The sequence below is a fragment of the Bifidobacterium sp. LH_426 genome (genome assembly GCF_056356875.1).
This window is the reverse complement of the sequence record NZ_JBKEVB010000007.1, coordinates 1-115,343: the sequence shown is the minus strand read 5'-3', so window position 1 is coordinate 115,343 and position 115,343 is coordinate 1. Positions and strand designations below refer to the sequence as shown.

General features: G+C 62.3%; 85 protein-coding genes and 6 tRNA genes (1 of these 91 running past the window's edge). 63 read left to right on the top strand and 28 right to left on the bottom strand.

Annotated features, from left to right (window positions below):
• Both pulA and AC1AYD_RS08220 read left to right on the top strand, forming a co-directional pair.
• Window positions 1–1,366 carry the 3' portion of a type I pullulanase gene (gene pulA / locus AC1AYD_RS08225; protein WP_476503163.1) on the top strand. Its footprint begins 704 nt before the window's first position, so 1,366 of the gene's 2,070 nt are visible here — the last part of the coding sequence; its start codon lies off the left edge, out of view; the stop codon is at window positions 1,364–1,366.
• Complete coding sequence (locus AC1AYD_RS08220) at window positions 1,363–2,130, top strand: TraX family protein (RefSeq protein WP_476503164.1); 768 nt, start codon at window positions 1,363–1,365, stop codon at window positions 2,128–2,130. The genes pulA and AC1AYD_RS08220 overlap by 4 nt, the downstream gene beginning before the upstream one ends.
• A 48-nt stretch (window positions 2,131–2,178) precedes the next feature.
• Here the strand turns inward: AC1AYD_RS08220 and AC1AYD_RS08215 are convergent, their stop codons facing one another.
• Window positions 2,179–3,201 (bottom strand): LacI family DNA-binding transcriptional regulator, encoded by a 1,023-nt coding sequence (locus tag AC1AYD_RS08215; protein WP_476503165.1) that lies wholly within the window; start codon window positions 3,199–3,201, stop codon window positions 2,179–2,181.
• A 265-nt stretch (window positions 3,202–3,466) separates the two neighbouring features.
• Here AC1AYD_RS08215 and dnaK point away from each other — a divergent pair, with 265 nt between their 5' ends.
• From dnaK to AC1AYD_RS08195, 4 genes are all read left to right on the top strand, one after another.
• Window positions 3,467–5,359: a molecular chaperone DnaK gene (gene dnaK, locus AC1AYD_RS08210; protein WP_476503166.1), complete on the top strand. Its 1,893-nt coding sequence runs from the start codon at window positions 3,467–3,469 to the stop codon at window positions 5,357–5,359.
• A gap of 11 nt (window positions 5,360–5,370) precedes the next feature.
• Entirely contained in the window at window positions 5,371–6,075 is a 705-nt protein-coding gene (gene grpE / locus AC1AYD_RS08205; protein ID WP_476503167.1) for a nucleotide exchange factor GrpE, read from the top strand.
• A 168-nt stretch (window positions 6,076–6,243) separates the two neighbouring features.
• Window positions 6,244–7,272, top strand: a complete 1,029-nt coding sequence (locus AC1AYD_RS08200) for a DnaJ C-terminal domain-containing protein (RefSeq protein WP_476503168.1) — start codon at window positions 6,244–6,246, stop codon at window positions 7,270–7,272.
• Between the two features lie 22 nt (window positions 7,273–7,294).
• Window positions 7,295–7,849, top strand: coding sequence for a heat shock protein transcriptional repressor HspR (locus AC1AYD_RS08195; protein ID WP_476503195.1), 555 nt, complete (start codon window positions 7,295–7,297; stop codon window positions 7,847–7,849).
• A gap of 177 nt (window positions 7,850–8,026) precedes the next feature.
• Here the strand turns inward: AC1AYD_RS08195 and AC1AYD_RS08190 are convergent, their stop codons facing one another.
• On the bottom strand, window positions 8,027–13,366 hold the full coding sequence (locus AC1AYD_RS08190) for a 3-keto-alpha-glucoside-1,2-lyase-like domain-containing protein (protein ID WP_476503169.1): 5,340 nt from the start codon (window positions 13,364–13,366) through the stop codon (window positions 8,027–8,029).
• A gap of 579 nt (window positions 13,367–13,945) precedes the next feature.
• Here AC1AYD_RS08190 and AC1AYD_RS08185 point away from each other — a divergent pair.
• The 11 genes from AC1AYD_RS08185 to AC1AYD_RS08135 all read left to right on the top strand — a co-directional run bounded on the left by AC1AYD_RS08185 (window position 13,946) and on the right by AC1AYD_RS08135 (window position 25,667).
• Window positions 13,946–14,632 carry an HAD family hydrolase gene (locus AC1AYD_RS08185; protein WP_476503170.1) on the top strand — a complete coding sequence of 229 codons (687 nt, stop codon included), beginning with the start codon at window positions 13,946–13,948 and terminating at the stop codon, window positions 14,630–14,632.
• 174 nt (window positions 14,633–14,806) lie between these two features.
• The gene (locus tag AC1AYD_RS08180; RefSeq protein WP_476503171.1) at window positions 14,807–15,514 is read left to right on the top strand and encodes a DedA family protein; all 708 of its coding nucleotides are present in this window, start codon (window positions 14,807–14,809) and stop codon (window positions 15,512–15,514) included.
• A 122-nt stretch (window positions 15,515–15,636) separates the two neighbouring features.
• Window positions 15,637–15,709, top strand: a tRNA-Ala gene (locus tag AC1AYD_RS08175).
• An 890-nt stretch (window positions 15,710–16,599) separates the two neighbouring features.
• The gene (locus AC1AYD_RS08170) at window positions 16,600–17,886 is read left to right on the top strand and encodes an adenylosuccinate synthase (protein WP_476533010.1); all 1,287 of its coding nucleotides are present in this window, start codon (window positions 16,600–16,602) and stop codon (window positions 17,884–17,886) included.
• A 23-nt stretch (window positions 17,887–17,909) separates the two neighbouring features.
• Window positions 17,910–18,959, top strand: coding sequence for a fluoride efflux transporter FluC (locus AC1AYD_RS08165; protein ID WP_476544967.1), 1,050 nt, complete (start codon window positions 17,910–17,912; stop codon window positions 18,957–18,959).
• Window positions 18,956–19,327 (top strand): fluoride efflux transporter FluC, encoded by a 372-nt coding sequence (locus AC1AYD_RS08160; protein ID WP_476544965.1) that lies wholly within the window; start codon window positions 18,956–18,958, stop codon window positions 19,325–19,327. Before AC1AYD_RS08165 ends, AC1AYD_RS08160 begins: the two co-directional genes overlap by 4 nt.
• Before the next feature lie 345 nt (window positions 19,328–19,672).
• Window positions 19,673–21,115, top strand: a complete 1,443-nt coding sequence (locus AC1AYD_RS08155) for an ABC transporter permease subunit (protein WP_476544964.1) — start codon at window positions 19,673–19,675, stop codon at window positions 21,113–21,115.
• A gap of 3 nt (window positions 21,116–21,118) precedes the next feature.
• The gene (locus AC1AYD_RS08150) at window positions 21,119–22,102 is read left to right on the top strand and encodes a branched-chain amino acid ABC transporter permease (RefSeq protein WP_476544962.1); all 984 of its coding nucleotides are present in this window, start codon (window positions 21,119–21,121) and stop codon (window positions 22,100–22,102) included.
• Entirely contained in the window at window positions 22,095–23,072 is a 978-nt protein-coding gene (locus tag AC1AYD_RS08145) for an ABC transporter ATP-binding protein (RefSeq protein ID WP_476503177.1), read from the top strand. Before AC1AYD_RS08150 ends, AC1AYD_RS08145 begins: the two co-directional genes overlap by 8 nt.
• A 1-nt stretch (window position 23,073) precedes the next feature.
• A complete protein-coding gene (locus tag AC1AYD_RS08140; RefSeq protein ID WP_476544961.1) occupies window positions 23,074–23,895 on the top strand; it encodes an ABC transporter ATP-binding protein in 822 nt (273 codons plus the stop codon).
• A gap of 500 nt (window positions 23,896–24,395) precedes the next feature.
• Window positions 24,396–25,667, top strand: coding sequence for an ABC transporter substrate-binding protein (locus AC1AYD_RS08135; protein WP_476544960.1), 1,272 nt, complete (start codon window positions 24,396–24,398; stop codon window positions 25,665–25,667).
• Window positions 25,668–25,735: 68 nt separating this feature from the next.
• Here the strand turns inward: AC1AYD_RS08135 and AC1AYD_RS08130 are convergent, their stop codons facing one another.
• The 5 genes from AC1AYD_RS08130 to AC1AYD_RS08110 form a co-directional block, all read right to left on the bottom strand.
• On the bottom strand, window positions 25,736–26,200 hold the full coding sequence (locus AC1AYD_RS08130; protein ID WP_476544958.1) for a cupin domain-containing protein: 465 nt from the start codon (window positions 26,198–26,200) through the stop codon (window positions 25,736–25,738).
• A 138-nt stretch (window positions 26,201–26,338) separates the two neighbouring features.
• Window positions 26,339–26,412: transfer RNA gene (locus AC1AYD_RS08125), tRNA-Lys, on the bottom strand.
• 20 nt (window positions 26,413–26,432) lie between these two features.
• Window positions 26,433–26,504 (bottom strand) — tRNA-Thr (locus AC1AYD_RS08120).
• Window position 26,505: 1 nt separating this feature from the next.
• A tRNA-Tyr gene (locus AC1AYD_RS08115) sits at window positions 26,506–26,587 on the bottom strand.
• 398 nt (window positions 26,588–26,985) lie between these two features.
• Window positions 26,986–27,441 (bottom strand): hypothetical protein, encoded by a 456-nt coding sequence (locus tag AC1AYD_RS08110; protein WP_476544957.1) that lies wholly within the window; start codon window positions 27,439–27,441, stop codon window positions 26,986–26,988.
• A 117-nt stretch (window positions 27,442–27,558) separates the two neighbouring features.
• On the opposite strand from AC1AYD_RS08110, the gene AC1AYD_RS08105 reads away from it, so the two are divergent.
• The gene (locus AC1AYD_RS08105) at window positions 27,559–27,834 is read left to right on the top strand and encodes a hypothetical protein (protein ID WP_476544956.1); all 276 of its coding nucleotides are present in this window, start codon (window positions 27,559–27,561) and stop codon (window positions 27,832–27,834) included.
• Here AC1AYD_RS08105 and AC1AYD_RS08100 read toward each other — a convergent pair.
• From AC1AYD_RS08100 to AC1AYD_RS08080, 5 genes are all read right to left on the bottom strand, one after another.
• Window positions 27,821–28,516, bottom strand: coding sequence for an aspartate/glutamate racemase family protein (locus tag AC1AYD_RS08100; RefSeq protein ID WP_476544955.1), 696 nt, complete (start codon window positions 28,514–28,516; stop codon window positions 27,821–27,823). The genes AC1AYD_RS08105 and AC1AYD_RS08100 overlap by 14 nt on opposite strands.
• A gap of 28 nt (window positions 28,517–28,544) precedes the next feature.
• Window positions 28,545–28,925 (bottom strand): DUF488 domain-containing protein, encoded by a 381-nt coding sequence (locus tag AC1AYD_RS08095; protein WP_476544953.1) that lies wholly within the window; start codon window positions 28,923–28,925, stop codon window positions 28,545–28,547.
• 23 nt (window positions 28,926–28,948) lie between these two features.
• The gene (locus tag AC1AYD_RS08090; protein WP_476544952.1) at window positions 28,949–29,800 is read right to left on the bottom strand and encodes a PhzF family phenazine biosynthesis protein; all 852 of its coding nucleotides are present in this window, start codon (window positions 29,798–29,800) and stop codon (window positions 28,949–28,951) included.
• A gap of 96 nt (window positions 29,801–29,896) precedes the next feature.
• Window positions 29,897–30,232, bottom strand: coding sequence for a branched-chain amino acid transporter permease (locus tag AC1AYD_RS08085; RefSeq protein ID WP_476544951.1), 336 nt, complete (start codon window positions 30,230–30,232; stop codon window positions 29,897–29,899).
• Window positions 30,232–31,029, bottom strand: a complete 798-nt coding sequence (locus AC1AYD_RS08080; protein ID WP_476544950.1) for an AzlC family ABC transporter permease — start codon at window positions 31,027–31,029, stop codon at window positions 30,232–30,234. Before AC1AYD_RS08080 ends, AC1AYD_RS08085 begins: the two co-directional genes overlap by 1 nt.
• 169 nt (window positions 31,030–31,198) lie before the next feature.
• Between AC1AYD_RS08080 and AC1AYD_RS08075 the strand changes: the two genes are divergently transcribed.
• The 4 genes from AC1AYD_RS08075 (at window position 31,199) to AC1AYD_RS08060 (ending at window position 33,867) form a co-directional block, all read left to right on the top strand.
• Window positions 31,199–32,077 (top strand): LysR family transcriptional regulator, encoded by an 879-nt coding sequence (locus tag AC1AYD_RS08075; RefSeq protein WP_476544948.1) that lies wholly within the window; start codon window positions 31,199–31,201, stop codon window positions 32,075–32,077.
• Between the two features lie 268 nt (window positions 32,078–32,345).
• The gene (locus AC1AYD_RS08070) at window positions 32,346–32,759 is read left to right on the top strand and encodes a helix-turn-helix domain-containing protein (protein ID WP_476503187.1); all 414 of its coding nucleotides are present in this window, start codon (window positions 32,346–32,348) and stop codon (window positions 32,757–32,759) included.
• 17 nt (window positions 32,760–32,776) lie between these two features.
• Window positions 32,777–33,337 carry a PIN domain-containing protein gene (locus tag AC1AYD_RS08065; protein ID WP_476544947.1) on the top strand — a complete coding sequence of 187 codons (561 nt, stop codon included), beginning with the start codon at window positions 32,777–32,779 and terminating at the stop codon, window positions 33,335–33,337.
• Between the two features lie 299 nt (window positions 33,338–33,636).
• Window positions 33,637–33,867 (top strand): FaeA/PapI family transcriptional regulator, encoded by a 231-nt coding sequence (locus tag AC1AYD_RS08060; protein WP_476544946.1) that lies wholly within the window; start codon window positions 33,637–33,639, stop codon window positions 33,865–33,867.
• A 283-nt stretch (window positions 33,868–34,150) separates the two neighbouring features.
• Here AC1AYD_RS08060 and AC1AYD_RS08055 read toward each other — a convergent pair.
• Window positions 34,151–34,238, bottom strand: a tRNA-Ser gene (locus tag AC1AYD_RS08055).
• A 400-nt stretch (window positions 34,239–34,638) separates the two neighbouring features.
• Between AC1AYD_RS08055 and AC1AYD_RS08050 the strand changes: the two genes are divergently transcribed.
• The 3 genes from AC1AYD_RS08050 (at window position 34,639) to AC1AYD_RS08040 (ending at window position 39,298) form a co-directional block, all read left to right on the top strand.
• A complete protein-coding gene (locus AC1AYD_RS08050) occupies window positions 34,639–35,625 on the top strand; it encodes a glycosyltransferase family 2 protein (RefSeq protein WP_476503198.1) in 987 nt (328 codons plus the stop codon).
• Between the two features lie 1,697 nt (window positions 35,626–37,322).
• Window positions 37,323–38,225 (top strand): DUF559 domain-containing protein, encoded by a 903-nt coding sequence (locus AC1AYD_RS08045; protein WP_476544944.1) that lies wholly within the window; start codon window positions 37,323–37,325, stop codon window positions 38,223–38,225.
• Window positions 38,226–38,368: 143 nt separating this feature from the next.
• Window positions 38,369–39,298, top strand: a complete 930-nt coding sequence (locus tag AC1AYD_RS08040) for an AEC family transporter (protein ID WP_476544943.1) — start codon at window positions 38,369–38,371, stop codon at window positions 39,296–39,298.
• Between the two features lie 95 nt (window positions 39,299–39,393).
• Here AC1AYD_RS08040 and AC1AYD_RS08035 read toward each other — a convergent pair whose 3' ends face one another.
• Complete coding sequence (locus AC1AYD_RS08035) at window positions 39,394–40,584, bottom strand: ATP-binding protein (RefSeq protein ID WP_476544942.1); 1,191 nt, start codon at window positions 40,582–40,584, stop codon at window positions 39,394–39,396.
• 544 nt (window positions 40,585–41,128) lie between these two features.
• On the opposite strand from AC1AYD_RS08035, the gene AC1AYD_RS08030 reads away from it, so the two are divergent.
• On the top strand, window positions 41,129–44,173 hold the full coding sequence (locus AC1AYD_RS08030) for an RICIN domain-containing protein (RefSeq protein ID WP_476544940.1): 3,045 nt from the start codon (window positions 41,129–41,131) through the stop codon (window positions 44,171–44,173).
• Window positions 44,174–44,242: 69 nt separating this feature from the next.
• Here the strand turns inward: AC1AYD_RS08030 and AC1AYD_RS08025 are convergent, their stop codons facing one another.
• Window positions 44,243–44,923, bottom strand: coding sequence for a type IV toxin-antitoxin system AbiEi family antitoxin domain-containing protein (locus AC1AYD_RS08025; protein WP_476533005.1), 681 nt, complete (start codon window positions 44,921–44,923; stop codon window positions 44,243–44,245).
• 275 nt (window positions 44,924–45,198) lie between these two features.
• Here AC1AYD_RS08025 and AC1AYD_RS08020 point away from each other — a divergent pair, with 275 nt between their 5' ends.
• Window positions 45,199–46,155 carry a glycosyltransferase family 2 protein gene (locus AC1AYD_RS08020; protein WP_476533004.1) on the top strand — a complete coding sequence of 319 codons (957 nt, stop codon included), beginning with the start codon at window positions 45,199–45,201 and terminating at the stop codon, window positions 46,153–46,155.
• Window positions 46,145–47,974: a hypothetical protein gene (locus AC1AYD_RS08015; protein ID WP_476533003.1), complete on the top strand. Its 1,830-nt coding sequence runs from the start codon at window positions 46,145–46,147 to the stop codon at window positions 47,972–47,974. The genes AC1AYD_RS08020 and AC1AYD_RS08015 overlap by 11 nt, the downstream gene beginning before the upstream one ends.
• Before the next feature lie 118 nt (window positions 47,975–48,092).
• On the opposite strand, the gene AC1AYD_RS08010 is transcribed toward AC1AYD_RS08015, so the two are convergent.
• Together AC1AYD_RS08010 and AC1AYD_RS08005 are read right to left on the bottom strand one after the other, a co-directional pair.
• Window positions 48,093–49,649, bottom strand: coding sequence for a hypothetical protein (locus tag AC1AYD_RS08010; RefSeq protein ID WP_476533002.1), 1,557 nt, complete (start codon window positions 49,647–49,649; stop codon window positions 48,093–48,095).
• Between the two features lie 24 nt (window positions 49,650–49,673).
• Window positions 49,674–50,744: an acyltransferase family protein gene (locus AC1AYD_RS08005; protein ID WP_476533001.1), complete on the bottom strand. Its 1,071-nt coding sequence runs from the start codon at window positions 50,742–50,744 to the stop codon at window positions 49,674–49,676.
• Window positions 50,745–50,972: 228 nt separating this feature from the next.
• On the opposite strand from AC1AYD_RS08005, the gene AC1AYD_RS08000 reads away from it, so the two are divergent.
• From AC1AYD_RS08000 to AC1AYD_RS07980, 5 genes are all read left to right on the top strand, one after another.
• Window positions 50,973–52,595, top strand: a complete 1,623-nt coding sequence (locus AC1AYD_RS08000; protein WP_476533000.1) for a hypothetical protein — start codon at window positions 50,973–50,975, stop codon at window positions 52,593–52,595.
• Window positions 52,596–52,638: 43 nt separating this feature from the next.
• Complete coding sequence (locus AC1AYD_RS07995; protein WP_476532999.1) at window positions 52,639–52,962, top strand: acyltransferase family protein; 324 nt, start codon at window positions 52,639–52,641, stop codon at window positions 52,960–52,962.
• A 254-nt stretch (window positions 52,963–53,216) separates the two neighbouring features.
• Entirely contained in the window at window positions 53,217–53,495 is a 279-nt protein-coding gene (locus tag AC1AYD_RS07990) for a hypothetical protein (protein ID WP_476532998.1), read from the top strand.
• Window positions 53,492–55,354: a DUF6020 family protein gene (locus tag AC1AYD_RS07985; protein WP_476544939.1), complete on the top strand. Its 1,863-nt coding sequence runs from the start codon at window positions 53,492–53,494 to the stop codon at window positions 55,352–55,354. Before AC1AYD_RS07990 ends, AC1AYD_RS07985 begins: the two co-directional genes overlap by 4 nt.
• Before the next feature lie 123 nt (window positions 55,355–55,477).
• Window positions 55,478–57,352, top strand: coding sequence for a glycosyltransferase family protein (locus tag AC1AYD_RS07980; RefSeq protein WP_476532996.1), 1,875 nt, complete (start codon window positions 55,478–55,480; stop codon window positions 57,350–57,352).
• A 119-nt stretch (window positions 57,353–57,471) separates the two neighbouring features.
• On the opposite strand, the gene AC1AYD_RS07975 is transcribed toward AC1AYD_RS07980, so the two are convergent.
• A complete protein-coding gene (locus AC1AYD_RS07975) occupies window positions 57,472–58,686 on the bottom strand; it encodes a glycosyltransferase family 2 protein (protein ID WP_476544937.1) in 1,215 nt (404 codons plus the stop codon).
• Window positions 58,687–58,810: 124 nt separating this feature from the next.
• Between AC1AYD_RS07975 and AC1AYD_RS07970 the strand changes: the two genes are divergently transcribed.
• The 5 genes from AC1AYD_RS07970 (at window position 58,811) to AC1AYD_RS07950 (ending at window position 63,782) form a co-directional block, all read left to right on the top strand.
• A complete protein-coding gene (locus AC1AYD_RS07970) occupies window positions 58,811–59,071 on the top strand; it encodes an AbrB/MazE/SpoVT family DNA-binding domain-containing protein (protein WP_476532994.1) in 261 nt (86 codons plus the stop codon).
• On the top strand, window positions 59,068–59,448 hold the full coding sequence (locus AC1AYD_RS07965; protein WP_476532993.1) for a type II toxin-antitoxin system PemK/MazF family toxin: 381 nt from the start codon (window positions 59,068–59,070) through the stop codon (window positions 59,446–59,448). Before AC1AYD_RS07970 ends, AC1AYD_RS07965 begins: the two co-directional genes overlap by 4 nt.
• 110 nt (window positions 59,449–59,558) lie before the next feature.
• Window positions 59,559–60,401: an ABC transporter permease gene (locus AC1AYD_RS07960; RefSeq protein WP_476532992.1), complete on the top strand. Its 843-nt coding sequence runs from the start codon at window positions 59,559–59,561 to the stop codon at window positions 60,399–60,401.
• An 11-nt stretch (window positions 60,402–60,412) separates the two neighbouring features.
• Complete coding sequence (locus AC1AYD_RS07955) at window positions 60,413–61,741, top strand: ABC transporter ATP-binding protein (protein WP_476532991.1); 1,329 nt, start codon at window positions 60,413–60,415, stop codon at window positions 61,739–61,741.
• Between the two features lie 28 nt (window positions 61,742–61,769).
• On the top strand, window positions 61,770–63,782 hold the full coding sequence (locus tag AC1AYD_RS07950) for a glycosyltransferase (protein WP_476532990.1): 2,013 nt from the start codon (window positions 61,770–61,772) through the stop codon (window positions 63,780–63,782).
• A 314-nt stretch (window positions 63,783–64,096) separates the two neighbouring features.
• Here the strand turns inward: AC1AYD_RS07950 and AC1AYD_RS07945 are convergent, their stop codons facing one another.
• On the bottom strand, window positions 64,097–66,067 hold the full coding sequence (locus tag AC1AYD_RS07945) for a glycosyltransferase (RefSeq protein WP_476533020.1): 1,971 nt from the start codon (window positions 66,065–66,067) through the stop codon (window positions 64,097–64,099).
• Between the two features lie 306 nt (window positions 66,068–66,373).
• Here AC1AYD_RS07945 and AC1AYD_RS07940 point away from each other — a divergent pair, with 306 nt between their 5' ends.
• Window positions 66,374–68,050 carry a sialate O-acetylesterase gene (locus AC1AYD_RS07940; protein ID WP_476532989.1) on the top strand — a complete coding sequence of 559 codons (1,677 nt, stop codon included), beginning with the start codon at window positions 66,374–66,376 and terminating at the stop codon, window positions 68,048–68,050.
• Window positions 68,051–68,464: 414 nt separating this feature from the next.
• Here AC1AYD_RS07940 and AC1AYD_RS07935 read toward each other — a convergent pair whose 3' ends face one another.
• The 4 genes from AC1AYD_RS07935 to AC1AYD_RS07920 all read right to left on the bottom strand — a co-directional run bounded on the left by AC1AYD_RS07935 (window position 68,465) and on the right by AC1AYD_RS07920 (window position 74,733).
• Complete coding sequence (locus AC1AYD_RS07935) at window positions 68,465–71,353, bottom strand: sulfatase-like hydrolase/transferase (protein ID WP_476544936.1); 2,889 nt, start codon at window positions 71,351–71,353, stop codon at window positions 68,465–68,467.
• Between the two features lie 269 nt (window positions 71,354–71,622).
• The gene (locus AC1AYD_RS07930; RefSeq protein WP_476532988.1) at window positions 71,623–72,882 is read right to left on the bottom strand and encodes a UDP binding domain-containing protein; all 1,260 of its coding nucleotides are present in this window, start codon (window positions 72,880–72,882) and stop codon (window positions 71,623–71,625) included.
• Window positions 72,883–73,406: 524 nt separating this feature from the next.
• Window positions 73,407–74,504, bottom strand: coding sequence for a dTDP-glucose 4,6-dehydratase (gene rfbB / locus AC1AYD_RS07925; RefSeq protein ID WP_476503317.1), 1,098 nt, complete (start codon window positions 74,502–74,504; stop codon window positions 73,407–73,409).
• Between the two features lie 55 nt (window positions 74,505–74,559).
• The gene (locus tag AC1AYD_RS07920) at window positions 74,560–74,733 is read right to left on the bottom strand and encodes a hypothetical protein (protein WP_476503316.1); all 174 of its coding nucleotides are present in this window, start codon (window positions 74,731–74,733) and stop codon (window positions 74,560–74,562) included.
• A 266-nt stretch (window positions 74,734–74,999) separates the two neighbouring features.
• Between AC1AYD_RS07920 and glf the strand changes: the two genes are divergently transcribed.
• Window positions 75,000–76,196 carry a UDP-galactopyranose mutase gene (gene glf, locus AC1AYD_RS07915; RefSeq protein WP_476503315.1) on the top strand — a complete coding sequence of 399 codons (1,197 nt, stop codon included), beginning with the start codon at window positions 75,000–75,002 and terminating at the stop codon, window positions 76,194–76,196.
• A 64-nt stretch (window positions 76,197–76,260) separates the two neighbouring features.
• Here the strand turns inward: glf and AC1AYD_RS07910 are convergent, their stop codons facing one another.
• On the bottom strand, window positions 76,261–76,788 hold the full coding sequence (locus AC1AYD_RS07910) for an N-acetyltransferase (RefSeq protein ID WP_476532985.1): 528 nt from the start codon (window positions 76,786–76,788) through the stop codon (window positions 76,261–76,263).
• The gene (locus tag AC1AYD_RS07905; protein ID WP_476532984.1) at window positions 76,785–77,057 is read right to left on the bottom strand and encodes a type II toxin-antitoxin system TacA family antitoxin; all 273 of its coding nucleotides are present in this window, start codon (window positions 77,055–77,057) and stop codon (window positions 76,785–76,787) included. The genes AC1AYD_RS07910 and AC1AYD_RS07905 overlap by 4 nt, the downstream gene beginning before the upstream one ends.
• Before the next feature lie 860 nt (window positions 77,058–77,917).
• On the opposite strand from AC1AYD_RS07905, the gene AC1AYD_RS07900 reads away from it, so the two are divergent.
• The 8 genes from AC1AYD_RS07900 to AC1AYD_RS07865 all read left to right on the top strand — a co-directional run bounded on the left by AC1AYD_RS07900 (window position 77,918) and on the right by AC1AYD_RS07865 (window position 93,805).
• The gene (locus AC1AYD_RS07900; RefSeq protein WP_476532983.1) at window positions 77,918–79,144 is read left to right on the top strand and encodes an ATP-binding protein; all 1,227 of its coding nucleotides are present in this window, start codon (window positions 77,918–77,920) and stop codon (window positions 79,142–79,144) included.
• An 854-nt stretch (window positions 79,145–79,998) separates the two neighbouring features.
• The gene (locus tag AC1AYD_RS07895; protein ID WP_476544935.1) at window positions 79,999–81,612 is read left to right on the top strand and encodes an amino acid permease; all 1,614 of its coding nucleotides are present in this window, start codon (window positions 79,999–80,001) and stop codon (window positions 81,610–81,612) included.
• 427 nt (window positions 81,613–82,039) lie between these two features.
• A complete protein-coding gene (locus AC1AYD_RS07890) occupies window positions 82,040–85,321 on the top strand; it encodes a SpaA isopeptide-forming pilin-related protein (RefSeq protein WP_476544934.1) in 3,282 nt (1,093 codons plus the stop codon).
• 85 nt (window positions 85,322–85,406) lie between these two features.
• The gene (locus AC1AYD_RS07885) at window positions 85,407–87,185 is read left to right on the top strand and encodes an isopeptide-forming domain-containing fimbrial protein (protein WP_476544933.1); all 1,779 of its coding nucleotides are present in this window, start codon (window positions 85,407–85,409) and stop codon (window positions 87,183–87,185) included.
• Between the two features lie 1,043 nt (window positions 87,186–88,228).
• Window positions 88,229–89,488: a class C sortase gene (locus tag AC1AYD_RS07880; protein WP_476544931.1), complete on the top strand. Its 1,260-nt coding sequence runs from the start codon at window positions 88,229–88,231 to the stop codon at window positions 89,486–89,488.
• 813 nt (window positions 89,489–90,301) lie between these two features.
• Window positions 90,302–91,750 (top strand): AAA family ATPase, encoded by a 1,449-nt coding sequence (locus AC1AYD_RS07875; protein WP_476503357.1) that lies wholly within the window; start codon window positions 90,302–90,304, stop codon window positions 91,748–91,750.
• 5 nt (window positions 91,751–91,755) lie between these two features.
• Complete coding sequence (locus tag AC1AYD_RS07870; RefSeq protein WP_476503358.1) at window positions 91,756–92,553, top strand: hypothetical protein; 798 nt, start codon at window positions 91,756–91,758, stop codon at window positions 92,551–92,553.
• 175 nt (window positions 92,554–92,728) lie between these two features.
• Window positions 92,729–93,805: an aldo/keto reductase gene (locus AC1AYD_RS07865; RefSeq protein WP_476503370.1), complete on the top strand. Its 1,077-nt coding sequence runs from the start codon at window positions 92,729–92,731 to the stop codon at window positions 93,803–93,805.
• Window positions 93,806–94,822: 1,017 nt separating this feature from the next.
• Here the strand turns inward: AC1AYD_RS07865 and AC1AYD_RS07860 are convergent.
• Window positions 94,823–94,957, bottom strand: coding sequence for a hypothetical protein (locus tag AC1AYD_RS07860; protein ID WP_476503359.1), 135 nt, complete (start codon window positions 94,955–94,957; stop codon window positions 94,823–94,825).
• 407 nt (window positions 94,958–95,364) lie between these two features.
• Here AC1AYD_RS07860 and AC1AYD_RS07855 point away from each other — a divergent pair, with 407 nt between their 5' ends.
• The 3 genes from AC1AYD_RS07855 (at window position 95,365) to AC1AYD_RS07845 (ending at window position 100,686) form a co-directional block, all read left to right on the top strand.
• Complete coding sequence (locus AC1AYD_RS07855) at window positions 95,365–95,844, top strand: MarR family winged helix-turn-helix transcriptional regulator (RefSeq protein ID WP_476503371.1); 480 nt, start codon at window positions 95,365–95,367, stop codon at window positions 95,842–95,844.
• A 798-nt stretch (window positions 95,845–96,642) separates the two neighbouring features.
• Window positions 96,643–98,457, top strand: a complete 1,815-nt coding sequence (locus AC1AYD_RS07850) for an ABC transporter ATP-binding protein (RefSeq protein ID WP_476503360.1) — start codon at window positions 96,643–96,645, stop codon at window positions 98,455–98,457.
• A 387-nt stretch (window positions 98,458–98,844) separates the two neighbouring features.
• Window positions 98,845–100,686, top strand: coding sequence for an ABC transporter ATP-binding protein (locus AC1AYD_RS07845; protein ID WP_476503361.1), 1,842 nt, complete (start codon window positions 98,845–98,847; stop codon window positions 100,684–100,686).
• Window positions 100,687–101,125: 439 nt separating this feature from the next.
• On the opposite strand, the gene AC1AYD_RS07840 is transcribed toward AC1AYD_RS07845, so the two are convergent.
• Window positions 101,126–102,139, bottom strand: a complete 1,014-nt coding sequence (locus AC1AYD_RS07840; RefSeq protein ID WP_476532974.1) for a ribose-phosphate diphosphokinase — start codon at window positions 102,137–102,139, stop codon at window positions 101,126–101,128.
• A gap of 510 nt (window positions 102,140–102,649) precedes the next feature.
• Here AC1AYD_RS07840 and rpsF point away from each other — a divergent pair.
• The 6 genes from rpsF (at window position 102,650) to AC1AYD_RS07810 (ending at window position 105,981) form a co-directional block, all read left to right on the top strand.
• Window positions 102,650–102,946 (top strand): 30S ribosomal protein S6, encoded by a 297-nt coding sequence (gene rpsF / locus AC1AYD_RS07835; RefSeq protein ID WP_101622285.1) that lies wholly within the window; start codon window positions 102,650–102,652, stop codon window positions 102,944–102,946.
• Between the two features lie 103 nt (window positions 102,947–103,049).
• Window positions 103,050–103,724 (top strand): single-stranded DNA-binding protein, encoded by a 675-nt coding sequence (locus AC1AYD_RS07830; RefSeq protein ID WP_476503363.1) that lies wholly within the window; start codon window positions 103,050–103,052, stop codon window positions 103,722–103,724.
• 117 nt (window positions 103,725–103,841) lie between these two features.
• Window positions 103,842–104,090, top strand: coding sequence for a 30S ribosomal protein S18 (gene rpsR, locus AC1AYD_RS07825; protein ID WP_034528805.1), 249 nt, complete (start codon window positions 103,842–103,844; stop codon window positions 104,088–104,090).
• 19 nt (window positions 104,091–104,109) lie between these two features.
• Complete coding sequence (gene rplI, locus AC1AYD_RS07820; RefSeq protein WP_101622283.1) at window positions 104,110–104,556, top strand: 50S ribosomal protein L9; 447 nt, start codon at window positions 104,110–104,112, stop codon at window positions 104,554–104,556.
• 423 nt (window positions 104,557–104,979) lie between these two features.
• Window positions 104,980–105,053, top strand: a tRNA-Lys gene (locus AC1AYD_RS07815).
• Between the two features lie 196 nt (window positions 105,054–105,249).
• Entirely contained in the window at window positions 105,250–105,981 is a 732-nt protein-coding gene (locus AC1AYD_RS07810) for an MIP/aquaporin family protein (RefSeq protein WP_165784868.1), read from the top strand.
• Between the two features lie 107 nt (window positions 105,982–106,088).
• On the opposite strand, the gene AC1AYD_RS07805 is transcribed toward AC1AYD_RS07810, so the two are convergent.
• The gene (locus AC1AYD_RS07805) at window positions 106,089–109,217 is read right to left on the bottom strand and encodes an HAD-IC family P-type ATPase (protein WP_476544930.1); all 3,129 of its coding nucleotides are present in this window, start codon (window positions 109,215–109,217) and stop codon (window positions 106,089–106,091) included.
• Window positions 109,218–109,331: 114 nt separating this feature from the next.
• Here AC1AYD_RS07805 and AC1AYD_RS07800 point away from each other — a divergent pair, with 114 nt between their 5' ends.
• The 6 genes from AC1AYD_RS07800 (at window position 109,332) to gatB (ending at window position 114,911) form a co-directional block, all read left to right on the top strand.
• A complete protein-coding gene (locus AC1AYD_RS07800; protein ID WP_476503365.1) occupies window positions 109,332–109,613 on the top strand; it encodes a metal-sensitive transcriptional regulator in 282 nt (93 codons plus the stop codon).
• Window positions 109,614–109,639: 26 nt separating this feature from the next.
• On the top strand, window positions 109,640–110,281 hold the full coding sequence (locus tag AC1AYD_RS07795; protein ID WP_476503366.1) for an orotate phosphoribosyltransferase: 642 nt from the start codon (window positions 109,640–109,642) through the stop codon (window positions 110,279–110,281).
• A gap of 172 nt (window positions 110,282–110,453) precedes the next feature.
• Window positions 110,454–111,374, top strand: a complete 921-nt coding sequence (locus tag AC1AYD_RS07790) for a TrmH family RNA methyltransferase (RefSeq protein WP_476544929.1) — start codon at window positions 110,454–110,456, stop codon at window positions 111,372–111,374.
• Window positions 111,375–111,532: 158 nt separating this feature from the next.
• The gene (gene gatC / locus AC1AYD_RS07785; protein WP_101622276.1) at window positions 111,533–111,832 is read left to right on the top strand and encodes an Asp-tRNA(Asn)/Glu-tRNA(Gln) amidotransferase subunit GatC; all 300 of its coding nucleotides are present in this window, start codon (window positions 111,533–111,535) and stop codon (window positions 111,830–111,832) included.
• Window positions 111,833–111,838: 6 nt separating this feature from the next.
• Window positions 111,839–113,380, top strand: coding sequence for an Asp-tRNA(Asn)/Glu-tRNA(Gln) amidotransferase subunit GatA (gene gatA, locus AC1AYD_RS07780; RefSeq protein ID WP_476544928.1), 1,542 nt, complete (start codon window positions 111,839–111,841; stop codon window positions 113,378–113,380).
• A 31-nt stretch (window positions 113,381–113,411) separates the two neighbouring features.
• Window positions 113,412–114,911, top strand: coding sequence for an Asp-tRNA(Asn)/Glu-tRNA(Gln) amidotransferase subunit GatB (gatB, locus tag AC1AYD_RS07775; protein ID WP_476503369.1), 1,500 nt, complete (start codon window positions 113,412–113,414; stop codon window positions 114,909–114,911).
• Window positions 114,912–115,343 lie beyond the last annotated feature (432 nt).

The following is a 115,343-nucleotide window of genomic DNA, read 5'->3' as shown; positions in this document are numbered from 1 at the left end:
CCTCGCGCACGACGATCCGCGCCACGGCTTCAACTGGGGCTATGATCCGCTCAACTACAACGTGCCTGAAGGCTCCTACAGCACCGACCCGTTCCACGGCGAAGTGCGCATCCGCGAATGCAAGCGCATGATCCAGGCGCTGCACGCCGCCGGCATCAAAGTCATCATGGACGTGGTCTACAACCACCTGTTCTCCGCCGACAACTGGTTCGAACGCATGATTCCCGGATACGCGCTGCGCCGCCGCGTCGACGGAACGCTCGCCGACGGCTCCGGCTGCGGCAACGACGTCGCCACCGAACATCCGATGATGCGCCGGTACATCGTCGATTCCGTCGCCTACTGGGCGCGCGAATACCATGTCGATGGATTCCGCTTCGACCTGATGGGCCTCATCGACGTCGACACGATGAACGCGATCCGCACGGCGCTCGACGAGCTGCCGGGCGGCGCGACGATCCTCATGCACGGCGAGCCGTGGTCGGCGCGCAGGACCGCGCTCGACCCGGCCGCCGGCGTCGTCCTCGCCGACAAACGCGGCCTGCCGTACCTGAGCCCGCGCATCGGCGCGTTCTGCGATACGACGCGCGACGCGGTGCGCGGCCACATCTTCTTCCACAAAGAACCCGGGTACCTGTCCGGCGCGGCCGCCGACTACGCGGACGACATCCGCCATGCGGCGGACGCGTGGCGCGGCACGCCGCACGAGACCGCGTCCGTCGCGCAGGTCATCCAATACGTCTCCGCCCACGACGACCTCACGTTGTGGGACAAGCTGTGCGCCGCGATGCGCCGGCTCCCCACGGAAGCCGACTACGCGGCGGACGACGTGGACGTCGACGGCCGGTGTGCGGACCTCATGGCCGCGAACCGTCTGGCCGCCGGCATCGTGTTCACCGCCGCCGGCGTGCCGTTCCTGCTGTCCGGCGAGGAGTTCGCCCGCACCAAGCGCGGCGATTCCGATTCGTACCGCAGCCCCGCCTCGCTCAACCGGCTCGACTGGCGGCGCGCGCGGCGGCTCGCGCGCCTCGTCGAGCACTATCGCACGCTCATCGCGTTGCGCCGCGGCAACCCCGCCTACTTCGGAGGTGCGCGCATGATCGTGCCGCGCGACGACGAGGTGGTCGTGTTCCGCGTCGGCGACGACTGCGTGGCCGTCAACCCGACCGACGACGTGCGCACGCAGCCGACCGTAGCCTTGGAGACGCCCGCGCCATACGACGAGGTCACGAGAATCGCCCCCGACGACTGGCGGTGCGTCTACCGTTCCGACGATGACGGCGACGTCGCGGACGACGGAACCGTCGCGCGGCGCCGCAGGCTCACGCTGCCGGCCCGCAGCCTCACCATCTGGAGGCGCGCATGAGCGGCGTTGCACAGGGCACGGGGAACAGGCGGCGCAAGGGCCTGACCGTGTTCCGGCTCAAGGTGGTCGGCGCGGTGCTTATGGCGTTGTCCGTCGCGTCGACGACGGTCGTGCCGCTGCTGTTCGGCGCGCCCACGGCGGACAACATGACCGCTCTGACGGCCGCGGTCGTCTGCGAGGCGGCGTCCTGGTGCGCGGTGCCGATCTACGCGTGGCTGCTGTTCGACGGATGGCGGCACACGCGTGACGTGAGGCGGTACGCGCTGCGTCTGTGTGCGGTCGCGGCGCTCTCCGAGCCCGCCTACGACCGGTTGGCGACCGGGCGATGGCTCGACCTGCGCGTGCAGAATCCCGTGTGGGGGCTGCTGGTCGCGCTCATCGTGCTGGTCGTGCTCGACCGGCTCCGCGCGCGGTACGCGGGCGCCGCGCGATGGGCGACGGCCGCGGTCGTGATCGTGGCCGGTGTGCTGTGGGATCTGCTGCTGCACGTCGGGGTGCGGCAGAGGGTCATGCCCGTGGGCGTGCTCACGCTCATGTTCGTGCTGGTGTTCCGTTTCCTGTCGCCGCGCGAGAACACGATGATGTTCACCGCGGGCCTGCTGGGCGCGGTCATGTGCATCACGCCGGCGGTGGGCGTCGCCATCCTCCACTATCGCAACGGCGAACTCGGCTATCGCGATCGCAATGGGCATGGGCATGCATGGGTGACATGGGTGTTCGCCGCGCTGTACCCGCTGATGCTGTGGGCGGGGTGCCTGCTGTAGATATGCCTGCTGGAGGTGCGGACTGGCGGGCGTCCGTGACGGTTCGGTTCAGTCGTGGTATGGGGCGTCGGTGCCGCGTAGGACGAGCTGCGCCTCGACCGTCTCGTGCGGGGCGTCGAGCGTCTTGCCCTGCATGAGATCGAGCGCCTTTTCCGCCGCCTTGCGCCCCATCGCGTACGGGTCCTGCCGCATCGTGGTGAGGTTGAGCGTGTCCGCATACGGGCTGTCGTCGAAGCCGACGATCGAATAGTCGCGCGGCGTGCGGTGACCGTAGCGTTCCAGCTTGACCATGAGTGGAATCGCCATCATGTCCATCTGGCAGCAGATCGCGTCCGGGAACTCGTCGAGCGCGAGCAGGGCCGCCAGCGCGGAATCCACGAATTCGGGGCCGCGCGGCACGGTGAGCACCTGCCAGTCGATGTCGTGCTTGCCTTCCGCCTCCTCGCATGCGCGGACGAACCCGCGTGTGCGGGCGTCGATCGAGGCGTCCAGATTCTTCACCGCCTCCGAACATGGGTAGACGATGCGGTGGTGCCCGAGACCGATGAGATGTTGTGTCGCCTTGCGCATGCCCTCCTCATCGTCGATACCGACCGACGCGTCGAGACCCTCGTCGGAAGGGGTGTTGATGCCGACGATCGGCACGTGGATGCGGCGGAGCTGTTCCACCTCGTGCGGGTCGATGGCGAACGAGGCGACGACCACCGCGTCCACGTTGCGGCGGATCGGCAGGTTGGTGAAGAACTCGCGCCGGTTCTCCGCCGTGTCGATGTGCTGGAACAGGGAGATGTCGTAGCCGGCCGGGTGCATCGCCGATTCGAGTCCGGCGAAAACCTCGGCGTTGAACCAGCTGGTGATTTCCTCGTTCATCAGCAGCGCCACGCGGTTCGTGCGGCCGGATTTGAGCGCGGTGGCGGAACGCGAGATGTTGAAGTCGAGTTGGTCCGCCACCGCGAGCACCTTGGCGCGGGTCTTCGCGGAGACGAGCTCGGGGCGCGTGAACGCGCGCGAGACGGTGGAGATGGACACCCCGGCCGCCTTGGCCACGTCGTGGATATCGGCCTTGCCCATGGTGTCCTCCTCCTCGTGCGTGCGTTGCCGTGTGGCGTTCCATCATACTGCGAACGTTGCCGTCGCCGTCCGTGTTTTCGAACTTGAGTGGGATGTGCTCAAGATTTTGTGGCGAATGTGGGAATAAAACTTGCGGAGTGGAAGTTGAGTGGTGTAGGCTCAAGTTTTGGAACGGCAAAGGGCCGGGCAATCGGGCCGCACCGATCGCATCCGGAACCTGAGCGAAGAACGTAAGAACGAACAAAGAACAAAAGGAGCACACATTATGGCACGTGCAGTTGGTATCGATCTGGGCACCACGAATTCCTGCATCGCCACCCTCGAAGGCGGCGAGCCCACGGTCATCGTCAACGCCGAAGGCGCGCGCACCACGCCGTCCGTGGTCGCGTTCTCCAAGTCCGGCGAGATCCTCGTCGGCGAGGTCGCCAAGCGTCAGGCCGTGACCAACGTCGACCGCACCATCTCCTCCGTCAAGCGTCACATGGGCACCGACTGGACCGTCGAGATCGACGGCAAGAAGTGGACCCCGCAGGAGATCTCCGCGCAGATCCTGATGAAGCTGAAGAGGGACGCCGAGGCCTACCTCGGCGAGCCGGTCACCGACGCCGTCATCACCTGCCCGGCGTACTTCAACGACGCCCAGCGTCAGGCCACCAAGGACGCCGGCAAGATCGCCGGCCTGAACGTCCTGCGCATCATCAACGAGCCGACCGCGGCCGCGCTGGCCTATGGCCTCGAGAAGGGCAAGGAGGACGAGCGCATCCTGGTCTTCGACCTCGGCGGCGGCACCTTCGATGTCTCCCTGCTGGAGATCGGCAAGGACGAGGACGGCTTCTCCACCATCCAGGTGCAGGCCACCAACGGCGACAACCACCTCGGCGGCGACGATTGGGATCAGAAGATCATCGACTGGCTCGTCACCGAAGTCAAGAACAAGTACGGCATCGACCTGAGCAAGGACAAGATCGCCCTGCAGCGTCTGAAGGAAGCCGCGGAGCAGGCCAAGAAGGAGCTCTCCTCCTCGACCTCCACCTCCATCTCCATGCAGTACCTGGCCATGACGCCCGACGGCACCCCGGTGCACCTGGACGAGACCCTGACCCGTGCGCACTTCGAGGAAATGACCTCCGACCTGCTCGGCCGCTGCCGCACGCCGTTCAACAACGTGCTGCGCGACGCGAACATCTCCGTCGGCCAGATCGACCACGTGGTGCTCGTCGGCGGTTCCACCCGTATGCCGGCCGTCAAGGAGCTCGTCAAGGAGCTCACCGGCGGCAAGGAAGCAAACCAGTCCGTCAACCCGGATGAGGTCGTCGCCGTCGGCGCCGCCGTGCAGTCCGGCGTCATCAAGGGCGACCGCAAGGACGTCCTGCTCATCGACGTGACCCCGCTCTCCCTCGGCATCGAGACCAAGGGCGGCATCATGACCAAGCTCATCGACCGCAACACCGCCATCCCGACCAAGCGTTCCGAGGTGTTCTCCACCGCCGAGGACAACCAGCCGTCCGTGCTGATCCAGGTCTACCAGGGCGAGCGTGAGTTCGCCCGCGACAACAAGCCGCTCGGCACCTTCGAGCTGACCGGCATCGCTCCGGCCCCGCGTGGCGTCCCGCAGATCGAGGTCACCTTCGATATCGACGCCAACGGCATCGTGCACGTGTCCGCCAAGGACAAGGGCACCGGCAAGGAGCAGTCGATGACCATCACCGGTGGTTCCGGCCTGCCGAAGGACGAGATCGACCGCATGGTCAAGGAGGCCGAAGCCCACGAGGCCGAGGACAAGAAGCGCAAGGAGGACGCCGAGACCCGCAACCAGGCCGAGGCCTTCGCCTACCAGACCGAGAAGCTCGTCGCCGACAACAAGGAGAAGCTCTCCGATGAGGTCGCCAACGAGGTCACCGAGAAGGTCAACGCCCTCAAGGAAGCCCTCAAGGGCGACGACATCGAGAAGGTCAAGACCGCTCAGACCGAGCTGATGACCTCCGCCCAGAAGATCGGCCAGGCCCTCTACGCCCAGCAGGGCGCGGCGGATGCCGCCGGTGCGGCCGGTGCGGCCGGCGCCGCCGGTGCCGCGGGCGCCGGTTCCGCCTCCAACGGCGGTGACGACGACGTGGTGGACGCCGAGGTCGTGGACGACGACGACAAGGACAACAAGTAAGGTCCCGTCCGATGGCTGAGTTCAACAAGGACGACTACCTGAACGACCTGCCCGACGCCGACGACGCCCGCGAGGCGGGCTCGTCGGCCCCGGCCGACACCCCCGCCGACGCGGCCGCCGCCGCGCAGAAGCCGGCTCCTTCTTCGGATCCCTCCGACAAGGGAACGGACGCGGCTGATGCCGCGGCCTCCTCTTCGGCTCCCTCTGACGAGGGAGCTGGCGCGGCGAACGCCGCGACTGAGGGAGAGACCGCCGACGCCAAGGCTGACTCCGACACCCTGACCCCGCTGGGCCAGGCCAAGAAGGAGGCCGCCGATTACCTCGAGGCCCTGCAGCGCGAGCGCGCGGAGTTCATCAACTACCGCAACCGCGCGAAGAAGGAGCAGGAGCGCTTCCGCGAGCACGGCATCATCGACGTGCTGACCGCGCTGCTGCCCGCCCTCGACGACATCGACCGCATCCGTGCCAACAGCGAGATGGACGATTCGTTCAAGGCCGTCGCCGCGAAGATCGACAAGGCGTTCGAGAAGTTCGGCGTCGAGAAGTTCGGCGAGGCCGGCGAGGAGTTCGACCCGACCAAGCATGACGCGATCCTGCACAAGCCGGACGCGAACGCCGAGAAGGAGACCGTCGACACGGTCGTGGAGGCCGGCTACCGCATCGGTGACCGCGTGATCCGCGCCGCCCGAGTCGTCGTCGCCTCCCCGCACAACTGACGTCGTGCAGGCCCCCTCTGACGAGGGGGCTCCCGCGAAGCGGGTGGGGGAGAGATGGTCGGAACGTGACGGCTGAGGTTTCTCTCCCCCAGTCAGCTTCGCTGACAGCCCCCTCGTCAGAGGGGGCCGAATCATACATACAAGACTTCAACACGAAAGGAGACATGAATGGCTGAGAACGAATGGCTGAGCAAAGACTTCTACAAAGTCCTTGGTGTCTCCAAGGACGCCTCCGATTCCGACATCACCAAGGCCTACCGCAAGCTGGCCCGCAAGTACCATCCCGACCTCAACAAGACGAAGGAGGCGGAGGAGAAGTTCAAGGACATCTCCGAAGCCTATGACGTGCTGAGCAACAAGGACTCGCGCCAGAAGTATGATGCGATCCGCCAGTTCGGCATGGGCGGCGCCCGTTTCGCCGGCGGCTCCGGTCAGGGCGGCTTCGACGCCTCCGGATTCTCCGACATCTTCGGTTCGATGTTCGGCGGCGGCTCGGGCATGGGCGGCAACGGCTCCCGCATCCGCTTCTCCACGTCCGGCGGCGGCAATCCGAACCTCAACGACATCTTCTCGATGTTCGGCGGCGCGGCCGGCGCCGGCGCGCAGGGCGGCTCGCCCTACGGCGCGTACGGTGACGCCGGCGCGTACGGCGGCTACGAGGAGACCCCGAAACCTCAGAAGGGCAAGGACCGCAACTCGAAGATCAGCCTGACCCTGCGTCAGGCCGCGAAGGGCGCGACCGTGTCCCTGTCCGTCGACGGTTCCAAGTTCAAGACGCACATCCCCGCCGGCGTGAAGGACGGGCAGAAGATCCGTCTGGCCGGCAAGGGCCATGCAGGCGTCAACGGCGGCAAGCACGGCGACCTGTACCTGCAGGTCAACGTGAAGCCCGACTCCAAGTTCACGATGCGCGGTCATGACCTCGTCATGGACCTGCCCGTGAGCGTCGCCGAAGCCGTCGCCGGCGCGAAGGTCGAGGCGAAGGACATCGACGGCGAGACCGTCACGTTCAAGGTGCCCGCCGGCTCGTCCAGCGGTGCCGAAGTGCGAATCTCCGGCAAGGGCGTGCAATCCGGCAACACCCCGGGCGACCTCGTCGGTCGTGTGATGATCCAGGTGCCCGCCAAGCCGGGTCTCGGTGTCAAGCACGCCGCCAAGGAGTTCGACAAGGCCGCCGGCGACTACATTCCGCGGTGAGCCCGTTGTCAGGAGGTGAATGATGGCGAGGATCGCCCGTGAGGTGCGCCAGTTGTATGCGATGTGCGCGGCGGCGATCGTGCTCGGCCGCGCCGATCTCGACGGTGCCGACGACGCCGGCTTCGACCTCGATCTGGCGGTGTTCACCGTCGGTCAGGCGGCGGAGATCGCCGACATCCACCCGCAGACCCTGCGCCAGTACGACCGCGTCGGTCTCGTCACGCCGCAGCGCACGGAAGGCGGTGCCCGCCGCTATTGTCTGCGCGACATCGACCGTCTCGTGCAGGCGCAGCGATTGAGCCAGTCGGAGGGCATCAACCTGTCCGGCATCACCCGCATCCTCACGTTGCAGGAGGAGAACCGCCAGCTGCGTCGTCAGGTCCGTCGATTGCAGTCGGCCGGTGAGGAGAGCGTGTTCGCGGCCGGCCGCGACGGCGACATCATCGAGATGCAGCGGTCCAACAGCGCACGCATGTGGCGTCGCGCGATCCGCACGCAGACGCGTGAACTGCCCGGTCGCCCGCATCGTCGCGTCGACGCCGACCCCGATTCCAAATCGATCGTGCTGTGGCGCTGAACGTGCCACGTCACGCGCGCGATCCGCACACAACGTAAATCCGCACACAACGTGACGGAACGCACCACAACGTAACGAAATGGCCCGATGGCCACGTCGGAAGACGTGCCATCGGGCCATGCTCATGTCACGGGAGTCGCGCGCGTCGCGTCACACGCGACTCCCACCGTGCGCCGCTCACCGCGCGCGGCGACGCGCGAAGGTGACGGCGATGCCGGCGACCGCCAGCGCGGCCGTCGCGATCGCGGCCACGGCGACGGACGCGCCGGACGCGGACAGCGCCGCGCCAGACCCGTTCGTGTCGTTCGTGCCGTTCGACCCGTTCACGGTGCCGCCGTTCGCGCCGGAGCCGGCGGAACCATTGCCGTTACCGGAACCATTACCGGATTCATCGCCCGTGCCCTCGTTGCCACCGTTGTCGCCGCTGTTGCCGCCGTCGCCGGCGGACTGCAGCCTGCCGTAGGCCTGTTCGAGCGCGGCCGCGGCGTCGTCGACCTGCTGTTGCGTCGCGTCATCGTCGCCGAGCACCGTCTCGGCCCGCTTGAGCGCGGCCGCGAACGGCTTCCAGCTGTCGGGCGTGTAGCTGCCTTCACGCAGTTCGCGCATCCGTGTGACCAGCGTGCGCAGGTCGGTTTTGTCGGCCGGCGTGGTCGGTTCGACCGACGGACGTTTGACGAGCGCCTTCGTCGCCTCGGTCAGCGCCTTCGCGGCGTCGTCGACCTGCTGCTGCGTGGCGGCGGCATCGTCGGCCACCTTCCGCGCGGCGTCCAGCGCGGCGGCGAACGGCTTCCAGCTGGCGGCCGTGTAGTCCGCCTCCCGCTTCGTCAGCGCCTCGGTGATCGCGGCGTCCAGTGCGGTCTTGTCGGCGGGCTTCGGCGTCGGCGTCTCTTTGGCCTTGCCGGCGATGGCGAGCCAGCTCAGGACCGGGTCGGCGCTCACCTTGGAGACCGTGAACGTGACGGTCTGCGCCGAGTCGAGCGTGAACTCGACCGGCAGCGTCTTCGAGTCGCCGGCTCCGGACATGTCCATGTTGCCGGAGGCGAGCTCCTTGCCGGACGCGTCACGCACGTACGCCTTCATGCTGCGCGACTGCCACCATTCGTGGAAGCCGGCCTCCAGCGTGTACGAGCCGGCCTCGAGCGGCAGGCGGTAGGTGATGTCCTTGCCGGATTCGGCGTACAGTCCGGTGCTGAACTTGTCGTTCGAGTCGGTGCCGCCCTTCACCTTCACGCCGTCGGCGTCGTAGCCCCACGACGTGCCGTCCGACGTGCGGTCGGCGGCGTCGTTGAGCAGGTCCGGCACGACGGCCTTCACCGCCGCGTATTCGGGTGATTGCGCGGTTCCGGAGTCGATGAAGTAGCGCACGTCGGCGGGCAGCGCCTCGAGCTCGGCGGTGAACGTCTTGCCCTCGGCGGTGACGCCGGAGACGGCGGCCTTCGTGTAGTCGTCGGCGTTGTTCACGGCGGCGGCCGACTCCTCGCTCCACGATTTGACCGTGACCGTGGCGCCGTTCACCGTCACCTGCTTCGGCAGCGCCTCGCCCTTGACGGTCGCGCCGACGAAGCCGTAGTCGGTGTTCTCGGCGACGGCGAGCCAGCTGATGACCGGCTTCTGGGAGCCGACCTTGCCGAGCGTATACGTGACGGTCTGGTCGGTGGGGACGGAGAATTCAACCGTGCCCGTGGCCGTCTGCGCGGAGGAACCGAGCTTGATGCTCGCGCCGGTGGCGAGCGTCGTGCCGTCGGCCGCCTTGACGGTCTGCGACATCTCGCGCGTCTGGTTCCACCATTCGCGCGCGCCCGCGGTCAGCTTGTACGTGCCGGCCTTGAGCGGCAGGTAGTAGGTCAGCGTGTCGCCGTCCTGGTACCAGCCGGTGTCGGTCTTGTCGCTGGCGGCGAGGTCGCCCGCGTAGCTCTTCGCCTTGAGGCCGGTCGCGTCGTAGCCCCACGTCGTGCCGTCGGAACGCTGGTCGAACTTGTCGTTCGACAGCGTGGCCGCCTGCTTCACCGCCGCGTATTCGGGCGCGTTCTCCGCGCCGTTCGAGTCGATGAAGTAGGTCACGTTGGCGGGGACCGCCTCGACCTGCGCGGTGAAGCGGTACTTCATGCCGTCGGCGAGGGCGGTCTTCGTGACGCCGGTGATCGTGGCCTTCGTGTAGTCGGCCGTGTTCTTGAGGATCTCCGCCGTGTCTTCGTCCCACGTGACGTCGACGGTCTCGCCCTTGACGGCGAGCTTCGCGGGCAGCGTGGAGGCGTCGGTCTTCGTCACGGCGTGGCCGGTGAAACCGAGGTCCTGCGTCTCGGCGGCGATGTTCTTGTCGACGAGCGCCTTGCGCGCGGCCTTGAGTCGCGCGGTCAACGCGGCCGCGCCCTCTGCGTCGAGCCCGTAGGCGGCCGGATCGGCGAGGGCAACGGTCGCGGCGTCGCGGCTTGCGGCGAACACGACCCAGCTGTCGGCGTTCCAGTCGGCGGCGTCGAGGTCGGCGTAGGAGTCGACGAGCGTCTTCAGCGCGGCGACGTCCACGCCGGCGGCGGTCGCGGCGTCCGCCTTGACCACGCCGACGGCGTCGATGTTGAACGCGTCGTCGGTGGCGGTCGTGAGCGCGACGGTGTGGCGGCCGTTGGCCAGGCCGCGCAGACGGAACGACGTGTGCAGGTTGCCGCCGCTCTGCGTCGCGGCGCCCTTCGCGACCGGCTTGCTGTCGACCGTGACGTCGAGCTTGGCCTTGCCGCCGTTGGAGCCGATCACGTCGAGGCCGGTGCCGTCGAACGTGTAGGTCATCGTCGCGCCCTTGCCGGTGCTGGTATCGGACGTACGCAGCCATTCGAACATGCCCTTGCCGATGAGATGATCCCACTTGCCGTCATACTGTAGGATCGGCGTCGAGGAATCGTCCCAGCTGGTCTGATGCATGCCGTCGATCACGTCCGTGTAGTACGGCGTGTAGCCGGGCAGCGTCGTCACCTTGAGATTGTCGAAGCGGACGAAATCGTAGCTGGAACCGAGCTGGACGCGGCCGTTGGACTGCGGCGAGGCGTCCTGGTAGGTGGCGACGTCCACGCCGTTGACGCCGACCGTGTAGGTGTCGCCGGCGACCTTGACGGACAGCCTGTTCCACACGTTCGACCCCTTGTGGAAGCCGACCTTTGCGTTCGAGGCGACGTTGCCGGAGGCGACCTCGGCGCCGTAGCGGCGCATCGACCACCGGCCGTCCGGGTAGAGCTTGATCTCGGCGGCGGACGTGCCGTTGCCGGAGTTGTTGCCGCCCATCTGGCGTGCGCCGAGCGTCGCGTAGCCGCCGTCCTCGAAGAGCACGTCGGCGCTCACCTCGTAGTTGGCCCAACGGTAGTCGCCGATCGTGGTCTGCGGGTCGCCGCCGTTCCATGCGCCGCCGTTGAACGAGCCCTGCGCCATGCCGGGGCCCACCTGCTGGCGCATCACATGGTTGCCGTCGTCGGTCCTGACCACTTCGAACGCGCCGTTGGTGTCGTTCGTGTAGCGCGGGGTGGCGCCGGTGTCGCCGCCGCGGGAGGCGAGGTAATCCTGCGTCACGTCCTTGCCGGTCTTCGGATCGTAGGAGACGACCGTCTTGCCCTGATACTCGAAGTCGTCGGCGTACAGCGTATCGTCGTCGGTCACGCCCTGGCGGTCGCCGGTGGCGTCCGTGTCGAGCACCGCGCGCTTGCCGTCCGTGTACTCCTCGGAGCGCGGCAGGCGGCTGATGCGCTCGCCGACTGTCGCGCCGCGGTCGAGCGTCGTGGCGGTGAGCATGCTCCACGGCTGCACGGTGACCGTGTACGTGCCGTTCGCGTCCGGCTGGATCTGTTCGCGCAGACGCACGTAGTTCGCGTCGTAGGCCTCGCCCTTGGCGGCGGCCGTCGTCTGCCACAGCTCCATCGTCTTGTCGTCGCCGAGCTTCATGTCCTTCGCGGTGATCCGGTAGGTCTTCGTGGTGGCGCTGTCGTTGACGATGACGGTGGAGAAGTCCTTCGCGTCCGGAGCGGCGAGCGTCATGTACGAGGAGGCGCCGCCGCGTGAGGTGTTGGAGCCCGTGCCGCGCCCCGGCGGATTGCCGTCCTTGAGGCCGCTGGCCGAGGCCTGCGGGATGCCGCGCCAGACGCCGTTCGCGTCTGGATCGTCCGCGTCGGTCTCGTAGCCCATCGTACTGAAGTCGGCGATCTGCTCGAGCACGGCGAGGCCGCCGTCGTAGTACGTCCAGCCGCTCCACGGGTCGCGCGCGCTCAGCAGCTCCTTCGAGGAGTACTGGAAGCCGTCGTAGAACGAGCCGATGGCCGGCTGGTAGACGTTCATCGTGCGGCGCGAATGGTCGAATCCGGCGACGATCCAGTTGCCCATCTCCAGCGCGGAGTTGATGCCGCCGATGCCGGTGCCCTTGCGGTCGCCCGCGTTCTCGCCGGACGCAGAGTCCACGGTGTTGTTGACGCGGTCCGCGGTGTTGGAGAAGGTGGCCTGCGCCTCGGAGTTCCAGATCTCCTTGTCGTAGTCGTCGGCGAGCGTCTTGAAGTTGTTCCCCTGGTCGCCGGTGGTGTAGTGGTAGCCGGAGATATCCACCGCGTCGCGCAGCGTCTTGTCGGCGAGCATGTCGTCGCCGAACGAGCCGGTGCTCACCTCGTCGGAGATGACGACGCGGATGCGGTGGAACAGGTTCTTCTCGGTCGCGTCCTTCCACGCGGGCACGTCGTTGCCGTCCAGGTCCTTGACCGTCCCCGCGCCGACGAAACCGGTCTCGTCGGCCTTGACGCGCTTCGAGAACTCCTTGGTCCAGTTGAGGTCCGGCGCGGTCTCGTTGATGTGCGGGTTCACCGAATCCACCATGTAGCCGTACTGGCGGTAGACGGCGAGGATCGTGTTCTTGTACCACGTGTACACGTCGTCGTTGCTCTTGACCCAGGCGGGGGAGCGCCAGCGCAGGATGCTCACGCGCACGTCCGGATTGACCTTCATCGCGTCGGCGGCCAGCTGGAAGCCGGGCTCCAGCGCCACGTTCGGGTAGGCGTCGGCCGAGCGCATCGTGGCCGGCTCCGGGCCGGTCGAGTTGTTGCGGTCGTTGCCCATCTCGATCTTGACGGTGTTCATCAGCGGATGGTCGCCGCCGAACAAGGTGGTGATGATCCGCCAGTAGGCCTCGGGGCTCTGCGCCTTGTAGTCCATCAGCAGCGAGCTGGTGGAGTTGGCGGACAGTACGCCGAAGCCCTTGAACGTCAGGCCGTTGCGGTTCTTCGCCGCCGCGGCGACGTCCGCGCCGTCCACGGTGACGTCGACCGGGTCGGTCGGCGACGCGGCGGTCGCGGCGGTGGCGGGTGCCGTGGCGACCGCGAACGTGCCCAGCATCGCGAGGGAGGCGAGCGCGGCGGTGACGCGGCGCAGGTTGCGGCCCGCGGCGTCGTGGGCCGGGGAAGTGGCGGTCTGGTAGGTCTGGCCGGTCTGGTCGGCTTTACCGGTCTGGTTGCGTTGCCATAGGTGCGTCCGCTTCGGCGCGCCCTTGTTCTCGTGCATGCGGTTCCTTCTTCTTGTTGCCGTTGCGGTGGGCGCGTTCGGGTGATTCGCCGGTCGTCGTGCCGTCGGTCCGGGTCTTCCATCCCGTTCCGTGGGTCGTCCGTTCCGTGGAGCCGTTCCATGGAGCTGTTCCGTGCGGGAGTCGCCTCGTCGCCGTGTCCGCTGTTCCCGTCATGCGGCACCCCATTGTGAGCGTTCCCATGACGTTTGCTGGATATTGTAACCCCTTCCATCGCCATCACGGGGTTTGCCGTCCTTTGCCGGCGTCGGTGTCTCGGCGGCATCGGGAATCGCGCAATCGATCGTCACGTCATCATCGCCGCGTGACCGTCGTCATCGCATCATCGCCGTCGCCATCGCGTCATCGCATCATCGCCGTCGCCATCGCGTCATCGCGTGACCGTCGTACCGTCGCACGGAATATCGCAATCGTCCACGGAAATCGCAATCACGTTGCGACCTGCGCGGACCGCGTCGCGCTCGCGCGCGCCGGGCCGCGTGTCGCGGCGGATCTGTCGCCGCGCTTTGGTGAGATGGACATGGAAACGCACCCGCCCAACCGTGATGGATGGAGGAACCATGCAGCTCAAAGCCGTGTTCTGGGATCTCGACGGCACGCTCATCGACTCGGAACCGCTGTGGCACGACGGCGAAATCGAACTCGCCGAGGCCAACGGAGGCCACTGGACGGAGGATCTCGGCTGGGAATGCTCCGGCACGCCCGTGCCCGACGTGGCCCGCAAGATGATCGAACACGGGTGCACGCTGAGCGTCGAGGAGATCGACGTGCAGCTCAAGGCCTACGTGTTCGAACACGAGAAGATGCACATGCCGTGGATCGACGGTGTGCTCGACACCCTGCGCTCGCTCAAGGAGGCCGGAATCCCGACCATGCTGGTGAGCACCTCGCCGCGCCCGATCGTCGAGAACGTGCTCGCCGCCGCGCCCGGCCTGTTCTCCGGCTACGTGTGCGGCGACGACGACGCCAAGCACAAGCCGTCGCCCGAACCGTACCTGCTCGCCGCCTCGCGCCTCGGCATCGCGCCCGAAGACATGGCCTCCTGCGCCGTGTTCGAGGACACGCCCGTCGGCCTCGCCGCCGGTGCCGCGTCCGGGGCGACCGTCATCGCGCAGACGTGCACGATCCGCACCGACACGTCGGACGGGCCGCAGTTCACGTCGATCGACGGGTATGCGGGCGTCGACGCGGAGGCGATCGACACGATCGTGCGCAAGCGCCTCGCCGCGCTCGCCGCCGAGGCGTGACGCGGCCGGAAGCGCGGTCTCTTAGTCATTTCTTATAGGGGCTGCTGGTATGGTGATTGGCGGTTGATTCGCGGCCGTCCGTCCGATTGCCGGCGGCCCCTTATCCGTCTGCGCGAGACCTCTCCGAGAGGCAGTCCGCATAAGACAAGAGAGCATAGGAAACACGGAAAATCCATGGGTTTTGTACATTTCATCATCGAACTGCTGAAGGATCCGCGCGCGGCCATCGCCAGCTGGATCGCGATGGGCGTCGCGCCCACGCTCGGCTTCATCTTCCTCATCGTCTTCATCGAGACCGGCGTTGTCTTCTTCCCGTTCCTGCCCGGTGACTCCCTGCTGTTCGCGGCCGGCGTGTTCGCCGCGCCCGACGTCGCCACCGGCCAGGTCGCGCTGCCGTTGCACTACCTGCTGCCCGTCGTGTGGTGCGCACCGATCATCGGCGACCAGTGCAACTACTTCATTGGCCACTTCTTCGGTCGCCGCATCATCGCCTCCGGCAAGGTCAAGGCCATGACGCCGGAGCGCATCGCGAAGACCGAGGCGATGATCGAGAAGTGGGGTCCGCTCGCCGTGTTCCTCGGCCGCTTCTTCCCGTTCATCCGCACGTTCATGCCGTTCATCTCCGGCATCTCCGGCATGCGCTGGCGCCGCTTCACGCCGTTCTCGGTGCTTGGCGGCTTCATCTGGTCGTCCCTGTTCACGCTGCTCGGCTACTTCTTCGGCAACATCCCCGCCGTGCAGAAGCACTTCGAGCTCGTGATTGTGCTGATTCTCGCCGTCTCGCTGATTCCGACGATCGTCGGCCTCGTCAAGGCGAAGTTCGGCAAGAAGAAGGGGGAGACCGCCGAGCCGGCTCCGCACCACGTGGCTGAGGCGGAGTGATCGCCGGGTGGTCGCTGTGCGATCGCGAGCGATCTTCAATTTCCCGGGCGTGTCGGGTTGCGAAATCCTGAACGCGGGATAATATTGGTCGAGTTGTCCTGCGGAGCAAGACAACAAACCAAGGGGCTGTAGCTCAGTTGGTAGAGCGCTTCGTTCGCATCGAAGAGGTCGTGGTTTCGATTACCATCAGCTCCACAAACCCTCCGGATTCCACCCCGGAGGGTTTTTCTTTTACTTGATTCCCGCCCGACCGCCGGGCTGGCAGCTGTCGGCTTCGCCGACCCAAGCCTGCGAACGGCCCACTGGACCGTTCGCTTTACGGCTTGGCCCCGGAGGGTTTTTCTTTTACTGATTCCCGCCCATGTGTCGGCCGGCCGTCGTCGGCTTCGCCGACCTGCGCCTAAGAACAGTCCACTGGACTGTTCTCCGGGCGGCGCAGCCCGCGGAGGGGTTTCCTTTTTGTAATCTTGACCGACTGTTCAGAAAGCCGAGCGCGGGTTTATGGTTGAGCGCGGTTTCTCGCTCGGGAGGGGTACATCTCTGCTGTCTCGAGCGCGTATCTGCGTTGCGAGGGGTATCAGACCCGGATTATTCCGAGTCCACACGCCGACATGGTGCCATCTGCACCGGCACAAACCGAGATATTCCCCCGGTCATGTACCCCTCATACGCCGGTTACGCTCGGAGAATGACGGGAAAGTACCCCTGCCAACCAAGAAAACGAAATCAGGCTATGGGCCAACATGTATGCCCGATGGTCTGCTCGTTTCCTCTCGTCCGGGAATGGTTGCGCTGAGACAAGGTCAGTACAACCATTCCCGGACGAGGCCGTTGTTTTCCGGGATTCTTTGCGCTGGCGTCATCTCAGTGCAAGGAATCCCGGACGATAGGGCGTATTCCCGGGATTTCTTGCGCCGGCCGTCCGCAACGTCGCCTGCCAACGGTCCGCCGGGCCGCTTGTCTCACGGATTCCACCTCGGAGGGTCTTCCCCCAAACGAGACGCCGCGCGCCACCGTAGGGGCCGTAAGGTAGTCTTGTTCCCCGGCGGAATCATGCGGAAATCATGCAATTGCGGAGGTGCATCATGCCTGGAATCGTTCTGATCGGCGCCCAGTGGGGCGACGAAGGCAAAGGCAAGGCCACGGATTTGATCGGCACGAAGGTCGATTACGTCGCGCGTTTCAACGGCGGCAACAACGCGGGGCACAGCGTCGTCGTCGGCGATGAGTCGTACGCGCTGCACCTGCTGCCCTCCGGCATCATCAACCCGCATCTCACCCCGGTGATCGGCAACGGCGTCGTCGTCGACCCGGAGGTCCTGTTCGAGGAGATCGACGGCCTCGAGGCCCGCGGCATCGACTGCTCCCACCTGCTCGTCTCCGAGGCGGCGCACATCATCGCGCCGTACCATCGTACGCTCGACAAGGTGACCGAACGCTTCCTCGGCAAGCACAAGATCGGCACCACCGGCCGCGGCATCGGCCCCGCCTACGCGGACAAGATCAACCGCGTCGGCATCCGCGTGCACGACCTGTTCAACGCCGACCATCTGCACGACAAGGTCGAGGCGAGCCTGCACCAGAAGAACCAGATCCTCGTCAAGCTGTACAACCGTCGCGCCATCGACGTGGACCAGACCACCGACGAGCTCCTGAAGCTCGGCGAGCGTCTCAAGCCGTACGTCGCCAACACGGGCCTCATCCTCAACAAGGCGCTCGACGAAGGCAAGACCGTCCTGTTCGAGGGCGCCCAGGCCACGATGCTCGACGTGGACCACGGCACCTACCCGTTCGTCACCTCCTCCAACCCGACCGCCGGCGGCGCCTGCACCGGCACCGGCGTCGGCCCCACGAAGATCACCCGCGTGATCGGCGTCTCCAAGGCGTACGTGACCCGTGTGGGCGAGGGCCCGTTCCCGACCGAGCTGTTCGACGAGTCCGGCGAATGGCTGCGCCAGCAGGGCCATGAGTTCGGCGTGACCACCGGCCGCCCGCGCCGCTGCGGCTGGTTCGACGCGGTCGTCAACCGTTACGCGAGCCAGGTGAACGGCCTGACCGACATCGTGCTCACGAAGCTCGACGTGCTCACCGGCTTGAAGGAGATCCCGATCTGCGTCGCCTACGACGTGGACGGCGAACGCCACGACGACATGCCGACCGACCAGGCCGCCTTCGCCGCCGCGAAGCCGATCTACGAGACCATGCCCGGCTGGGACGAGGACATCTCCGGCTGCCACAGCTTCGACGAGCTGCCCGCCACCTGCCAGGCGTACGTGAAGCGTCTCGAGGAGCTGAGCAACTGCCGCATCTCCGCGATCGGCACCGGCCCGCAGCGCGACCACATCATCTCCGTCCACTCGCTCATCGACTGACGCCGGCCCGCCGCCGAGCCGATATGGCCGTCACGACCGAACAGCCCGAATATTTCGCCGAACCTGATCCGGCGACGCAGGAGATGACCGCCGCGCACGCCCGTTCGTACGCGGCGGGCGTGCCACACCCGCAGGGCGCCGCCGCCGCGCCCGCCCCTCCCGCGATTCCGCTCGCCCCCGCCAAGCGCGTGCAGGCGCAGTTCAATCCGCTCGCCGACGGCATGATCTATCTCGTCGTCTTCGTCGGCGGCTGCGTGGGCACCGCCATGCGCTACGCCCTGTCGCTGCTGCTGCCCGCGCCCGCCGCCGCGCATGGCTTCTTCAGCGCGTTTCACACGGCCACGTTCCTCGCGAACATGATCGCGTGCCTCATCTTCGCGTTCGTCTCCACCTACATGTCGCAGGCCGCGTGGATCCGCAAACGCGTGCGTCAGCTCGCCTCGCGCGGCATCGGCATGGGCATGTGCGGCGGCTTCTCCACCCTGTCCGCGATGGTCATCGAGGAGCTCATCTCCATCCACGCCGATCAGATCGGCGGCTTCCTCTTCTACATGTTCGCCAGTTTCGCGGGCGGTCTCATCGTCGCCGCGACGGGCGTGCGTCTCGCGCTGGCGGCGTCCTCGCGCCGCTCCGCGCGCGTCGTCGCCGATGCGCTCGCCGCCGCTTCCGGCGCGGCGGGTCCCGCGCACGCCGCGCCGAAGCGTGACGTCGACGGCGTCGCGCTCGCCGACAAGCCGATCATGGTCGGCGATCCGGCGTCCGGTCCGGTCGAGATCAAGGCGTCCACGCCGCCGGAGGGTGATTACGGTCAGCCGTTGACGCCTGCCGTGCCGCGTGTCGCGGCGTCGGCGGCGTCCGGTGTTTCCGATGATTCCGGTGTTTCTGGTGATTTCGCCGGCGGATCGGCGATTCCGTCGTTCGAGCCGGCGCCGGTCACCGATGAGATTCCGATGGTCGGCGATCCCGTCACCGGCGACGCGCATGGCGAGGAGCGTCGCGACGACGCCGCGCGTCACGCCGGACCGTCGTCTGACGGACTGTCCCATGATGACGGACGGGAGGCGACGCGATGACGTTCCTGCTTGTCTGCCTGTGCGGCGGCGTCGGCGCGGTGACGCGTTTCATCGTAAACACGTCGGTGCAGCGCTGGTGGAGCCGCGCGTTCCCGCTGTCCACGTTCATCATCAACGTGATCGCCACGTTCTGCGCGGGCATCGCCGCCGGCGCCTACGCGTCCGCCACCGTCGACCATCACGCGTACCTGCTGTTCGTGACCGGATTCCTCGGCGGATTCTCGACGTTCTCCACCGCGATCAACGAGATGGTGTCGCTCGCGCGCGCCGGCCGCTACCGCATGGCCGCGTTCTACTGCGCGATGACGATTCTCGTGCCGATTCTGTGCGTCGCCGCTGGCTGGTGGCTCGCCTCCCTCGGCGCATGACGATATCCGACACCCTCTGAGGAGGAGACCCATCTTCTTCGCCTCCCTCTGACGAGGGAGGTGGCATCGCGTAGCGATGACGGAGGGAGAGATAGCTGGAACGTAACGTTCCCGGTATCTCTCCCCCACCCGGCTTCGCCGGGAGCCCCCTCGTCAGAGGGGGCCATCACGCGCCCCGATTCTGTAACGTGGGCGACATGTTGTAATGCCGGTGAAACCAAACGCGGCGCCGCGACATACTCGGGTAATATGCGGGCCTCACGGTAACTCGCGGGAAATCATGGCATAACGGTGAGCGCTGTTTGCCTCTCTAGGTTGTGAGACAAATCCAGAGAGGACATTCACATGACAGCCGTGAAGAACATCGAACGGCGTCGTCGAATGGGATTGTTGCGCTTGTCGCTTTGCGCGGCGGCATTGACCCTACTGATGGCGTTCTGTTTCACACCACCCAACCAAGCCCAGGCGGCCGAAGCCGTCCCCACATGCAACCCGTCCGCCACGAACGGATGCGTCAACGGCATCCTGCAGGACGCGTCCAAGAAGCCGATCGCCGGCGTCGAACTGAAGCTCACCGGTGCGGAAAGCGCCACGACCACGACCGACGCGAACGGCAACTGGGCGTTCAGCGTCGGCAAGGACGGCTCGTACACCGTCACGATGGATGAGTCCGTCGCCAAGGAGCACGGACTCAAGGCCGCGACCGCCACCGTCAAGGTCGAGAAGAACAGCTTCGACGCGGCCCGCCAGGTGGTCCGCTTCGACAAGCCCGCACCGGCCGGGAGCGGGTCGGGCGGTTCCGGTTCCGGCATCGCGTCCGGCAAATCCGGTTCGGGTTCGAGCGCGTCCGGCTCGACCTCCTCGACCGCGCCGGCCTCGTCCGACGCCGGCGGGGCCGGCTCGAACATCGGCGCGCGATTCTGGCAGCAGCTCTACTCCGGCGTGATCTTCGGCCTCATGCTCGGTCTCATGTCCGTCGGCATGAACCTCGTCTACGGCACCACCGGACTGAGCTCCTTCTCGCACGGCGAGCAGGTCACGCTCGGCGGTCTCATGGCGTTCGTCGGCACGCAGATCCTGCACTGGCCGCTCGTGCCAGCCGCGATCGTCGCAATCGCGATCGGTGGCCTCACCGGATGGATCCAGAACGAGATCGTGTGGGCGCCGCTGCGCCGCAAGCGCGTCGGCACCATGCAGCAGATGATCGTCACGATCGGCCTGTCGATGGCGCTGCAATACCTCTTCCAGTTCTTCTTCGGCGGCGACATCAAAGGCATCGTCAAGTCCGTGCCGAACAGCTTCCAGGTCGGCCCGATCACCACCGATTCGCCGACGCTCATCTCCGCGGCCATCGCGATCGTCACGATCGTCGGCGTGAGCCTGTTCCTCTACCGGACGCGACTCGGCCGCGCGACCCGCGCCGTCTCCGACAACGCCGCGCTCGCCGCCGCATCCGGCATCAACGTCGAACAGGTCGTGCGCATCGTGTGGATCATCTCCTGCGCGATGGCCGCGTTGTCCGGCGTACTGCTCGGCGTCTACCTGAACGGCATCTCGTGGAACACCGGCGCGACGCTGCTGCTCCTCATGTTCGCCGCCGTCACGCTCGGCGGCCTCGGCACCGCGAACGGCGCGCTCGTCGGCTCGCTGATCATCGGCATCGTCGCGGACATGAGCTCGCTCGTCATCCCCAACGACATGCGATACGCCAGCGCGCTGGCGATCCTCATCATCGTCCTGCTGGTGCGCCCGCAGGGCATCTTCGGCAAACAGCAAAGGGTGGGCTGAGACATGGACATCATGACCATCATCACCAACACGCTGGGCGAGCTCATCGCGCCCACCACGGCGGCGTACGCGCTCGCCGCCATCGGATTGAACATCCACTTCGGCATGACCGGACTGATGAACATGGGCCAGGCGGGCTTCATGCTGCTCGGCGCGTACGGCTTCGCGATCACGCAGTCGATGGGCGCGAACCTGTTCACCTCCGTGTGCGCGGCGATCCTGCTCGCCGTGATCTACGCGCTGCTGCTCGGCATCCCGACTTTGAAGCTCGGGCCCGACTATCTCGCCATGGTCACGCTCGCCGCGGCCGAGATCATCCGCATCATCGGCCGTTCCACCGCGATGACGAAGCTCACCGGCGGCTCGGCCGGCATTTCGCCGCAGGACTTCACCACGAAGTTCGAGAACCTGTCGCCCCTGCCGGACGATTCGACCACGTTCCTGTTCTGGACGTATTCGAACAACATCGCGAACTCGTGGTGGCTGCGCATCGTCGCCTGGGTGCTCGTCGCGATCGCCGCCGTGCTGTGCTGGCGCTGGTTCCGCTCCCCGTGGGGCCGCGTGCTCAAGGGCATCCGCGAGGATGAGAACGCGATCCGCTCGCTCGGCAAGAACGTCACCGTCTACAAGATGCAGGCGCTCATCATCGGCGGCATCTTCGGCGCGCTCGGCGGCATCATCTTCGTCCTGCCGCGTTCCGTGCAGCCCGATTCGCTGGGACGCGCGGTCACGTTCTACGCGTGGACGATCCTGCTGCTCGGCGGCGCCGCCACGATCTTCGGGCCGATCATCGGCTCCTGCCTGCTGTGGGTGCTACTCACGTTCGTCAAGGAACTGATGCGCGGCGCGATCCCCGAAACCGTCATTTCCTCCAACCAGGTCGAATCGCTCGGATGGGTGATCGTCGGCGTCGCACTGATGTGCCTGGTGATCTTCAGACCGCAGGGTCTGCTGGGAGACCGAAAGGAGCTGGCCTTCAATGTCTGAGAACACAGCTGAACCACTCAGGAACAAGCCGTTCCACGACCTCGCCAAATGGGCCACCAAGGCCCCGGAAGGTGAGCATCTCATCTCCACCGCGTTCGGCGACAAGGTGAAGGAGGATCTCAAGTTCGTCAAGAACGAGCCCGGCGTGCACAAGCCCGATCCGATCCTCGTGGCCGACAACGTGACGCGCCGGTTCGGCGGCATGACCGCCGTCGACGTCAGGCACTTCGAGATCGAACGGCACGGCATCACCGCGCTGATCGGCCCGAACGGCGCCGGCAAGACCACGTTCTTCAACCTGATGACCGGCTTCGACGCCCCGAACACGGGCGCGTGGCGGTTCGACGGCAAGGATCTCGCGCACGTGCACCCCGAACAGGTGGCGCGCATGGGCATGGTCCGCACGTTCCAGCTGACCAAGGTGATGAGCCGCCTCACCGTGCTCGACAACATGCTGCTCGGCGCGCCCGTCCAGCCCGGCGAGGGCCTGTTCCGCGCGCTCGTGCCCGGCCTGTGGCGTCGCCAGGAGCAGGCGAACATCGAGAAGGCGGAGGCGCTGCTCGAACGCTTCCTGCTCATCAAGAAGAAGGACGATTTCGCCGGCTCGCTTTCCGGCGGCCAGAGGAAGCTGCTCGAAATGGCGCGTGCGCTGATGAGCGACCCGCAGCTCGTCATGCTCGACGAGCCGATGGCCGGCGTCAACCCGGCGTTGAAGCAGTCGCTGCTCGACCACATCCTGTCGCTGCGCGAGGAGGGCACCACCGTGCTGTTCGTCGAACATGACATCAACATGGTCCGCCACATCGCCGACTGGGTGACCGTCATGGCCGAAGGCAAGATCGTCGCCGAAGGCCAGCCGAAGAGCGTGATGAACGACCCCGCCGTCATCGACGCGTACCTCGGCGCCCACGCCAACATCGACCTCGGCGACGATTCGGTGATGGACCTCAAGGAAAGCGAGGAACACTGACATGACTGCTACAGCATCGGCGCCCGCCGCGTCCGCGACCGACGCGCGCCCGCGCTCCGAAATCCATGTGGGCGAGCCGGAAGGCGAACCCCTCCTCGACGCCGTCGACCTCGTCGCCGGCTACATCCCCGGCGTGAACATCCTCAACGGCGCATCCCTCACCCTCCACGAAGGCGAGATCGTCGGCATCATCGGCCCGAACGGCGCCGGCAAATCCACGCTCCTCAAATCACTGTTCGGACTCGTCCACATCCACTCCGGACATCTGATCCTGAAAGGCGAGGACATCACCAACCTGCGCGCCGACAAGCTCGTCTCGCTCGGCGTCGGATTCGTACCGCAGACCGAGAACGTGTTCCCCTCGCTCACCATCGCGGAGAACATGCACATGGGCGCCTACCAGGCGCCGAAGAAGTTCAACGAACGCTTCGACTACGTGTGCTCGATCTTCCCCAAGCTGGGGGAGCGCAAGGACCAGCTCGCCGGCTCCCTGTCCGGCGGCGAACGCCAGATGGTCGCCATGGCCCGCGCCCTGATGATGAACCCGTCCGTGCTGCTCCTCGACGAGCCGTCCGCCGGCCTGTCGCCGATGCTCCAGGACGAGACCTTCATCCGCGTGCGCCAGGTCAACAAAGCCGGCGTCTCCGTCATCATCGTCGAACAGAACGCCCGCCGCTGCCTGCAGATCTGCGACCGCGGCTACGTCCTCGACCAAGGCCGCAACGCCTACTCCGGCCGAGGCCGAGACCTCCTGGAAGACCCCAAAGTCATCTCCCTCTACCTCGGCAACCTCGAACAAGAAGTCGAAGAAGAAGGCCAGTGATGCTGAGCCGTCTAATGGACAGCCCAGTGGGCTGTCCATAGGCGAAGTGAGCAGCTTATGCTGCGAAGGCTGCGTGAAACGCAGCACTTCGGCGTTGCTCCTCGGTCGACGTGCCTTCGCACGCCTTCCCTCGGTGCGCCTTGAAGCCACACACATCACCGACCTTCTCACAGAAGGCCAGTGACCTGTACCCCGGCTCTGCCTCCCTCTGACGAGGGAGGTGGCCGCCGAAGGCGGACGGAGGGAGAGACACCGAATCCCGGCCGCAAGCGCCCCCTCAGTCGGCCTCCGGCCGCCAGCTCCCCCTAAAGGGGGCGCAGGAACGCAGGGGCGGAATGCGCTCGGCGCATGCGATTCCCCTGCTCCCCCTGAAGGGGGAGCTGTCCCGCGAAGCGGGACTGAGGGGGTGCGCCCGGGACTGAGGGGGTGCACCGTCACAAGGCGACAATCACATCGCCCCGCCACACGTTCATATTCGCTTGAATAGAGAGGAAGCAATCATGAACAGCAAAAAGAAGATCATATTCACCGCGACGGCTGTCGTCGCAGCCGCCGTCATGGCGCTCGCCGGCTGCGGCTCGGCCGGCTCGTCGTCCAGTGCCGGCGCATCCGGCTCATCCGGCAAGAAGGACGCGTTCGTGCTCGGCGGACTCTGGCCGGAAACCGGCTCGCTCGCGTACCTCGCACCGCCGGAACTCGCCGCCGAGAAACTCGCCGTCAGCGACATCAACGCGGCAGGCGGCGTGCTCGGCAAAGACGTGACCACCACCGACGCCGACACCTCCGACGCGGATCACGCGGACCAGAACACGTCCGCCGTGCAGTCCGTGATGTCGAAGAACCCGTCGTTCGTGATCGGCCCAGCCTCCAGCGCCGTCGTCAAGAACGTGTACAAGACCATCACCGAACAGAAGATCCCGATGCTCTCGATGGGCGCCACCAGTTCCGACTTCTCCGGACTGAGCCCGTACTTCTTCCGCACCGTCCCGCCGGACACCGTGCAGGGCACCGTGCTCGGCCAGGTCATCGCGCAGGACGGCGTGAAAAACCTCGCCGTCGCGGTGTTCAACGACGAGTACGGCACCGGTCTGCGCGACACGGTCGTCAAGACCGTCAAGGACGCGGGCGTCAACATCGTCTACGGCGAGAAGGACGCGTTCGACCCGACCGAGACGAACTTCTCGTCCATCGCCACCGCGATCAAGGCGAGCAACCCGGACGCCGTCGCCGTGATCGCCTTCGACCAGACCAAGCCGCTCGTCAAGGCGCTGAAGAGCGCCGGCGTCGACACACACAAACTGTACTTCGTCGACGGCAACACGTCCGACTATTCGAAGGACCTCGACGCGGGGCTCCTCGAAGGATCGAAGGGCACGATCCCGGGCGTGCAGGCGTCCGACGAGTTCCAGAAGAAGCTCGTCGGCGCGTACGGCAAGGACATCAGCACCTTCACCTACGGCGCCGAAACGTATGACGGCATTATCCTCGCCGCGCTCGCCGCGCAGAAGGGCGGCAGCGCCGACGGCGAGACCATCCAGAAGAACATGGCCGCCGTCTCCGGTGCGAATGGCGGCACCGTGTGCACGACCTACAAGGAGTGCCTCGCCGCGTTGAAGTCCGGCAAGAGCATCCACTACAAGGGCGTGACCGGCATCGGCCCGTTCAACTCGAGCAACGACCCGAGCTCCGCCAACATCGGCGTGTACAAGTTCGACGCGAAGAACGTGCCGAACTTCGACCACGCGCAGGAAGGCAAGGTCCCGACCAAGTGAGGGCGTTCGGACAAGACCGAACAGGCTGGATCGGCTAACCGGTCCAGCCTGTCCGGCTGTTCGGCCGCTCAGCCGCGGTTGTCGAACATCTGCAGCAGCATCTTGCTCGGCTCGAGCGCGTAGACCGTGTGCGGCAGGCGCGCGCTCAGATACACGATGCCGCCCGCCGTGAGCTCGACCTCGCGCTCGCCGCCGCCGATGCGCAGCCGGCCTTCGAGCACCTGGATCGTCACGGGCATGGCCGCGGTGTGTTCGCTCAGCGCCTGGTCCTTGTCGAAGGCGAACAGCACGGCGCGCAGTCCGTCCTCGCGCAGCACCGTGCGCGACACGGTCGCCTCCTCCTGGATGTCGATCAGCGAGGCCAGATCGGCGACATAGCCCAGATGCGGTTCGACGGTGATGGCGTGCCCTTCGGCGTCACGGCGGCATGCGCCGTGCCCGTGTCCGCCGCCGCACCTGCACTGGTGTCGTGCGGGCTGCGGCTGTGCGGGCTGGTCGGTCTTGTTGGTGGCTTGGGTGATCTCATCTGCCATGATGCGCTCCCGTTCATCGGTCCTGTCGGACGCATGGATGTTTCGTCACCATCCATTATCGGGGCTTCCGATGGCAGAGGGGCGAGGGCAGCCGGAAATACAAAAAGACCGGAATCCTTCGATTCCGGTCCTTGTCTGTGCCCCCGCAGGGATTCGAACCCTGGACACGCTGATTAAGAGTCAGCTGCTCTAACCAACTGAGCTACAGGGGCGTAGTTGGTTCCTTTCGGAGAGCCCCGAGTGAGAATTGGACTCACGACCTCTTCCTTACCAAGGAAGTGCTCTACCACTGAGCTATCGGGGCGTGGCGGATAGTGGATTCGAACCACTGAAGCACGAAGCGGCTGATTTACAGTCAGCTCCCTTTGACCGCTTGGGAAATCCGCCGATCCGTTCCCTCCGCGGTCAGGCCTTTCAGCCCGACCCCATAAAGGCAACCTGAACATAATGGCACGTCATCGCGCATCGCGCAAGTCGGCACGTCGCGCGGGTCGCGCAGGTCGCGCCGTACCGTCGCGGTCGCGGCACCCGTCATCATCGCATTCACGATGATGACGGCACGAGTTCACCTGCGCGTGGTCGAACACACATCCTGCGGAAACGCGCGCGGAGTACACCGGATACCGACAACGATGAGGTCCGACTCAAGGGACGAACGAACGAAGGAGCGATCATGCACAACGACAACCATTACGACGCGCATCACTACAACACGTCGCATCTCGACGACAGCCAGTACGACGCCTACGTGTACGACGAATACGGCATCGAGCGCTGAGCTTCACCTATTCCTCGGCATCGTCCGAGGCCAGATCGTCACGGCCGGCCCGCACGTCGTCCACCCACATGACGAACGCCTCGGAAGGCGCGATGCCATGCTGCTCGTCGCAGACGATGGGATCATAGGCATAATGGGCACGGTAGCCGCCGGAGGCCGCGTTGTAGCGACCCCGGATCTGGGTCGGGCAGTCGTGGCCGTTCGCGAAGCACAGGTCACGAAGCTTTCCCAAGTCGCCGGTACCCAATTCCAGCACCTGCAATCTGATTGACTGGTCGTCGACCACATCCCGCAGGTATTGAATCGTTCCGTTCACGCGGAAGAACACGTTGAAGGCCGTCATACAGCCCTCGATGGATCCGTATATGTACACATCCTCCACGTTGACGTCGCCGACGGCCTCCAAGGCAAGCGCGACCAGACCCGCCTGAATGTCCATGAAATCGTCCTCGAATACGGCCATGCTGCCCTCCTTGCGGCGATACCAGCTACAGGTTACAGCGGCATGCCGAGAGCCCCGACGGCGCAGACAGGCCGGCTCGGTGACGGGCCTTCGCGGTGTGTGGGGCGTGGAATGCGCGTGAACTCGCTGCGCCGGATCATCGGTACGTACCAGTCCGGCGACCGTAATCTGCTGGAGCTCACTGACGAGGAGCTGGAGCAAGCCCTGCAGCTGACGGTGACCATCGACGGCAAGATCATGCCGACATTGACCGGATTGCTGCTGCTGGGCAAGGAGGAGTCGCTGAAACGTTTCGTTCCGACCCATAGGGCGTTCCGTGAGGCGCTGGTGACTTCCACATGTGCTGGTGGTCGTTTCGGTAGAGGATCCGTTGTGCTGGTCATGCGCCGATGATGCGGTCGATGAGGGCGTTGATGTGGATGCGCATGACGTCCATGATGTTCACCGGTAGGCTCGTGCCATCGAACGCCAATGGCAGTTCCGTGCAGCCCAGCACGATCGCCTCGGCATGCTCCCGTTCGGCCAGTCGAACGGCGATGTCCCGTAACATCTCCTGCGTCGCCGGTCTGACGATGCCGTATTCCAATTCCGTTTCGATTGCCTTGGCTATGTACCGCTTGTCCTCATCGTCCGGTGTGACGACGTCGATACCATGCACTTGGAATGGGTGCTGGAAGAAATCGCCGTCCATGGTCGGACCGGTGCCCATCAGGGCGACTCGATCGTAATGCCGGTCAACCGCGTACTGGCAGGACGTGTCCAGCATGCTGACGATCGGGATGGGCGAGCGTCGCGTCACCTCGTCGAACACTACATGCGGCGTAATGCCCGTGAACGCGGCGAACTCGGCCCCCGCGGCGGCGAGATTGGCGATTCCATGGGTCAGGTAGTCGGTGAGCCCGTCATAGTCTGCGCGTCTGCAGAAGCCCAGCACCTCGAACACGTCCAGACTTTCGATGCTCAGATGCGGGAACCGGTCTTGTCCCAAGCGCCTGCGCGCCCCGTCGGTGATCTCCTTGTAGTAGATGATCGTGGATTCCGGCCCGGTCCCGCCGATCAGTCCCAGCTTCCTCATGGCCGATTCCTTTCCGTGCCCCTGCGTTTCAGTGTGACTTGATGATTCCCGTACCGCCGGCCATGTAGTCGCGCAGGACGACCGCGTGATTGACCAGCGGATTCTTGGCCGCATACAGGAGCGTGACGGTTTCATGGGTCATGACGACGTCGCGCAGGGACGCGACCGTCTCTACGTTGGCGTCCAGTTCCGCCCGGTACCGTTCGGAGAACTTCGCAAAGCGCGCCGGATCATGTCCGAACCATTTGCGCAGTCCGGGTGAGGGCGCGATGTCCTTTAGCCACAGGTCAAGGGCGGCGCGTTCCCGGCTCATGCCGCGCGGCCACAGCCGATCCACCAGAATCCTGCAGCCGTCATCGGGTTCCGGCTCGTCATAGATACGTTTCACCATGATGCCCACGCCCGCCATCATCGAACTGCAGGGCGGACAAGTCAATCGATGCGGGACGTCCGAAAACCGAAGTCGGGCAGGATGGTGCCGATGGAGAACAGCGCCGCGCCGCCGCCGAGGCTGACGCGGCCGTCGCCGACCGTGGCGTGGATGACGCCGCCTCGCGCCGAGGCCTGATACGCGGTGAGCGTGGTCTTGTCGAGGCGTTTGCTCCAGTATGGCAGGATGTGGCAATGGCCGGAGCCACAGACCGGGTCCTCGGGGACGTTGAGCTTCGGTGCGAATGAGCGGGACACGCAGTCGGAGCCCGACCCCGCATCGCCGGCCGCCGTGACGTTGGCCAGCAGGCCGGGCAGGTCCTCAAGCAGCCCCTGGTCGGGATCGAGTCCGCGCACGGTCCGCTCGTCAGGCATCACGCACAGCAGGTCGCGGCCGAGCCACGCCTCAGCCGGACGGGCCCCCAACGCCTGCTCCATCGCGTCGGTGACCGGTGTGGGTTTCAGGTCGAAGGCGGGGAAGTCCATCGTGAACACGTCGCCGGCGTGGTCGTCGCCATCACGCCCGTCGCCCCTCCGTCGTGTCACGGTCAGCACGCCGCTCATCGTGCGGAACCGCACCACGTCGGCGTCCGGTTCCACGAACCGCAGCACCACATACGCGGAGGCGAGCGTCGCGTGACCGCACAGGTCGATCTCACCGCCCGGCGTGAACCAGCGCAGGTGCCATCCTTCCGGTTCGCGTACGACGAACGCGGTCTCGGAGAACCGGTTCTCCATCGCGATATCCGCCATCAGTTCGTCAGAGGGCCATGATTCCGGCAGACACACCGCCGCCGGATTGCCCTTGAACACCCTGTCCGTGAACGCATCCACCACATACTGCCGCATAGTCATGCTTGTCTCCCATTGCTTTCGTCGTCTACCGTCGGCGTCTGCCGTCGGATGTCCGTCGCCATGAATCCCCCAACGGGGCAGGAAGCCGCAAACCCGTCACACGAACACCAGCTGGACGAGCATCATGTACACGATGGTTCCTCCGGCGACGGACACCAGCATGCTGTGGCGCCACCGATGCAGCAGCACGATGACGAGGACCGTGATTGCCTCGGGCGCTCCATGGGATCCGGAGAGCGGCGACACATCCTTGAGCGCGTACACCACCAGCAGACCGGTCATCGCATGTGGCAGAACCCTGCCGAGGTAGGTCACGGTTCTGGGCGGTCGGCGTGAATCGGGGAACAGCGTGAACGGCAGGAAGCGGGTGAGCATGGTGCCCAACGAGACCGCCGCTATGGTCACGACGGCTTGCCATGTGGTCATGGTCATCATCGTTCCTCCCCGTTCCGGGTGTCGCGCTCGTCGCCCGCGTCTTCCAATCTCGTACGCAATATCAGGAACGTCACCAGCATCAGCGCCATGGCCGGAATCATGAACCGGTCCGGGCCGAACAGCGCCAGACAGATCGCGGAGGCCGACAGCCCGACCAGCGCAGGCGCATGAGGCCGAGCCGAATCCACGAGATTCGCGATCGCCGGGTGTGGGCGCGGGTCGCTGTCGTCGCTCTCCTTCCGGTTTCGGTCGTCATCCCACTGTTCGAGGAGAATCGACAGGAACAGGGCGGCGAGCACGAACTCGATGCCCTTGGTGTCGAACGGAAGCACGCCGCCGGCCAGCCAACCCAACGCTATTCCACCGAACCAGTAGGAGCGGCAGAGGACGGAGACGAACACCATGAACCATCCCCGGTCGACCGATTCCGGAATATGAACGCTGGAATCGATGGCGAATGTCTCGTCAATCATCGTGAAGATCAGATACGGTTTTCTCCAGCCCAATCCACGAAATGTGTCCAGCATCGACAGACCGTAGAACAGATGACGCGCGTTGACCATGATCGCCAACAGGAACGCGGACCACGGATCGAACGCGGACAACAGCAGATTCACGGTGACGAACTCCATCGACCCGGCGAAGATGACGTAGCCCATGACCAGCGGGTACACGATTGGGAATCCCTTGGCGTGCATGAATAGTCCGTAGGATCCGCCGAAGAACAGGAAGCCGGCGGCGATCGGCAGCGTGGGCGGCAACGCGGCCCGGAACGCCGTACGCAATAACGCCATATCGGGGGGTCCTTTCCTTCATTGATGTTCCCGTGCATGTGTCGAACGATCCAACTGCGCTGGACGTGTCCGATGGCGGCCATCGTATGACGTGCATATACGATAAGTACAATCAAATCCGCTAATGGACATGTAAGCGATGCTTATGCAACGTCTATGATGAACGATTATGGACAACCGGTATCTCGCCCTGCGGCACATCGTCGAATACGGCAGCGTCTCCGCGGCCGCCGACGAGCTGCGATGCAGCCAGTCGGCCGTCAGCCAGATGATCGCATCGCTGGAGAAGGAACTCGACGTCACCCTGCTCAACCGGCAGCGCGGCGGATGCACGCTCACCGAGGAGGGACGCCAGCTCTACCCGCTCATCGAGCGCTACGTGGAGGACGGTCTGCGCATCCGCGAACGGACCGACGAGATCCTCGGCCTCGACACCGGCGTGATTCGCATGGGCACCATCGCCAGCATCTCCGCCCACTGGCTGCCCGGGCTCATCAGCGGCTTCCAACAGCGTCACCCGAACGTGCGGTTCGTCCTGCACCAAGGCGACTACACCACCATCCAGGAATGGATCCACAACGGCACCATCGACTTTGGATTCATCAACCCCGCCGCCGCGCGCGACGTGCAGACCATCACCATCAAACGGGGCGCCATGCTCGCCGTCCTGCCGCAAGGTCATCCGCTCGCAGCACTTGACCGGGTGCCATTGGCCGCGCTCGCCAAGGAACCCATGATCCTGCTGGAGGAGGGGCATTATTCCGAGCCGTTGGAGGCGTTCGCGTCTATCGGGCTCAAGCCGAATGTGCGGTTGCGCATCCACGACGACTACTCGATCATGACCATGGTCGAGGCCGGATTGGGCTTCAGCATCCTCGCCGAACTCATCCTCCACCGCACCAGTGCCAACTACCGGATCGTCCTGCGTCCCACCGACCCGCCCGTGGACCGCACCATCGCCATCGCCTATGCCGACCGCGACAGGCTCCCCTTGGCGGCCAGACGATTCATCGAGCACCTGCGAAACAACATCGACGCATTGCCCTGAAGGGGTTGCCGGGTTGCCTCTGTTTGCCCGGTTACGTGGGGTTGCTGAAAAACGAAAACCCCAGAACCTCGTGGTTCCGGGGCGATGGCGGAGGATGCGAGACCCCAACCTTCACGCTGGCTCCGCCTTACCGCCGACTGGGGGTTTCGCGTTTCGACGGTTCCACGGACTCATCTTCGCGCCCATTCGACGCGAATTAACAGGACAATTTTGACTATTGTCGATTTTGTCAGAAACTGATAGAATGGCGGCAACATAAGGAGGAATCATGACGGCTGTACTTGAAATGCCGCGTGCCGGTGGGACGACGATTCCGCGCGGCAATCGCGCGCTCGTCGGTTCGGACGGTGACGTGGTGGAGTTGAGCGCCGAGGCGTATGAGGCGGCGTTGAACGCGGCGTTCGGTGCGATGGGACGTCGCCGCATGATTACGACGGGAGAGGCAGCGAAGTTGCTGAACTGCTCGGCGCGCACGGTGGCCCGCATCCTCGATTCCGGCAGGCTGCCGTTCACCCGCAATGGTGCCGCCGGTCGCCGCATGGTGGATGTGGTCGATGTGATGGACTATCAGAAGCGTGAGCGTGAGCGCATGGAACGGTCCCTGGCTTCGATGCGCCACGCGGCTGTGGAGATGGGGCTGTACGGCGACGATGATGCGGCCTACGTCGCCGATTTCGACTGACGAGCCGGGGACGAATCGTGACGAAACCCGTCGTATTGCTTGATGCCAATGTCTTCCCCGCGGTCTGGTTGCTCGACATCATGCTCACGTTGGACGAGGAACAGGTGATCGATGCCGTGTGGTCCGAGCGGATTCTAGAGGAGGCGCGTCGCGCGCTCGTTGAAAGACGCAACCGTACGCCGGAACAGGCGGATCGTCTGCTCTCGTTCATCACGCCGATGAACCCTACCCATTGCGTCTACGGTTGGGAACATCTCGAAGCGACGCTTGAGCTGCCGGACCCGGATGACCGGCACGTGCTCGCCGCTGCCCTGTCCGCCGATGCCGATTACATCGTTACGTACAACCTCAAGGATTTCCCGCCGCTGAGTCTTGAACGGTACGCTGTGGAAGCCGTTCATCTGGACGAGTTCCTGAGCACGATGCTCACGCGCGACCACGATGGCATCGTGAATGCGATGAACGCCGTCGTGTCCAGTAAGGATAATCCGCCGCGTACCATGGCCGAGGAGCTGGCACATCTGCGTAGGCTACGCCTGGACAGATTCGCCGATGGCATGGAGCGGGTCGCTCGCTAAAGGGTGATGGGAATCGTGTGTCTTGCCCGGGAGCGGGCCTAGGGGTCTGAACCTAGGAAGTGGGTGTGGGTAAGGTTCCTAGGTTCGGGTGGAGGTTGGGGTCCATCAGGAGTCCACGATTCCGTCTCCGTCACTGTGTCCACGCCATGTTGGCACGAGCCGTCGCATCACTCATGGGATGACTGTGATGGGGTGAGGCTGCGCCATGCGCCGCGTCTGTCCGAGCCGATGCGCTCATGGATCCGCCGGTGCCGGTGAGTACGTTGAGCGAATTCCGCATCATCTTCGGACATCGCAGAATGACCGAGCAGGAAGGAACCTCATACTCGCGGGACAACATGCGTCAGGCGATTCTCTCGTATCTGGCGGAGCGGAACAGCGCCAGCACATCCGAACTGGCCGACGCGGCGGGAGTATCGGCGAAAACCATCCGCGACTACCTGTCCGGTTTGATGGACGAGAACCTCGTCGAGGGCATCGGGTCCAAGTACGGTCCCAAGCGCCGGTACCGGCTGGTGGCTTCCGAGTAGAAGCCGGGGCTGCGTTGCGTACTCCGAACCCGAACCTGGGAAGTTACCTAGGAACCTAGGAAGTGGGGTGTGGGTAAGGTTCCTAGGTTCGGGTACGGGTGCGGGCCGATGGGGGATGCCTGTGGGATGCGGGGCTCTGGCTGCGCGTCTGTCCGAACCGGTTGTTGAACGAGCGCACCGTCTCGACGTGTCCGCCTTGGGCTGGACGCCGCAGCGCTTGGACCCCACTTCTCGGGGTCGTCGGCAATGAAAAAGGGTTTCCGGAAAACTCCGAAAACCCTGTTGGCGGAGGATACGAGATTCGAACTCGTGAGGCTGTTACACCAACACGCTTTCCAAGCGTGCGCCATAGACCACTAGGCGAATCCTCCATGTGTTTCCCTGAACTCCTGAACAAGCAAGCTCAGCACACAATTGAGAGAGAATAGCATGGGATTTGCGGATGTGTCCAATCTTGTGTGCCATCGGCGTGTCGCGAGCCGTCGTCGACGTTGACGACGGTGGTCTCGTTCGCCTCGTTCCGGGGCGTCGTGAGCCTTCTCCCCACTGACAATCATAGGGTGTGAAGGTTAACGGAATGTGGTGGTCGTCGACCGGGTGCTGACGATGCCGGAAACGTCGTGGCCGCCGTTCGTCGGGTGGTGAGAGAATACGTCCATGACCGAAGTGAAGACGACCGCGAACGCCGCGAAGACCGACAAAACCGTCGCGAAGACCACGAAGACCGCGAAGACCGCGAAGAAGGACCCCAGGACCATCGACAAGCTCGCCATGGTCATCACCACCTACAAGCGCCAGAACCTGCTCGCCACCCTGTTCGAGTCGATTCTCGCGCTCGAACAGGCGCCGTGGCGCGTCATCGTCGTCGACAACGAGCATTCCGACGAGACCAAGTCCATGGTCGAGGATTTCGCCGCCGACGTCACCGCGCAGTGGGGCAAGACCGTCGCCGACCGTTCCGGCAACCAGTCGCGCGTCGTCTACGCGCCGCAGACCGAGAATCTGGGCGGCGCGGGCGGCTTCTCCGCCGGCGTGAAGAAGGCGTACCAGCTCGGCGCGGAATGGTTCTGGGTGATGGACGACGACGTCGCCGTCCTGCCCGACGGCATCGCCAAGCTCGCCCCGTGGACCCGTCGCCACGAGGTCATCCAGGGCAGCCGCTTCGACTATGACGGCGGCCCGTTCTACTGGCAGTACGATTTCCGCATCGGTCTCGGCATCCCGAACCCGATCGCGCCGGCCGCGTTCGGCCGCGCCGGCTTCCGCACGATGAACACGCTGTGCTTCGAGGGCGGCCTGTTCAACCGTCGCGTCGTCAAGGAGATCGGCCTGCCCGATCCGCGCTTCTTCATCTATTGGGATGACACGATCTACGGCTACCGCGCGAGCAAGGTCACCGCGCCGATCGTCATCCCCGACGTCGTGCTGCGCCGTACGCGCGAAATCGGCAACTGGGACATCGCCGGCCTGCGTCAGCTCAACTCCACGTCCGACATGAACCGCTACCACATCATGCGCAACCGCGGCTACATGGCCCGCTACTTCATGGTGTACGGCGACTACCGTCCGTTCCTCTTCGGCCTCGGCACAATCGCCACCGCCGCGAAGGAGCTCATCCGCCTCGTCATGGTCGACCGCGAGCACTTGAAGACCGGCGTCGTCCAGATCGCGAAGGGCTGGTGGGATTCCCGCAAGCTCCTGCACGACAACGCGTGGCGTCCGATGCCGTGCCCGCTACCCGACGTGCTCGACGACTGATTCGGGGCCGGTTCCGCCGACCGGTGCGCTGCGGATGCGTCTGCCGTTGTGTCTGCCGTTGTGTCCGCCGTGCGATTGGTGATGGCGCTTGAGTACGGTCTGCCAACAGGGGTTTATAGGGGGTATGCCCCCTATAAACCCCATTTTAATGGCTTGCGCTCTTGGGGTGTTAGGGGGCATTGAAGGGGGTATAACACCCACGCGCAAGAAGCGGACGGAGTCATGTCGGTGCTGACGCCCGGAGGCGTGATGTTCCAGAGCCTGTCAGATTTATGCAGGTAGGAGTGGCGAGAATCTGGAGCCCCCGTGGCGGCTGACAATAGGGGGTATTCCTGCCTATAGGGGGATTGCATAGGGGGACGGCTACGAAGAATCTTTACGGGGGTATGGCGTAAAGAAGAACGGGGGCATTGGAGTTGGGCTACTAACCCTACCTTCAAGACATGTCCGATTGATCTCAGCTGCCTCATTCGGCTCAGGTGGTGCAGGAGCTAGCGGCGTGAATGGTGCTCCGTGACACACAACGAACGTTCGGTGGCTCGACCACGTCCCCCGGGGCTCGGACGAAAGGCGCAGTGCCGCGTTGCCTGTTTGACTACTAAAAAATATGGGGGCATTTTAGGGGGCTATTCCCCCTTATCTGCCCGGGCGTCTTCGAATCGCATTACCCCCGTTTATACCCCCTATCGACAGAATGGAGGACCGCAGAACGGGGGTGCCATGTCAGGCCTGTAATGTGTGCGACTCGGGTAATCCCGGAAACTCGCCGCTTTCGTGCTAGCGCCGTTATTGTCTGTGCCGCCCGTACGCGTGCACCGATTGCTGGTTAGGGGGTATGTATGGCTCCATACCCCTGTTCAGCTTCAGCGGATAGGCTGCATGCCCCCTTCCTGACCCCCTATTGGTTACGTCACCCCCGTAAATCACATAGGCGTATGGGGGTCAGCGCGCGGGCGCGTATGCCCGCTTGCCTCGTTGCTCCTTCTGTGGCCTCGTTCTCTGCGCCCTGCGTTGTGCATGCTGTGCATGCCGCGCACGTTGCAGGCTGATTTGCCCACAGGACATGAACCTGCGTGGAAATTCCGGAACGCGGAGACTTGGGGCTCTCGAACATGTATGGTTTGCCCCGCTTTGTGCGCGGTTGGGCACGTAACGTGCATGGTTAGGAGGGCAACGTGCATAAACGAGCACGCAACGTGTAGGAGAATAACGCCAACTTGCAGCGTATGGCCCTGAAGGCATCCGCATCTACGATCATTTATGTCGCCGACTTCCGCGGAATTCCAAGGATCGTGGTCTTGCAGGCAGCCGGCGGAAAGACGTTCTTCAGGGTCGTGCCCTACAGGTTCAAGCCAATCGGCTACAGGTACGTCCGGTTCTTCTACAGGTTTCCGCTTGGACTATGCAGGTATCTACCCGAACCATGCAGGAATGTGTCTGAAGCATACAGGTTCGGATACGGATACGCCCTGTATGGTCCGTCCCCATGCGCCTGTACACACTTGGCTGGCCTGGGCTGGCCCGGGCCGGCCCGACGGCGTGCAGACCTGCCAAGCATGGGGCAGATCCTCACTCGGCGGCTCCCATGTGCGGTTCCTCCCGAAGTCGTCTCCGGTTATCCACCGTCTCATACGTGCTCCTCCACCGCGGGCCGGCTGGATTTCAGCTCCGATTCATGACCGCCTACGCTTCATGCCATGAATGTTGCAACCACACCGACGACCCCGGGCATTGCGATGAGGCAATTGGCTCTGAACCGGCTTGACGAACTGCGCAAGGCCATGGACCTCGCGAACAGGCATGGTGTCGCATTCGAGTGCGGTCTGATTTCAGCCCTCCGGCTGCACGGCATCGAGCTGCCGCTGCTCCCGCGCGGCGCGCTTGACCTGGAGAAGCTGCACATCGTCGTGGACGACCCCGCGAAGCGGCGCATCTGGAATGGAGTGCAATGCCATCTGTTGACCAAGCCCGCGTGGCTGACCATTCCCCAAGAACACCGTCGCGAGTATTCACCCGGCCAGATCATCGAGGGCGTGCAAGCGACGCATCCGCTGCTGGTCTGGGCTCAGATGGCGCGGATTCTCGACGAGGACGAGCTGACGGTGCTCGCCGACTCGATGATGCGCCGCAACCAATCCGACCCGCATTTCACCCCGGATGATTTCAATGCGCTGTTCGAAGTCCTGCCGCCGCGGTTCAAAGGCCGCGTGAAATGCCTAAACGCCATGCGCCGCATGCGCGAGAACACCGATTCCTCGATGGAGACCCGGCTTCGTCTCAGATTGGAGGCCGAACCACTGCCGGAGCTTCGCTCATTACAGGTCAACCACAAGGTGGCGATCAACGAAAACGGTGCCTTCGTGTATCTGGATATGGCGTTGCCCGATCTGCGCATCGGCATCGAATACGCGGGACGTCATCACGCCGACCAGTGGAGCGACGACGTGTCCCGCCAGTCCGCGCTCACCGCGGTCGGTTGGGAGGTGCTGACCGCGCACAACGACACCTTGAAGGACGCCGAACAGTGGCGCGAGTTCCTGATCCGGCTGACCGCGTTGGCCCTGAGCCAGCGCCAATACCACCGCCGCCACCAACGATGAACGCCATGTGACCGTCCCGCCGCCGCCCGCCCTTCACGCGCCTATGGTGTCTTGCGTATCCGATAACCACAACCCATGCATAACCACAACCCACGCAATCACACCAACCCACACCAACCCACACCACATCAAAAGGCCATTCCATGTTGTTCCAATCCGGCGCGCTGCTGCTCGCCATCATCGGCCCGTACGCGCTCAAGCATCTGCACGTGTTCGGCGAACGCGACTACAAGGTGGCGCAGGGCCTCGTGTTCAACCTGACCCTGCCGTGCGCGATCATCCTCTCGTTCGCCACGAACAAGCATGACATGCGCATGCTGTGGATCGTGCTGTTCGGCTTCTTCGCCTGCGCGATCCCGCTGTTCGTGGTCTACGCGGGTTCGCGCGGCGACGAGCGCAACTACCGCGCGTTCCAGATGCTCAACGCGTCCGGCCTGAATCTGGGCGCGTTCTGCCTGCCGGTGGTGCAGACGTTTATGGGCGCGTCGGCGGGTCTGCCGGTCATCATGCTGGATATCGGCAACGCGACGGTCGCGACGGCCGGTTCGCTCACGATCACGCGCACGCTGCTGCACATGGACGACAATTTCAAGAGCCTGCCGATGATCCTGCGTCTGCGCAATATCGCGCGTGATTTCCTTGGTTCGATCAGTTTCGATATCTACATGCTGATGCTCGTGTTCATGTTCCTGCACATCACCATCCCGCAGCCGATCGTCACGCTGATCACGCCGTTCGCCAATGCGAACGCGTTCTGCGCGATGGCGATGATCGGCCTGATGATGGAGATTCCGGACAATCGTAAGGACAAGATCGAGCTCGCCAAGGTGATTGCCTGGCGCGCACTGTTCGGCGTGGCGATCGCGCTCGCCGCCTGGTTCCTGCTCCCGTTCGATATGCGTATCCGCGAGATCATCGTGCTTGGCGCGTTCGCTCCGATCACGATCTTCTCGACGAAGTTCACCGATTCCCTGACCGGCAACGCGAAGCTCGCCGGTTTCTCCCTGACCGTCACCGCCGTCATCTCCCTCATCGTGATGACGGCCCTCCACGCCGTCCTCCCCGGCGCGTGAGCGCGGGGAGTAGTTGGGTGCGTGCGTGCCGACGTGCGACCTGCGTCGCGCACGTCGCACACGCACGAGCGTCACGGTGCGTGACCGTCGTCGCGCTACTCCAGTAGCCAGTCGATGATGTTGGTCTGTTTGATGCCGGCGTGATTCCCGTTCCCGATGCGGTCCATGGTCAGCAGGGTCTTGGGATGATTGTCGTCGATGATTCGGAGCGGGCGGAGTTCTCGGGCGAGTGTGGATTCGTCCATCACGCTTAGTGAGACCTGGTAATAGTGGTCGCCTTGCAGACCCGGCGTATAGAAGTCCACTTCGGTAGTGCCTACTTTGCCGATGTGGACGGTACGGTGGCGTCGGAGCAGCTCGAGGTAGATGATGTTCTCGATGCGGTGCCCGAGGTCGCCGCCGGTTTTGCCGAGGAACCAGAATCGGAAGCCGGGATCTCCCAGATAGTATTTTTCAAGGGTTTTCAGATAGGCTTTGCCTTTGATGTCATATCTGTCGGCTCGGAACAGCAGATAGTTCTCGCGCAGGGCGGTGATGTACTCGTTCACCGTGGTGGGGGAGATGCCGCGATGGGTCTGTTTCATGGCATCGGCTATGCCTTTTACGGATGTGATGTTGCCGGCATTGTCCGCCAGGAATGAGGCGACTTCGTTGAAGGCGGCGGTGTTGATGCGTGGATGGCGTTGCGCGATGTCCTTGACGAGGATGGTGTTGAATACGCCTCCGAGGTAGTCCGCGATGTCCTGATCGGAGTCGAGGGTGGCTGCGTACGGCAGACCGCCGTACAGCAGGTAGCGGTCGAAGGACTGCTCCGGCGTCTCGGTGGCGGGTCGTGCGCTGCGGTATTCCTTGAACGATAGGGGCAGCATGCGGAGTTCCACGTATCGTCCGGTGAGCCGTGTGGCCAGTTCGCTGGAGAGCAGGTCGGCGTTCGATCCAGTGAGGTAGAGGTCGACGTCGTCGCGCACATAGAGTCCGTCGGCGGCTCGTTCGAACTCCCGGACGTGTTGGATTTCATCCAGGAACACGTAGTTCGTGACGCCCGGTGCCAGACGGGAGACGATGTAGTCGTAGAGGGGTTTGGCGTTGGTGGGGTAGTCCTCTTCCAAGCTTTCGAAGTTGATGGCGATGATGCGTTCCGGTGCCACGCCCTCGGCGATGAGATGGTCGCGGAATAGTTTGAGTACGGTGGATTTGCCGCAGCGGCGTAGCCCCGTGACCACTTTGATGACGTCCTTGTCGCGCCATCGTTCCAACCAATCCGTGTATGCGGGGCGATTGATCATTACGTGTCCTTCTCCTCGTTCCTGCATGAGTCCCCTTACTGCAGTCCGTTCGCAAGATCTTTGCAGTTGTGACATGCCGCCAGAATTCATTAATTCTATCAGTGATGTGGCAAGTATATATCATTTTGCGGATTTCTATCAGTTTAAGTGATAGAACTCTGTTGCAGAGGAAGTTGTACTACCTATTCCGGCTATACAGACAAATGCGTCTCAGCTGGATACTGATGTGAGCCCGTTATTTGCTCCGTACGCTGTCGGGAGTCACATCTCCCTGTATCGGGCTTCGCCTTATCCGTCTGGCCGGTTAGACTGAACCACAGTCGAAAACGTTGCGATTGCGCCGGTTTCCGCGTGTGGCGGCCGGCATGATGCTCGATGCGACGAGAGTGCGTCAAGGAGTCTGGACATGGTGGGGAAGAATCTGTTCGGTGCGTCGGGGCATGGTTCTGTGGAGTCGTGCGCGTCGCGTATGCCGCGTGTGTTGCGCGTGGTTGTGCCGTCGGTTGCGTCGGTCGTGTCTGTCGTGTTGTTGGGTGCGGTGTGCGTGGTTCCGGCCAGTGCGCTCGCCGACGTGAGTGCGGATACTGCGGGTACTGCGTCCGGCGCGGTTTCCGGCGTGCCTGCCGCGTCCGGCGCGTCCGCGTTCGCGGCGCGGCCGGTCGCGGATGTTTCCGATGATGCGGTGTCGGATGCGATGCCGGGTAATCCGGATGCCGATCTGCCGGACAGGGTGTCGTCGGAGATTCCGGATGATGCGACGGTGGTGTCGGAGCGGTATGCGGTGACTCCGGATGGCGGGTTGAAGGACATCGAGACGGGTGAGGCGGTCACCGATCCGGCGATCGTGGGCACGGAAGGCCGTCAGCCGGATCCGTTGGCGAAGTCGGGCGGCGAATCGTTCATCCCGGTGAGCGCCGGTGAGGTGAAGGCGAAGGTCGCGGCGAACGGCGGCGACGTGGATGCGGATGCGGGTGGCGTTGCCTCCCGTTCCGTCGGTTCGGTGCGTCTCGCGTCCCTGCCGGGCAACGAGTACGGCGCGCATTGGGGTTCGTACAACGGGACTCCGGCGTTCTTCGACGCGCGTAATAGTCTGTTCGTCCAGCAGGCGAGTGGCGTGATCGACGTGTCGACGTGGCAGGGGACGATCGACTGGCAGAAGGTGAAGGATGCGGGCGTCGGTGGCGCGATCATCCGTCTGAGCTATGGCTGGGACAACGGGTTCGACGCGCAGGCGTTGCGGAACATCAGCGAGTGCCGGCGTCTGGGGATTCCGTTCGGCGTGTACGTGTTCTCGTATGCGGAGAATGCGGGTGATGGCGCGTCGGAGGGCGCGGACGTGGTGAGCCTGCTGCGGAAGGCGGGTGTGAATCCGGGGGACTTGAGCTATCCGGTGTTCTATGACTTGGAGACGTGGACGTATACGGGGCATCGGAGTCCGTCGTCCCCGGGCGTGTATGAGGGGATCGTGGATGCCTGGTATGCGAAGCTCCGGGCGGCGGGGTACACGAATCTGAGCGTCTACTCGTACACGAGCTATCTGAACACGGCGTTGGACAGCGCGAGCATCCATGCGAAGACGCGTTGGGTCGCCCAGTACGGTTCGACGATGCAGTACACCGCGTTCCCCGCGAACGACCGCGGCTGGCAGTACACCAGCAGCGGCAAGATCACCGGCATCACCGGCAACGTCGACCTCAACGCCTTCGGCAACAAGGAGTATCAGACCGGCTACGATGTGCGTACGATGCCGGCGATTTCCGTTCCGAACGGTACGTACTACATCAACTCTGTGAAGCGTGATTCCTCCGGCGTGGAGATCGCCGGTGGCGGCACCGCGAATGGCGCGAAGACCCAGTTGTATGCCGCGAACAAGTCGAAGGCCCAACAGTTCACGTTCACGAGGCAGTCCGACGGCAGTTACGTGATCAGGAACGTCAACTCCGGCAAAGTCCTTGACGTCGCCAATGGTGAGGCCAAGCCCAGTGCCGTCGTCCAGCAGTTCGACGCGAACGGTACCGTCGCCCAACGATGGTTCATCCGTGATTCCGGTTCGGGTTGGTACCTGCAGTCCGCGCTCGGCAACTGGGTGTTTGATATCGCCGGTGGCGACACGTCCGACGGCACGACCGTCGCCTTGTACGGGCCGAATGATTCGTCCGCCCAAAAGTTCTCCGTCGCCACGGTCGGCGCGAATGTACCGACGAATACGAAGGTGCGTATCCAATCCGCGAAGAACGCGGACTTCGTGATGGACATGACCGCTGGTTCCACGGCGAATGGCACGAGAGCCCAACTGTATGCGTGGAATGGCTCCGAAGCGCAGATGTACCGTCTCAATGAGGTTGGTAACGGTGTGTACCGCATCATGAACGTCAGGTCCGGCAAAGCTGTGGAGGTCGCCGGTGCGTTGGCCGGTAACGGTGTGGCCATCCAACAGTTCGACTCGAATGGTACGACGGCGCAGCATTGGTCCGTGCTCGCGGATGGGAATGGGCTCACGTTCCTCAACGCGGGGACCGCGAAGGCGGTCGACGTGCCTGCCGGCAACGTGTCCGCGCAGGTGAAGCTGCAGACGTACACATACAACGATTCCGTCGCACAGCAGTGGACGCTGGATAAGGTGAAGACGATGCGCGAACGTCTGGACGAGCAGGCCGCGGCCAATAGGAGCGTGCTCGCGGACGGTACATACAAGGTGTCGGCCGCTGTGAAGACGTCGATGGTTTTGGATGTCTCCGCCGGTTCCGTTGCGAATGGCGCGAACGTGCAGCTGTATTCGGATAACGGCACCGACGCCCAGCGTTGGATCGTCTCCCATGATGCGCAGGGCTATGTGACCCTGACGAATGCCGGTTCCGGCAAGGTGCTGGATGTGTTCAACGGCGTCACGGCGAACGGCACGAATATCCAGCAGTTCGCCGGCAACGGTACGTGGGCGCAGAAGTGGATCGCGGTGAGGAACGCGGACGGCAGTATTACGTTGCGTTCCGCCGCCGCGGAGGGCATGGTGGTTGATGTGTTCAACGCGTCCACGTCGAATGGTGCGAACGTGCAATTGTTCGCCGGCAACGGTACCACCGCGCAGAAGTGGCGGTTCATCGAAGCCAAGACCATGCGCGGTCGGTTGAATGACGCCGCCTCGAAGAACCGGAACGTGCTTGCTGACGGCAGGGTGGTCGTGTTCGCATCGAAGTTGAACGCCGGCAAGGTAATGGACGTCGCCGGCGGATCCGCGTCGAATGGCGCGAACGTGCAGCTGTTCGCCGGTAACGGTACGAACGCGCAGAAATGGCGGGTCTCACACGATGCGCAGGGATATGTGACGCTGACGAACATCGGTTCCGGCAAGGTGCTGGACATCGCCGGCGGATTCACCACCAATGGGACCAACATCCAGCAGTTCGCGGGCAACGGTACGTGGGCGCAGAAGTGGATCGCGGTGAGGAACGCGGACGGCAGCGTCACGTTGCGTTCCGCCGCTGCGGAGGGCATGGTGATTGATGTGGCCGCCGGCTTGACCTCCAACGGCACGAATGTCCAGTTGTATACGTCGAATGGCAGTGCCGCCCAGCAGTGGCTTCTGAAATAGTCGACGAGGATGGTGGTGCGGTGACGAGTCATCGCACCACCACATCGGAGTTTCAGTCGTGACTCCATTTCAGATTGTGATGATTCCATCGCACAATGGTTTGTGCATCGTGGTCGGGAATATTTGCAGTAGCTTTTCGCCATCCCCCTCTGGGAAGCCGTTACGTTTGGCGTAAGGGGCGAGGAGTTCCGCAAGATAGGAGCGGTTGAGGTTTTCGAGCATCTCCTTGCTGGCGTTCAGGAAGATATCCGAGACAAGCGAGAGGTCCGTATCCTCTGCGACGAGGTCCGCGGTGGTCTGTTCGATGGTGGTTACGGGCAGCCCTTCCCGGTTCGTCAGTGATTCAGGTGGGTATCTTTTGGTGCGTAGCATGATACCGGTGCGTTGGGTTTGCTTACGCATGGGGGTGCTGAAGCAGTAGGGTTCCGGAACGAAGTCGCCTATTCCAAGCAGCCACGCGGCGGTATGGGAGCTCACTACTGCATCCGGAATCGAATCCTGCAGCCGCTCCTCGGCCGTTTGTTGCGGGTATAGAGACAGCCAGGCGGCATGTATCGCCTCGAATTGTTCCGACGGGGCGGAGTTGTTGCGGTACACCCCTTTGAGCAGTCTCTCTAGTTTGCCTGCCCTCTCAAGCTTGTAAAGGTCCGAGCGGGAAACGTTGAAACGTCGGGCTTGAGCTGAGGTCACCAGTCCCCATTGCGTCGCCATCAGAGGGGCGAGTCTTTGGAATGCTGGCTTGTTCTTCATGCTTGGATTGTATCCCTATGAGGATACAATCCAAGCATGCTCCTTACTGTTGAGGGTTAGTGGCGCTTCATATAGGCGAAGCGGTTGGCATCGACGACACCGATGCTCTGGAAGTGACGGCACGGTGATATGTACTACTCCAACCGAGCGCGGTCTTTGCGCTTCGTTGTGGATAACCGTCGGAGATGGGCTACTATGGTGTACCGTTCATGAAATGTGCGCATGCCGCTTGACGGGAGCGAGTTTTCAGCTGACAGAGTGAGGTAGTGCGGGATATGGATATTCAGAACTCCACGGATAGGCGTTCGCTGACGGTGATGGTTCCTTGCTTCAATGAACAGGAATCGTTGCCCCTATTGTTCAAGCGTATGGATTCGTTGATTGCCGACGCGAAGAATCTTGAGTATACGTTGCTGTTCGTGGATGATGGTTCCAAGGACGATACCCGGGCGTTGATACGCGAATACGCAAAGACTCATTCGTATGTGGAGTACATCTTCCTGTCGCGTAACTTTGGCAAGGAAAAAGCCATGTATGCCGGGATCGAGAATGTGCATACGGATGGTTTGGTGATTATCGACGCGGATTTACAGGACCCTCCGGAGCTGATTCCGCAGATGGCCGAGCTGTGGAGGCAGGGATACGATGACGTGTATGCCCGGCGCCGTTCCCGTGAAGGGGAGAGCTGGTTGAAGAAGGCGACGAGCCGTTGGTACTATGACTTGTTGCAGAAGGTGTCTGGTGTCGCGATTCAGAAGGATACCGGTGATTTTCGCCTATTGGATCGCAAGTGCATCGATGCGTTGAAGCGACTGGACGAATCCGAGCGTAACTCGAAGGCGCTTTTCAGCTGGATTGGCTTCCGGAAAATAGAGTTTCTTTATGATCGCGATAAGCGTGTAGCAGGAAAGACCAAGTGGAATTACATGAAACTGTTCCACTTGGCAATGGATGGCATCACAAGTTTTACTACCATGCCGTTGAAGATCGCTACATGGGCGGGCGGCATCGTATCCTTTGCTGCAATTGTATATGCGATTGTGATTTTGATTAGAACGTTGGCATGGGGCGTTGATGTGCCGGGGTATGCGTCGACCATGGTGGTGGTACTGGTCCTTGGTGGAATCCAGCTACTGAGTCTCGGTATCATAGGCGAATATCTCGGACGAGTGTTCATGCAGACCAAGCATCGGCCGAATTATCTCGTGCAGGAGCAGCATATTGTCAAATGAGCAGCAGGCAGCATCCTGTGAAATGGTTTTACCTGCCTGCGGGATGAGGCAGTGGAAGCGTATTGTCGTACTATTCTTGGCGATAGTGTGGTTTGTCGCCGATATCCCTATGTTTATGACATATCTGCCTATGACACAAGGGCAGGATCTGCTGTTTCATCTCTATCGAATTCAAGGGATTGCGAACGCACTGCAGAGTGGGCAGTTCCCTGTTCGCATGCAATATTCACAGATTGATGGATATGGGTATCCGCTATCCATTATGTATGGGGACATATTCCTGTATCCATCGGCAATATTGCATATACTGGGTTTGTCCATTGGGTCCGCATACAAACTATTTGTATTAGCACTTAATTTGGCAACAGTCATCGTCACATTTGTAATTGTTAGACGGGTGTTTGACTCCACGTTAATTGCGTGCGTTGCCAGTGCTCTATGGACATTGTCTCCTTATCGTTTGGTGGACGTGTATTTGCGCGCAGCCGTTGGTGAATACACGGCTTTATTCTTCTTCCCGGTGCTTTTATATGGGTGGTATGCGATTATATATTCCGGCTCCAGTAAGCATCCTTGGCTGTGGACTTCACTGGGGATTTCAGGTATCGTATTATCGCACGTAATTAGTGTCCTGCTCATAGCCGTGACGATGCTTTGTTTCTTGATTGTGGGACTCTATGTGAATCACACAAGATATGTATGGAAACAGCTGGCGCTATCCGCCGCATGCTCGATAGGTCTCTGCATGTGGTATGTAGTGCCCTTCCTGGATTATTACCACAACGTCGACATGCGTGTCCTGTCGTTGGATAATGCCGAGAAAATATCCGTAGCGGCAAGTAGTCTGGTGCAGCCGGCACAGCTGTTCATGTTTCTTCCTCCTATGACAGGTGCTAGTGGACGTGATCCTAATCAGGTGGCGCAAGATATGCCGCTGGCGCTCGGATGGGCGCTGTTGCTCGGCATGGCAGTATTTATTCTGGTAATTGTTCTTGGCGATGTTATTTGCCGGAAGAAGTCATGTCGTATGTTCCGCATCGGTCTGATTGCTTTTGCAATCAGCATGGCGTTACTATTTCTAATGTCGACTCTATTCCCTTGGCACTTGAGTAGATTCGCTATATGGAATGAGATGATTAGTCTTGCTGCTTCTATTCAATTCCCGTGGCGTTTCCTTGGTGGCGTATCCGTCTTACTGATAGTGGTTTGTTGTGCTGGGTTATTTTGCCTATACTCCAATGCAGCCTATATGCGCATAGCCCGTATGGGAGGTGCGCTGATTGTATGTATTGCTCTAATGGAGGCCGGGTTCGCTACAAGTAGCTGGATTCATGGATCCGAGCCCAGCGGTAAGTTCCCATCTGTAGCGTCTGCTCAGATGAGTGGATATGGCGTAATAAATGGTGAATATCTCCCTGAGAAGTTCGATGTCTCGTACCTTGATTCACACCTTGGCGACCCTGAGAGCAGCAATGCTCGTATAGAAAAGTATGTGAAAAAGGATGGGACAATCGATTTGTATATTTCGGCGTCGAAGAGTGGTAGCGTAACGTTGCCATTGCTTATGTATCCCAATTATCGGGCTGATACTGATTTCGGTCGTACGCTTACATTGCGTGAAACATCAAACAGGTTGATGCAATTGGATTTGCCTGATGATTATGCCGGATGGGTGCATATTTCCTATGTTGAACCATTGTCTTGGCGTATATCAGAAACAATTTCTGTCATCACAATTTGTGCTTTAATGCTCCTTTTTGTGGGAAAACGTTTTGTTCGACTCGTACTTATGTTGCCGTTTGCTTGCCGATCTGCGTAGGTAAAGGTTGAGTTTTCAATTATTTCGTTGTTTAATTGAATGCCGTGGGTATATGAAAGGCTGGGGTGCTACGCGATAGGGGCGCGGCATCCCAGCCATTGGTTTGGCATAAAATGGTTTATGCTATCTTCCGCTGAATAATTTTGTTTTTGACCCCTGTGAGAGATTCGGCTAGAAGTCGAATACCAATTGCTGCATATGGAATCATGAGTTGAACGAAGGGCAGCGTGTACTGGCCTTTCGCTTCCCACGCTATATACAGTAGGAATCCCCCGGTGACGCAAAATGCAATTCCCCAAAACTCGTATCTGTTTTTCTTAGACAGGAATGCTACTAGATAGCCAAGGGAAATAATTGTAGCGAATACATCCATTAAATACACAATGATGGTGTGGAGCTTTCCGTCATATACGGAATTGGCAATGGCGGTTTTGGGACGATCGCTGATGGGAGGCGTAGTGCCACGAGTCCAATTGGAAGCTATGATTGATCCATAAGTCGGATCACCCCATTCATAGACCAGTTTCTTCGCTATGAAATGAGCTGCATCCAGCGGATCGTCCTTGAAATGGGAGAGTCGCCGCGAAATCAGTTTTTTGTTCAGCTCCGCCTGGCGCTCCGGTGAATATGAGTTCGTGGGTATCTTCGCGGTGAATCCATCGAACATGCCCAGTTGCTGATACTTGCCGAGCGTGCCATTATTGTTGGCTCCCAGTCCGATGACCAGCCATGTGGTTTTGGGAAGACCATTGTTGGAGTCGGCTCCGTGCCTGCGAAGGATCGCGGAATCTATGGCGGAGGGGATGGTGAGTGTCAGCGCCAAGGTAATGATTACTGGAATGACGATTTTTGCGTTCCTTCGTTTGAGCGCATATACGAGCCAGGACAGAACGAGTGCCGCCACCGCGATGGTAAAGGTCCTTTTGGCGATGATGGCAATAAGTATTGCAAGCGCCGACAGGCAGTGCCAGGAAAGTTTGTTCTTGTTGAATCCTATCGTCTGAAGCAGGAATGCAATAAGAACGAACGTAAGTGCAAATTGATTTCCGTATACGAAAGTCGTATAAAGAACCGGCGGAAGGAACATGACCTGCAGTACTGCAGCGATTGAGGCATCGCGGTCACTTTGAGTCCACTCATGGACGAGATGCACTACCGTCCAAGACGCTACTCCGACACATACGGCGTTGCCCAGCTGAAACAGCAGTAGGGCGTTTGAGCCAGCGAGCCATTGGCAGATTTTCAGTGCGACAATCATCGATGCCTGATAGGGGGATCGTTCCAGATAACCCGCATGCTCCCATTGCACGGCGTTTGGTTCGTTTGCCGCAATCCACAAATCAAGAGAATCCCAAACCACGCCTACATTTGCGGCGAATACCCAAATTATAGACATAAGACCCGAGATTAGGCCGGCGGTTATGGCTAGACGCTTCACTCCCAATGTAGCGAGGGTATCAATAAACGGAGTGAAGGTCAGTAACAGAATGAAGATGATAGCGGAAAGTGCCACGATCCAACATGAGCTGGTCGAGAAAGTGAATATCGATTCACCGTAGTCCGTGGACACTGTCCATATCAGTGAGATTACGGTTACTGCTATTGCTGCGATGGCAATGCAGATTCGAGCGGCCAGTAGCAGATATTCAACAATGGAGTCCATTGTTTTCCCCATGTTATTCTCCTTTCCGTGTCTTGTTTATTGGGCGAGTTTCTTTTTTGACTGTAGATATGGGAAGAACAGTGTGTTGACTTGAGGAATATGGAACAGCAGGAAAGCGAATGCCAGATCGAAGCAGATTCGGCACATAAGCACCAGCATCCATATGACATGGGGGTTTCCAAGGTGCATGTCCAAGTATGGAATCAGCCGCTCCCAAGGTACGGTATCGTCTTCAAGGATATGCGCGCATAGGATACCAAGACTGTTCTGTCCCAATCGTGCGAATATGTCTGCTATCGAATCGACTCCGCGATCCAGAAGCATGGAAATGCCAAGAATGCAGAATGTGCCGCTGACTGCACCAAGTATGGATACAACGAAGTGCCATCCTCTGCCGTATTGGTTCATTGCCATACTGAACCCTTGGAATGTGACTATTGATACAATCCAAACGACGGCGAAAACAAGCCAAAGGGGTGTAGGTCGCCGTAACGTGTTGAAAGCGTCATATCGCCTTAATGCCACGCCGCAGTATACAAATGCAGATGCCGCGAGTCCCGATTGAATGCTTAGCGGGAACCAGAAGACCTTGGCGGAACAATATCCGGCGATGAAGCATAGGAGCACGATTAGCCAAGGGAACCTCGTTTTGTAAGCCATGTGTACTTGCAGATGAGCCCAAAAGAGCCCAAGTAAGAACCACAGCGCCCCGATTCGGTAAGGAACATCCCATAGATAGTTGTTGGCAAAATCGCCGGCCCCGTAATAGGCTGCCGCGCTCCATCCGGCGAATGTTTGTTTGAAGCTTATATGGCGTGAGTGCGCCAGTGCAGTATTGATTACAATAATCGCGATAGCTGTCAGGGCGTAGGTGGCTAGCAATTCACGACTTTCCTTGCCCCACCTGAATGGTCTTTCGGGATGCATAAAGTAGCCGGAAATAATAAAGAAGAGGGGCATGTGGAATGTGAAGCAGATATGATAAATCGTTTCCGCAAAATTCCCTTGTGGGGCGAATGCGTCGGAAATGAGAATACTGTGACCAATGATAACTGCGAGTATGGCAATACCCTTGGCAATGTCATAATATCGTATTCTCGTTTTCATTAATATCCTTATTGCATTGAAAGTACTAACATAAAAACTAATCTAGTCTATCATTGGGCCTGGCCGAATCGGATTTGGATGTTTGATTAGGCTGGTGGGTGTCGCCATGCGTTCTACAGCGTATGGGGAGGGTGTCTATTACGCTATATGTTCATAGCCATCTGTTGTGGATTTGTTTGCGATGGATTTTCGAAGGATAACGTGCGACCACGTACTGGAGAGTGAGCAATGGGAGATTTGAGAGACGAAGGTTTGCATGATGTCGCCGCGAGGTATGCTGATACCGTATTTGGTAAATTCGCCAATTATTTCTTTATATGGATTGCCATTGCAGTGTTCTCCTGTATTGGCATTCTGTCATTGTTGGTGACGGTCAGCTACCCGGAATACGGAAGGCCGGGTACCGAGTATACGGTTTCAACATCGGCGGTGGTAACCACCATTCTGGGGTCGCTCATTGGGCTGGTCGTCATGGCATTGTTGAATTTCTATAACGTGTTGGAACAATGCGATGCAAAGAAGATGCTGCGTTATCTGGCGGTTTATCTATTTTTCATTTCCGCTTTCTGGTTTGTGCTAGCGAATACATGGCCTGATTGGGATTCCCTTGATCTGTTTGGTGCGGCGACTACGCTTGGTCATGATTACAATTCCTTTTGGGCTCATGGTTCGTATATGGAACGCTATCCGTATCAAATTTCCTATGTTTTATTCTTGAAAGTATGTGTGTACATATTTGGGGACAATGCTTATGTCGCCGTTGAGTTGATTAATTCGATTTGCATTGCGGCATCGGGCTACCTGTTGGCTAAGTACTCTCTGGTCGCTTTTGGTAATAAGGCGTCCAATGCCACGGTGCTTCTTTGCGCGGCATTTTTGCCTGCTGTGTTCTATTCTACTTTTGCATATGGTAATCCGGTTGGTTTCCCGTTTGCCATCGGCGCTTTGCTGATTCAGCTTTACTATTTTAAAAATCCTAGGAAAATAAAAATTGTCTGTAGTGCTGTTTTGTTGACAGTTAGTATCCTACTGAAATCAACGATGATTGTCGTCTTATTTGCGATGTGCATTGCGTGGATTGTTGTTTCAGTAAAAAGGCGAAGGGTTGCCGATCTTTTCGCTTGTGTGGCTACTTTTGTTATATATGTGCTATGCTCCACTGGTATTAATGCCGCCGTCTCGGCTCGTTATCATGTGGTTACCGATAATGGTCTGTCCAAGATCGCTTGGATTGCAATGGGTTTGAGGGTTGACCGGTATCCGAACTTGCCGGGGGCTCCGGGGTATTATGACGGGTTTGTGTGGCAGTGGTCCGGAGACCAGTATAATCCAGGAACGGCGGTGCGTGATTCAAAGCAATCCTTGCTTAATACGTGGAAGGTTTTTTCTTCTGACCCAAAGTATGCGTCCGATTTTATGGGCAAGAAGATTACCTTGGAATGGGCGGAACCGAGCTATGAATCTCTGTTGAACAGCAACTGGAACTCGGAAGGGCCGCAGAAGCCTGGAGTGATGGCGAAGCGGCCTATGTCGCCTGTTCTCCATTCCATATACTATGGGAATCTCAACAAAATCATTTGGGTTGAAATGGATGCAGTTCAGTTTCTGACTTTCGCTGGTGCTGTAGCGTTCTTGCTGATAAGGAGAAAGGATATTGAGATTGAATCACTGGTTCCATTGATTACTTGCTTGGGAGTCGCTTTTATATATATATTTTGGGAGGCGAAATCTCAGTACATTATGCCAGCTGCGCAAATATTGTTAATTTACTCCGCCGGTGGTTTATGTGTGATTTCCGATTTTGTCGTTGCTAAATTCAAACTCCTAAAATCAAGAAACCGTTCTTCTTGACGGTTGGATTCCAAGTTCAAGATGTTAATGATGTGCGGTTGGCATGAATGCTAAGGTTCGTTTTTATGATGTGGCTAAAGATATTGCTATTCTTGCTGTTGTTTTAGGTCACAGTGTGCTTATAGCTGATACTTTTGTTCCGCACAATGATATCGCGATTGCGTTGTATCATACCCGTTTCACGTTTCATATGTCTTTTTTCATCATATCGGGTTACTTCATGCATCCCAAGCGTGGGTTCCGATGGAGGAAGGAGAGTCATGAGCTCATTGTCACGTATGCCATTACTGCTTTGGCCATTGTCGTGATCAACACGACCGGTGCATTTATTCTTCGCACCGGGGCCGAGCGTGCTTTCAAGGGTTGAGCGGCGGCTGCATACTACAGTGCAGGCGACTTCGGGAACTATCTGTGGCCTGTTCCGTTCCGTATCGGAGCACTGTGGTTCCTGCTTGGCCTGCTCTGGGCACATTTGTTCGTCCATCTCGCATACAGAAGTAAGTATCCGTCAATTGTCATATCTGGCTTGTTCATTGTCGGCTATGCTTCGGCACGGGTGTGCTGGCTGCCGCTCGGTATCCAATCAGGAATGGCGGCTTCTGCTTTCGTCTATTGGGTGTATTGGCAAAACAACACGGATTCGTCGACTATATTCGAGTCTATTGGTGGATTGTCGCGGTTGCTGTGATTATCTGGGTTGCGGCAATCGTCGGATTCGATGGGCTCAGCATGGCCATGAATCAATACGGTGAGGGTCCTCACTTCGTGTTGTCTATCTTTGGTGCGCTGGCGGTGGACGTGTTCTTCGCTTGGATATTGTTCTGCATCCCACGAATCAATGGGTTATTCTTCCCCTATCTAGCGAAAGCGAAGAAGCAGGTAGGAGAAATAGCAGGATGAAGTTTGACGGGCGGCACCGGGACGGAAGCCATTGGATTCGACAGACACTAGATAATCCCGAAACCGGAATGGCGCTGCCTCAGCCTTTGCAAGTACTGGTATGCGTCATCGGGGCGGGAGTGATTGCGGTCGCGGACAATGCCGCCGTGTATGCAATGGTGAAGCCGTTCGATGCGGCGTTCTGGCGCAGATTCATCATAATGGCATTGGGTTTGCTCGTCGTGTTCTGGCTGGGCGAGATGTTGCTGTCCGGTCGGGAGTCATTTGGCCGGCATGCCAGCAGGAGGCAAACGCGAATCGGCCGGGTTGCATCAGCGGCTTGGGCCCGCTGCGGTGTCATTGCCCGCGGCACGATACTGTCCATAACGATGCTGCTCTGCTGGACTCCGTATGTGGTGCTGCTATACCCCGGTCTGATGTGGTACGACACCGGTGATGAGATTGCGCAGATCTTCGGCATTCCCGCGGTGGAGCAACCCGCTGGAGTGATTTCGGCCCATCATCCTGTATTCGATACGTTGGTGTTCGGCGGTTTCGTCAAAACGACCGCCGCATGGTTCGGCGATTACCAGCTTGGCCTGTCGATTCTCGTCACCGCGCAGGTGGTACTGCTGTGCGTAGCACTATCCGCCTGCGTGCTGTATGTGCGCAAGGTCGGGGCGTCCCGACTGGCGTCCGTTCTGCTGTACCTGTTCTTCGCGTTGTTCCCGGCACTGCCGGTTTTCTTCATGTCGTTGGTCAAAGACAGCCTGCATGCGGTCTTCGCCGTTCCCTGGCTGTTGATGTACGTCGAGACCTGCCGTACACGATTGGAATCATTGCGTTCGCTTCGATTCCTGTGCGGATTCATCGTGCTGTCCTTGGGGTCCGCCCTGACCACGATGACCGGAACGTATATCACCGCGCTGTCATTGCTGGGATTGGTCTTCGCCCGGAAACGGGAGGACTACGACGGTCCCATGGCGTTGTTGCGCGCGATCGCCGCCGCACTCGGCGTGACCGTCCTGCTTGCGGTACAGGTGGCGTTCCCTATGCTGGCGGGGACATTCCTCAACATCAAGAAGGAAGACGCCAATCAGATTCTGGTCGTCCCCATGCAGATGACGGCCAGATACGTGTCAGACTATCCCGATGATGTCTCCGACGAAGAACGTGAGGTCATCGACTCGCTGAACAAGGTCCCCACGGCGCAGATGCTGCAGGTGTACAACCCGTACCTTGCCGACAACGTGATCCACCTGTCATTGAGGGATTCCTCCTATATCGGCCGATACTGCAAGGTGTGGCTTGCACAGGGCGCGCGTCATCCCGACAGCTACATCAACGGATTCGCGGCCTTGGAATCCGGTTGGTTCGCGTTGAAACGGACTCCCAGCAACGAAATGGGCCCTATGGGAGTGGAACGTTACGCGGATATCGCGCACGACGCCGTCGCCAATCAGATAGTGCTGAGGACGGCGAACGATATTAGCCCGTCGTTCGCCGAGATGCCGGAATACCGTTCGAACACGGCCGGTCAGGATGTGGCGGCACGCATATGGGGCAAAATGTCGAATATGCCGGTCGTCAAATGGACGACGTACACGGCGGTCTGGTCCTTCATTCTCCCGTTGTTCCTGCTGTTCTGCACACTGAGGAGGCGCGGAGACACGCGAATGCGGTATGGTGTCGCCTACACGCTGCTGGTCGGAGCCCCGTTGATTTGGTCGTTGCTCGCGTTGCTCCCCAATGCGATCTCCATTCCTTTGAAGCCCACAGCCTCCCGGTACATCATGTGGGCGATATACACGATTCCGGTGTACATCGCGCTGCTTCATGCTGAGCGTGCCGGTGACGCGCGGCAGGAAAGCGAACAGTGATTTCTGTTCGGTTCCGCTCTGCTCGCCCCTGACGAAAGCGGTCCGTCGAAAACCGTCCAGTCCCGGAATATGGGCCTTCGACTATGCTTGTGGTGTTTGGTTATGTGAGTAGATGAGGTGAGTATGTCCACAATCAAGTTCGCGAACATCCTGCTCGAGCACAATCCGCGCTCGTTGAGCTATCCGTCCCTGTACTGCAAGGCCGAAGGCGCTGTCCTCGAGAACGAGGCGGACGGTTCCTGGCTCCTGTACGACAAGGGCGAGTACGACTTCTCCACGTACTTCAACTCGCTGTCCGTGCAGAAACTGAAGAAGTACACGAAGGCCACGAAGTTCTTCCTCCACCTCGAACTCAAGGGCGCCGCCGCCCATGTGCTGCAGACCAAGGGCGGCGTGTTCTCCGCCCATCCGGAACCGGTGGACGCCGTCACTGCGGACGTGCCCGCTTCCGAGGAGTGGCAGACCGTCGACCTGGAGCTGCAGGAAGACGCCGAAACCGTCCTCGTCGGCTTCTCCATCACCACTGAAGGCCGCGTCGCCATCCGCAACAGCTACTATTCGCTCGAATACACGGGCGAGCTGAACCCGGTTGAGTTCGTGCTCTCCACCACCACGTTCAAGAAGGAAAGCTTCATCGAGAACAACATCGGTCTCGTCAAGAAGCAGATTCTCGGCTCCGGCGAGGAGATCGCCGACCACTTCACCATGTACGTGATCGACAACGGCCGCACGCTCGACGCCGAAAAGCTCAGCGACGAGCACGTGCACGTCCGCCCCAACCAGAACGTGGGCGGTGCCGGCGGCTTCACCCGCGGCATGATTGAAGCGATGGAGCAGCAGCCGCAGGCCACCAACATCCTGCTCATGGACGATGACGTGGCCGTCTCCCCGGAAAGCATCAAGCGCACCTACAACCTGCTGCGCCTGCTCAAGCCCGAATACCGTGACGCGATGATCAGCGGCGCCATGCTCAACTACGAGATCGGCGAGGACCAGTGGGAGGACACGGGCTACATGACCCCGCAGGGCACCTTCGCCCCGGCCAAGCCCCCGCTGCGCATGACCAAGTACGAGGACATCATCTACAACGAGACCTTCCGCGTTCCCGCCGAAGTCCAGCAGAACAACCAGCGCTACGCCGCGTGGTGGTACTGCTGCATCCCGATCAGCGTCATCAAGGACAACGGCCTGCCGCTGCCGGTGTTCGTCCGCTGCGACGACGCCGAATACGGCGTGCGCTGCGGCAAGGAGCTCATCACGATGAACGGCCTGTGCATCTGGCACATGTCGTTCCACGTGCGCTACAACGCGGCCGTCGAACGCTACCAGACCACCCGCAACACGATGATCGCCCAGTGCACCACCGGCTTCGCTCCGCACTCCGACTTCATGTACGAGCTGCATAACAACATCCGTCTGGAGCTCAAGAAGTTCGGCTACGCGAACGCCGAACTCTGCCTCGACGCCTTCGAGGACTTCCTCAAGGGCCCGAAGTTCATCTCCCAGCCGGGCGTCGCCGAGAAGACATTCATGAAGGCGAACAAGAACAAGGAGAAGATGTTCTCGTTCGACGAGGTGCAGCGTCAGGCCAACGAGCTTGGCCTCACCGACTTCGACATTACCGCAATCGACCGTCAGCTGGTCGATAGCGACCGCCCGCGCTCCCTGTTCGAGCGCCTCGAGGACTACGCCACCGACAACGGCCAGCGCGTGCTGAAGAGCGAAGGCAAGGGTTATGCGGTCCTGCCCGTGCTCGGCTGGTCCTACCCGGCCGGTGCCATCCACAACAAGAAGTACCTCATCGTCATCGACTGGTACAACAAGAAGGGCGCCATCCGCGTCAAGGACGCCAAGCGCTATAGCGAAATCACCAAGCGCTACCACCGCGACCTCAAGTACTACAAGAAGAACATCGAGCGTCTGCGCCAGGAGTACTCCGCTGCCCGTGCCGAGCTGACCTCGGTCGGCTACTGGAAGCGCTACCTGGACATGGACTGATTGGTCTGAACGGACGGTTCCGGTTCCGTTGATATGACGATGGGGTGGGCACATATCGTATGTGCCCACCCCATCGTCATATCGTGCGGGAATCCGGTCCCGTGCACGCCGTTTCGAGATCAGCGATGCCGACGCTTGCCGATCACCCGCTTCGCGATTGACAACGGGCTGATCAGCACGTGGCCGATCCGGTACGAGACCGAACGATAGATGTCGTCGATGCGATCCTGCTGTTCGCGGATCACCCGGTCGCGTTCGCGAATCTCCCGGCCCTGCTCGCGGATGCGGCCTTCCAGCGATTCCACCCGCCCCCGCGTCTCGTCCAGCTGCCGCTGCAGGTCACCGATGCGGTACACGTCCTCGAACGTCGTGAGAATCAGCTGCGATTTGCTCTGCTGAACCATGTCGACGAAATGGTGGTCGCGCTCCTCGAAGTAATAGGGTTTCTCACTCGGCAGAGACTCAAGCGACGGATACGCCGCATCCAGCATCTTGACCGCCGTGGGGAATTCGAGGGACTGCACGTTCCACAGGATGAAATGGGAGATCCAGTTGTCGTAGCTGCGCTTGGTGAGGGCGTGGTTATCCAGCTCCTGCAACGCCGCGCCAATCGACTTGATCGCCGTGAGCGCGCACTCCCAGCTCTTCCTGCGCGTGGCCTCGAGGGACCCGGTGTTGTGCGTGCGGTGGTGGAACAGCACGTCGTCCATGCAGTAGATGGAGCTGGCGGAGGCCAGCGCCATGTATGTGAAGAACGCGTCGTTCGTCGTGCGCAACGGCTGGAACGTCAGCTTCTTCGCGTAGATGAAATCGCTGCGGAACAGCTTGTCCCACGCCCATCCGACGAAACTCTGGAACACCGTGCCGGCGTACTCCTCGTTGCCCAGCACGCGGCCGGTCGGTACGCCCATGATCGTGTAGTCGATCAGCGCCTCGTCGTGCGTATCGGCGTCATGGCTGTTAGAACGGGCGACCACGATATCGACGTCGTTCGTCTCCGCGGCGTCGACCATGCGCTCCATCGCGTCATGCTCGATGAAGTCGTCGGCGTCGAGGAAGTACAGGTACTTGCCCGTGGCGTGGCTCAGACCGTTGTTGCGCGCGACGCCGGCATACTGGTTCGCCTGTTTCAGCAGCGTGACGCGCTCGTCCTGCGAGGCGATGTTCTCCACGAGAACGCAGGTATCATCAGTCGAACCGTCGTCGACGACGATGACCTCGATGTCCTTCAACGTCTGCGCGGTGACGCTGCCCAAGCACTCCTCGATGAAGGCCTGCGCGTTGTAGGCAGGGATGATGACCGAAACGACGGGGGAATGAGATACCGCTTGCAAACCAACTCCGCTTCTTCAAAGGGCAAATAAGCCAATCATACCGTTATGACTGGTCCTGCGTCGCCTGATTCACTTATATGTATATACTGGGATATACATAGCGCTCATTCGGGAGGTGGTGAACATGACTACGTTGACACTCAGCAAATGGGGCAATGCCCAAGGCGTGCGTCTGCCCAAGGACATGCGCGAGCAAGTAGGCATGGCCGACGGGTCTCGCGTCGAAGCGACTGTCAAGGACGGTTCCATTGTGCTGCGTCCGATTCGTACCAACGTTAGAATCATCCGGGTTCCACGACTCGCCGATGTGTTCCGCGACCGCACCGAGGAGTATAAGGCTGCCGAGGAGCTCGACGGTCCCGCCGTCGGCGAGGAGGAGCTGTGACCGCTTGGAGATACGGAGATGTTCTCCTCGTTGATCTCGACCCAGCAAAAGGACATGAGCAGAGGAAGCGCCGTCCCGTCGTCGTAGTGAGCAACGACGATTTCAACCGTAATTGCAGTCTCACCGTCGTCATCGCGATTTCGCACGGGCGCGGCGACTTCGAACTGCATCTGCCCATCACTGTCACTCGGCGCGAAGATGGTGATGGTTGGATTGATGGCTACGCGCAAGTCGAGCAGATTCGTGCTCTTGATCTTGAGGAACGAAATCCCGTCAAAATCGGCCGCCTTAAAGACGATGATATGGACCAGATTACAGGAACTCTCATCAGCTGCTATATCCAGCCAGAAATGATGGTCATCCCCAATTACGCATAGCGTGTTTCCGGCAGGACTGTATTCCGTGCATGTTCGGGCACACAGCTGTAGGGATGCTTTGTAGGTCGCGGGTTCCGGGGGCGTGGTAAGTACCCCCATTGGTAAACTACATGACCGTGCAAGAACTAGTAAGCAAGCTGCAAGCTCGGTACAAGTACGCGTGGGTCGTGCTCAAGGGCTTGGTGAAGACCGATTTCCGGCTGCGATACCAGGGTTCGTTCCTCGGCATCGCATGGTCCGTGCTGAAGCCGTTGATGATGTTCTGCGTCATGTACGTGGTGTTCGGCAAGTTCCTCCGCATGTCGGACGGCACCCCCACCTACCCGGTGGTACTGCTGCTGGGCATCAGCTCGTGGCAGTTCGTCACCGAATCCACGAACGTCGGCCTGCGTTCGGTCGTCGACCGCGGCGACCTGCTGCGCAAGATCCACTTCCCGAACTACATCGTCGTAGTATCGGCCACGGTGGGCGCGATGATCAGCTACGCCATCAACCTGGGCGTCGTGCTCGTCTTCGCGATATTCGCCCGTGTGCAGTTCACCTGGCGTGTCGTGCTGCTGCCGATCAACGTCATCGAACTGTATGCCGTCACGCTGGGCATCACCCTGATCATGGCCACGATGTACGTGTACTTCCGCGACATCGCCCACATCTGGGAAGTGCTCCAGCAGCTCGTCTTCTACGGCATGCCTATCATCTACCCGCTGAGCTACGTCACCAACCGCGGCGGCCTGTACGCGGATCTCGCGCGTCTGGAGCTCCTCAACCCCATCGCCCAGGCGATCCAGGACATCCGGCACAACTTCATCGCGCCGGAGACCCAGCCGACCGCGTGGAACCAGTTCGACAACCCGGTGCTCAAGGCCATTCCGGTACTGCTCACCGTCGTGCTTCTGTGGCTCGGCGTGTACCTGTTCCGACGTAACAGCCGTAAATTCGCGGAGGTCATGTGATGAGCGATGTGATGAACGAAAACAACGATGGCACCATCGATCTGACGAAGAACCCCGTCGTCCTCTCGGTCGACCATGTCTCCAAATCCTTCAAGCTGCCCACCGAGCAGGCCACCGGCCTCAAGCAGGCGTGCATCAACTGGTTCAAGGGCATCAAGGGCTACAAAATCCAGCATGTGCTGAAGGACATCAACTTCGAAGTCCACCAGGGCGAGTTCTTCGGCATCGTCGGCCGCAACGGCGGCGGCAAGTCCACGTTGCTCAAGCTGATCTCGCAGATCTACTACCCGGAGACCGGTTCCATCAACGTGACCGGCAAGCTGGTGCCGTTCATCGAACTCGGCGTCGGCTTCAACCCGGAACTCACCGGCCGTGAGAACGTCTACCTGAACGGCTCGCTGCTCGGCTTCACCCGTGAGGAAGTCGACGCGATGTACGATGACATCGTCGAGTTCGCCGAACTCGAGGAGTTCATGGACCAGAAGCTCAAGAACTACTCCTCTGGCATGCAGGTGCGTCTCGCCTTCTCCGTCGCGATCAAGGCGCAGGGCGACATCCTCGTGCTCGACGAGGTGCTTGCCGTCGGCGACGAGGCGTTCCAGCGCAAGTGCGACGACTTCTTCTCCGAAATCAAGAAGGACCCCAAGAAGACCGTCATCCTCGTGACCCACGACATGGCCTCGGTGAAGAAATACTGCACCCGCGCCATGATGATCAAGGACGGCGTCGTCGAGGTCATCGGCGATAAGCAGACCGTCGCCAACGCGTACACGCTCGCGAACCTCGAGGCGGAGAAGCAGAAGGAGCAGAAGCGGATCGAACGCGAGCAGCAGAAGGGCCACTACCCGGACGGCCTGAACGCCCGCTGCCCGATTCTGCGCACCTACGCGGTCTCCTCGTCTATGGTGAAGAACACGGACATCTTCAAGTTCGCCGTCGAATACCAGTACGACGAGCCGGGCGACTTCTACCTGGCGATCGCGCTGAACGACATCCGCCGCGGCGGCATCCCGTTCGACACCGGCCCCAAGGTGCTGCGCATGAAGGAGCACGGCCACCACACGGTCCAGTTCGAAATGCCGCTCAACCTGTTCAACAACGGCGAATTCCAGCTGGTGACGTCCCTGCGCACGCCGAGCGCGACCAACTCCGGCTTCACCGACATGGTCGCCGTGGGTACGGGCAACAACGCGTGCACCTTCGTGATCCGCGATTCCGAGACCTACACGGACTACGCGCTGATCAACATGGATTCGATGAGCATCACCCCGGTCCCCGAAGAGACCGGAGTCGAGGTCATGGACCCGAAGCAGTGGGGCAACCACACCGGCGTCGCCTGATCCGGTCGAGAAAGAGGGTACGGGCACTATGCCTAATGCAGAGCTTGAGACGATTTGGCGGGTGGTGTTTCCTTCGGGGAACGTCGGACTGGACGAGGACTTCCGTGTGGCCGCGGCACCGATCTACGGCAGCGGGCGGGACACCGCCGGCGCGCCCGTAGGCAACGAGGCGCTGCACTCGTGGGTGAAGGGCCGTACCTCCATCGAAATCCCCGCGGGAAACGGCTACTCGACCGGCTGCTACTACAATGCGTTCCCGGCGGCGTACTGGGCGCAATGGACGAACGTGCAGTCCGTGACGTTGCGCCTGCGCGCGGCCGGCCACGGCACCGTGACCGTCCACGCCTCCGACGAGAAGGCGAACGACCGCATCGTCCACAGCGTCGACGTGAACGCCGCGTCCGGTGACGGCACCGTCGAAAACGGCGACATCGTCGAAACCATCATCCCCATCGCCGGCATGGGCGAGGGCGGCTGGCTGTGGTTCGACGTGCAGGCCGCGCCCGACGCCCCGATCACCATCGCCGACGCGCAATGGCTGTCCTCCGTGCCCGCGAAACGCACGCTCACCGCCTCCTTGTCCATCACCACGATGAACAAGCCGGAATGGTGCATCCGTCAGTTCAACCTGCTCGCCGACATGGCCGACATGAGCCTCATCGACGCGGTCTACGTCGTCGACCAAGGCACGAAACTCGTCGCTGACGCCCCCGGCTTCGACGAGGCGAAAGCGAAGCTGGGCGACAAGCTGCGCGTCATCCGCCAAGGCAACATCGGCGGCTCCGGCGGCTTCGCGCGCGGCATGTACGAGGTCGAACACCATGGCGAAAGCGGCTACGCGATGCTGCTTGACGACGACACGGTGCTCGAACCCGAATCCGTCTCCCGCGCCATCGCCTTCGCGAACCACTGCATCGAACCCACGCTTGTCGGCGGCAACATGCTGTTCCTGAGCGAACCGACCCGCATCTGCGCGCTGGCCGAAGTGTTCGACGCGAAAAGCATCAGCTGGGGCACCGCCGTGCAGGAATCCCGCTACGACGATCTCGCGTCCGAGCCGTTCCTCAAGAAGACGTACCTGCACAAGCGCGTGGACGCCGACTACAACGCGTGGTGGATGTGCCTCATCCCCGTCGAGACCATCCGCAAGATCGGCCTCTCATACCCGTTCTTCATCAAGAACGACGACGTCGAATACGGCGTGCGCGCCCAGCGCGCCGGCTACCGCACGGTCACCGTCCCCGGCGTGTGCCTGTGGCACCAGTCCTTCGTCGACAAGGACGACCAGCTTGACTGGCAGGCGTACTTCCACATCCGCAACCGCACCATCATGGGCCTGCTGTACACGAACCAGGCGTACCGCACCGGCGTGCTGAAGGAGATGGTGCGGTTCACGATGTCCGCCACCGCCAAGATGCGCTACTCCGCGGTCGCGCTGCACCAGGCCGCCATGAAGGACATCATGGCCGGGCCTGAGCACGTGGGGTCCATCCTCGAGACCCGACTGCCCGAAATCCGCGAGATCCGCGGCAAATTCGACGATTCCGCGATGGTGCCCATCGAGGAGCTGCCGGACACGCTGCGCGGGCAGAGCGAGGAGTTCGAGCACCTGCACGACGCCTCCCGTGCCGCCGTCACCTTGAAGATCGGCCTGCACCAGATTACGCCGCCGCGCGCGGACCGGAGCCGCGTGATCGACGGCTACATGGAGCCGACCAAGGTGCATTGCCTCATCGCCGACGACCACCACACGAGCGACGTGCCTGCCGACCAGCTGAACACGTTGACGTTGGTCGCGGACGACGCTTCGGATCACTGGCGTGCGGCGGGACTCATGGACTCCGCCGTGTTCGTCGACCCGGAACGCGGCAAGGGCATTTTGTTGACGCGCAAGCCGTTGCTTGCAATCGGCGGATTCGTGAAGGCCTGTGCGCTGTATGTGCGGATCATCGCGAACTGGAGGACTTACCAGAAGGAGTACCGCAAGGCGTTTACCACGATGGTCTCGCCGGAGTGGTGGCAGCGGTACTTCGGGGAGTAGGGGTTCTTGGGGGCTGGTGGCACCCCCTCAGTCCGGCTTCGCCGGACAGCTCCCCCTGGAAGGGGGAGCAGAGGACATGGACATGCGCTATGCGCGTGACGATTGCTTTGCGCCCCCTGTAGGGGGAGCTGGCGGCCGCAGGCCGACTGAGGGGGAGGTGCCGGGCTACCTCTTGGGGTACCCCCTCAGTCTCGCTTCGCGAGACAGCTCCCCCTGAGAGGGGGAGCAGACTACCCCTCAGTCGCGCGGAGCGCGACAGCTCCCCTGACAAGGGGAGCCGAGGAGATTGGCATGCGCGTGGCGCATGACCGTTTTTATTTGTTTGCGGTGCGGAAGATCTGCTCCCAGGTTTGCATTGAGGGGAGGCCGTAGTCGCGGTATTCCTTGGAGAGGCGCTTCCAGTGGCGGGACAGGTGGCGAGCCAGGTGGAAGCATTTGCGCATGTTGCGGCGGTAGAGGCGGCTGTCGCGGCGGAACCAGGCTACCGAATCGCCGTCGGCGGACGTGACCATCGCGGAACGCACGCCGATGAACGACGGCCAGATTGAGAACCGGGCCGGAATCGCCATCTGCGGCGCCTCATCCTTCACGCCGTCCGCGCGGGAACGGGAACGTAGGGCGGTGAGCACCGCCTTCATACCACGCTTCGTCACCTCACGCGCGCCGGCCGGCGCCCACGCGCGATCGGCATGATCGTCCGGTTCCGGCAGATCCAGCGGACTCGAATACGTGACGCTGTCCGAGAAGCCCTTACGCGCCTCACGCACTTCGGCGATTTTCGTCGGCAGCGACTCCACCAGATACTCCGGGCCCTTCAACAGGTCGGCGAGGGCCAGCTGGCTCAGCTCCATGCCCGAATAGAGCATGCGCAATCCCAGATTCGCCTCCTCGTAGAGCATGCGGAACGCGGCCGCACGGCCCGCGTTCGGGTAGTGCAGCAGCGCGCAGACCCACCGGTTGCGCACCTGGAAATACTCCTCCCATCCGCGCGCCGGATCCTTGTCATGCCAACCCATATGCCATACGGCCACACCCGGCAGGCTCACCGTCGGGAATCCATGCCGCTTCGCGCGCAGGCCATACTCGATGTCGTCGAACTTGATGAATACGGGCAATCCCAATCCGACCGCACGCATCGTCTCGACCGGAATCAGACAGAACCACCATCCGTTGAAATCGGAGAAGCGCACGGCGTGCATCGACGGACTGTCCGCCAACGGCTCCGAACGGAAATCATGATTGAACTCGGCGCCGCGCGACGGCTCCATCCACTGCGCACGCGCGTCATACCGCTCGCCCTGCACGTGCAGCACCGTGCGATGGTCGATATGGAACATGCCGCCGCCCACCAGCACCGGACGCACCGTGTAATCCGCGAACTGCACCGCACGCAGAATCGACTCCGGCTCACTGATCGCATCATCGTCGAGCAGCAGCGTGTAGTCGCTCACGCCCGCCTTCACCGTCTCGTACATGCCGCGCGAGAATCCGCCGGAACCACCCAGATTGCCCTGACGGATATACGTGAGATGACCACCCAAGTCGTCCGCCGTCTCGGCGAAACCAGGCTGGTCGAGCACCAGATCCGTGCCCTGATCGGTGCAATACACGGTGTCCAGACGCTCACGCAACTCGCGTTCGCCGGCGATCGCACGCAACTGGTCCAGACAGTAGGAGGGACGATTGAACGTCGTGATCGCGACGGACACCGTACCCGGCTCGCGCGTGCGACGCACGCGAGCCGGGACCTGCCAGACCGCGTCGCCGACCGTCAGCGACGCGTCGGCGTCCGCGCGCGCGTCGAACCAGTAGAAGCCGCCGTCCAGCATGCCCTTGAGCGACAGTTCCGCGACGAGACGCTCCGGGCCGCCGTCACCATGCTTCGTGTCGATCGTGAACGTCTCCACCGGCGCGGCGAGACCGCGCGCCGTGGAGCGGAACAGCGTGACCGTGCCCTTGCCGGCCGCCCACGCGACGAACCGCACGCTCCTCACGCGCGTCCAATACCGCCAATAGCCGGCCGGGAACGCGTTGAAATACGTGCACAGCGACAGGTGCGTGCCCGCCGCCAGCGTGACCGTGTTGCGCGAATCGACGGCGAACCCGTGCGGCTCCTCGACCGCCGCGCGGCGGCTGGCCGCGATGAGCCGGGACAGTTCGGAACGTGTCATGCCGTTCGGATTCGCGCTGACCAGATTGTCGCGCTCGTCGAACACGCTCGGGTCGAAATGCGCGGGATGCCAGTTCACCGCATAGAGAGGCATCGTCTGGTCGGCGTCGCGCATCGGGTAGACGACGCGGTTCACCGTCTCCCAGCCTGCGGGTGAAGCCGGGGTGGGCTCCGTGTGCGGTGACGTGCTTGACGACGTCGGTGTCGTGTCTGGTGCGCCGCTGGGCGTATTCTCAAAAGCCGTGTCTCCGGCTGCAGCCTGTGCCTGTACCATACCAGTCAGTATACAAACGGGAATCCGTCGCGCGGACGGGATTGGCGTGCGGGCGCATGGGCCGAATCGGCGCATGGACCGAATCGGCGGACGGACGACAGACGGAATCGGCATATGGAATCGGTAGACGGACGGAGGATCAGCTTGTTGAGTGAGACTATCCGGGGAACGCGCGCCACGGTGCGCGCCCGCGTGCGCGCCGCTGTGCGCGCGACGCTCGCGGCGACGGTCGGACTGGCCATGATGGTGACGGGCGGATGCGGGATCGGCGGTTCCTCCGGTACGGGTGATTCCGCAGGTGCCGGCTCTTCGACGGCGGTCTCCGGAGTGAGCGTCGCGCTGCCGAACTACTACATGCCGGGCATGGTGCTGCAACGCGGGAAGCCGATCCACATCCGTGGAACGCTGGAGAAGAGCGGCACGGGGGCGAATGGTTCTGGGCCGAGCGCGAAATCGGGGGAGAACGCCGAACGCGTCGAACTCACCGTGCGGTTCATGCACGGCGACCAGAAGATCGAATCATCGCAACAGGTGGCCGTCGGCACGACCTTCGACATCACCGTGAAGAACGTGCCCACGCGCAAGGACGCGTACACGCTCGCGTTCCTGATCGGCGGGCAGGTGGCGCGCACCGTGCGCGACGTGTACGTGGGTGACGTGTTCGTGGCCGCAGGACAGTCGAACATGGAGCTCAACCACGTCGACTACTACGGGTCGAAGGACCTCGTCGCGGGGAACATCGCCGGCGTCTTCGACGAAAGCGACCTGCCGAAGACCGTGAACGACGAAGGCATCCACTTCCTCGCCGTCGAACGCAAACTCGGCGGCTCGTCGCTGCCGCTGCGCTCGGTCACCGCGCACAAGTGGGCGGCCGCGACCGGAAGCAACAGCGACTATCTCGGCTACCTGCCACAGCTGTTCGCGGCGCGACTGCGCAAGGCGCACCCGAACGTGCCGGTCGGCATCATCCAGATCGCGTGGGGCGGCACGGCTATCGCACGCCACATGAAAGGCGGCGACATCTACGCGAACCACGTCAAACCGCTCACCGGATACCGCGTCGCCGGCGTGCTGTGGTACCAGGGCGAGAACGACGCCGCCACGCAGGCCACGGCGCTGCGCTACGAAAGCAACTTCGCCGCGCTCATCAACCAGTTCCGCAGCGTGTTCGGCGAAGAGGACCTGCCGTTCCTGTACGCGCAGCTCGCGCGCTACAGCGGCGGCAACCAGTACACGCCCATCGTGCGGCAGGCGCAGCTCGACGTGCTCGACAGCGCGGCGCTCGGCACGACCGACAATCTTGCGATGACCGTTTCGCTGGATACGGACAAAGGCACGTCGAAGGTGATCCACCCGCTCGGCAAGGACATCCTGGCCGAACGCATGGCGACGCAGTGGTTCGCGATGGCGGGCGACGGGAACGGCGCCGGGAATGGCGCCGGGAATGGCGTCGCGTCGTCCGGGCCGATTGCGCAGAGCGCGAAGGCCGTGAGCGGCGACGCCTCCACCGTCGCCGTGTCGTTCGCCGCGAACACGGCGATCGGGCTGCACGCGATGAAACCGGACTACACGCTGAAAGCGACCGCGACGGACCCCGCCACGGTGACCGCGACGCCGCTGCAGGGCTTCGAAGTGGCCGGTTCGGACGGCGCGTTCCACGCCGCCGACGCCACCGTGCAGGGCAATCAGGTGATCGTCCACTCCGACGACGTGGACACCGTCACGCAGGTGCGCTACCTGTGGGGCCTCGCGCCCAACAGCGCCAGCATGCTCTACGATTCGGCCAAACTGCCCGCGAGCCCGTTCGTGGTAAGCGTGGGGTAGGCGGGGCGGAAGACCGGAAGGCGAATGTGCATGGTTTCGGGGTGAACCTGCATGGTTCGGTGGCGAACCTGCATGGTTCAGCCCCGAACCTGTAGTATTCCGGGGCGAACGTGTAGGTCATGGGCCGCAACGTGCATGGTGGGGTGCTGAAGAAGGCGGTTTCCGGGTCGGAGCCGCTTTTGCAGAAGCTTGGAATTCCGCCAAAACCGTTGGCGCAGGTTCGGGCTGATCGACGGTTCTTCAAGACCTGCCCGTGCAGGTTCGTGTCTGAATCCTACAGGTTGGCCTCCGGAACCTACAGGTTCGGGGCTGAACCATACACATTCGGTTTCGAACCATGCAGGTTCGGGCGGAATTCATGCAGGTCGCCTGTTACACGATTGTCGGCCTACACTTCGGCGGGAGCATGGCCCGTTACTTCACGTCGAAGAAGGGGGTGCTGGCCAGGTAGTTCTTGCCGGCGGTCATGTCATATTGGACGAGACGGTACTCCTTGAGGAGCTCACGCTGCTGCTTGGAGAGGTTCTTGCGCTTGATCGTGTCGCCGTTTTTGTCGAGGTAGGTGGTGGACGTTTCATCGGAAGAGCCGCTCATATCGATAACAAAACGTTCGACGGACGGAAGAGCGGAGCGCGCGGCAGACAGGAACTGAAGGTACGGGGAGACCTTCGCGTTCATGTGCTCGCTGGCTATTTCCATGAAGTAGTTCGGTGACGTGTAACTCGTCGAAGCCTTGTCAGGGTCGAGCTTCACGCCGGAGCCGGCATCGCCGGACGCTTGGTTCGACCAGATGAAATAGTCGGTCTCGTGCAGGGCGAGGGCATTGTGCCGGTCCGCGGCGGCCGTCGTATAGTCGCTGGGCAGGTGGTCGCCGTAGAAGATCACGGTGACCGGCTTGTCCATTGCGTCGAGTCGGTTCAGGAAGTCGGCGGTCGTCTGGTCGGTGATGCTCACGCCCTTCATGTACGTGTTCACCGCGTAGCGTTCGTCGTCGCCCATGTTCTCGGAGACGTTCGCCCAGTCGAACTGATTGTCGTTGTACCAGCCGTTGTGCGGGAAATGGTTCTGCATCGTGACCAGCTGCAGGAACTGCGGATGCTGCTCCTTGTTCAGCTGGTCGATTACGTTCTGGTAGGCGGCCGCGTCGCTCACATACGGGTTGTTGTCGATCTTGTCCTGATGCTTAATGGCCGGCTTGCTGTCCAAGGTGTAGAAGTGGTTGAACTTGAACTTCTTGTAGTTCGTGTCGCGCAGGTACATGTTCTTGTAGTACGGGTGGAACCCTGTGGAACCGGTCTCGCCGTAGCGCGCATTCCAGATCTGGTTGAACGAGTACGGGTTCGTCTGGTGCGGGACGAGCTCCTGGTACATGACTTGCATCGAATCGTCGAACAATGCGTAATCAAGACCGGTCAGCGTCTGGTATTCGATGTTCGCCGTGCCGCCGCCGTAGCCGGGGGAAAGCATGAGGCCGGACGTGGTCGAATCCTTGACGGCGCGGATGTTCGGCATCGGGTCCTCGAGTACGCTGACGCCGGGCACGCGCGTCGGGTCGGAGAACGTCTCCGAGAGGATCATCACCACCGTGCTGTCGGTGAGCCGGTTCTTGCGCGACTTGTTCGTGACCTGCGCCTGCTTGGCGTACTTCTGCGCCAGCTCCTCCATCGTCTTCTGGCTGTAGCCTTCCGGCTTGTCCATGATCTTCGGGTGGGTGAGGCGCAGGAAATTGATGGTCGGGCCGTTCGCCTGGGCGTCGCCGGCCGCGTCCCACAGGCGTGGGGAATCGCCCCAGCTCTTTGCCCACTCGTAGCCCCATGTGCCGGGGATGCTCAGCGTCCACGTGAACGAGCACAGCAGCGCGATGCTCGTGCCGGCGGCGACGAGACGCGTGACGTTTCCCGCGATGGTCTTCGCGTTGCGGAACGGGCGGCGCCAATGGAACGGGATCACGCAGCGGCGGCCGTCGACGAACTGGAGAATCAGGCAGATCACGGTCAACCAGACGAGCATCGTAATCGTGCCGTTGACCAGCGACTGGCTGCCATCCGGGATGAACGAGGCGATTTCACCGCCGTTGCCGCTGGACAGGAAGCTCAGGTCGGAAGGGATGATCGGCTCGTTGCGCAGGTCCATCTTGATGCTGTTCGCCACCGCGTACACACTCATCGTGATGCCGAACACGGCCGTCGCCACCCAGAAGCGGTTCAGCACGAACACGATCACCAGGTAGATCATGCCGAGCGCGCAGAAGTTGAGCAGCCAGTTGAGCTTGCTGGTGTCGTCTGCGCCGTTTCCCGACAGCCACATTTGCGCGACGAACCGGGTGAGCTGGCCGTTCACGCTGTTGAGGGCCTTCGTGGTCTCGTCGACCGCGTTCGGGTCGTCGTATGAGGGTTCCGTGTACATGCCCCACTGGATGAAGATCGTGGCCGCGGCGGTCATCAGCGCCGTGACCAGCAGGTACAGCGTGTACGGGCACTTCGGGCGTTTGAGCCAGATTTCGCGGATTGTGGCGCGCGCGGCGCGGCACCGGGGGCTGCGCCACAGGGTGCGTAGTTTCGCGGTCAGGGTGCGCAGGATGGGGAGTGCTTTGGCGCGGATGGCGGTGAGTGCGGAGTGGGTCGCGCGGGTCGCGATTCGGGCGGCTTGGGCGGCGGCGCGGGCCGCGGTTCGGGCGATGGGCCGTACTTTGGCGACAATGTTCGTGAACGTTTCGGCGATTCGCTTGGGGAACGCCTTGGGGAACGTTGTGATGAATGCCGAGTCGCGCATCGATGTGCGGAGCGTGGCGATCGCCGCGACGAGCATCGAGACGCAGTGCAGGACGAAGGCCTTGGCCTTGCGCGCGGCGGCGGCCATGGTGCGGCGCGCGGAGCCGATCAGCGGCTTCGACTGGTCGGCCAGTTGCCGCGCGTATTCGGGTACGTGGTTGGCGGCCGAGGCGATGTCGGCGGCGACGCGGGCCTCGGTGGATGCGACGTTGGTCTTGGCGGCGGCGACATGGGCTTCGACGCTGGCTTCGGTCGAGGCGACACGGGCCTCGACCGAAGCGATACCGGCCTCGACCGAAGCGACGTGGGCTTCGAAACGGTCGATGGGTGATTCCGCGTCGGTGGCGGCTTTGGAATCCGCTGCATCTTCGGCATCCGACGTGGTAGCCGATGCAGCGCCCGAACCGGCGTCCGTTCCGGCACCCGAAGCATCATCCGCCCCGGCCGAAGACGACGGCTCGTCGAGGGAAAGTCCCATCGGCATGATGTCGTCGATACCGTCGATATCGACGAGCTTCGCCGCGTCGAGCATGCCGGAATCATGTGCGGACGCGTCCGCGGACGCGTATCCCGTGGACGCATGCTCCGTTGATTCATCCTGCGGCTTGCCCACTTGTCCCCACCTGTCCACTGCGATAACGTACCGGCACATTGTAGCCGCAGGTTCAGGACGAATTCACCCCTCGTTCACCGCAATCCGCCATAGGACGAGACGGGAGGGAGCAAGGCGGAATGGGAGGAGGCAAGGCGAGACGGAAGGGGGCAAGGCGGAGCGGCGCGGGCCGCCCGCCCCGCTCCCCGTCAGTCCCTCCGGAACAGATCGCGCGTGTACACCTTCTCGCTCACGTCGGCGAGATCCGCATTCCAACGGTTGGAGATGATCACATCCGCATCGCGCTTGAACGCGGCCAGATCATGCGTGACCGGGCTGCCGAAGAAATCGGGTTTGTCGAGCGTCGGCTCGTAGACGACCACGTCCACGCCCTTCGCCTTGATGCGCTTCATCACACCCTGGACGGCGGACTGGCGGAAGTTGTCCGAACCGGACTTCATCGTGAGGCGGTACACACCCACCACCGGGCGCTCCTTGCCGGCGGCACGGGCCTTGTCGACGAGCTGCAGGATCTCGTCGGCCACGAAATCCTTGCGCGTGGTGTTCGACTCGACGATTGCCTCGATCAGGTTCTGCGGCACCTTGTCGTAGTTGGCGAGCAGCTGCTTCGTGTCCTTCGGCAGGCAGTAGCCGCCGTATCCGAAGCTCGGGTTGTTATAGTCGTCGCGGATGCGCGGGTCGTAGCAGACGCCCTTGATGATTTCGCGCGTGTCCAGGCCGCGGCTCTCCGCATACGTGTCCAGCTCGTTGAAGTAGGCGACGCGCAGCGCGAGATACGTGTTCGCGAACAGTTTGATCGCCTCCGCCTCCGTGGTGCCGACCACGAGCTCCGGGATGCCGGTCGTGCCGTCCGGGTTCGTGCGGTCCCGCTCGGCCGGGTCGGCGCCGGCGGCGAGCAGCGCCACGAACGTGTGCGCTGCCTCGACCGCCTCCGGGTCGTCCTGCGGGGCACCGGCCACGATGCGGCTCGGATGCAGGTTGTCGTACAGGGCGTGGCCTTCGCGCAGGAACTCGGGGGAGAACAGGATGCGGTTGTCCGCGAAGCGCTCGCGGATCTGCTGCGTGTAGCCCACCGGGATCGTGGACTTGATGACGATCCACGCGGTCTTGTCGTAGGTGCGGATCGCCGTGATCGCCGCCTCCACGCTGGACGTGTCGAAATAGTTCTTCTGCGGGTCGTAGTTCGTGGGCGTGGCGACGATCGCGTAATCCGCGCCCGTGTACGCCTGCTCCGGGTCGAGCGTCGCCTGGAAGTCCAGCGGCCGTTCGCCGGACTTGTCGGCGTCGAGGAACGCGGTGATCTCCTTGTCCACGATCGGGCTCTTGCCGGCGTTGAGCAGTTCCACCTTCTCCGGCACGATGTCCAACGCGTGCACCTCGTTGTGCTGCGACAGCAGCAACGCCACCGACAGGCCCACATACCCGGTACCGGCAACCGCAATCTTCATATCCGCGCGCTTTCTATGAGGCTTCCGTGTTTCGCTGGGCACCAGCTTAGTCGAAAGCGCCCCTCCCTCCAACGGAGACGACGTACATGGCTCGTGCAGTGTATGGTTCAGGCGGCAACGTGCATGATTTATGGGCGAACCTGCATGGTTTCGGGTCGAACGTGTAGTTCTGGAGCGGCAACGTGCATGGTGTGGTGCTGAAGACCGCCGCTTCCGAGCGTTTCGACTCCTGAGAAAAGCCCGGAATTCCAACAAAATGCCTACCGCGCCCCGGCATGATTCGGCGTCTCTTCAGCCCCTACCCATACACGTTCGCTCGTAATCTCTACACGTTCGCCCGTAATTCCTACACGTTGGCCCTAGAACCATGCAGGTTCGCCCCCGAACCATACACATTGCCCGCCGAACCATACACATCCGTGGCATCGAGCGGCGTCGAGCAGCGTCGAACGTGCCCATTGAGGCATAACATCCGTCGCATCCGTTGGGCGCATCCGTCGGCGCATACGCCCGACGCGCCCCGCTCAGTGCCCCTGCAACCGGTATTTTTCCTCCGTGGCCTGCTTGTCCGGCAGCCACCAGCTTTCGTGGTTGCGGTACCACGCGATCGTCTCGTCGAGGCCCGCGGCGAAATCGGTGTGACGCGGCCGCCATCCGAGCTCTCGCGTGATCTTCGAGGCGTCGATCGCATAGCGTTTGTCGCCGCCCGGCCGGTCGTTCACATGGTCGAACGCGTCGGCGGGCAATCCCATGCGCGAAAGGATCATGCGCAGCACGTCGATGTTGCTCATCTCCCCGTCCGCGCCCACCAGGTACGTCTCGCCGATGCGTCCGCGCGTGAGAATCGCCCAGATCGCGCTGCAATGGTCCTCCACGCTGATCCAGTCGCGCACCGCCGCGCCCGTCCCGTACAGTTTCGGCCGGATGCCGGCGAGAATGTTCGTCACCTGCCGCGGGATGAATTTCTCCACATGCTGGTACGGCCCGTAGTTGTTGCTGCAGTTGCTGATCGTCGCCCGCACCCCGTACGTGCGGTGCCATGCGCGCACGAGATGGTCGCTCGCCGCCTTCGACGCCGAATACGGGCTGGACGGCTTGTACGGGCTCGTTTCGGTGAATTTGCGCGGTTCGTCGAGCGCGAGGTCGCCGTACACCTCGTCGGTGCTGATGTGGTGGATGCGCAGTCCGTGCCGTCGCGCCGCTTCGAGCAGCACGTACGTTCCGTCGATGTTGGTGCGCAGGAACGGCGTCGCGTCGAGAATCGAGTTGTCGTTGTGCGATTCGGCGGCGAAGTGGACGATCGCGTCGATCGGCGGCACCGTGCCGTCGGCGGCGTGCGTCGCGCCGTCGCGCTCCGCCGCCCCCGTCAGCAGCGATTCGACCAGTCCGGCGTCGCAGATGTCGCCGTGCACGAACGTGAGCCGGTCCGCGGGCACGCCGTCGAGGCTTTCGCGTTTGCCCGCGTAGGTGAGTTTGTCGAGCACGGTGATGCGCACGTCCGGCTGTTCGCGCGCCACCCAGTGCACGAAGTTCGCGCCGATGAACCCGGCTCCGCCCGTCACGAGGATGTGGCGGGGTGCGAACGTCGTCGCGGATGATCCCTGATTCCCGTAATCGCTCATGCCCATCATCGTATCGGCGCATATGCACGACGGATTTCGGCGGGGTGGATTCCCGTCACCGTTGCAAGGCGCTCAAATCCACGGTGAACGGCAGCGAAGCAGGTAGTTGTTCGGGGACGATGAACATGGTCATATACAGCGGAAGATAGGTGATTGGCCCATCCTGCTGCACGTTGCCCTTGCAGAGCACCCGGGCGTGGTCGATATGCCATTCCGTGACTGCCAGCACGTTGTTCCGTTGTCGCCTGTCGTACCGCCCTTTGCTGATGCGTGTAACGTTTTTCTTGGTCGTAGTGGTCAGTTTGTAACGTTTTTCTCTTGTCGGAGTAGTGGAATTGTAACGTTTTGCGGAACCCGATGGTGCGGGCTGAGTCGTGCCTGTGGGTCGTGCCGCGCGTGGCAGGCGCGAATGGACCGTGCGGAGTCGCTCAGTATGGCATGGCCGGTAGGATGGGATGCGACAAAACGCACATGGACGGTGAAAGGTTTGAAGCCATGGTGGATAATACGCTGGAGAACAAGTACCCGGATCTGGTGATCGTGGGCGCGGGCCTGTTCGGCCTGACGGTCGCGCAGCAGGCGGTGGAGCACACGGGCGCGCGCGTGCACATCATCGACGTGCGTGACCACATCGGCGGCAACGCGTACTCGTACTTCGACGAGGAGACGGGCGCGGAGATCCACAAGTACGGCGCCCACCTGTTCCACACCTCCAACAAGCGCGTGTGGGATTACGTGAACCGTTTCACCGAGTTCACCGACTACGTGCACCGCGTGTACGCGACGCATGACGGCGTCGTCTACCCGCTGCCGATCAACCTGGGTACGATCAACCAGTTCTTCGGCAAGGCGTACACGCCGGCCGAGGCCCGCGCGGTCATCGAGGAGCAGGCCGGCGAGCTGGCCGGCACCGATCCGCAGAACCTCAACGACAAGGGCATCCAGCTGATCGGCCGCCCGCTGTACGAGGCGTTCATCAAGAACTACACGGGCAAGCAGTGGCAGACCGACCCGAGCGAGCTGCCCGCGTCAATCATCAAGCGCCTGCCGGTGCGCTTCAACTACGACAACCGCTACTTCAAGGACACTTGGGAGGGCCTGCCGAAGGACGGCTACACGAAGTGGATGGAGCGCATGATCGACGATCCGCGCATCACCGTGGAGCTGGGCGTCGACTTCTTCGACGAGTCGCAGCCGTACAACAAGAAGGCGCTGCAGGCGGCGGGCGTGCCGGTCGTGTACACGGGCCCGATCGACCGTTACTTCGACTACGAGCTGGGCGATCTCAAGTGGCGCACCGTGGACTTCAAGGAGGTCCGCTACGACGAGGGCGACCACTTCGGCTGCCCGGTCATGAACTTCTCCGACGCGGACGTGCCGTACACCCGCGCCATCGAGTTCAAGAACTTCAACCCGGAGCGTCGCGAGCAGCAGAACCCGGACAAGACCGTGGTCTGGGAGGAGTACTCCCGCTTCGCCGAGCGTGGCGACGAGCCGTACTACCCGATCAACACGGACGCCGACAAGAAGCTGTACGCCGAGTACGAGGCGAAGGCGAAGGCCGAGCCGAAGACCGTGTTCGGCGGCCGTCTCGGCACGTACAAGTACTACGACATGCACAACGTGATCGACACCGCCCTCACCGCCTACGACGAGCAGGTCGCCCCCCTCCTCGCCGACCTCGCCAAGTAGTCCCGTCGCGACTGGCGACTGGCCCCCTCTGCCGGCAATGTGCCATCAGAGGGGGCCATTGTTTTCAGCGCGTGGGTTGGTTGCGTGGACTGGTCGCGTGGGGGATGATGAGTGGGGTGAACATCAAAGCGGAGTCCGTGATGTGGCGGAATCCGTAGCGTTTGTAGAATGCGGCGGCGTGGTCGGTGGCCGGTTCCACCACGAGCGCCCGTGCGCCGATGATGTCCGCGGCGCCCAGCGCGCGGAGTACGGCGTCCCTGAGCAGTTGGCTGCCGACGTGCATGGTCTGGAAGCGTATGTCCACGCCGAGCATGCCCAGCAGGATGACGGGAATCGGGTCGGGCGTGTTGCGTCGCAGCCATCCCGGCGCGTCCGCATGTTCCATGCTGAACGCGCTCAGCGTGTAGAAGCCGGCCAAGGTGCCGGTTGCGGGTGCGTCGGTTGCGAACGTTCCGTAGGCGACGGCCGTTCCCTGCTTGCGGGCGGTGCCGAGGTGTCGTTCCAGCCAGTCGTCGACCACGGGTAGTCCGCAATGGAAATCGTCGATTGCGTCGTCCGGGGTGAGTTTGCGGGGTGCGCTGAACGTGGTCACTTCCAGATCGGCTCGCTTTCCAGCAGGCTGACGAGTGCGGGCGACATGGGTGCGTCGAGCGCGGACGCGAATTCCTCCCATGATTCGTGATTCAGGCGCATGACGTGTGCCTCGCGGATATCCCGGTCCGCGGCGAATAGAAGATTGGACAACGCCCATTGCGATGTGCTCAATCCCTTGGATGCGGCGGCCTCGTCCAACCGGGCGCGCTGCTCCTGACTCAGTCGCATCTCGAAGCGGCTGTCCTTGCCTTGCGTTGTTGTAGTCATACCACCAGTGTACGGCGCATGTACGGACACGCGCATTACGGATGGAGGTTTCTTGTCTCCCTTGTTGCCCCCTGGTGCAGTTTGGCGCCTCCATCGCGTCGAGGGGCGAGATTGTTTGTCCCTCGATAGGGGAACTGGGTGGTTTTGCGTCGAGGGGCAGGATTCGCGGTCGGGGAGTGTGGTGGTTGTTTTGGGAAGCGTTGGAAAATAAGGGTTTTGATGATTTGTGATGATTGGGGTGATGGGGGATTGCTGCCCCTCGGTGAGGATACGGACTGATTCCGCATCGAGGGGCAAGTTTTCTCGTCCCTCGGCGGGATTTCGGGCTTGTGTTGCGTTGGGGGACAAGGAAGGGTTGTATTTGGCCCCCCTCTGTTGGGACATCGCCGTGAAGCAAACGCCGGAGGCGTTTGTAGGCGATGTGCTCGCCGACAGGCGAGCTGAGATGAGGTCAGCCGAAGGCTGTCCGTGATTGCGATCGGGCTGGCCGCGAAGCGGACTGGGGGAGAGTGGGGGAGTGGCCGCAGGCCGCGGAGGTATCGCATCGGCCGAAGGCCGATTCCGTGTTGTATGCGGGCTCGAATCTTATCTTATCTGTGCTCGATAAGATACGATTCGATAAGATAAGATCGCCATCGAGACCGGCTGGCAAAGTTGCCAAAGGTGAGTCTCTCAAATCTTTCTCGCACTGGATTATCTCAGTAAGGCGTAATTCTGCATATTTTTTGCATAATGGGCCCTAACTTGACATTCGTGTGTGCAGAAGGGGAAGCAACTGCAACGGCATGCATCGTGAGTGAACTTTGCTTTTCCTTGCTTCGCTATTTTTAGTATACTAAAAATAAGGAGGTGGTGCGGTCGTGGATTATATTATACGTGAGAAGCTGATGTCTGCGCTGGAGAGTCACCGGAATACGCCTGAAGTCAAGGTGCTCACCGGGGTTCGTCGCTGTGGCAAGAGCACGCTGCTGAATCGGTATGCGCAATCATTGCTGGATCAGGGGCTGCGGGAGCGCAACATCTACCATCGTCGCTTCGACTCCTTCGATACGCCCATCGGGTACTCCGCCACGGACCTGTACGACGATCTCCGCCGTGCGTTCGATGCCGCCGGGCCAGGCCCGTTCGTCGTGCTGCTTGACGAGATCCAGGACGTGCCTGGTTGGGAGCAGGTTGTGCGGCGGCTGCACACGCGCGCCGACACGGACGTCTATATCACGGGATCGAACGCGAGACTGCTGTCTGGCGAACTTGCCACATACCTGACCGGACGATACGTCGAAATCCCCGTGTATCCGCTGTCCTACGACGAATACGCGACGCATATGGCGAAACGGCGGCCCGGCGCGAGCGAGGACCGGCTGTTCGCCGACTACATGATGTTCGGCGGCATGCCGGGCCTCTACGCGACCGGCGCCGTCGAACCGGACCGGGCACGGGCGGGCGAGGTGCTCGACGCCGTCTACGAGTCCGTGGTGGTCAAGGACGTGGCACGACGTTACGGCATCCGTGATCTCGCGACGTTGGAGAAGCTGAGCCGGTACCTGTTCGCGACATCCGGCAACCTGTTCTCCACCAACAATGTGGTGAACACGCTCAACAGCGCCGGACTCAAGGTGACATATGCCACCATCGACAACCAGATCGACGCGTTGGAGAAGGCGTTCATCGTGTACGGGTGCGAGCAGTCGCGCATCCGTGGACGGCAGCTGCTGCGACCACAACGCAAGTACTATCCCGTCGACAACGGGTTCCGCAACCTCGCCAACGGTTTCAATGGGGCGGATCGCGGCGCGCAGCTCGAAGGCATCGTCTACATGGAGTTGCGCAGACGTGGCTGGAACGTGTCCGTCGGGGTGCTGCCGGGCGGCGAGATCGACTTCGTGGCGCGGCATGGCGCGGATCGGCAGTACATCCAGGTCACGTTGAACATGACGGAGGAGCAGACGCGTGAACGCGAGCTGGCACCGTTGCGCAAGCTCGACGACGCATTTCCGCGGATCGTGCTTACCCTCGACCGGTTCAGCGAAGGCGTCACCGAAAAGGGAATCCGCATTCTCAATGCGATGGACTGGTTGCGCGGGTGAGTTGGTTGCTGGTTGCGTGGGCTGGTTGCTGGTTGCGTGTTGGCCCTCGATGAAGATGTGACGTGATTTCGCGTCGAGGGACGAGTTTTGTTGTCCCTCGACGGGATTGTGGGTGTGGAGTGCGTCGAGGGGCGAGTTTCGCGGTCGGGGAGTGTGGTGGTTGTTTCCGGAATCGTTGGAAAATAAGGGTTTTGATGATTTGTGATGATTGGGGTGGTGGGGGATTGCTGCCCCTCGGTGAGGATACGGGCTGATTTCGCGTCGAGGGGCGAGTTTTCTTGCCCCTCGATGTGAGCAGGGGCTGTTGTTCCGTCGAGGGGCGAGGAAGGGTTGTATTTGGCCCCCTCTGACGAGGGGGCTCCCGGCGAAGCCGGGTGGGGGAGAGACCGCGGCCGTAGGCCGCATAAACACGGAATCGGCCTTCGGCCGATGCGATTTTCCCGCGGCCAAAGGCCGCTCTTCTACTCTCCCCCAGTCCGCTTCGCGGACAGCCCCCTCGACTGAGGGGGCCTACCCCCTCAGTCCGGCTTTGCCGGACAGCTCCTTCGCAATTATTGACGGCCTTCGGCCGACATTATGTCTGCTCGCTGTCGCTCGCCTTCGCCTACGAACGCCGCCGGCGTTCGCTTTACGGCTCAGCCTTCAGGGGGCGCAAAGATCCAGGGGGGCAAATGAGACTGTATGCGCCGTGGGCGCATTCCGTTGTTTCTGCGCCCCCTTTAGGGGGAGCTGGCGGCCGTAGGCCGACTGAGGGGGTTCACCTGCCTCCACTCCCGCCCCCGAAACCGCACGGTAATAATCGGCGCGAGGTTGACCCTTTTCTTTGAAACAAACTGGCGGTAAACTCGCGGGCTATGTCTGACGAGAAGAGCGCAAGCAGCAGTATGGGCGCGGCCGGCACGGCCGGCGCGCCGGGTAGCAGTAACACCGCCTCAGCGGCCGGCACCACAGCAACGGCCACCCCCGCGGCCACCCCCACCGGCACAACCCCCTCCACCCTCGAGTCCGTCGAATCCCTCGACGCGGGCAACGAGATGGACCGTGGCCTGAACAACCGGCACGTCCAGTTCATTGCGATCGGCGGCACGATCGGCACGGGTCTGTTCCTCGGCTCCGGTAAGTCCATCGCCCTGACCGGCCCCTCCATCGTCTTCGTGTACATCGGCGTCGGCCTGGTCATGTTCATGCTGATGCGTGCGATCGGCGAGATGATGTACCGCGATCCGAGCCAGCATACGTTCATCAATTTCATCACCCGCTATCTGGGCAATGGCTGGGGCAAGTTCGCCGGGTGGTCGTATTGGATCGTGCTGGTGTTGATCGGTATGACGGAGATCACGGCGGTCTCCACGTATTTCATCACGTTCTTCAACACGTTCGACATCGATCTGACGCCATGGAAATGGCTGATCGAGCTCGTCTTCCTCGTCATCCTGTCCACCATCAACCTGATCGCCGTGAAGGCGTTCGGCGAGGCGGAGTTCTGGTTCTCGATGATCAAGATCACGCTGATCTGCGCGATGATCGCCACCGCCGTGGTCATGGTGGTCATCGGCTATCATTATGACGCGGTCCGCGTTCCGGGCCATGACGGCGTCTCGCCCGCGGGCAGCGCGAGCCTCACCAACCTCATCGCCAACTTCCAGATCGCCCCGAACGGCTGGCTCGCGTTCCTGATGAGCTTCCAGATGGTGTTCTTCGCGTATGAGGCGATCGAGTTCGTGGGCGTCACCGTGTCGGAGACGCAGAATCCGCGCAAGGTGCTCCCGAAGGCGATCAACGAGATCATCATGCGTATTCTGATTTTCTATGTGGGCGCGCTGGTGGCGATCATGTGCATCGTCCCGTGGACGTCGTTCACGCCGAACAAGGACGGCTCGTTCGCGTCCCCGTTCATCATGGTGTTCCAGTATGCGGGTCTGAATTGGGCGTCCGCGTTGGTGTTCTTCGTGGTGATCACGGCCGCTTCGTCGTCGTTGAATTCGCTGCTGTATTCGGCCGGCAGGCACCTGTACCAGTTGGCGAGCGAGTCGGATTCTCCGGTGTTTTCGAAGATCGGCAGGGTGTCGAAGCGTCATGTGCCGGCGCGTGCGATCCTGATTTCGGCGGGCTGCGTGCTGATGTCTCCGGTCATCAATGCGTTCCCGCAGGTGCATAGCGCGTTCGTCCTGTTCTCGTCCGCCTCGAGTGCGGTGATCATCTTCATCTACATTCTGACGATGGTCGCGCATCAGCGGTATCGCCGTTCCGCGGACTTCATCGCGGATGGTTTCGTGATGCCCGCGTACAAGTTCACGAATACGTTCGCGATTGTATTCTTCGTGTTCATTTACGTGACGTTGTTCCTCGCCGCGGACACGATCGGTTCGGCGGTCGCGGGCGTCGTGTGGTTGGTCGTGTTCGGCGGGTACTGCCTGCTGCATGACCGCTTCCAGAATCGCGATCTGAAGGCCGCGTTGAAGCGTTGACGCCCGTCACGCCGCCGTTCGCGCGGTGTGCGTGAGTGGGGGAGGAGAAGCCCGCCCGGTGGTTCCCACCGTGGCGGGCTTCTCGTGTTTTCCGGCGTGGGTGCGCATGTCGCGTGTGTCACGTGTAAGCGGTGACGCGCCCGGGAAAGCGGTTGATTCTGTGTGGGATTCCGCACTATGACACGCCGTCCATTCCCGTATGATGCGGGGGGGGGGGTGTCCGATTTCGGCGGAAATCGTTGGAATGATGGGGATTGCGGCGGATTGTCCATTATTCGACATGATGTCTATAATCATCGGGTTTCACAGGCTCGTGTCATAAAGTTGTACTAAAACGGCTAGTTAGAGGCCGGGAGACGACCGAGGTAGTTCGTGTGGTCGCCATTCCGGCTTGTTGTGTAGAAGAGGAACAAGGAAGGTGCACGACATGTTGCACATACAACAGACCCCGGGGCCCGGTGAGGGTTCCGCTGCGAAGAAGGGGCGCGGCCTGGTGGGTCGTGTCGTAGCTGCAGCGGTCTCCGTCGTGATGCTGGGCTCGATGAGCTTCGCGCCGGGCCTCGCGCTCGCCGATTCGGCGCAGACCACCACTCAGAACAACACCACCGTCGTCGCAGGGGATGCGAGCGCGACGACGAATGACGCCTCCGCCGCGCAGAACGGCGCTCAGGCGACTGATACTTCGAACGCGCAGGTGAAGCTGGGCAAGAAGGCCCAGGCCGCTCAGGACGCGATCAACGCGCTCCCGGATGCCTCCGCGCAGGATTTCGCGGTCACCAGTGACAACGTGGGCACCCTGAACCAGCAGCTCGACGACGTGACCACCAAGGTCAACGCCGTCCCGACCGCCCAGGCCCAGCAGCTCGACACCACCCGCGCCGACGTCCTGATTCAAAAGGTCGACAAGTACAGCCACGATTGGGCTGTGTATGCGGCCAAGATGGTCGCCGAGAACGATCCGTCCCCGACCAAGCTGCCGGTAAAGCGTGACGGTACTTCGGTTACGTGGGGTGAAGTTCGCGACTACATTGACAAGAACTTCACTGGTTCAACAGTATTCGCCAATGCTGTGTACGACACGATTTACGCATCGGGGCAGGATTATACCAATAAAGATAATTATGGTGGTGCTACGTTACGCACTGCTGCGGATGTGGTGAAGTATTTCGGTGCGCCGAATGCTAGTGGCAGAATTGTCGTTACGGATCGTCTGGAAGATAATGCTGTCCTAACCGGTATTCTCCTTTTGACGAGAACGGCAACTTTGGTTATTGAAGATTCTGGTTCTCACGATAGTCTTGATTTCATTGAAGATGCATATAGTAAGGAGTCGGAGTCTCTGCCTACCGGCAAGGATATGGGACCGGCGGTTGAGGTGAAATCAATTGGTATTTCTGTGCTTCCTAAGAACCCATATCAGCTCAATTTGACGCGTACGATTGGTAATAATCTTCATAATTTCCAGACAACGGCGTATAACAGGCTGCCTATTAACATTTTGCGTCAGTATGACGGGAATGATACTCATATTGACATTGACACTACTTTGAAGGGTCGTGCGGCGTCGGTTGATTTTGGGAAGCTACGTCCGTCTGCGCAGCGAGCAACAGGAGCAGTGATTAACCCTACGGCCGTGACGCCGAGGTTTATTTCTTCTTCGGAGGATGAAACCACGACCGATACTATTTCTGTCAATAGTAATCACGTGATTTTCTCTATTCCTGCAAATGGAGAAGATGGTAAATATCAAGAACTTGTCGTTTTTGGTAATTTGTACAATTATTATGCCGATGCTTCGCCTCAGCGCAATTCGGTCAACTACTACTATCGTGCAGATGTAACTTACTTGAATAAAGTTGAGATTTCTGGCGATTCGCAGGTTTTGTCTGATCTTGTATTCAAGAAGACCAATAAGGCTGGTGCGCCTATTTCTGGAGTAAAGTTCAAAATTTATTCCGATTCTGCTGGAACAAAGCCTGCGCAAGAGGCCGTAGTTGAAAACGGCAAGGTGAAATTGGATAATAAGGGTTCTATTGTATGGCGAAATACTGGAACCTACACAACGAATGACCAAGGGAAAATTAGTGTCCCGTATTTGGCTGCGGGTCGTTCGTATTATCTGAAAGAAATTTCTGGACCGGCAGAATATGAAATCGATAATACGTTGAAGGAAATTCCTGTTTCTGCTGATGGAGTCACGGTTTCCAAGGCAACTGCGACTAAGGGCGAAGGCGATTCCGCTGAAGTTGTTGGCGAAAAGAACACCGCAATTGCAAATAATTTCAAGGATGCTCGTAATTGGGACATGGCTTGGAATGGTGGCAACGGTAATGTCACGTTCACTTCAGGCAAGACAACTGCTACCGTCAATAACGGAGTTTTTGTCAAGAATGATGGTGATTATGTCGCGCTTACCGATGGTTCTGCAACGGGCGCCGAGCGGATTAGTGACAACACTTATACTGTGAAGTATAGTGATGGCACTGTTCATAGCTATAAAACTCTTGCTGAAGCACAGGGGGCAATCAATTCGCTGATTGAAAACAAAGAACTTACTGCAGATAATGCTGTGATTACCGTGGATACTGGGAAACAGGTCTATTACAAGGCTGTTGATCCGAACGCTGATCCTGATCAAGATCACACCATTGTCAACAAGAAGCTGCCGGTGTACATCCAGCCGAAGGTGAAGAAGGTGCTTACTGGCACTGCCACCACTAATAAGGCCAAGGAGTTCAAGTTCAACCTCTCCGGTGAAGGCGTCGACCAGACGGTCTCCGTCAACCTGGAGAAGAACAGCGTGGCGGATGCCACGGCTGAGTCTGTCTTCGATGCGCTGAAGTTCGGTGAAGATAACATGAAGGATGCTTCGGGCAACCTTGTTGACCAGAAGACCTTCACGTACACCATCAGCGAGGTGCCCGGTGACGATAAGGACATCACGTATGACGGCCAGTCGTACACGATGACGGTCGACGTGTCCACGTTGGCTGGCTCCGGCTACCTCGCCAAGGTGAACATCACCGATGCGTCGGGTAAGAGTGTGGCCGCTGCCCAGTACACCAGCATCCAGACCAACAAGACCAGCACGGATATGGACGGCAACATCACGTACACGCCGCGTCCGGGCCAGGTTGATGGTGTGGACTTCAAGTTCGAGAACATCCTCAAGCCTGCGTTCGAGTTCACGAAGACCAACGGCGACAACCACTCGCAGCACCTTCAGGGTGCGGAGTTTCAGCTGTACCGTTGCAACGCCGGTGCGGGCAAGTGCTCTTCGACTGAGCTGGTTGATTGGCAGAACGGTTCGAACGTCGGTGCCGATAAGGCGTGGTCGGTGTTCGATACGCAGACCAGTGGTCAGGACGGCAAGGTGAAGTTCTCCGGCCTCTCCGACGGCGAATACCGCCTTGTCGAGACCAAGGCCCCAGCCGCCTTCACCCTTCCGACCGGCCAGTGGAAGATCACCGTCAAGGACGGCACGGTCTCCAGTCCGGAGGCCATCGCCGACAAGAACGGTAACGAGCCTGCCGGCTTCGGTACCCCCACGGATGGTAGCGGCATTGAGCTGTACAACTACCCGCACATGACGGTTCCTTCGACCGGTGGCCGTGGATTGATTGTGTTCGCCACGTTGGGCGGCGCGCTGCTGCTCGCTGGCGTAACGGTTGTGACCATTGATTCGAGGAGGAGGGCACAACTTCAGTAAGCAGTAGTTTTCGGGAGGCCGCGCCCCAAGCGCGGCGCGGTCTCCTATAATCCGTAATCACATTCAATAGAAGAAGGAAAGAATCATGTTCAACCTGAAGAAGAGCGGCATCGCAGCCGTGGCCGTCACCGCGGTCGCCGCCATGCTCGGCTCCTTCGGCCTCGCCGCCCCGGCCCTGGCCGCGGACACGCCGACCATCGGCACCGACAAGGTCAATGGCACCATCACCGTCAGCAACGTGGAGGTCGGCGCGACCGTCACCGCGTACAAGATGATTAACGTCAACTACACGAACGCGGGCACCAAGGATGCGCCGTCCTACGTGCCGACCACCCCGCAGTACACGTGGACCGATGCAGTCGCCGGCTGGGTCAAGGGCCAGTACAGGCAGTACATCGGTGACAACCACGAAGTGACCAAGGCATACACCAGCCTCACCTCGGATCCGACCAACGACGAGAACAGCGGCGCTCCGGATAAGGAGACCGGCAAGACTTCCGAGATCGCGAAGTTCTACGATGAGTTCTCCGCCGCCTTCACCGAGGGTGCCGCCGCTGAGAATCTGCCGGTTGCCGCTACCGCTAATGCTGAGGGTACTGCTGGCACTGACACGACCGTGACGCTGGACGTGCCGGTCGGTGGCTACCTCGTGCGCATCGAGAACAACGGCAACGCCAACGGCACCGTCGGTGACTGGTCCTACCGTCCGGTTGCTGTGGATGTGAACTTCAAGGCGAACACTGATTCCACGAAGTGGGAGATCAATTCCGCGACCGTCGTCGCCAAACGCAGCCGCGCCGGCCTTGACAAGTCCGTCAACGAGAAGACCAATGACGGCCACAACAACGGCAAGAACGAGTCCAACCAGGGCTCCGACACCGTCGCCGTCGGCGACACCGTCCGCTTCGACCTGCGCTCCGATGTGCCGGTCTTCCCGACCGACGCCATCGACAAGACCTACGTGCTGGCCGATAAGATGGACGACGCTCTGACTCCGAACTACGACAACAACGGCGACCATATCTTCAAGGTCTACGGCTACAAGGGCACCGAGAAGTTCCCGACCGACGGTTCCGACGAGAACGCGGATAACCTGCTCAAGGAAGGCGTCAACTACACGCTGACCAAGAACACCACCGATCTCGACGGTACGGACAACGAGGCCACTTGGCGTCTTGACTTCAACTACGAGACCATCCGCCAGTACGACTACATCCACGTCGTGTACACCGCCACGGTGAACGAGAACGCCGTCGTCGGCGAGCCGATCTACAACAACGCGAAGCTCCAGTACTCGAACAACCCGTACGAGCACAATTCGCACCGCACCGTCCCGGATGAGGTCAAGCTGTACACCTTCGGTATCAAGGTGCTCAAGCAGTTCTACGACGACAAGGGTGTGCTCCTCACCGATAAGCTGCCGCAGGGTGCCGAGTTCGCCGTCTACAAGAACGGTGCAGACAAGGCCCTGTCCTTCGTCAAGGTCGCCAATGGTGAGTACCGCGCCGCCAAGGCCGGTGAAGCCGGTGTGACTTCCCTGCCGGTCGACGCCGAGGGCCACCTCAAGGTTTCCGGCATCAACAAGGGCAAGTACCAGCTCGAAGAGACCCAGGCCCCGGTCGGCTACATCAAGCTCTCCGGCAAGGTCGATGTCGAGATCATCCCGGTGACGGACGGCAACAAGGATTACACCGGTGCCGTCGAGGGCAAGATGGGTGAGCTCGGCTTCGTCTCTACGACCATCAACAACACCAAGGGCTGGCTGCCGAAGACCGGTAGCGCTGGCATGGTCGTGATGACCGTGGCCGGTGTGCTGCTCGTCGCGGCCGGCGTCACCGTGCTCGCCCGCAAGCGTCGCGCCTGAGTGACCACTGATTAGGTCTCTCCCCCAGTCAGCCTTCGGCTGACAGCCCCTTCGTCAGAGGGGGCCCAGGGGAGAGGCCTTTTTCGTTAGGGGGGCACGAGTTGGCCCCCTCTGACGAGGGGGCTCCCGGCGGAGCCGGGTGGGGGAGAGATAGCTGGGACGTTACGTTTCGCTGTGGCGTCGCCTTCCAGCTATCTCTCCCCCAGTCGCCTACGGCGACAGCCCCCTCGTCAGAGGGGGCCGAGATTGTCATGTTCGGCTATGGCGACGGCTTCTTCGGCTGAGGCCTTGCCCCCTCAGTCCGGCTTCGCCGGACAGCTCCCCCACGTGCGTGGGGGAGCGAAGAAATTGGCATGCGCGTGGCGCATGTCCGTTGTGTTTGCTCCCCCTTGAGGGGGAGCTGTCGGCCGCAGGCCGACTGAGGGGGTGGGTTGGCCCCCTCTGTCGAGGGGGCTGTCCGCGAAGCGGACTGGGGGAGAGCAGCGGAGCAGCCGACAGGCCGCGGGGAGATTGCATCGGCCGAAGGCCGATTCTGTTTCCTGGCGGCCTACGGCCGCGGTCTCTCCCCCACCCGGCTCCGCCGGGAGCCCGACCGCAATTATGGACAGCCTTCGGCTGACCTCACATTGGCTCGCCTGTCGGCGAGCACATCGCCTACAAACGCCTCCGGCGTTTGTTTCACGGCGATGTCCCGTCAGCGGGGGCCGAGGGGGAGAGGCCTTTTTCGTTGCGGCTAAGGCGAGTGCGAGTAGGCCCCCTCAGTCCGGCTTTGCCGGACAGCTCCCCCACGTGCGTGGGGGAGCGAAGGGAATTGGTATGCGCTGTGGCGCATTCTGTTTTCTGCGCCCTCTTTAGGGGGAGCTGGCGGCCGTAGGCCGACTGAGGGGGTTTGACGCTCAAACCCAAGCCCTCGCCCCTCGCTGTCGGGGCACTCGGGTCAGAGGGTGCGCTGACATGGGGCGAAATCATTTCTTATAATGCTTGGTGACCACCCGCTTACCGGCGGGAGGTACGGAACTCTTTGGTGGGGGACGGACGGGACTATGGCAGGACGACGCGACCGGCGAAACCACGATGCGCGCGGCGAGGCGCCGCAGGCGACGACGCGACGCGCGCGAGGAGGCGGATTCACCAGCATTCTCGCGATCCTGCTCATCCTCGCCGGCGTATGCGTGTTCTCCTACCCGATCGTCGCCGACCTGCTCTCCACACGGCAACACGACCAGGTCATCACCAACTACAGCAACACCGTCCACACGCTTTCGCCGGCCGAAAAAGCCAAACAGCTCAAACTCGCGCGCGAATACAACGACAACCTTGCCGGCGATCCGCTCCACGACCCGTTCGTCGAAGGCAGCGGATACGCCCTGCCGCAAAACTACACGGACGTGCTCAACGTCAACGGCGACGGCGTCATGGGATACCTGAGCATCCCCAAAATCAAACTCAACCTGCCCATCTACCACGGCACCGACGACGACACCCTCGCCAAAGGCGTCGGACACATGCGGCAGACCGCGCTGCCCATCGGCGGGAAAGGCAACCGCAGCGTCCTCACCGGGCATCGCGGACTGCCATCCGCGGAACTGTTCACACGACTCGACGAGCTCAAGAAAGGCGACCTGTTCACCATCAACGTGCTCGACGAGATCCACGCGTACAAGGTCGTGTCGATTCAGGTCGTGAAACCGGACGAGCTCGACAAGGTGCGCGCCATCCCCGGGCGGGACCTCGTCACGCTCGTCACCTGCACGCCATACGGCATCAACACGCACCGCCTGCTCGTCACCGGAGAGCGGACGGCGTACCATCCCGAGGACGTAAAAACGCCGGTCGTGTCGTTCTCGCCGACCTCGCCGGACAGCTGGTTCAGGTTCGGCGGGCTGGCGCTGGTCGCGGCGCTGGTCGGGGTTGCGGCGTGGAAGTGGTGGATTGGGCCGCTGGTTGCGGCCGGTGCGGCGCGGAGGCGCGGTGCTGGTGGGACGGCTGGTCGCGGTCGTGGGGCCGGGTCGGCTGGGACTGGTGCGGCTGGGCGTCGTGACGGTGGTGCTGGTGGTTCCGGTGATGGTGGTCGCGGTCGCGGTCGCGGTCGTGGCCGTGGTGATGGTGGTCGCGGTCGCGGGAAGCATGCTGGTGTCGGAAGGGCTGGTGCCGACCACCCCCAGTCGGCTACGCCAACAGCCCCCGCCAGCGGGGGCGGAGAAACGGGTGGTGGCGTGCGGACGGTGCGGAGCACGGGAGTCGCGCACGACACCCACCCCGACCCCGACATCAGCGACCAACTCCGCGGCGTCAGCGACTAGGGGCGGTGCCGATTTGCGCCCCCTTAGGCTGAGCCGTGAAGTGAACGCCGGCGGCGTTCGTAGGCGAAGGCGAGCGACAGCGAGCAGACATAATGTCGGCCGAAGGCCGTCAATAATTGCGAAGGAGCTGGTGGCCGGAGGCCGACTGAGGGGGTTCGCCGGGGCGTTCTCAATGCGGCTGCGATGCATTGGCCCCCTCTGACGAACATCGCCTACAGACGAGCCGGTATGAGGTCAAGTTGCAGACTGCCCGTGTCAAGGGGCCCAATTCTTGGCCCCCTCTGACGAGGGGGCTGTCCGCGAAGCGGACTGGGGGAGAGATAGCTGGAGGTGACGTCACAGCGGAACGTCACGTTCCCGGTATCTCTCCCCCAGTCAGCCTCCGGCTGACAGCCCCCTCGTCGGAGGGGGCCGGGTCTCTCTTTTCTCGGTTCTCTCTCTTCCCCCTCTCCCCCTCTCCGGGTTCTCTCTTCTCGCCTTTACTCCCTCAGTCTCGCTTCGCGGGACAGCTCCCCCTGAAGGGGGCGCAGTTCACATCGGGAGGTGACGTTCGGGGGCAGTGGGACCGCTCCCCCTGAGGGGCGCAAAGGGATTGCATGTGCCGTGGGCGCATTCCGTTTTCCTGCTCCTCTGAGGGGCGCAGAGGTGCGCTACGACTGGGGGTGTTGGGGCGGCAGGTTCTGGGGCGCGACGAATCGCAGGTACAGGTACGTGTATCGGGTTGTGCACCGGGTTGTGCACCGGGTTGTGCACCGTCGTTCACGGGTGGGGAGTGCGTTGGGGACGAGGCTGTGCGACTGTTAGACTGGGCGCATGCGTCTATCAATCAGGAATCTGGGCAAAATCAAGGAAGCCGATGTCACGATTGATGGCATTACCGTCATCGCCGCGCCCAACGATACCGGCAAGAGCACGATCGGCAAGGCCGCATACGCGCTGACGAAGACGTTCGAGGATTTCGATGGACGCGTGCATGATGAGCTCGCCGACGCGGTGAGGGAGAGGATTGAACGTGATTTGCCCGAGGGAATTGCCGGCTCGGGGCTCGGGCCGTTTGGTATTCGCGCCGCATATTTTGATCCGGATACGAAGAATTGGCACGTCAACGAAAGACCAGCAAATATACTTGCCACTGCCTTGTCATCATCGGCGAATCGGATTCCCGATGATGGACAATTATGTTCATTGATTCAGACTATCAGTGCACATGCGGTATCCCGTAATCGCGATGATGTCGAAAAAGTAAGAGTGCCGGAAAACGGTCTAGACGCGGATAACATGCGTGCGGTGGCGGATTGGCTTGTCTCCGATGCGCCTGCTGCCCGTGAAACACGTAAAGATCTGTTGGCACTGTTGGCAATCGACATGCGGGAAAAGGCCAAGGAATTGGCTAATCGCACTTTTTCAAGCGTGTTCAACGGGCAAATCCGCAATCTCTGCGGTGAGCCAGATTCCGCGGCCATAGCCTTGCATGAAGAGCAGGAGGGCGACTGGGAACCGCAGCGGACCGTGACGTTCTCCTCCGAAGGCGAATGCACCACGGCTGAACCGGTAAGCGACGAGCACAGGCACGTCTATATCATCGATGACCCCAATGTCATTGAGCAATTCGATAACAGTCATTATCCGGCTTTGGGGTTTGTCGGGTATCGGTGGGATCTGATCGAGGCATGCCAGACAGCGCTGCGCGCGCGGAAGAACAACACCGATGCCGGATTGAGCGAATCAATCCTCGCCAAAGCGGATATGCGCAACGTCATCGACCTGCTGAAACGCTCCTTCGCCGGACGTTACGACCGCAACCAAAACGGCAACGGCGTGCTCGTGAAGGAAGGCCTGCGCGAGCCCGTGCCCATCGGCAACGCGTCCATGGGCTCGAAGGCCATGCTGCTGCTGCGGTTCCTCGTCGAAAACATCATCGTGCGCAAAGGCGATATCCTCGTGCTCGACGAACCGGAAATCCACCTGCATCCGGAATGGCAGATTACGTACGCGCACGCACTCGTGCTCATCGCCAAACAACTCGGCATCAACATGATCGTCACCACGCACAGCCCGTACTTCCTGAAAGCCCTCGCCGGCTACTCCGGAATCGAAGACTATGGGGAGCACGTGCACTACTACACGGCCGACGACAACGATGACGGCTCCAACAGTTTCCATGAAGTGCAGCCGGAAGATGTCGGCACGCTCTACTCCGTCATGGCACACCCGCTGCAGACCATCGACGAGGACGTATTCCGGAAGATGCAGGGGCGGTGAAGGGCATGAGCATGTCGGATTCGCCCGCGTCGAGTCGGGGACTGTGGGTGCCGGATATCGGTAAGGTCATGACCTTGGAGAAGTATCCGCAGAAAACGTTGCGGGAATGCTCCAAAACAGATGACAAAGATGATCTAGGTTTTGCTGACGATGAGCACCTAGCGGTTGATTTCGACGCCTACATCGGCGTGGTTTGCGATCAACTGCGCAAGCAATGCAAAAAACAGGGGATAACACAGCAGCCACACATGCCGATACAGGACAAGCCCTCTACAGCAGACGCGCTCATCCTGTGCGGCGGCGATGACGGTGATGACGGCGGTGATGACGTTGCTGGAATCACACTTATCGAATTCAAGAACCGAAATCTGTTCAAGCGCGGTCGTGGCGGTCAGGGAATCGCCAATCCACTGGAGATCAAACCCGACATAACAATCGATCTGATTAGCAAGCTCTACGATTCGGCGATCATGCTGCTGATGCTGAACCGCGTCACCGTACTGACCGCACGCCGGATGCTGACCGCGTACATCGTGTGCGCGTCAGCGAAAAACGAGGAGTTCGCAGGTCAAGTGGAAGCAGAAGCCGAGACGGTCGCCGCGGCTGGCGGCTCTGGCTTTGCCGCGTATTCCTCGATCATGGCGGACGATGCGGTGGCCGGAGGACTGTTCGACGCCACGGTGTTCTCGTTCAAGCCCAAATGGGCGAAGCATTTCGAAAGCTACCTCTACTCGACGGTATGCTTCGTCACCGAAGAGCAGGTGTCAACCCTCATGTCCACGATTCGCAACGTGCACCCGTGAGTGGAGCTAAGCGGGGGGGAATAGGACCGGGCTGTGCGATGATGGGAGTATGAGTGCAATTGCAGTGAAGCAGGGACAGTTGGAACCGCAGGGATCGCAGGACCGGCAGAGTCGGGGCGCGGAGTCGCCGAATGTTGTTCGGTTTGCGGGGAAGGCGCGCGTGCCGCGGCTCGGCATGGGGACGATGGCGCTCGCCATCGAAGGGCGACCGGACCGCGCGACCGCGATTGAGACGATTCACGCCGGGCTCGACGCGGGCGTGCGGTACCTCGACACCGCATGGTCGTACTATCTGCCGTCGGCGCCGGGAGTGGACGGCACGGGGGCGCCGGGCGACTTCGGGTATGGTGAGAAGCTCGTGCGCGACGCGCTCGCCACATGGGACGGCCCGCGCGACGAAGTGCTCGTCGCCACGAAGACCGGGTACCGGCGGACGATCGAGGTGGATGGGCCTGCGGTACCCCCTCAGTCGGCTTCGCCGACAGCTCCCCCGGATAGGGGGAGCAAAGAAGAAGGCCAAGCTTCTGCAGGGAGGAGTGACGCCGAGACCGAGACGGGTAGCCTTTGCGCCCCCTGTGAGGGAGAGCTGCCGGCTTCACCGGCTGAGGGGGTGACCTCGGCGGAATCCGGCGCGGCCGTACCCCGTCAGCATTTGCAGGCGGCGGGGAGTCGGTATGGGTGGATGGCGGATTCACGGCCGGAGACGATGATCCGCGACGCGAAGGAATCCGCACGGCATCTCGGCGTGGAGGCGCTTGACTTGTTGTATTCGCATGGGCCGGACCCGGCCGTGCCCTACGAGGACCAGGTCGGCGCGCTGAAGACGCTGCTTGACGAGGGCGTGATCCGCTACGCGGGCATCTCGCGCGTGAACAACGAGCAGATCGACGTGGCACGGCGAATCCTCGGCGACCATCTGATTGCCGTGCAGAACCAGTTCTCGCCGTCACACCCCGACCCGGAACACACGATGGAGCACTGTGCTTCGCTTGGGCTCGACTTCGTCTGCTGGTCGCCGCTCGGCGGGTTCCTCGACCCGTTCGACAGTCACGCCTACGACCCGTTCCGCGCGGTCGCCGCGGCGCGCGGCGTCTCCTACCAGCGGGTCGTGCTCGCGTGGGAGCTCACACGCTACGGACGGCTGTTCACCATCCCCAGCGCCCGCAACCCGCACGAGATCCGCGACTCCTTCGCCGCGATCGACCTGCACCTGACCGACGAGGAACTGGCGACCCTCGCAACACTAGGCTGAGACTTGGTGACGACGGCTTGATGACGGCCGGGCTGAATGGGCGCAGCTGAATGGGCGTGGCATGCTCCTTGCTTCCCTACATCGTGAGGAGCCATCGTCGGGCATGACCCGCACGCAGCGGAATCGCCTTGCTCCTCACGGATGTGGGGCTCCATGGCGATCAAGGGGTCCGGCATCCGGGTCGCCTTGCTCCCCCACGGATGTGGGGGAGCTGTCCGGCCTTCGGCCGGACTGAGGGGGAACTGGCCCGCTGCCCTAGGCGCATGACCGTTTTCTGCGCGAGCCTGCATGGTTTGACGGCGAACCTGCATGGTTCGGACCCGAACCTGTAGGAATTTGAGCTGAACCTGCGGGGTGGGGCTTGGTAGACGGGCCTTTCTGGGATGCTGTGCCGATTCAAGAACGGCGGAATTCCGCGGATTATGCGTTGCGTAGTTGAGGGCGATCGGCCTGTCTTCAGAAGGGGTGTGCGCAGGTTCGCGGAATAGACCTACAGGTTAGGTGCGAAATCCTGCAGGTTGCGCCCTGATCTATACAGGTTCCACTCCAGACCGTGCAGGTTCGGGGAGAACCGTGCAGGTTTCGCCTTGTGACTGACGTGGGGTTCCGCATGGGGCTCTGCGTGATTGCCCCCTCAGTCCGCCTAGCGGCGTCCAGCTCCCCCTGAAGGGGGAGCAAAGAAGGAACCGCGTCTGCCCGAGGGGAGCGAGGAGGGGGTGCCTGACCGAGGGGAGCAAGAAGGAACTGCACCTACCCGAGGGGAGTGAGGAAGGAACCGCACTTACTCGAGGGAGCAAGGAGGGGGGCGTCTGCCCGAGGGGAGTACACCTATCCGAGGGGAGTGAGGAAAGAACCGCGTCTGCCCCCGAAAACAAGAAAAACGGCGCGAATCCGATTACGAGCTGACAACCACTGCGCGTACCCCCATACGTCTGCTGTGGCGTTGTGGGCCCGTAATGCTGTACCTCTTGACTGATTCGTGCCGTCTGAAATTATCGATTGATTGGGCTGGGTCACTCAGCTGTGGACGCGGCTGGTGGCGGTGTACTGGAACGCGCCGTGCACGAGCGCGGCGGTAAAGTGCATGCCGCACATGCCTGCCTCTTCCGCTTCGTGAGTGCATCCGGCGATGCTGCATAGATGACGAGTCATGGTGTCTTCCCCTTCCTTGGGCCTTCAGCTTCCGTGCCGTGGTGGCCGCTAGCTTCCGTGCCAACGTTTCGTTGTCCAATATACGCGTATTGTGCTCGAAATCCAAGATAACAATTTGATAATGTGGGCCAAATCACATTATAATGACGCGTTTGAGCGTGTCGCTGGCCGTCTGTCTGGTCTTGTGATGAGGCGTCGGGGCGCTGTGTGCGTCGTGTGATTCCGCAACGGATTGCGGTGGATTATGCGGGCGGGGCCGGATGATTGGATGCCTGGAGTACTTGGAGGCCGTCGGGGCGGTGACGCTATCGGGACTTGTCGGGGCGTGTTGTTGACGGGGTAAATTGTTTATAGTGTGAGGTATATTTGAGGGATATTGGGTGGAGAATTCGACGAAAGGGCCGATGATGGGCTTTGAAGAAGAAGCGGTGGATGAGCTGTATTCCAAGGTGTGGAGCCATCGGTCCGCAATGCAGCGCGAGCTCAATCGTGGCGCCCACGGCGAGGTCTTCGCCCTCCGTCAGCTCGCCTGCCACGGCGAAATGACGCCGTCCCAATTGGCCGAATCCCTGCGCGTGAGCTCCGGGCGCGTGTCCACGGTGCTGTCGTCGTTGGAGAAGAAGGGGTTCGTCACGCGCAAGCCCGATCCGGACGACCGGCGCGTGGTGCGCGTCGCGCTTACCGATGCCGGCCGTGCGCGCATCGAAAAGGACTTGGAGGACATGCGTTCCGCAGTCCGCTGGATCTTCTCGCAGATGGGGGAGCGGCGCACGCGCGAGTTCGTCGAACTGACGCGCGAATTCATGACGTACATGTCGATTTGCCACCCCGGTCAGCCGCGCCCCACCGCGGAAGAGGTGCGCAAGGCGTTCGAAGAGAACGAATAGGAGGGCGATGTTCGGCTCCCTCTGACGAGGGAGCTGTCCGCCGTAGGTGGACTGAGGGAGAGACGGGGCGGCCGGTAGGCCGCGGGGAGATCGTATCGGCCGAAGGCCGATTCTGTTTTCTGCGGCCTGCGGCCGCTGTCTCTCCCCCACCCGGCTTCGCCGGGAGCCCCCTCGTCAGAGGGGGCCGAGGCCGTTGGTCTTGGCTGCTGCCGGGAGCCTGGCCACAATTGTGGACAGCCTTCGGCTGGCCTCACATCGGCTCGCCTGTCGGCTCGCACGTCGACTACAAACGCCCCCGGCGTTTGCTTCACGGCGATGTGCCGTCAGAGGGGGCCGGGGCACTGCATCGCCCGCGGGTAATGCGCTGATTTGCTGGTTTTGTGGGGAACACGCCGGTGGGTTTGGAAATATCTTATAGTGTAAGTAATTTATGGGGCAAAGATAAATGAATTGGTGGCGGTGCAGGTGGCACCCCCTCAGTCCGCTTCGCGGACAGCTCCCCCTCAAGGGGAGCAGGGGTGGGGTAGCGATGTGCCTCCTTTGGGCGGGGTGGTCTCTCCCTCCGGCGCTTCGCGCCACCTCCCTCGTCAGAGGGAGGCTGCAAGAGAGCGCGCCGGCCATGCCCCTCGTCAGAGGGAGGCAGGGTGCGCCGGGCGCCTCCCCGTCAGAGGGAGGCGAGTGAACCGACTTTGCCACCCGCCTAATCGTCGGTCCGCCTTTTCGTATCGCTCGTCAGAGGGAGGCAGAGGGCACCGGGCCGGGCCACCGATCATGTTGTCAGTCAGATAAGGGGAATCAATGTTTCGTGTGATGAGATATCTATCCAAGGGGGAGGTCGGGCAGATGCTCGTCGCCCTCGTGACCATCGTGGGGCAGGTCTTCTTCGACCTGAAGTTGCCCGACTACATGTCCGACATCACCACGCTCGTCGAGACGCCGGGCAGCGAGATGGCGGACATCTGGATCGCCGGCGGCAAGATGCTGCTCGTCTCGCTCGGCTCCGTGGCCTGCGCCGTCGTCACCGGCTTCATCGCCGCGCGCGTCGCCGCCAGCTTCGGCCAACGCCTGCGCTCGCTCGAGTTCGCGAAGGTCGAATCGTTCGGACCGGCGGAGATGAGCCGCTTCTCGACCGCGAGCCTCATCACCCGCTCCACCAACGACATCACGCAGATCCAGATGTTCATCACGATGGGCCTGCAGCTCATCGTCAAATCGCCGATCATGGCCGTGTGGGCCATCGCGAAGATCGCCGGCGACGGCTTCGAATGGACGCTCGCCACCGGCATCGCCGTGGTCGTCCTGCTCGTCGCCATCGTCGTCCTCATGGCGATGGTCATGCCGAAATTCAAGGCCATGCAGGCCCTCACCGATGACATCAACCTCGTCGCCCGCGAGAACCTCACCGGCCTGCGCGTGGTGCGCGCCTACAACGCCGAGGACTACCAGGAAGCCAAGTTCACCAAGGCGAACAAGGCCCTCACCGACACGCAGCTGTTCACCAACCGCGCCATGGCCGTCATGATGCCGCTGATGAACACCGTGATGAACGGCCTCATGCTCGCCGTCTACTGGATCGGCGCCTACCTGATCGACGCCGCCGCCCTCACCGACAAGCTCACCGTGTTCTCCAACATGGTCGTCTTCTCCAGCTACTCCGTGCAGGTCATCATGAGCTTCCTCCTCATGAGCATGGTGTTCGTGCTCTGGCCGCGCGCCGACGTGTCCGCGCAGCGCGTCATGGAAGTCCTCGACACCGATCCGCTCGTCAAGGACGGCGCCGACACCGCCGCCGACGTGACCCGCCTCGGCCACGACGCGCACGGCACCGTCGAATTCCGCGACGTGAGCTTCACCTACCCGGATTCGCGCGAGCCGATCCTCGAACATGTCACGTTCACGGCGAAACAGGGCCAGACGGTCGCGTTCATCGGCTCCACCGGCTCCGGCAAGTCGTCGCTCATCAACCTCGTCCCGCGTTTCTACGACGTGTCCGCCGGGCAGGTTCTCGTCGACGGCGTCGACGTGCGCGACTGGAACGTGACCGACCTGCGCGACCGCATCGGCTACGTGCCGCAGAAATCCGTGCTGTTCAAGGGCACCGTCGCGAGCAACGTCGCGTACGGCGACGACGCGCGCGCGGCGGCGGGCCGCGGCGACGCGTCGCGCGCCGACGCCGCGGACATCGACATGACGCGGGTGCGGGAGGCGGCGGACGTGGCGCAGGCCACGGAATTCGTCTCGCGCATGGACGGCGGCTTCGACGCGGCCATCGCGCAGGGCGGTTCCAACGTGTCCGGCGGACAGAAGCAGCGACTCTCCATCGCGCGCGCCGTCTACCGCGATCCGGAGATCCTCATCTTCGACGACTCGTTCAGCGCGCTCGACTTCAAAACCGACCGCGAAGTGCGCGACGCGCTCGCGGAACACGCGACGGGCGCGACCAAGCTGATCGTCGCGCAGCGCATCGGCACGATCATGAACGCGGACCGGATCGTCGTGCTCGACGACGGCAAGGTCGTGGGGCAGGGCACGCATCGCGAACTGCTGCAGGGCTGCGACGTGTACAGGCAGATCGCCGAATCCCAGCTCAGCCAGACCGAGCTGACGGCGTGATGGCAGGAGCGGCTGCGCGTGCAACCCCCTCAGTCGCGCAGAGCGCGACAGCTCCCCCTGACAGGGGGAGCGGGGAAGGGGATTGCGCCCCCTTTAGGGGGAGCTGGCCGGCCGGAGGACGGGCTGAGGGGGTGCGGCGACAGCCGCTTGATATGGCGGCATCGGCCTTCGGTCGATTCGATTTGCCCGCGGCCTGCCAGCCGCTCGGGTCTCTCCCTCCGTCCGCCTGCGGCGGACACCTCATCCGCAATTACGGACGGCTTTCGGCCGACCTCATATTGCTCGCCTATCGGCTCGCCTTCGCCTACAAACGCCTCCGGCGTTTGCCTGACGGCTCAGCCCGTCAGAGGGAGGCAAGATGACAGACTTTGTGAAAGGAATGGAATAATGCCAGGACCTATGGGACATGGCGGGCCGGGACGCGGCGCCGTCGAGAAACCGCAGAACTTCGGCGAGGTGATGGGCAAGCTCGTGCGGTATTGCAGGAGCTACATCCCCGTCATCATCATCGCGCTCGTGCTCGGCGCGACCGGAACGATCTTCCAGATCATCGGACCGGACAAACTCAAGGACATGACCAACGAGATCGTCAAGGGCCTGCCCGCGATGGTCCACGGCCGCCCGGTCATGGGAGCCGTCGACTTCGACGCGGTCTCGCGCATCGGATTCACGCTCGTCGCGCTCTACGTCGGGTACGCGGTGCTGAGTTACGTGCAGAGCTGGCTGATGGCGAACGTCACCCAGCGCACCGCCCAGCGACTGCGCGAATCCATCTCGCAGAAGATCAACAAGCTGCCGCTCAGCTACTTCGACAAAGTCAGCTACGGCGACGTGCTCAGCCGTATCACCAACGACGTCGACGCGATCGGACAGACGCTCGGCCAGTCGCTCGGCTCGCTCATCACGTCCGTCACGCTGTTCGTCGGCGCGCTCGTCATGATGTTCTACAACAACGTCATCATGACCTTGTGCGCGATCGGCGCGAGCCTCGTCGGACTGGTGCTGATGATGGCGATCATGAAGGCGTCGCAACGCTATTTCACGCGCCAGCAGGTCGCGCTCGGCCAGGTCAACGGCCACGTCGAGGAGATGTACTCCGGACACCTCATCGTCAAGGCGTACAACGGCGAAACCGCCGCGATCCGCGACTTCGAACGCTACAACGCGGACCTCTACGACTCCGGCTGGAAGTCGCAGTTCCTCTCCGGACTGATGATGCCGCTCATGCAGTTCATCGGCAACTTCGGCTACGTCGTCGTGTGCGTCGTCGGCGCCGCGCTCGCGATGAACGGCGACATCGAATTCGGCGTCATCGTCGCGTTCATGATGTACATCCGACTGTTCACACAACCACTCTCGCAATTCGCGCAGGCGTTCCAGAACCTGCAACGCTGCGCCGCCGCATCCGAGCGCGTGTTCGGCTTCCTCGAGGAGCCGGAGATGACCGACGAAAGCGCGAAACCGGCGCTGCTCGGCGCTCGCGCCGACGCGCCGGTACGCGGCGACGTGACGTTCGACCACGTGCGCTTCGAATACGAACCCGGAAAGCCGATCATCAACGATTTCAGCGCCGACGTGAAAGCCGGACAGAAAGTCGCGATCGTCGGACCGACCGGCGCGGGCAAAACCACCATGGTCAACCTGCTCATGCGCTTCTACGACATCGCCGGCGGGCGGATCGCGATCGACGGCGTCGACACGGCGAGCGTGCCGCGCTGGAACGTGCACGAACAGTTCTCGATGGTGCTGCAGGACACGTGGGTGTTCCACGGGACCGTGCGCGAGAACATCGCATACTCGAAGCCGGGCGTGACCGACGAGCAGATCCGTTCGGCGTGCCGCGCGGTGGGGCTCGACCACTACATCATGTCGCTGCCCGACGGGTACGACACGGTGCTCGACGAGAACACGTCGCTGTCCGCCGGGCAGAAGCAGCTCCTCACCATCGCGCGCGCGATGGTGCAGGACGCGCCGATCCTGATCCTGGACGAGGCGACCTCGTCCGTGGACACGCGCACCGAGGAGCTGATCCAGAAGGCGATGGACGCGCTCACCGTGGGGCGCACCTCGTTCGTGATCGCGCACCGGCTCTCGACGATCCGCGACGCCGACATGATCCTCGTGATGAACCACGGCGACGTGATCGAACGCGGCACGCACGAGGAGCTGCTGGAGGCCGGCGGGTTCTACGCGGACCTGTACAACAGCCAGTTCGCGCCGGTGGCGTGAGGGGCGTGAGGCGAATCGCCTGACGGGGTGTCCGCTGGGGCGCGACGGCGGTTGGGGCGTCCTGACGAGGTATCTCTTTGGGGATATCTCCGTTGGGAGGGGTGGTTTGGCGCTGTCGCGGGAGCCTATCTGCGTTACGAGGGGTGCCGGAGACGGGATACGCCGGGCGTATGCGGCTCGATGACGGTGATATTTGGTCGTCGTCGACGGTTGCGGTACCCCTTGTAAGCGAGAAATCATCGGGAGCGAGGGAGGATGTACCCCTTGTAAGCGAGAAAAGCCCCCGGAGCCCGGTTAAGGGCTTCGGGGGCTTTTCGTGGTCTCTCGTTGTGGTGGTCTCTCCCTCCGGCGGTGCGCGCCACCTCCCTCGGCAGAGGGAAGCGATGTCTGGGATGACTTTCTGGCGGCAGCTTCCTCAGAGGGAGGTGATGACGGGGGATCAGGCGTAGATGTTGCGGGGGCGCATGTCCTCGGGGAGGCCTTCGAGCAGGGTCTGGACGGAATTCTCCTCGAAGACGGAGCGGATGCCGGCGGCCAGCAGAGGCGCGACGGACAGGACCGTCATGTTCGGCAGGCGCTTCTCCTCGGGGACCGGCACCGTGTCCATCAGGACGATCTCGCGCGCGCCGCACTGCGACAGGCGCTCGACGGCCGGGCCGGACAGCAGGCCGTGCGTCGCGACCAGCGTGACCGAGCGCGCGCCGGCGCCGCGCAGGGCGTGCACCGCCTCGCAGATCGTGCCGGCCGTGTCGATCATGTCATCGACGACCACGCAGTCGCGGTCGAGCACGTCGCCGATGATGCCGTGCGCGACGGCGTGGTTCGGACGGGTGATGTCGCGGGTCTTGTGGATGAAGGCGAGCGGCAGGTTGCCGAGCTTCGCCGCCCAACGCTCCGACACCTTGATGCGGCCCGCGTCCGGGGAGACGATCGTCGTGTTCTCGAGCGGCAGATGATTGCGCACGTAATCGATGAGCACCGGCGTGGCGGTCAGATGGTCGACCGGCGCGTTGAAGAAGCCCTGCTCCTGGGAGGCGTGCAGGTCGACCGTCATGATGCGGTCGGCGCCGGCCGTGCGGAACAGGTCGTAGACGAGGCGCGCGGTGATCGGCTCGCGGCCCTGATGCTTCTTGTCCTGACGGGAGTAGCCCATGAACGGCGCGACCACGGTGATCGTGCGGGCGGAGGCGCGCTTCAGGGCGTCGATCATGAGCAGCTGCTCCATGATCCACTTGTTGATGTCGCCGGAATGGCATTGCAACGCGAACACGTCCGCGCCGCGCACCGGCTCGGTGAACCGCACGTACATCTCGCCGTTCGCGAAATCGTAGGCGGTGGTCTCCAGCACTTGCGTGCCCAGACATGCGGCGACCTGATCGGCCAGTTCGGGGTAGGCGCGGCCGGTGACCACCGCCATACGCTTGTCCGGAGTGCCCTCGAGCAGCGACGTCATGTTTCTCGTACCCGTCCTTTTGTTCGTAGTGTCCTCGCACCGCGCGGCGCTTCCGCATGCGCGGTGAACCTCAGACAAGTGTACTAGGGGAGGGGAAGAAGGCGTGTGGGGGAAGGTGCGGGATGGGAAAGGTGCGGGGTGTGGGCTGTTGGCGGCTGTCGGCGGGAGACCCCCTCAGTCAGGCTGCCGCCTGACAGCTCCCCCCTGAAGGGGGCGCAGGATGGGGAGTCCGCTGTTTGCGCCCCCCTCAGGGGGAGCTGGCGACCGGAGGTCGTCTGAGGGGGTGCCCGTGCGGGGTGCCTGTGCGGAATGGCTTGCGCGGGGTGGTGGTTCGGGCGTGGGCGAGGGGCGTGGGCTGTCCCGCGGGGGCGTTATCTTGGGGAGGTTGCTTTGTTGGGGTCATAGGCGTGTCCGGCTTCTCGCCGCGCGCATGCGACCCGGATGATGCAGCACGCATACACACTCCTGCCACGGAAGGTCCGTGGCCACATAGTCCGAAGGAGGTGGGTGATGTCTGCGCATAAGTACGAACTGATGTTCATCGCCGATCCTGAGCTGAACGAGCGTGATCTCAAGAAGCTGACCGAGCAGTACCTCGAGCTGGTCACCAAGGAAGGCGGTTCCGTCGATGAGCCCGATTTCTGGGGCCGTCGCAAGCTCGCCTACGAGATCAACGGCAAGACCGAAGGCAACTACGTCGTGGTGACCTACACCGCCGAGCCCGCTACCAGCGATGAGCTCGACCGTGTCCTCAACCTCAACGAATCCGTGATCCGTACGAAGATCCTTCGTAAGGACGTCAAGTAAGCGTTTGAAGCGTCAACCGGCTCCCGCGGCGGAACACCGTCGCACGGGACGCCGGTGCGGAATACAGTCGAAGTAGGAATCTCGAAGTAGGAAGGCGGCAATCATGGCAGGCGAAACCACGATCACCATCGTCGGCAATCTCACCGCGGATCCGGAACTGCGCACCATCGGTTCCGGCGCGACCGTGGCGAGCTTCACCATCGCGTCGACGCCGCGCACGTACAACCGCCAGTCCGGCCAGTTCGAGGACGGACAGGCGCTGTTCATGCGTTGCTCCGCATGGCGTGACCTCGCCGACCACTGCGCACAGTCCCTGTCCAAGGGCATGCGCGTGATCGCGCAGGGTCGTCTCCAGCAGCGTTCCTATCAGGCACAGGACGGTTCCAACCGCACCGTCGTCGAGATGACGGTCGACGAGATCGGCCCGTCGCTGCGCTACGCCACCGCCCAGGTGACCCGCCAGTCGTCCGGTAACGGCGGCTTCGCGGGCCGCAACCAGGGCGGCAACGGCGCGGGCGGCTTCGGCGGCGGCAATGGCTACGGCCAGAACGCCGGCGGCTATGGCCGCGGTAACGGCGGCAATGGCGGCTACTCGGGTGGCAACGGCTACCAGGGCGGCGGTTCCAGCTTCGGCGGCGGCCAGTCCGGCGCGCCGGCGGGCGGACAGCAGCCGGCCGCGGACCCGTGGAGCAGCGGCTCGGATTCGGGCAACAGCTTCTCCACGTTCGGCGGCTCCTCCGATTTCGGCGGCGGCTCCGACGACGATCCGGAGTTCTGATCCGCGTTTCCGCGCCTTCACGCTTTCACGCCGCGTAGTACCTGACGCGTATGCAACGCGCAACGCGTAACTGCGACGAGCGAACACAACATCAACATCGTAAATAAGGAGAACATCATGTCCCGCAAGAGGCCGCAACCGCCGGTCAAGCCGTTCAAGAAGAAGCCGAACCCGCTGAAGGCGGCGAAGGTCACCGAGATCGATTACAAGGACGTCGCGCTGCTGCGCAAGTTCATCTCCGATCGCGGCAAGATCCGTTCCCGTCGTATCACCGGCGTGACCGTGCAGGAGCAGCGCAAGATCTCCAAGGCGATCAAGAACGCCCGCGAGATGGCCCTGCTGCCGTACGCCACTTCCGGCCGCTGAGTTCTAGGAGGCATCTGAAATGGCTGAAACCAAGGTTATTCTCACCCAGACCGTTGCGAACCTCGGTCACTCCGGTGACGTCGTCACCGTCAAGGCCGGCTACGCCCGCAACTACCTGCTCCCGCAGAAGCTTGCCTTCGCGTGGAACAAGGGCGCCGAGGCCCAGATCGTCGCCATGAAGCGCGCCCGTCTGGCCCAGGCCGTCGCCACCCGTGAAGACGCCGTCGCCGCCAAGGAGGCCATCGAGGGTTCCGCCGTCGAGATCGCCGCCAAGGTGTCCGAGTCCGGCAAGCTGTTCGGTGGCATCTCCAAGGAAGCCATCGCCATGGCGCTGCTCGACAAGGCCCCGGTCGACCCGAAGGCCATCACCGTCGAGACCATCAAGACCACCGGCGAATTCCCGGCCACGGTCCAGCTCCACCCGGAGATCTCCGCGAACTTCTTCGTGAAGGTCGTCGCCGAGTGACGATTCCGGCGGTGATTATTGCTGCCGGATTCCCATCAGACTGACGGATTGAAGTCTGAGCTTAAGCACTGAGAACCCCGTGCCGCGCGTGATTGTTGTTCACGCGGGGCGCGGGGTTTTCGTATGCGGCGGGTGTTGCGGTTGTGTTGCGCCAAGGCTGGCGTGGTTCCGATGGTTCTGGCGGGTTCCGACGGTTTCCAAGGCGCGGCTTCGACCGCTCGGGTATGACTCCTGCCATTTATGTGATGATTATGTGAAGAGCGGTTTTCAAGGTGGGTTAGGCGAGGTGGATGAAGCGTGCAGACGGCAAATCAGCGATTTTACAAACGTTGGAATTCCGGGCGACACGCCGAGAGTTGCGTTAGAATCAAACACGAGTATATTTATCACTCGTTGCAAGGAACACTTCAACAACTAGCCAACGCCCCTGTAGCTCAGTTGGTTAGAGCAGCTGACTCTTAATCAGCGTGTCCAGGGTTCGAATCCCTGCGGGGGCACAAATAAGACCGGAATCGAAAGATTCCGGTCTTATTGTATTTCCAAGCGAACTCGTACGGCGACGAAGCCAGGGTTATAGGCCAACCCGCCAACCCAGTTCAGCCCTCGGCGTATGCTTACCTCGTTTGTTTGTCTCCCGCCTTTCGGGCGGCCGCATCACCAATCCAGACAAGAACAAGAAGAAAAGAAGAAGCAGTGGAATACTCCCTCTTTACCAAGCTGGCCGCCGAGTTCTTCGGCACCGCCATCCTGATGATCTTCGGCAACGGCTCCGTCGCCAACGTCGAGCTTAAGAACACGAAGGGCCACCACGCCGGCTGGCTCAACATCGCCATGGGCTACGGCTTCGGCGTCATGTTCCCGGTGCTCATGTTCGGCGCTGTCTCCGGTGCCCACATCAACCCGGCCATGACCCTCGCGCAGGCCATCAACGGCATGTTCCCGTGGGACGAGGTGCTACCGTACATCATCGCGCAGCTGCTCGGCGCCGCGCTCGGCCAGTTCATCGTGTACCTCACGTACTACCCGCACTACAAGGACACCGATGACGCCGAGGCCATCCTCGCCACCTTCTGCACCACCGACGCGGACAACAAGAAGCTCAACTACTTCCTCAACGAGATGTTCGGCACGCTCGTGCTCGTCTTCGGCGCGCTGTGCTGCCTGATGGACCCGTGGGGCGAGAAGGACCCGGCCGCCGCCGCGATCGTCGTCGGCTTCATCGTGTGGGGCCTCGTCACCTCCATGGGCGGCCCGACCGGCCCTGGCCTGAACCCGGCCCGCGACCTCATGCCGCGCGTCCTGCACGCCATCCTGCCGATTCCGTCCAAGGGCACGTCCCGTTGGAACGAGGCGTGGATCCCGGTCGTCGCCCCGATCGTGGGCGCGATCGTCGGCGCCTGGCTGTTCAAGGCGTTCTTCGCGTGATTGCGTGATTGCGTGATTGCGTAGCGAATACGCATAGCGAATACGAAACCGGCCCGTCGGTTCCCGCGTATTGCGGGGCGACGGGCCGGTTTCGTTATGGTGGGGAATCAGTGCTCGAGGAAGATCTGGGGGGCCTTGGCGAAGTTGTTGGCGCAGTGTTCGCCGCAGAAGTAGTAGGTCTTGCCCTCGTACTCGCGGGTGATCGCGTCCGCGTTCACCGCGACCGTCATGCCGCACACGGGATCGGTGGCGGTCTCGCCCTCGGTGGGGGCGGCGTGGTGCATGGCCATGTGGTCGTGGTGCATGTGGTTCATTTCCATGGTGTTCTCCTTGGTTGTGATTGATGGGGAAGTGCTGGTGGTTTCGGTGTCGGCGGCCCCCCTCAGTCCGGCTTCGCCGGACAGCTCCCCCTGGGAGGGGGCGCAGGAAGAGGAGGTGCCGGTGGTGAGGGAGGTGCGTTCGTCGATGATGACGCGGGGGCCGGGTTCGGTTGCGCTGGCGGCGGACACCCCCTCAGTCGGCTTCGCCGACAGCTCCCCCTCGTAGGGGGAGCCGGAAGAAAATGCCGACGGCTCCGCTCGGGCGATTGCGGCGCGGGGCTCCTTGAGGGCCGTGTCGCTCAGGGTGATGCGGTTGAGGCGGTTGGCGTTGAGGACCAGGCAGACGGAGCTCAGGGCCATCGCGAGGCCGGCGATCATCGGGCTCAGTAGCCAGCCGGTGAACGGGTAGAGCACGCCCGCCGCGATCGGGATGCCGATCACGTTGTAGCCAAACGCCCACCCGAGGTTCTGCCGGATGTTGCGCATCGTCGCCTGCGACAGGTTGATCGTGCGGATCACGCCGCGCAGGTCGCCGCTCATCAGCGTCACGTCCGCGGACTGCATCGCCACGTCCGTGCCGGTGCCGATCGCGAATCCCAGATCCGCCTGCGTGAGCGCGGGCGCGTCGTTGATGCCGTCGCCGACCATCGCGATCAGACCCTCATGCGGCTCCTGCTGCAATCGTTCGATCCAATATGCCTTCCCATCGGGCCTGACCTGCGCGATTACCGTGTCGATGCCGACTTCGCGCGCGATGCCGGCCGCCACCTCGGCCTTGTCGCCGGACAGCATGACCGTGCGGATGCCGGCCGTGCGCAACGCGGCCACCGCCTCCTTCGAGCCGGGCTTGACCGTGTCGCGCTCGTAGCTCGGCCGGCTCCAATCCGCGGAATCCGCGTCGGCCACACCGCGCGTGATCGTGCCGGTCTTGTCGAACACGACCGTGCCGATCTCGCGTGCCCGTTCCAGCGCTTTCGCGCTGGTCACGAGCACGCCGTTCGTCGCGCCCACGCCGGTCGCCGCCGTGACCGACAGCGGCGTGGCGAGTCCCAGCGCGCACGGGCATGCGATGATGAGCACGCTCACCGCCGTGACCAGCGCGTGCGCGAGCTTCGGGTCCGGGCCGAGCGCCAGCCAGATCGCGAACGTCCACACGGCGATGATGAACACCGCCGGCACGAACACGCGGGCGATGCGGTCGGCGAGACGCTGCACCGGGGCCTTCGTCGCCTGGGCGCGCGCCACCATCGCGACGATCTGCGAGAGCACGGTGTCGCCGCCCGTCTGTGTGACACGCATGAGCAGATTGCCGCGCAGCACCACGGTCGCGCCGGTGAGCGTGGACGAGCGGGCGGGAGCGGAACCCTCGGAAGTCGCGGCATCGCCATCTCCGTCGGCGAATGTGTATGATTCGGAGGGTGTTGTGTGGGGTTCGGCGTCGAATGTGTATGGTTCGGCACCCGGCGTGCAGGAATTCGGGCCGGACGTGTAGTCGTTTTGGGCGAATGTGCGGGGTGCGGTCGTGAAGACCGGGGTTTTGCGCACCGGACGGGATTCGCCGGTGATCATCGACTCGTCCACCTCGGCCTCGCCTGCGACGACCACACCATCGGCCGGGATGCGTTCTCCTGCCTTGATTACGAGCAGGTCGCCGGGTTCCACCTCGTCGATGTCGACGTCATGGAACGCGTTCGGATTGAGCCAGCTTTCGTCCGTCTGCGAAGAGGTCTTCACGACAGGGGCGTGCAGGTTCGTATCGGAATGCTGCGCGTTGCCCTCGGAATCATGCACGTCCGCCTCGGAATCATGCACATCGCTGTCCGAACCATGCATGACACCCCCGGAACCATACACATTCGCCCCGGGTACGGGCTGTCCGGCTCCCGATGTCTGCGCGGCGGCCTCCTCGATCTCCTCGGGGACCCCATCGAGCCGGTGCGCGACCCGTGGGCGGAGCTTGATGAGGCTCTGCACCGCCTTGCCGGTGCCCTCGCGCGCCTTCGTCTCCAGCAGTCGGCCGACGAGCACGAGCGTGATGACCACGCCCACCGATTCGAAATACGGTTCGCGCGAGCCTTCCGGCAGCAGCCACGGCGCGATGCACACGAGCAGGCTGTACAGGTAGGCGGCGCCCGTGCCCAGCGAGACGAGCGAGTTCATATCCGGTGCGCGATGGCGCAGCGCGGGGAATCCGACCTGATGGATCGGCGCGCCGCAGTAGAACATGACCGGCGTGATGAGGATCGCCTGCCACCACGGGTTCGTGAGCCAGTCCGGCAGCAGCATGTGGTTCGCCATGTGGATCATCATCACCGCGAACACGGGGAGCGTCAGCACCGTGCCGATCGCGACCAGGCGGGTGAGGTTGCGGATTTCGGTACGCCGTTCCTCGGCTTCGCGAGCCTCGTTCGCCGCATAGTCGGCCGAAGCCGCGGCTGCGGGAGCGGGTGCGCCAGCTCCCGCAGCCCCCACCGCGTCCGCCACAGCTCCGGCGGCTCCCGTTCCGGCGGCTCCCGCCGTTTCGCCGCCTCTGTCGCCTTGGACGCGCAGCAGCCCGTGCACCATGTTCATGCCGCAGGCGAACGGGTAATCGCCGGCCGGCAGCGCGGGCAGCTTCACTTCGGTGGCCGTGTTGCCCGGTAGCATCGCGTCGAGCCCCAAATCGCCGAACACCACGTGCGAGGTGCATTCGCCGGTCTCTTGCCGGTCGAAGTTCAGGGTGATCGGCATGCCGACGCGCATCGTCACCACGTCGGGGGAGTAGCCGCCCTTCACGGTGATGGTGGCGCGCTGGACGCCCTCGTGCAGCTCGCCGGCCACGCCCTTGCGCTCGCCGAAGAAGAACCGCAGGATGAGCCACGTCGCAAGCGCCGCGACGACCAGCGCGGCGACGCACGTGAAGATGTTCAGTTCCATGTCCGCTCCTCGTTCTCGTCTCAGTCCATCGTATACCGCATCACAGTGTATACCCAATACCCCTATGGGGTATATACTGGATGGTGTTTTCCGCACGGCGAAAGGAGACTGGCGATGCACGGCTACGGCGACGACAAGGCGAAGGTGCTGGCGCGGCTGAAGCGCATCGAAGGCCAGGTGCGCGCCATCGAGCAGATGGTGGACGACGACCGGTACTGCATCGACGTGCTCACGCAGATCTCCGCCGCGAATTCGGCGCTCAAATCGGTGGCCCTGCTGCTGCTCGACGACCATCTCAACCATTGCGTGCGTCAGGCGTCGGCCGAAGGCGGCGACGTGGCCGACGAGAAGCTCGCCGAGGCGTCCGCCGCCATCGCCCGCCTCGTGCGGTCGTGACGAGGGCGCGCCGTACCCTATGGGATATGAGTGATTCAGGATTCCGCGCCACCGGCCCCGCCGACCTGCATAACGAGCCCATCGACTTCGCCGCGCTCGACCCGCGCGAGCAGCTCCGCGCCCTGCTGCGCGAGCGCGTCGCCGGCAAGCCGTTCTCCGAGCTGTACGCGGTGACGCTCGACCATCACGGTGCGGCCGTGATGGGCCACGTCCTGCTCGACACGTTGGAGGACGCCGGCTATTCCGTCGACGATTACGATGCGGTCGGCGCGCTCACCGCCGCTTCCGTGCCGCTTGTCGGATCGATGATCCAGGCCGCCGCCTCCCGCGGCGAGAACCTCGACGGATTCGTCATGGACTTCGTGTTCCCGTCGATTAAGGGACCGTCGATCAGGGGCAAGCGCGTGCTGCTGCTCGACGCGTGGCTGTCCGAGAAATCCTACGTGCAGACGAGTTCGCTCGTCACGCTGCGCAACGGCAACGAGCTGAGCCTCGACTTCTCGATTGTCGAGCATGAGGGCGCGAGCGTCGTGGCCGTCGCCTCGCTGGTCGGCGGCGTCGGCAAGGGCGCGGACGAGCATGAGATTACCGTCATCAGCCCGGTCGACGGTGCGCGGCACGAGGTGCCGTTCATCCAGGTGTTCCACGAGTCCGATCTGGCGGAGTAGGTCGGTAGCGGAGCCCCCCTCAGTCGCCTTCGGTGACAGCTCCTACGCGATTGCGGACAGCCTTCGGCTGGCATGATGTCGGCTCACTGTCGTTCGCCTTCGCCTACAAACGCCTCTGGCGTTTGCTTGACGGCTCAGCCTCAAGGGGGCGCAAGATGTATGGAAAGGTGATATGCATCCTCGTAATCCTATTGATGTCGAAGGCGAGCGGTCCGGGGAACCGGTGTTCCGCGAGGTGGGTGTCGGGCCGTGGGCCGAGGCGCATCCCGGCGAGCCGCGGCCGGACGATCCGGCGTCGCCGCTGTACGCCGACCGCCTCCTCTATGACCCGAAACTGCTCGACCAGGGCGATCGGCGCAACGTGCTCAACCGCTACCGGTACTGGACGGTCGCCGCGATCAAGGCAGACCTGGACGCGCACGGACGCCACGACTTCGAGGTCGCCATCGAGAACTGGACGCACGACTTCAACATCGGCTCGATGGTGCGCACCGCCAACGCGTTCCAGGCGCGGCGCGTGCACATCGTCGGACCGCACAAGTGGAACCGCAATGGCGCGCTGATGACCGAGCTGTACCAGCACATGGAGCATCACGCGTCGATCGCGGCGATGGTGCGCTGCTGGCGCATGCGCATCGCCGGCGAAATCGCGGCCGAGCGGTCGCGCGCCGCGGCGGCCGCGTTCCACGCGCACGAGGCCGCCGCACGCGCGACGGCCGCCGTGCGCGGCGCGGCCGGTAGCGTCGCGACGGGCGCTGCGGCGTCGCGCGCGGGCGGCGACGTGCGCGCCGCGCAGGCGCCGTTCCTCGCGGAACTGGACGCCGCCGAGGCGCGCATCCGCGAGCTGGAGGCGGCGCGCGTCGTCGCGATGGACATCGTGCCCGGCGCGGTGCCGATGGAGCGGTACGCGTTCCCGAAACGCTGCCTGCTGCTGTTCGGCGCGGAAGGTCCGGGACTGACCGAGACGGCGCTCGACCTCGCCGACGACGTCGTGTACATCTCGCAGTTCGGTTCGGTGCGTTCGATCAACGCGGGCGCGGCGGCGGCCGTCGCCATGCACAGCTGGATCGCGCAGCACGCGGCGATCCGGTGACGGGCGAGGGGGACGCGGCGATTCGGCGGTCGCGGTGCGGCGGCCGCCGGGATGCGATGACGCGATGATGCGGTAACGCGATGATGCGATGACACGGTGATTCGGGGCGGGCGGTACATCCGTTCCGCGTGTCACAAATTGCTCGTATAGTTAGGCGCATGCCTACATTCACACGCGAAGAAATCGTGCATTTGGGCGATTTGGCCCGAATCGCGCTCACCGATGAGGAGATCACCCGTCTGCAGGGCGAGCTGAACGTCATCGCCGATTCCATCAACAAGGTCCAGGAGGTCGCCTCCGACGACGTCGAACCGACCGCCAACCCGGTCCCGCTCGAGGCGTACCTGCGCCCGGACGTGCCGGTCACGCCGCTGACGCAGGCCGAGGCGCTCGCCGGCGGCCCGAAGACCGAGGCCGGCATGTTCGTCGCGCCGCGCATCCTGGGAAGCGAGGAGTGAGCCGATATGACCGAAGCAACCAACGAACTCGTCAAGCTGTCCGCCGCCGAAATGGGCGCGGCCATCAAGAAGGGCGACGTCTCCAGCCGTGAGCTGGTCGACGCGCACCTCGCCGTGATCGAGGCCGCCGAGCCGAGCATCAAGGCGTTCCTCAAGGTCTCCGGCGACGTGGCCCGCGAGCAGGCCGACGCCTTCGACGCGAAGTCCGCGGACGAGAAGGCCGCCTTGCCGCAGCTGGCCGGCGTGCCGATCGCCATCAAGGACATGATCGTCACCAAGGGCATCGAGACGACCGCCGCCTCGAAGATCCTCGAAGGCTGGATCCCGCCGTACGACGCGACCGTGATCGAGAAGCTCAAGGCCGCCGGCATGCCGATTCTCGGCAAGACCAACCTGGACGAGTTCGCGCAGGGCTCCTCCACCGAGCACTCCGCCTACCAGACCACCCACAACCCGTGGGATACCGACCGCGTCCCCGGCGGCTCCGGCGGTGGTTCCGCCTCCGCGGTGGCCGCGTTCGAGGCCCCGCTCGCCCTCGGCACCGACACCGGCGGCTCCATCCGCCAGCCGGGCGCGTTGACCGGCACCGTCGGCGTGAAGCCGACTTACGGCGGCGTCTCCCGCTTCGGCGCGATTGCCATGGCCTCCTCGCTCGACCAGATCGGCCCGGTCTCCCGTACCGTGCTCGACTCCGCGCTCCTGCAGGAGATCATCGGCGGCAATGACCGCCGCGACTCCACCTCCATCCCGGAGGGCCCGCGTCCGATGGTCGCCGCCGCGCGTGAAGGCGCGAAGCGCGACCTCAAGGGCGTGAAGGTCGGCCTCATCAAGGAGCTCAGCGGCGACGGCTTCCAGGCCGGCGTCTCGGCCCGCTTCAACGAGGCCGTCGATAAGCTCAGGGAGATGGGCGCCGAGGTCGTCGAGGTCTCCTGCCCGCGCCTCGAGTACGCGCTCGGCGCGTACTACATCATCATGCCGTCCGAGGTCAGCTCCAACCTGGCCCGCTACGACGGCATGCGCTACGGCCTGCGCGTGATGCCGCCGGCCGGCGTGCCGCAGACCGCCGCCAACATGATGGCCTACACGCGTGAGGCCGGCTTCGGCGACGAGGTCAAGCGCCGCATCATCCTCGGCACCTACGCGCTGTCCGCCGGCTACTACGACGCCTGGTACGGCTCCGCGCAGAAGGTGCGCACGCTCATCATCGAGGACTTCAAGAAGGCGTTCGAGCAGGTCGACGTGCTCGTCTGCCCGACCAGCCCGACCACCGCGTTCAAGCTCGGCGAGAAGACGTCCGACCCGCTGGCCATGTACATGAACGACATCGCAACCATCCCGGCGAACCTCGCCGGCGTGCCCGCCATGTCGATCCCGGCCGGCCTGTCCGATGACGGCCTGCCGGTCGGCTTCCAGTTCATCGCGCCGCAGCAGCGTGACGAGGTCATGTACAAGCCTGCCGCCGCGCTCGAAGCCGCGCTCGAGGAGGACTGGAACGGTCCGATTTGGAAGGACCTCAAGGCCCCGTGGCTCGACGGTCTCGCCAAGTGAGTGACATCGGAAGGATTACAAGGACAACATCATGGCTGAAAAACTGATGAAGTACGCCGATGCCACCAAGAAGTACGATGTGGTGTTCGGCCTGGAGACGCACGTCGAGCTGTGCACCAAGACCAAGCTGTTCTGCCCGGCCGAAGTGAGCTTCGGCGGCGAGCCGAACACCCAGCTCACCCCGGTGAGCCTCGGCCTGCCCGGTTCGTTGCCGGTCGTTAACAAGACGGCCGTCGACTACGCGATCAAGCTGGGTCTCGCCCTGCACTGCGAGATCGCCGAGTGGAGCCAGTTCGCCCGCAAGAACTACTTCTACCCGGACATGCCGCGCGACTACCAGATCTCCCAGTACGACAAGCCGACCAACGGCAACGGCTACCTGGACGTCGAGCTGGAGGACGGCACCGTCTTCCGCGTGCCGATCGAGCGCGCCCACATCGAGGACGACGCCGGCAAGAACACCCACGTGGGTGGCGCCGACGGCCGCATCGAGGGCGCCGACCACTCGCTGGTCGACTACAACCGCGCCGGCGTGCCGCTCATCGAGATCGTGACCAAGCCGATCGAGGGCGCGGGCGACCGCGCTCCGGAGATTGCCGGCGCGTACATGCGCGCCATCCGCGACATCGTGCGCGCGCTGGGCATCTCCCACGCCCGCATGGAGCAGGGCAACATGCGCGCCGACGTGAACGTGTCGCTGCGCCCCTCCGCGGACGCCCCGTACGGCACCCGTTCCGAGACCAAGAACGTGAACTCGTTCCGCGGCATCGAGAAGACCATCCAGTACGAGATTCGCCGTCAGGCCGCACGCCTCGACGAAGGCAAGGAGATTCTGCAGGAGACCCGCCACTGGGACGAGGCCACGCAGACCACCGCGGGCGGCCGTCTCAAGTCCGACGCGGACGACTACCGCTACTTCCCGGATCCGGATCTGGTCATGCTTCACATCACCAAGGAGCACATCGCCGAGATGGAGGCGCAGATGCCGGAGATGCCGCGCGAGCGCCGCAACCGTCTTAAGGCCGAATGGGGCCTGACCGACCTGCAGCTGCGCGACATCCTCAACGCGGACGCCCTCGACCTGATCGAGGAGACCGTCAAGGCCGGCGCGACCGCCGGCGGCGCGCGCAAGTGGTGGCTCGGCGAGCTCTCCCGCGAAGCCAACGCGAAGGGCGTCTCGCTCGAGGAGCTGCCCGTCACCCCGGCCGACGTGGCCGAGGTCGAGAAGCTCATCGCCGACGGCAAGCTCAACGACAAGCTCGCCAAGCAGACCATCGCCGGCGTGCTCGCCGGTGAAGGCACGCCGGACGAGGTCGTCAAGAAGCACGGCTACAAGATCGTCGAGGATTCCGGCGCCATCGAGGCGGCGGTCGACGCGGCGTTCGAAGCCAACCCGGACGTCGTCGAGAAGCTCAAGAGCGGCAACATGAAGCCGATGGGCGTGATCATCGGCGCCGTGATGAAGGCGACGCGCGGCCAGGCCGACGCGAAGGCCGTCACCAAGATCGTCATGGGCAAGATCAAGGGCTGATCGGCTGATTCGCTGACTGGCTGATTCGTCGCAGACGGACCGAAGGGCCGAGCGGGAAACCGCTCGGCTCTTTTCGTATGTGCAGCGGGGCGTCGTCGTCTTGGGCCCCTTCTGTCGAGGGGGCTCCCGGCGGAGCCGGGTGGGGGAGAGCGCTCCCCCTTGTGAGGGGGAGCTGGCGGCCGCAGGCCGACTGAGGGGGTTGTCGGGTTGTTGTGTGGTCGGTTTTTCGACACGCCGATGGATGCTTGTGTTTCCGGGGTTTTTGGGGTTGTTTTGTGGTGTGGGTTTGCGGTGTTGGTCGGTGTGGTGTAGGTTATTCATTCGCTGCCGCTGAGCGGTCCGGTTGTCTGCTGTTGGTTGGTTTCCGGGGTGTTCGGCGCGTGGTGGTGGTTTGAGAACTCAAGAGTGTGTTGTACTACTTACTTCTTTATA

Excerpts from the sequence above, each read along its gene's own strand:
- AC1AYD_RS08220 (WP_476503164.1), top strand. The coding sequence starts at position 1,363 with ATGAGCGGCGTTGCACAGGGCACGGGGAACAGGCGGCGCAAGGGCCTG.
- AC1AYD_RS08215 (WP_476503165.1), bottom strand. The coding sequence starts at position 3,201 with ATGGGCAAGGCCGATATCCACGACGTGGCCAAGGCGGCCGGGGTGTCC.
- dnaK (WP_476503166.1), top strand. The coding sequence starts at position 3,467 with ATGGCACGTGCAGTTGGTATCGATCTGGGCACCACGAATTCCTGCATC.
- grpE (WP_476503167.1), top strand. The coding sequence starts at position 5,371 with ATGGCTGAGTTCAACAAGGACGACTACCTGAACGACCTGCCCGACGCC.
- AC1AYD_RS08200 (WP_476503168.1), top strand. The coding sequence starts at position 6,244 with ATGGCTGAGAACGAATGGCTGAGCAAAGACTTCTACAAAGTCCTTGGT.
- AC1AYD_RS08195 (WP_476503195.1), top strand. The coding sequence starts at position 7,295 with ATGGCGAGGATCGCCCGTGAGGTGCGCCAGTTGTATGCGATGTGCGCG.
- AC1AYD_RS08190 (WP_476503169.1), bottom strand. The coding sequence starts at position 13,366 with ATGCACGAGAACAAGGGCGCGCCGAAGCGGACGCACCTATGGCAACGC.
- AC1AYD_RS08185 (WP_476503170.1), top strand. The coding sequence starts at position 13,946 with ATGCAGCTCAAAGCCGTGTTCTGGGATCTCGACGGCACGCTCATCGAC.
- AC1AYD_RS08180 (WP_476503171.1), top strand. The coding sequence starts at position 14,807 with ATGGGTTTTGTACATTTCATCATCGAACTGCTGAAGGATCCGCGCGCG.
- AC1AYD_RS08170 (WP_476533010.1), top strand. The coding sequence starts at position 16,600 with ATGCCTGGAATCGTTCTGATCGGCGCCCAGTGGGGCGACGAAGGCAAA.
- AC1AYD_RS08165 (WP_476544967.1), top strand. The coding sequence starts at position 17,910 with ATGGCCGTCACGACCGAACAGCCCGAATATTTCGCCGAACCTGATCCG.
- AC1AYD_RS08160 (WP_476544965.1), top strand. The coding sequence starts at position 18,956 with ATGACGTTCCTGCTTGTCTGCCTGTGCGGCGGCGTCGGCGCGGTGACG.
- AC1AYD_RS08155 (WP_476544964.1), top strand. The coding sequence starts at position 19,673 with ATGACAGCCGTGAAGAACATCGAACGGCGTCGTCGAATGGGATTGTTG.
- AC1AYD_RS08150 (WP_476544962.1), top strand. The coding sequence starts at position 21,119 with ATGGACATCATGACCATCATCACCAACACGCTGGGCGAGCTCATCGCG.
- AC1AYD_RS08145 (WP_476503177.1), top strand. The coding sequence starts at position 22,095 with ATGTCTGAGAACACAGCTGAACCACTCAGGAACAAGCCGTTCCACGAC.
- AC1AYD_RS08140 (WP_476544961.1), top strand. The coding sequence starts at position 23,074 with ATGACTGCTACAGCATCGGCGCCCGCCGCGTCCGCGACCGACGCGCGC.
- AC1AYD_RS08135 (WP_476544960.1), top strand. The coding sequence starts at position 24,396 with ATGAACAGCAAAAAGAAGATCATATTCACCGCGACGGCTGTCGTCGCA.
- AC1AYD_RS08130 (WP_476544958.1), bottom strand. The coding sequence starts at position 26,200 with ATGGCAGATGAGATCACCCAAGCCACCAACAAGACCGACCAGCCCGCA.
- AC1AYD_RS08110 (WP_476544957.1), bottom strand. The coding sequence starts at position 27,441 with ATGGCCGTATTCGAGGACGATTTCATGGACATTCAGGCGGGTCTGGTC.
- AC1AYD_RS08100 (WP_476544955.1), bottom strand. The coding sequence starts at position 28,516 with ATGAGGAAGCTGGGACTGATCGGCGGGACCGGGCCGGAATCCACGATC.
- AC1AYD_RS08095 (WP_476544953.1), bottom strand. The coding sequence starts at position 28,925 with ATGGCGGGCGTGGGCATCATGGTGAAACGTATCTATGACGAGCCGGAA.
- AC1AYD_RS08090 (WP_476544952.1), bottom strand. The coding sequence starts at position 29,800 with ATGACTATGCGGCAGTATGTGGTGGATGCGTTCACGGACAGGGTGTTC.
- AC1AYD_RS08085 (WP_476544951.1), bottom strand. The coding sequence starts at position 30,232 with ATGACCATGACCACATGGCAAGCCGTCGTGACCATAGCGGCGGTCTCG.
- AC1AYD_RS08080 (WP_476544950.1), bottom strand. The coding sequence starts at position 31,029 with ATGGCGTTATTGCGTACGGCGTTCCGGGCCGCGTTGCCGCCCACGCTG.
- AC1AYD_RS08075 (WP_476544948.1), top strand. The coding sequence starts at position 31,199 with ATGGACAACCGGTATCTCGCCCTGCGGCACATCGTCGAATACGGCAGC.
- AC1AYD_RS08070 (WP_476503187.1), top strand. The coding sequence starts at position 32,346 with ATGACGGCTGTACTTGAAATGCCGCGTGCCGGTGGGACGACGATTCCG.
- AC1AYD_RS08060 (WP_476544946.1), top strand. The coding sequence starts at position 33,637 with ATGACCGAGCAGGAAGGAACCTCATACTCGCGGGACAACATGCGTCAG.
- AC1AYD_RS08050 (WP_476503198.1), top strand. The coding sequence starts at position 34,639 with ATGGTCATCACCACCTACAAGCGCCAGAACCTGCTCGCCACCCTGTTC.
- AC1AYD_RS08045 (WP_476544944.1), top strand. The coding sequence starts at position 37,323 with ATGAATGTTGCAACCACACCGACGACCCCGGGCATTGCGATGAGGCAA.
- AC1AYD_RS08040 (WP_476544943.1), top strand. The coding sequence starts at position 38,369 with ATGTTGTTCCAATCCGGCGCGCTGCTGCTCGCCATCATCGGCCCGTAC.
- AC1AYD_RS08035 (WP_476544942.1), bottom strand. The coding sequence starts at position 40,584 with ATGATCAATCGCCCCGCATACACGGATTGGTTGGAACGATGGCGCGAC.
- AC1AYD_RS08025 (WP_476533005.1), bottom strand. The coding sequence starts at position 44,923 with ATGAAGAACAAGCCAGCATTCCAAAGACTCGCCCCTCTGATGGCGACG.
- AC1AYD_RS08020 (WP_476533004.1), top strand. The coding sequence starts at position 45,199 with ATGGATATTCAGAACTCCACGGATAGGCGTTCGCTGACGGTGATGGTT.
- AC1AYD_RS08010 (WP_476533002.1), bottom strand. The coding sequence starts at position 49,649 with ATGGGGAAAACAATGGACTCCATTGTTGAATATCTGCTACTGGCCGCT.
- AC1AYD_RS08005 (WP_476533001.1), bottom strand. The coding sequence starts at position 50,744 with ATGAAAACGAGAATACGATATTATGACATTGCCAAGGGTATTGCCATA.
- AC1AYD_RS08000 (WP_476533000.1), top strand. The coding sequence starts at position 50,973 with ATGGGAGATTTGAGAGACGAAGGTTTGCATGATGTCGCCGCGAGGTAT.
- AC1AYD_RS07995 (WP_476532999.1), top strand. The coding sequence starts at position 52,639 with ATGAATGCTAAGGTTCGTTTTTATGATGTGGCTAAAGATATTGCTATT.
- AC1AYD_RS07985 (WP_476544939.1), top strand. The coding sequence starts at position 53,492 with ATGAAGTTTGACGGGCGGCACCGGGACGGAAGCCATTGGATTCGACAG.
- AC1AYD_RS07980 (WP_476532996.1), top strand. The coding sequence starts at position 55,478 with ATGTCCACAATCAAGTTCGCGAACATCCTGCTCGAGCACAATCCGCGC.
- AC1AYD_RS07970 (WP_476532994.1), top strand. The coding sequence starts at position 58,811 with ATGACTACGTTGACACTCAGCAAATGGGGCAATGCCCAAGGCGTGCGT.
- AC1AYD_RS07960 (WP_476532992.1), top strand. The coding sequence starts at position 59,559 with ATGACCGTGCAAGAACTAGTAAGCAAGCTGCAAGCTCGGTACAAGTAC.
- AC1AYD_RS07955 (WP_476532991.1), top strand. The coding sequence starts at position 60,413 with ATGAACGAAAACAACGATGGCACCATCGATCTGACGAAGAACCCCGTC.
- AC1AYD_RS07950 (WP_476532990.1), top strand. The coding sequence starts at position 61,770 with ATGCCTAATGCAGAGCTTGAGACGATTTGGCGGGTGGTGTTTCCTTCG.
- AC1AYD_RS07945 (WP_476533020.1), bottom strand. The coding sequence starts at position 66,067 with ATGCGCGACGCCGACCAGACGATGCCTCTCTATGCGGTGAACTGGCAT.
- AC1AYD_RS07935 (WP_476544936.1), bottom strand. The coding sequence starts at position 71,353 with ATGCTCGACGCGGCGAAGCTCGTCGATATCGACGGTATCGACGACATC.
- AC1AYD_RS07930 (WP_476532988.1), bottom strand. The coding sequence starts at position 72,882 with ATGAAGATTGCGGTTGCCGGTACCGGGTATGTGGGCCTGTCGGTGGCG.
- rfbB (WP_476503317.1), bottom strand. The coding sequence starts at position 74,504 with ATGAGCGATTACGGGAATCAGGGATCATCCGCGACGACGTTCGCACCC.
- glf (WP_476503315.1), top strand. The coding sequence starts at position 75,000 with ATGGTGGATAATACGCTGGAGAACAAGTACCCGGATCTGGTGATCGTG.
- AC1AYD_RS07905 (WP_476532984.1), bottom strand. The coding sequence starts at position 77,057 with ATGACTACAACAACGCAAGGCAAGGACAGCCGCTTCGAGATGCGACTG.
- AC1AYD_RS07895 (WP_476544935.1), top strand. The coding sequence starts at position 79,999 with ATGTCTGACGAGAAGAGCGCAAGCAGCAGTATGGGCGCGGCCGGCACG.
- AC1AYD_RS07890 (WP_476544934.1), top strand. The coding sequence starts at position 82,040 with ATGTTGCACATACAACAGACCCCGGGGCCCGGTGAGGGTTCCGCTGCG.
- AC1AYD_RS07885 (WP_476544933.1), top strand. The coding sequence starts at position 85,407 with ATGTTCAACCTGAAGAAGAGCGGCATCGCAGCCGTGGCCGTCACCGCG.
- AC1AYD_RS07880 (WP_476544931.1), top strand. The coding sequence starts at position 88,229 with ATGGCAGGACGACGCGACCGGCGAAACCACGATGCGCGCGGCGAGGCG.
- AC1AYD_RS07875 (WP_476503357.1), top strand. The coding sequence starts at position 90,302 with ATGCGTCTATCAATCAGGAATCTGGGCAAAATCAAGGAAGCCGATGTC.
- AC1AYD_RS07870 (WP_476503358.1), top strand. The coding sequence starts at position 91,756 with ATGAGCATGTCGGATTCGCCCGCGTCGAGTCGGGGACTGTGGGTGCCG.
- AC1AYD_RS07865 (WP_476503370.1), top strand. The coding sequence starts at position 92,729 with ATGGGGACGATGGCGCTCGCCATCGAAGGGCGACCGGACCGCGCGACC.
- AC1AYD_RS07860 (WP_476503359.1), bottom strand. The coding sequence starts at position 94,957 with ATGACTCGTCATCTATGCAGCATCGCCGGATGCACTCACGAAGCGGAA.
- AC1AYD_RS07855 (WP_476503371.1), top strand. The coding sequence starts at position 95,365 with ATGGGCTTTGAAGAAGAAGCGGTGGATGAGCTGTATTCCAAGGTGTGG.
- AC1AYD_RS07850 (WP_476503360.1), top strand. The coding sequence starts at position 96,643 with ATGTTTCGTGTGATGAGATATCTATCCAAGGGGGAGGTCGGGCAGATG.
- AC1AYD_RS07845 (WP_476503361.1), top strand. The coding sequence starts at position 98,845 with ATGCCAGGACCTATGGGACATGGCGGGCCGGGACGCGGCGCCGTCGAG.
- AC1AYD_RS07840 (WP_476532974.1), bottom strand. The coding sequence starts at position 102,139 with ATGACGTCGCTGCTCGAGGGCACTCCGGACAAGCGTATGGCGGTGGTC.
- rpsF (WP_101622285.1), top strand. The coding sequence starts at position 102,650 with ATGTCTGCGCATAAGTACGAACTGATGTTCATCGCCGATCCTGAGCTG.
- AC1AYD_RS07830 (WP_476503363.1), top strand. The coding sequence starts at position 103,050 with ATGGCAGGCGAAACCACGATCACCATCGTCGGCAATCTCACCGCGGAT.
- rpsR (WP_034528805.1), top strand. The coding sequence starts at position 103,842 with ATGTCCCGCAAGAGGCCGCAACCGCCGGTCAAGCCGTTCAAGAAGAAG.
- rplI (WP_101622283.1), top strand. The coding sequence starts at position 104,110 with ATGGCTGAAACCAAGGTTATTCTCACCCAGACCGTTGCGAACCTCGGT.
- AC1AYD_RS07805 (WP_476544930.1), bottom strand. The coding sequence starts at position 109,217 with ATGGAACTGAACATCTTCACGTGCGTCGCCGCGCTGGTCGTCGCGGCG.
- AC1AYD_RS07800 (WP_476503365.1), top strand. The coding sequence starts at position 109,332 with ATGCACGGCTACGGCGACGACAAGGCGAAGGTGCTGGCGCGGCTGAAG.
- AC1AYD_RS07795 (WP_476503366.1), top strand. The coding sequence starts at position 109,640 with ATGAGTGATTCAGGATTCCGCGCCACCGGCCCCGCCGACCTGCATAAC.
- AC1AYD_RS07790 (WP_476544929.1), top strand. The coding sequence starts at position 110,454 with ATGCATCCTCGTAATCCTATTGATGTCGAAGGCGAGCGGTCCGGGGAA.
- gatC (WP_101622276.1), top strand. The coding sequence starts at position 111,533 with ATGCCTACATTCACACGCGAAGAAATCGTGCATTTGGGCGATTTGGCC.
- gatA (WP_476544928.1), top strand. The coding sequence starts at position 111,839 with ATGACCGAAGCAACCAACGAACTCGTCAAGCTGTCCGCCGCCGAAATG.
- gatB (WP_476503369.1), top strand. The coding sequence starts at position 113,412 with ATGGCTGAAAAACTGATGAAGTACGCCGATGCCACCAAGAAGTACGAT.